107 protein-coding genes and 4 tRNA genes (2 of these 111 running past the window's edge) are annotated in these 115,343 nt (G+C 42.3%); 46 read left to right on the top strand and 65 right to left on the bottom strand.

Annotation, left to right across the window (positions count from 1 at the left end; all coding sequences use genetic code 11):
• From B9N78_RS09535 to B9N78_RS09520, 4 genes are all read left to right on the top strand, one after another.
• Positions 1-1,042, top strand: the 3' end of a protein-coding gene (locus B9N78_RS09535; RefSeq protein ID WP_085101645.1) for an acyl-CoA dehydratase activase. The gene continues 3,221 nt to the left of window position 1, outside the view; 1,042 of the gene's 4,263 nt are visible here — the last part of the coding sequence; its start codon lies beyond the left edge, outside the window; it ends in the stop codon at positions 1,040-1,042.
• 134 nt (positions 1,043-1,176) lie between these two features.
• The gene (locus B9N78_RS09530) at positions 1,177-3,414 is read left to right on the top strand and encodes a S1C family serine protease (protein WP_137982520.1); all 2,238 of its coding nucleotides are present in this window, start codon (positions 1,177-1,179) and stop codon (positions 3,412-3,414) included.
• 9 nt (positions 3,415-3,423) lie between these two features.
• The gene (gene traT, locus B9N78_RS09525; RefSeq protein ID WP_085101641.1) at positions 3,424-4,167 is read left to right on the top strand and encodes a complement resistance protein TraT; all 744 of its coding nucleotides are present in this window, start codon (positions 3,424-3,426) and stop codon (positions 4,165-4,167) included.
• A 299-nt stretch (positions 4,168-4,466) separates the two neighbouring features.
• Positions 4,467-5,843, top strand: a complete 1,377-nt coding sequence (locus B9N78_RS09520; RefSeq protein ID WP_085101638.1) for a sodium-dependent transporter — start codon at positions 4,467-4,469, stop codon at positions 5,841-5,843.
• 85 nt (positions 5,844-5,928) lie between these two features.
• Here the strand turns inward: B9N78_RS09520 and B9N78_RS09515 are convergent, their stop codons facing one another.
• The 3 genes from B9N78_RS09515 to lgt form a co-directional block, all read right to left on the bottom strand.
• The gene (locus B9N78_RS09515; protein ID WP_085101637.1) at positions 5,929-6,513 is read right to left on the bottom strand and encodes a hypothetical protein; all 585 of its coding nucleotides are present in this window, start codon (positions 6,511-6,513) and stop codon (positions 5,929-5,931) included.
• 193 nt (positions 6,514-6,706) lie between these two features.
• The gene (locus tag B9N78_RS09510) at positions 6,707-8,818 is read right to left on the bottom strand and encodes a FecR domain-containing protein (RefSeq protein WP_085101635.1); all 2,112 of its coding nucleotides are present in this window, start codon (positions 8,816-8,818) and stop codon (positions 6,707-6,709) included.
• Positions 8,819-9,131: 313 nt separating this feature from the next.
• On the bottom strand, positions 9,132-9,941 hold the full coding sequence (gene lgt / locus B9N78_RS09505; protein ID WP_085101633.1) for a prolipoprotein diacylglyceryl transferase: 810 nt from the start codon (positions 9,939-9,941) through the stop codon (positions 9,132-9,134).
• A gap of 112 nt (positions 9,942-10,053) precedes the next feature.
• On the opposite strand from lgt, the gene B9N78_RS09500 reads away from it, so the two are divergent.
• Positions 10,054-10,800, top strand: coding sequence for a MotA/TolQ/ExbB proton channel family protein (locus B9N78_RS09500; RefSeq protein WP_085101632.1), 747 nt, complete (start codon positions 10,054-10,056; stop codon positions 10,798-10,800).
• On the opposite strand, the gene B9N78_RS09495 is transcribed toward B9N78_RS09500, so the two are convergent.
• The 4 genes from B9N78_RS09495 to dsrA form a co-directional block, all read right to left on the bottom strand.
• Positions 10,788-12,188 (bottom strand): cobyrinic acid a,c-diamide synthase CobB, encoded by a 1,401-nt coding sequence (locus B9N78_RS09495; RefSeq protein WP_085101631.1) that lies wholly within the window; start codon positions 12,186-12,188, stop codon positions 10,788-10,790. The genes B9N78_RS09500 and B9N78_RS09495 overlap by 13 nt on opposite strands.
• Positions 12,189-12,331: 143 nt before the next feature.
• Entirely contained in the window at positions 12,332-12,577 is a 246-nt protein-coding gene (locus tag B9N78_RS09490; RefSeq protein WP_085101630.1) for a dissimilatory sulfite reductase D family protein, read from the bottom strand.
• A 60-nt stretch (positions 12,578-12,637) separates the two neighbouring features.
• On the bottom strand, positions 12,638-13,783 hold the full coding sequence (gene dsrB, locus B9N78_RS09485; RefSeq protein WP_085101629.1) for a dissimilatory-type sulfite reductase subunit beta: 1,146 nt from the start codon (positions 13,781-13,783) through the stop codon (positions 12,638-12,640).
• A gap of 15 nt (positions 13,784-13,798) precedes the next feature.
• Positions 13,799-15,112, bottom strand: a complete 1,314-nt coding sequence (gene dsrA, locus B9N78_RS09480; protein ID WP_085101628.1) for a dissimilatory-type sulfite reductase subunit alpha — start codon at positions 15,110-15,112, stop codon at positions 13,799-13,801.
• 367 nt (positions 15,113-15,479) lie between these two features.
• Between dsrA and B9N78_RS09475 the strand changes: the two genes are divergently transcribed.
• Both B9N78_RS09475 and B9N78_RS09470 read left to right on the top strand, forming a co-directional pair.
• Positions 15,480-16,148 (top strand): YkgJ family cysteine cluster protein, encoded by a 669-nt coding sequence (locus B9N78_RS09475; RefSeq protein WP_085102346.1) that lies wholly within the window; start codon positions 15,480-15,482, stop codon positions 16,146-16,148.
• Between the two features lie 2 nt (positions 16,149-16,150).
• Complete coding sequence (locus B9N78_RS09470; RefSeq protein ID WP_085101627.1) at positions 16,151-16,426, top strand: hypothetical protein; 276 nt, start codon at positions 16,151-16,153, stop codon at positions 16,424-16,426.
• Between the two features lie 64 nt (positions 16,427-16,490).
• Here B9N78_RS09470 and B9N78_RS09465 read toward each other — a convergent pair whose 3' ends face one another.
• The 7 genes from B9N78_RS09465 to B9N78_RS09435 form a co-directional block, all read right to left on the bottom strand.
• Complete coding sequence (locus tag B9N78_RS09465) at positions 16,491-16,895, bottom strand: 2-thiouracil desulfurase family protein (protein ID WP_085101626.1); 405 nt, start codon at positions 16,893-16,895, stop codon at positions 16,491-16,493.
• Between the two features lie 98 nt (positions 16,896-16,993).
• Entirely contained in the window at positions 16,994-17,917 is a 924-nt protein-coding gene (locus tag B9N78_RS09460) for a bile acid:sodium symporter family protein (protein WP_085101625.1), read from the bottom strand.
• Positions 17,918-18,116: 199 nt separating this feature from the next.
• Positions 18,117-18,416, bottom strand: a complete 300-nt coding sequence (locus B9N78_RS09455) for an Hpt domain-containing protein (RefSeq protein ID WP_085101623.1) — start codon at positions 18,414-18,416, stop codon at positions 18,117-18,119.
• Positions 18,417-18,434: 18 nt separating this feature from the next.
• Positions 18,435-20,813, bottom strand: a complete 2,379-nt coding sequence (locus B9N78_RS09450; RefSeq protein WP_085101621.1) for a response regulator — start codon at positions 20,811-20,813, stop codon at positions 18,435-18,437.
• 19 nt (positions 20,814-20,832) lie between these two features.
• On the bottom strand, positions 20,833-21,849 hold the full coding sequence (locus B9N78_RS09445) for a BMP family lipoprotein (protein WP_085101619.1): 1,017 nt from the start codon (positions 21,847-21,849) through the stop codon (positions 20,833-20,835).
• A 63-nt stretch (positions 21,850-21,912) separates the two neighbouring features.
• Positions 21,913-23,409 carry a [FeFe] hydrogenase H-cluster maturation GTPase HydF gene (hydF, locus tag B9N78_RS09440; RefSeq protein WP_085101618.1) on the bottom strand — a complete coding sequence of 499 codons (1,497 nt, stop codon included), beginning with the start codon at positions 23,407-23,409 and terminating at the stop codon, positions 21,913-21,915.
• Between the two features lie 231 nt (positions 23,410-23,640).
• Complete coding sequence (locus tag B9N78_RS09435) at positions 23,641-25,341, bottom strand: glutamine--tRNA ligase/YqeY domain fusion protein (protein WP_085101617.1); 1,701 nt, start codon at positions 25,339-25,341, stop codon at positions 23,641-23,643.
• A 432-nt stretch (positions 25,342-25,773) separates the two neighbouring features.
• Here B9N78_RS09435 and B9N78_RS09430 point away from each other — a divergent pair, with 432 nt between their 5' ends.
• Positions 25,774-26,232, top strand: a complete 459-nt coding sequence (locus tag B9N78_RS09430) for a chemotaxis protein CheX (protein ID WP_085101616.1) — start codon at positions 25,774-25,776, stop codon at positions 26,230-26,232.
• Positions 26,233-26,293: 61 nt separating this feature from the next.
• Here the strand turns inward: B9N78_RS09430 and B9N78_RS09425 are convergent, their stop codons facing one another.
• Both B9N78_RS09425 and B9N78_RS09420 read right to left on the bottom strand, forming a co-directional pair.
• Positions 26,294-28,588 carry a sensor domain-containing diguanylate cyclase gene (locus B9N78_RS09425; RefSeq protein ID WP_085101615.1) on the bottom strand — a complete coding sequence of 765 codons (2,295 nt, stop codon included), beginning with the start codon at positions 28,586-28,588 and terminating at the stop codon, positions 26,294-26,296.
• Positions 28,589-28,718: 130 nt separating this feature from the next.
• The gene (locus B9N78_RS09420) at positions 28,719-29,036 is read right to left on the bottom strand and encodes a helix-turn-helix domain-containing protein (protein ID WP_085101614.1); all 318 of its coding nucleotides are present in this window, start codon (positions 29,034-29,036) and stop codon (positions 28,719-28,721) included.
• Positions 29,037-29,264: 228 nt separating this feature from the next.
• Here B9N78_RS09420 and B9N78_RS09415 point away from each other — a divergent pair, with 228 nt between their 5' ends.
• The 4 genes from B9N78_RS09415 to B9N78_RS09400 all read left to right on the top strand — a co-directional run bounded on the left by B9N78_RS09415 (position 29,265) and on the right by B9N78_RS09400 (position 32,506).
• Complete coding sequence (locus B9N78_RS09415) at positions 29,265-29,912, top strand: S24 family peptidase (RefSeq protein ID WP_085101613.1); 648 nt, start codon at positions 29,265-29,267, stop codon at positions 29,910-29,912.
• Positions 29,913-30,099: 187 nt separating this feature from the next.
• Entirely contained in the window at positions 30,100-30,390 is a 291-nt protein-coding gene (gene groES, locus B9N78_RS09410; RefSeq protein ID WP_085101612.1) for a co-chaperone GroES, read from the top strand.
• Between the two features lie 43 nt (positions 30,391-30,433).
• The gene (gene groL / locus B9N78_RS09405) at positions 30,434-32,110 is read left to right on the top strand and encodes a chaperonin GroEL (protein ID WP_085101610.1); all 1,677 of its coding nucleotides are present in this window, start codon (positions 30,434-30,436) and stop codon (positions 32,108-32,110) included.
• 159 nt (positions 32,111-32,269) lie between these two features.
• Positions 32,270-32,506 carry a YegP family protein gene (locus B9N78_RS09400; RefSeq protein WP_085101608.1) on the top strand — a complete coding sequence of 79 codons (237 nt, stop codon included), beginning with the start codon at positions 32,270-32,272 and terminating at the stop codon, positions 32,504-32,506.
• Between the two features lie 71 nt (positions 32,507-32,577).
• On the opposite strand, the gene B9N78_RS09395 is transcribed toward B9N78_RS09400, so the two are convergent.
• A complete protein-coding gene (locus B9N78_RS09395; protein ID WP_085101606.1) occupies positions 32,578-33,570 on the bottom strand; it encodes a tetratricopeptide repeat protein in 993 nt (330 codons plus the stop codon).
• Positions 33,571-33,904: 334 nt separating this feature from the next.
• On the opposite strand from B9N78_RS09395, the gene B9N78_RS09390 reads away from it, so the two are divergent.
• From B9N78_RS09390 to B9N78_RS09380, 3 genes are read left to right on the top strand one after another with little or no spacing between them, the layout of a single operon-like run.
• Positions 33,905-35,143, top strand: a complete 1,239-nt coding sequence (locus tag B9N78_RS09390; RefSeq protein WP_085101604.1) for a M48 family metallopeptidase — start codon at positions 33,905-33,907, stop codon at positions 35,141-35,143.
• Positions 35,144-35,179: 36 nt separating this feature from the next.
• A complete protein-coding gene (locus B9N78_RS09385) occupies positions 35,180-35,833 on the top strand; it encodes an L-fuculose-phosphate aldolase (protein WP_085101602.1) in 654 nt (217 codons plus the stop codon).
• Between the two features lie 14 nt (positions 35,834-35,847).
• On the top strand, positions 35,848-36,459 hold the full coding sequence (locus tag B9N78_RS09380; protein ID WP_085101600.1) for a MarC family protein: 612 nt from the start codon (positions 35,848-35,850) through the stop codon (positions 36,457-36,459).
• Positions 36,460-36,462: 3 nt separating this feature from the next.
• On the opposite strand, the gene B9N78_RS09375 is transcribed toward B9N78_RS09380, so the two are convergent.
• The 11 genes from B9N78_RS09375 to B9N78_RS09325 all read right to left on the bottom strand — a co-directional run bounded on the left by B9N78_RS09375 (position 36,463) and on the right by B9N78_RS09325 (position 51,134).
• On the bottom strand, positions 36,463-38,289 hold the full coding sequence (locus B9N78_RS09375) for a response regulator (protein WP_245805536.1): 1,827 nt from the start codon (positions 38,287-38,289) through the stop codon (positions 36,463-36,465).
• Between the two features lie 462 nt (positions 38,290-38,751).
• The gene (locus B9N78_RS09370; RefSeq protein WP_085101595.1) at positions 38,752-39,297 is read right to left on the bottom strand and encodes a chemotaxis protein CheW; all 546 of its coding nucleotides are present in this window, start codon (positions 39,295-39,297) and stop codon (positions 38,752-38,754) included.
• Between the two features lie 89 nt (positions 39,298-39,386).
• Positions 39,387-41,435 (bottom strand): HAMP domain-containing methyl-accepting chemotaxis protein, encoded by a 2,049-nt coding sequence (locus B9N78_RS09365; protein WP_085101593.1) that lies wholly within the window; start codon positions 41,433-41,435, stop codon positions 39,387-39,389.
• A gap of 232 nt (positions 41,436-41,667) precedes the next feature.
• Entirely contained in the window at positions 41,668-42,012 is a 345-nt protein-coding gene (locus B9N78_RS09360) for an Hpt domain-containing protein (protein WP_085101591.1), read from the bottom strand.
• A gap of 66 nt (positions 42,013-42,078) precedes the next feature.
• Complete coding sequence (locus B9N78_RS09355; RefSeq protein WP_085101589.1) at positions 42,079-43,743, bottom strand: glycosyltransferase family protein; 1,665 nt, start codon at positions 43,741-43,743, stop codon at positions 42,079-42,081.
• Between the two features lie 95 nt (positions 43,744-43,838).
• Positions 43,839-44,243, bottom strand: a complete 405-nt coding sequence (gene tmcA, locus B9N78_RS09350) for an acidic tetraheme cytochrome c3 TmcA (protein ID WP_085101587.1) — start codon at positions 44,241-44,243, stop codon at positions 43,839-43,841.
• A 13-nt stretch (positions 44,244-44,256) separates the two neighbouring features.
• Positions 44,257-45,573, bottom strand: a complete 1,317-nt coding sequence (gene tmcB / locus B9N78_RS09345; protein ID WP_085101585.1) for an electron transfer complex ferredoxin TmcB — start codon at positions 45,571-45,573, stop codon at positions 44,257-44,259.
• Positions 45,574-45,598: 25 nt separating this feature from the next.
• A complete protein-coding gene (gene tmcC, locus B9N78_RS09340; protein ID WP_085101584.1) occupies positions 45,599-46,258 on the bottom strand; it encodes a TmcC family electron transfer complex membrane anchor subunit in 660 nt (219 codons plus the stop codon).
• An 18-nt stretch (positions 46,259-46,276) separates the two neighbouring features.
• Entirely contained in the window at positions 46,277-47,530 is a 1,254-nt protein-coding gene (gene tmcD / locus B9N78_RS09335; RefSeq protein ID WP_085101583.1) for an electron transfer complex subunit TmcD, read from the bottom strand.
• Positions 47,531-47,921: 391 nt separating this feature from the next.
• Positions 47,922-48,986, bottom strand: a complete 1,065-nt coding sequence (locus B9N78_RS09330; protein WP_085101582.1) for a phosphotransacetylase family protein — start codon at positions 48,984-48,986, stop codon at positions 47,922-47,924.
• Positions 48,987-51,134, bottom strand: coding sequence for an acetate--CoA ligase family protein (locus tag B9N78_RS09325; protein ID WP_085101581.1), 2,148 nt, complete (start codon positions 51,132-51,134; stop codon positions 48,987-48,989).
• A 578-nt stretch (positions 51,135-51,712) separates the two neighbouring features.
• On the opposite strand from B9N78_RS09325, the gene B9N78_RS09320 reads away from it, so the two are divergent.
• From B9N78_RS09320 to B9N78_RS09305, 4 genes are all read left to right on the top strand, one after another.
• A complete protein-coding gene (locus tag B9N78_RS09320) occupies positions 51,713-52,699 on the top strand; it encodes an HD-GYP domain-containing protein (protein ID WP_245805512.1) in 987 nt (328 codons plus the stop codon).
• Positions 52,650-53,303 carry a molybdenum cofactor guanylyltransferase gene (gene mobA / locus B9N78_RS09315; protein WP_085101579.1) on the top strand — a complete coding sequence of 218 codons (654 nt, stop codon included), beginning with the start codon at positions 52,650-52,652 and terminating at the stop codon, positions 53,301-53,303. Before B9N78_RS09320 ends, mobA begins: the two co-directional genes overlap by 50 nt.
• Positions 53,288-54,529 (top strand): molybdopterin molybdotransferase MoeA, encoded by a 1,242-nt coding sequence (locus B9N78_RS09310; protein ID WP_085101578.1) that lies wholly within the window; start codon positions 53,288-53,290, stop codon positions 54,527-54,529. Before mobA ends, B9N78_RS09310 begins: the two co-directional genes overlap by 16 nt.
• A 272-nt stretch (positions 54,530-54,801) precedes the next feature.
• Positions 54,802-55,992, top strand: a complete 1,191-nt coding sequence (locus B9N78_RS09305) for a PhoH family protein (RefSeq protein WP_085101577.1) — start codon at positions 54,802-54,804, stop codon at positions 55,990-55,992.
• Positions 55,993-56,070: 78 nt separating this feature from the next.
• On the opposite strand, the gene B9N78_RS09300 is transcribed toward B9N78_RS09305, so the two are convergent.
• From B9N78_RS09300 to thyX, 3 genes are all read right to left on the bottom strand, one after another.
• Positions 56,071-56,775, bottom strand: a complete 705-nt coding sequence (locus tag B9N78_RS09300; protein WP_085101576.1) for a DnaA N-terminal domain-containing protein — start codon at positions 56,773-56,775, stop codon at positions 56,071-56,073.
• 109 nt (positions 56,776-56,884) lie between these two features.
• The gene (locus B9N78_RS09295; protein WP_085101575.1) at positions 56,885-58,234 is read right to left on the bottom strand and encodes a chromosomal replication initiator protein DnaA; all 1,350 of its coding nucleotides are present in this window, start codon (positions 58,232-58,234) and stop codon (positions 56,885-56,887) included.
• A 970-nt stretch (positions 58,235-59,204) separates the two neighbouring features.
• Entirely contained in the window at positions 59,205-59,948 is a 744-nt protein-coding gene (gene thyX / locus B9N78_RS09290; RefSeq protein WP_085101564.1) for an FAD-dependent thymidylate synthase, read from the bottom strand.
• 313 nt (positions 59,949-60,261) lie between these two features.
• Here thyX and typA point away from each other — a divergent pair, with 313 nt between their 5' ends.
• Together typA and B9N78_RS09280 are read left to right on the top strand one after the other, a co-directional pair.
• Positions 60,262-62,097 (top strand): translational GTPase TypA, encoded by a 1,836-nt coding sequence (gene typA, locus B9N78_RS09285; protein ID WP_085101563.1) that lies wholly within the window; start codon positions 60,262-60,264, stop codon positions 62,095-62,097.
• A gap of 147 nt (positions 62,098-62,244) precedes the next feature.
• Positions 62,245-63,255 (top strand): asparaginase, encoded by a 1,011-nt coding sequence (locus tag B9N78_RS09280; protein WP_085101562.1) that lies wholly within the window; start codon positions 62,245-62,247, stop codon positions 63,253-63,255.
• Positions 63,256-63,315: 60 nt separating this feature from the next.
• Here B9N78_RS09280 and B9N78_RS09275 read toward each other — a convergent pair whose 3' ends face one another.
• The 3 genes from B9N78_RS09275 to B9N78_RS09265 all read right to left on the bottom strand — a co-directional run bounded on the left by B9N78_RS09275 (position 63,316) and on the right by B9N78_RS09265 (position 67,596).
• Complete coding sequence (locus B9N78_RS09275) at positions 63,316-64,821, bottom strand: leucyl aminopeptidase (protein WP_085101561.1); 1,506 nt, start codon at positions 64,819-64,821, stop codon at positions 63,316-63,318.
• Between the two features lie 35 nt (positions 64,822-64,856).
• Positions 64,857-65,984, bottom strand: coding sequence for an ABC transporter substrate-binding protein (locus B9N78_RS09270; RefSeq protein ID WP_085101560.1), 1,128 nt, complete (start codon positions 65,982-65,984; stop codon positions 64,857-64,859).
• 133 nt (positions 65,985-66,117) lie between these two features.
• A complete protein-coding gene (locus tag B9N78_RS09265) occupies positions 66,118-67,596 on the bottom strand; it encodes an STAS domain-containing protein (protein ID WP_085101559.1) in 1,479 nt (492 codons plus the stop codon).
• Positions 67,597-67,744: 148 nt separating this feature from the next.
• On the opposite strand from B9N78_RS09265, the gene B9N78_RS09260 reads away from it, so the two are divergent.
• Positions 67,745-68,671, top strand: coding sequence for a 4Fe-4S binding protein (locus tag B9N78_RS09260; RefSeq protein WP_085101558.1), 927 nt, complete (start codon positions 67,745-67,747; stop codon positions 68,669-68,671).
• 69 nt (positions 68,672-68,740) lie between these two features.
• Here B9N78_RS09260 and B9N78_RS09255 read toward each other — a convergent pair whose 3' ends face one another.
• The 3 genes from B9N78_RS09255 to B9N78_RS09245 all read right to left on the bottom strand — a co-directional run bounded on the left by B9N78_RS09255 (position 68,741) and on the right by B9N78_RS09245 (position 71,871).
• Positions 68,741-69,847 (bottom strand): HD domain-containing phosphohydrolase, encoded by a 1,107-nt coding sequence (locus tag B9N78_RS09255; protein WP_085101557.1) that lies wholly within the window; start codon positions 69,845-69,847, stop codon positions 68,741-68,743.
• 179 nt (positions 69,848-70,026) lie between these two features.
• The gene (locus B9N78_RS09250) at positions 70,027-70,536 is read right to left on the bottom strand and encodes a peptidylprolyl isomerase (RefSeq protein ID WP_085101556.1); all 510 of its coding nucleotides are present in this window, start codon (positions 70,534-70,536) and stop codon (positions 70,027-70,029) included.
• A gap of 51 nt (positions 70,537-70,587) precedes the next feature.
• Positions 70,588-71,871: a DUF401 family protein gene (locus B9N78_RS09245; protein ID WP_085101555.1), complete on the bottom strand. Its 1,284-nt coding sequence runs from the start codon at positions 71,869-71,871 to the stop codon at positions 70,588-70,590.
• A gap of 275 nt (positions 71,872-72,146) precedes the next feature.
• Here B9N78_RS09245 and B9N78_RS09240 point away from each other — a divergent pair, with 275 nt between their 5' ends.
• Complete coding sequence (locus B9N78_RS09240; protein WP_085101554.1) at positions 72,147-72,611, top strand: hypothetical protein; 465 nt, start codon at positions 72,147-72,149, stop codon at positions 72,609-72,611.
• A 110-nt stretch (positions 72,612-72,721) separates the two neighbouring features.
• On the opposite strand, the gene B9N78_RS09235 is transcribed toward B9N78_RS09240, so the two are convergent.
• Together B9N78_RS09235 and B9N78_RS09230 are read right to left on the bottom strand one after the other, a co-directional pair.
• Positions 72,722-73,045, bottom strand: a complete 324-nt coding sequence (locus B9N78_RS09235) for an AzlD domain-containing protein (protein ID WP_085101553.1) — start codon at positions 73,043-73,045, stop codon at positions 72,722-72,724.
• Positions 73,030-73,740 carry an AzlC family ABC transporter permease gene (locus tag B9N78_RS09230; RefSeq protein WP_085101552.1) on the bottom strand — a complete coding sequence of 237 codons (711 nt, stop codon included), beginning with the start codon at positions 73,738-73,740 and terminating at the stop codon, positions 73,030-73,032. The genes B9N78_RS09235 and B9N78_RS09230 overlap by 16 nt, the downstream gene beginning before the upstream one ends.
• Before the next feature lie 149 nt (positions 73,741-73,889).
• On the opposite strand from B9N78_RS09230, the gene B9N78_RS09225 reads away from it, so the two are divergent.
• Positions 73,890-75,320, top strand: a complete 1,431-nt coding sequence (locus B9N78_RS09225; RefSeq protein ID WP_085101551.1) for an aminotransferase-like domain-containing protein — start codon at positions 73,890-73,892, stop codon at positions 75,318-75,320.
• Positions 75,321-75,324: 4 nt separating this feature from the next.
• Here the strand turns inward: B9N78_RS09225 and B9N78_RS09220 are convergent, their stop codons facing one another.
• Entirely contained in the window at positions 75,325-75,864 is a 540-nt protein-coding gene (locus tag B9N78_RS09220; protein ID WP_085101550.1) for a tetratricopeptide repeat protein, read from the bottom strand.
• Between the two features lie 141 nt (positions 75,865-76,005).
• Between B9N78_RS09220 and B9N78_RS09215 the strand changes: the two genes are divergently transcribed.
• Together B9N78_RS09215 and B9N78_RS09210 are read left to right on the top strand one after the other, a co-directional pair.
• Positions 76,006-76,590 (top strand): putative periplasmic lipoprotein, encoded by a 585-nt coding sequence (locus B9N78_RS09215; RefSeq protein ID WP_085101549.1) that lies wholly within the window; start codon positions 76,006-76,008, stop codon positions 76,588-76,590.
• A 20-nt stretch (positions 76,591-76,610) separates the two neighbouring features.
• Positions 76,611-77,099 (top strand): MamS/MamX family magnetosome protein, encoded by a 489-nt coding sequence (locus tag B9N78_RS09210; protein ID WP_085101548.1) that lies wholly within the window; start codon positions 76,611-76,613, stop codon positions 77,097-77,099.
• A gap of 94 nt (positions 77,100-77,193) precedes the next feature.
• Here the strand turns inward: B9N78_RS09210 and B9N78_RS09205 are convergent, their stop codons facing one another.
• Entirely contained in the window at positions 77,194-77,850 is a 657-nt protein-coding gene (locus B9N78_RS09205; RefSeq protein ID WP_085101547.1) for a flavodoxin family protein, read from the bottom strand.
• Between the two features lie 145 nt (positions 77,851-77,995).
• On the opposite strand from B9N78_RS09205, the gene B9N78_RS09200 reads away from it, so the two are divergent.
• From B9N78_RS09200 to B9N78_RS09190, 3 genes are all read left to right on the top strand, one after another.
• A complete protein-coding gene (locus B9N78_RS09200) occupies positions 77,996-78,328 on the top strand; it encodes an ArsR/SmtB family transcription factor (RefSeq protein WP_085101546.1) in 333 nt (110 codons plus the stop codon).
• A 111-nt stretch (positions 78,329-78,439) separates the two neighbouring features.
• Positions 78,440-80,590 carry a Tex family protein gene (locus tag B9N78_RS09195; RefSeq protein WP_085101542.1) on the top strand — a complete coding sequence of 717 codons (2,151 nt, stop codon included), beginning with the start codon at positions 78,440-78,442 and terminating at the stop codon, positions 80,588-80,590.
• 110 nt (positions 80,591-80,700) lie between these two features.
• On the top strand, positions 80,701-81,096 hold the full coding sequence (locus B9N78_RS09190; RefSeq protein ID WP_085101540.1) for a response regulator: 396 nt from the start codon (positions 80,701-80,703) through the stop codon (positions 81,094-81,096).
• Between the two features lie 17 nt (positions 81,097-81,113).
• Here the strand turns inward: B9N78_RS09190 and B9N78_RS09185 are convergent, their stop codons facing one another.
• The 4 genes from B9N78_RS09185 to cbiQ form a co-directional block, all read right to left on the bottom strand.
• Positions 81,114-81,449 (bottom strand): restriction endonuclease, encoded by a 336-nt coding sequence (locus tag B9N78_RS09185; RefSeq protein WP_245805511.1) that lies wholly within the window; start codon positions 81,447-81,449, stop codon positions 81,114-81,116.
• 219 nt (positions 81,450-81,668) lie between these two features.
• A complete protein-coding gene (locus tag B9N78_RS09180) occupies positions 81,669-82,061 on the bottom strand; it encodes a 3D domain-containing protein (RefSeq protein WP_085101536.1) in 393 nt (130 codons plus the stop codon).
• Positions 82,062-82,092: 31 nt separating this feature from the next.
• Positions 82,093-82,794, bottom strand: coding sequence for an energy-coupling factor ABC transporter ATP-binding protein (locus B9N78_RS09175; protein WP_085101534.1), 702 nt, complete (start codon positions 82,792-82,794; stop codon positions 82,093-82,095).
• Entirely contained in the window at positions 82,791-83,564 is a 774-nt protein-coding gene (gene cbiQ, locus B9N78_RS09170) for a cobalt ECF transporter T component CbiQ (protein WP_085101532.1), read from the bottom strand. Before cbiQ ends, B9N78_RS09175 begins: the two co-directional genes overlap by 4 nt.
• A gap of 183 nt (positions 83,565-83,747) precedes the next feature.
• Between cbiQ and B9N78_RS09165 the strand changes: the two genes are divergently transcribed.
• Both B9N78_RS09165 and B9N78_RS09160 read left to right on the top strand, forming a co-directional pair.
• Positions 83,748-84,428: a methyltransferase domain-containing protein gene (locus B9N78_RS09165; protein ID WP_085101530.1), complete on the top strand. Its 681-nt coding sequence runs from the start codon at positions 83,748-83,750 to the stop codon at positions 84,426-84,428.
• A 59-nt stretch (positions 84,429-84,487) separates the two neighbouring features.
• The gene (locus B9N78_RS09160) at positions 84,488-85,009 is read left to right on the top strand and encodes a shikimate kinase (RefSeq protein WP_085101529.1); all 522 of its coding nucleotides are present in this window, start codon (positions 84,488-84,490) and stop codon (positions 85,007-85,009) included.
• Positions 85,010-85,019: 10 nt separating this feature from the next.
• Here the strand turns inward: B9N78_RS09160 and B9N78_RS09155 are convergent, their stop codons facing one another.
• The 7 genes from B9N78_RS09155 to B9N78_RS09125 all read right to left on the bottom strand — a co-directional run bounded on the left by B9N78_RS09155 (position 85,020) and on the right by B9N78_RS09125 (position 92,598).
• Complete coding sequence (locus B9N78_RS09155) at positions 85,020-85,805, bottom strand: dimethylarginine dimethylaminohydrolase family protein (RefSeq protein WP_245805510.1); 786 nt, start codon at positions 85,803-85,805, stop codon at positions 85,020-85,022.
• 232 nt (positions 85,806-86,037) lie between these two features.
• Positions 86,038-86,847 carry a sugar phosphate isomerase/epimerase family protein gene (locus B9N78_RS09150; protein WP_085101528.1) on the bottom strand — a complete coding sequence of 270 codons (810 nt, stop codon included), beginning with the start codon at positions 86,845-86,847 and terminating at the stop codon, positions 86,038-86,040.
• Between the two features lie 21 nt (positions 86,848-86,868).
• A complete protein-coding gene (locus B9N78_RS09145; RefSeq protein WP_245805509.1) occupies positions 86,869-88,545 on the bottom strand; it encodes a M99 family carboxypeptidase catalytic domain-containing protein in 1,677 nt (558 codons plus the stop codon).
• A gap of 31 nt (positions 88,546-88,576) precedes the next feature.
• Complete coding sequence (locus B9N78_RS09140) at positions 88,577-89,281, bottom strand: hypothetical protein (protein WP_085101526.1); 705 nt, start codon at positions 89,279-89,281, stop codon at positions 88,577-88,579.
• The gene (locus B9N78_RS09135; RefSeq protein ID WP_085101525.1) at positions 89,281-90,549 is read right to left on the bottom strand and encodes a L,D-transpeptidase family protein; all 1,269 of its coding nucleotides are present in this window, start codon (positions 90,547-90,549) and stop codon (positions 89,281-89,283) included. Before B9N78_RS09135 ends, B9N78_RS09140 begins: the two co-directional genes overlap by 1 nt.
• A gap of 291 nt (positions 90,550-90,840) precedes the next feature.
• Entirely contained in the window at positions 90,841-92,136 is a 1,296-nt protein-coding gene (gene purB / locus B9N78_RS09130; protein WP_085101524.1) for an adenylosuccinate lyase, read from the bottom strand.
• Between the two features lie 171 nt (positions 92,137-92,307).
• Entirely contained in the window at positions 92,308-92,598 is a 291-nt protein-coding gene (locus B9N78_RS09125; protein ID WP_085101523.1) for an FmdB family zinc ribbon protein, read from the bottom strand.
• A 546-nt stretch (positions 92,599-93,144) separates the two neighbouring features.
• On the opposite strand from B9N78_RS09125, the gene B9N78_RS09120 reads away from it, so the two are divergent.
• Positions 93,145-93,651, top strand: coding sequence for a hypothetical protein (locus B9N78_RS09120; RefSeq protein ID WP_085101522.1), 507 nt, complete (start codon positions 93,145-93,147; stop codon positions 93,649-93,651).
• A 68-nt stretch (positions 93,652-93,719) separates the two neighbouring features.
• Here the strand turns inward: B9N78_RS09120 and B9N78_RS09115 are convergent, their stop codons facing one another.
• Positions 93,720-94,217 (bottom strand): C40 family peptidase, encoded by a 498-nt coding sequence (locus B9N78_RS09115; RefSeq protein ID WP_085101521.1) that lies wholly within the window; start codon positions 94,215-94,217, stop codon positions 93,720-93,722.
• A 315-nt stretch (positions 94,218-94,532) separates the two neighbouring features.
• Between B9N78_RS09115 and B9N78_RS09110 the strand changes: the two genes are divergently transcribed.
• From B9N78_RS09110 to B9N78_RS09085, 6 genes are read left to right on the top strand one after another with little or no spacing between them, the layout of a single operon-like run.
• Positions 94,533-96,437: an NADH-quinone oxidoreductase subunit 5 family protein gene (locus tag B9N78_RS09110; RefSeq protein WP_085101520.1), complete on the top strand. Its 1,905-nt coding sequence runs from the start codon at positions 94,533-94,535 to the stop codon at positions 96,435-96,437.
• Positions 96,437-97,285, top strand: a complete 849-nt coding sequence (locus B9N78_RS09105) for a respiratory chain complex I subunit 1 family protein (protein WP_085101518.1) — start codon at positions 96,437-96,439, stop codon at positions 97,283-97,285. Before B9N78_RS09110 ends, B9N78_RS09105 begins: the two co-directional genes overlap by 1 nt.
• Before the next feature lie 4 nt (positions 97,286-97,289).
• The gene (locus B9N78_RS09100) at positions 97,290-97,724 is read left to right on the top strand and encodes an NADH-quinone oxidoreductase subunit B family protein (RefSeq protein ID WP_085101516.1); all 435 of its coding nucleotides are present in this window, start codon (positions 97,290-97,292) and stop codon (positions 97,722-97,724) included.
• 31 nt (positions 97,725-97,755) lie between these two features.
• On the top strand, positions 97,756-98,115 hold the full coding sequence (locus tag B9N78_RS09095; RefSeq protein ID WP_085102342.1) for an NADH-quinone oxidoreductase subunit C: 360 nt from the start codon (positions 97,756-97,758) through the stop codon (positions 98,113-98,115).
• Positions 98,116-98,163: 48 nt separating this feature from the next.
• Positions 98,164-99,240, top strand: coding sequence for a hydrogenase large subunit (locus B9N78_RS09090; protein ID WP_085101514.1), 1,077 nt, complete (start codon positions 98,164-98,166; stop codon positions 99,238-99,240).
• Between the two features lie 11 nt (positions 99,241-99,251).
• On the top strand, positions 99,252-99,638 hold the full coding sequence (locus B9N78_RS09085; RefSeq protein WP_085101512.1) for a 4Fe-4S dicluster domain-containing protein: 387 nt from the start codon (positions 99,252-99,254) through the stop codon (positions 99,636-99,638).
• Positions 99,639-99,766: 128 nt separating this feature from the next.
• Here the strand turns inward: B9N78_RS09085 and B9N78_RS09080 are convergent, their stop codons facing one another.
• From B9N78_RS09080 to B9N78_RS09050, 7 genes are all read right to left on the bottom strand, one after another.
• Positions 99,767-99,991 (bottom strand): helix-turn-helix domain-containing protein, encoded by a 225-nt coding sequence (locus B9N78_RS09080; protein WP_085101510.1) that lies wholly within the window; start codon positions 99,989-99,991, stop codon positions 99,767-99,769.
• 8 nt (positions 99,992-99,999) lie between these two features.
• Complete coding sequence (locus tag B9N78_RS09075; protein ID WP_085101508.1) at positions 100,000-100,542, bottom strand: DUF2975 domain-containing protein; 543 nt, start codon at positions 100,540-100,542, stop codon at positions 100,000-100,002.
• Positions 100,543-100,708: 166 nt separating this feature from the next.
• Positions 100,709-101,605 carry an RluA family pseudouridine synthase gene (locus tag B9N78_RS09070; RefSeq protein ID WP_085101506.1) on the bottom strand — a complete coding sequence of 299 codons (897 nt, stop codon included), beginning with the start codon at positions 101,603-101,605 and terminating at the stop codon, positions 100,709-100,711.
• A 12-nt stretch (positions 101,606-101,617) separates the two neighbouring features.
• Entirely contained in the window at positions 101,618-102,922 is a 1,305-nt protein-coding gene (locus tag B9N78_RS09065) for a TRAP transporter large permease (protein WP_085101504.1), read from the bottom strand.
• Positions 102,923-102,940: 18 nt separating this feature from the next.
• The gene (locus B9N78_RS09060; RefSeq protein ID WP_085101502.1) at positions 102,941-103,438 is read right to left on the bottom strand and encodes a TRAP transporter small permease; all 498 of its coding nucleotides are present in this window, start codon (positions 103,436-103,438) and stop codon (positions 102,941-102,943) included.
• A gap of 58 nt (positions 103,439-103,496) precedes the next feature.
• The gene (locus B9N78_RS09055) at positions 103,497-104,525 is read right to left on the bottom strand and encodes a TRAP transporter substrate-binding protein (protein WP_085101500.1); all 1,029 of its coding nucleotides are present in this window, start codon (positions 104,523-104,525) and stop codon (positions 103,497-103,499) included.
• A 77-nt stretch (positions 104,526-104,602) separates the two neighbouring features.
• The gene (locus B9N78_RS09050) at positions 104,603-106,243 is read right to left on the bottom strand and encodes a hypothetical protein (protein ID WP_085101498.1); all 1,641 of its coding nucleotides are present in this window, start codon (positions 106,241-106,243) and stop codon (positions 104,603-104,605) included.
• 397 nt (positions 106,244-106,640) lie between these two features.
• Between B9N78_RS09050 and B9N78_RS09045 the strand changes: the two genes are divergently transcribed.
• The 4 genes from B9N78_RS09045 (at position 106,641) to B9N78_RS09030 (ending at position 109,041) form a co-directional block, all read left to right on the top strand.
• The gene (locus B9N78_RS09045) at positions 106,641-107,897 is read left to right on the top strand and encodes an RsmB/NOP family class I SAM-dependent RNA methyltransferase (protein WP_085101495.1); all 1,257 of its coding nucleotides are present in this window, start codon (positions 106,641-106,643) and stop codon (positions 107,895-107,897) included.
• Between the two features lie 23 nt (positions 107,898-107,920).
• Positions 107,921-108,697, top strand: coding sequence for a class I fructose-bisphosphate aldolase (locus B9N78_RS09040; protein WP_085101493.1), 777 nt, complete (start codon positions 107,921-107,923; stop codon positions 108,695-108,697).
• A gap of 145 nt (positions 108,698-108,842) precedes the next feature.
• Positions 108,843-108,918, top strand: a tRNA-Val gene (locus B9N78_RS09035).
• A 46-nt stretch (positions 108,919-108,964) separates the two neighbouring features.
• Positions 108,965-109,041: transfer RNA gene (locus tag B9N78_RS09030), tRNA-Asp, on the top strand.
• A gap of 93 nt (positions 109,042-109,134) precedes the next feature.
• On the opposite strand, the gene B9N78_RS09025 is transcribed toward B9N78_RS09030, so the two are convergent.
• Entirely contained in the window at positions 109,135-110,793 is a 1,659-nt protein-coding gene (locus B9N78_RS09025) for a CgeB family protein (protein WP_085101491.1), read from the bottom strand.
• 384 nt (positions 110,794-111,177) lie between these two features.
• Between B9N78_RS09025 and B9N78_RS09020 the strand changes: the two genes are divergently transcribed.
• Positions 111,178-111,513 carry a zinc ribbon domain-containing protein YjdM gene (locus B9N78_RS09020; RefSeq protein WP_085102340.1) on the top strand — a complete coding sequence of 112 codons (336 nt, stop codon included), beginning with the start codon at positions 111,178-111,180 and terminating at the stop codon, positions 111,511-111,513.
• Between the two features lie 32 nt (positions 111,514-111,545).
• Here B9N78_RS09020 and B9N78_RS09015 read toward each other — a convergent pair whose 3' ends face one another.
• The 3 genes from B9N78_RS09015 to B9N78_RS09005 form a co-directional block, all read right to left on the bottom strand.
• Positions 111,546-111,842 carry a hypothetical protein gene (locus B9N78_RS09015; RefSeq protein ID WP_085101489.1) on the bottom strand — a complete coding sequence of 99 codons (297 nt, stop codon included), beginning with the start codon at positions 111,840-111,842 and terminating at the stop codon, positions 111,546-111,548.
• 33 nt (positions 111,843-111,875) lie between these two features.
• The gene (locus B9N78_RS09010) at positions 111,876-112,079 is read right to left on the bottom strand and encodes a 2-hydroxymuconate tautomerase family protein (RefSeq protein WP_085101487.1); all 204 of its coding nucleotides are present in this window, start codon (positions 112,077-112,079) and stop codon (positions 111,876-111,878) included.
• 75 nt (positions 112,080-112,154) lie between these two features.
• Positions 112,155-112,511 carry a winged helix-turn-helix domain-containing protein gene (locus tag B9N78_RS09005; protein ID WP_085101485.1) on the bottom strand — a complete coding sequence of 119 codons (357 nt, stop codon included), beginning with the start codon at positions 112,509-112,511 and terminating at the stop codon, positions 112,155-112,157.
• A gap of 223 nt (positions 112,512-112,734) precedes the next feature.
• Between B9N78_RS09005 and B9N78_RS09000 the strand changes: the two genes are divergently transcribed.
• The 3 genes from B9N78_RS09000 to B9N78_RS08990 all read left to right on the top strand — a co-directional run bounded on the left by B9N78_RS09000 (position 112,735) and on the right by B9N78_RS08990 (position 113,355).
• Complete coding sequence (locus tag B9N78_RS09000) at positions 112,735-113,097, top strand: SpoIIAA family protein (protein ID WP_085101483.1); 363 nt, start codon at positions 112,735-112,737, stop codon at positions 113,095-113,097.
• 66 nt (positions 113,098-113,163) lie between these two features.
• Positions 113,164-113,239: transfer RNA gene (locus B9N78_RS08995), tRNA-Val, on the top strand.
• A gap of 39 nt (positions 113,240-113,278) precedes the next feature.
• A tRNA-Asp gene (locus B9N78_RS08990) sits at positions 113,279-113,355 on the top strand.
• A 56-nt stretch (positions 113,356-113,411) separates the two neighbouring features.
• On the opposite strand, the gene B9N78_RS08985 is transcribed toward B9N78_RS08990, so the two are convergent.
• A protein-coding gene (locus tag B9N78_RS08985; RefSeq protein ID WP_085101481.1) for a mechanosensitive ion channel family protein crosses the window boundary here: on the bottom strand, positions 113,412-115,343 show its 3' portion. 597 nt of this gene lie beyond the right edge of the window; only the last 1,932 of its 2,529 coding nucleotides appear in the window; its start codon lies off the right edge, out of view — the gene reads right to left on this strand; its stop codon occupies positions 113,412-113,414.

The following is a 115,343-nucleotide window of genomic DNA, read 5'->3' as shown; positions in this document are numbered from 1 at the left end:
AGAGTCCGAAGTATCGCTGTTCCTCATGCCGAAAGCTAAAGGCCCATGCCGATTCGGGCAGTATTCTGTCTTTATGAATGACCTTGTCGACAGGCTTGAAATCCCTGATCTTGCTATTTTTTCACCAAGCTCGACTAATGGATACGGAGGACTCAGCACAAAAGTTACCTTAGGTATTTGGCAAGGACTGGTTACGGGATCTATTCTTGAAGATATCCATGCAACTATTGTTACAGCCGCCCGCGACAAAGAAAAGTCACTCAGGTTATTCTGGAAAGTGAGACAAGACCTGCTTAACGGTATAAAAACGGACTGGAAAAGATTCTCGGCGGCCCTTCGCAAAGGAGCTGAAGACCTTTCAGCCATAAAACTTGATAAGCCTATTGAAGAATACCCTGTAATTTCACTCCTTGGAGAAATATATGTCAGGCATGATCCTCTGGCGCGGAGGGATTTACCGAACCGTCTTGCCGAGCAGGGTTTTATAGTGCGGGTTGCGCCAGTTCTGGAATGGATGAAATATACTGACTGGCTGAACCGCAAAGGAATAGAAGGCAAAGCAGGACTCGGAACAATCATCAAGCAGGGCGTGAAAAGATATTTTGAAAAAAAGATTCGCTCTATTCTTTCCGCAAGCGGATTAATAAGCTTTGACGGTCCAAACATTAAGCAAATAGTTGATACAGCCGCGCCGCATATTTCTAAACAGCTCACAGGTGAAGCAGTACTTACAGTCGGTGCGTCACTGCATGAAATTATGAGCCCGTCCTGCGGAGTTATCTCAATCGGGCCGTTCGGGTGCATGCCGGCACGTGTTGCGGACTCAATACTCAGCGAAAATTTTAATGCAATAGCAGCAGGTAAAAAAGCTACCACTATTCTTAAAAACGATACCAGACTTCCCTTTCTTGCCATTGAAACAGATGGGAATCCGTTTCCACAATTAATTGAAGCCCGTCTCGAAGCATTTTGCTTACAGGCTTCAAGACTTCACCACCGCCAGCTTTTACAAAAAAATAATAAAACTAACCTAAGCGGTTAGTCTCCAATATTATCATTTCATTATCAAAATCTTAATTTAAGCTTAATACTTCCTTGATATACCCATAATAATCATGGTACCTAAGCTCCGCTTAACGGTGGAGTAGTTATTTTGCATTTATACTGGAGGGAATTGTGAGACTTAAGTTTTCGGGATTACTGATATTTATTATAATAATAACGATATCTGGCTGTAAAACAGCCGGAACAGGCACGGGCGGAGACGCTAAATATTCAATGTTTTTCACGCCTGCTGACCATATCACTCAGCTGGTTCAGCAAAATGAACTGATTAAGGCTGAAAACGTCTGGAAACAGAATAAAGAATTTTTTGAGAACAACCCAGCAACACAGCCGCAGTTAGAAGCTCTTGCCTCATCCATAAAGAGCATGTTTCAACCGAAACTGGCCGCTTCAAAAGCTCGCATAGATTCGATTAGATGGCCGGCTCCTGCTGAACAATGGCCGGCAATCAAAAGCAGTCTCGCAGATGCCGGAAAAATGATTGCAACTGTTTCTTCTGACTCCATACTGCCTGCGTTTAATCAGAGCCCGGCAGAGCTGTCCCAGCTTAAATCTGCTACGGCTGAAAAAACAAAACTAATCACTGACGGCGCAGCAGCAACATTTCATAATTATCCACTTCTGACCGGGAAAAACTTTTTTGAATCATACCCGGTAAGCCTAAAGAATGCAGAGTTTCTGGATTCACAGGCAGAGTTCTTTACTGAGACCATTCTGACAGCAAAAGGAACAGGCGTTCCTCATTTGATGAAAACATACGCTTCTGATCTTTCAGAAACATTCAAAAATCATCTAGCTGAACAATATTATAGAAATGCACTCCGCAAAATCTCCGGAAAAGGCGTCCCGTCATTACCTGCTATAATCAAAGCTCTTCAGGCCACAAAAAATACAGGGTTCGAGATTTCTGAAATACCGGACTGTAAAATCGCCTTCGTCCGAGTTACCAGCAAGAGCATGCTTAATCAGCACGGCATTGAATTCGGACTTGGTATTGATGTAGACATGCCTATTAAAGCTGAACAGGCTGAAGCTCATGGGATGTTTGACTCACAGACAGCAAAAGATGCTGATATCGTAATCCTGATTAATGAAACCGTTTCCAAAATTAATCGCGAAACAACAGGTTATAGAGCTGAAAAAAGTCAACTCATAACCGGATACCGCGAAGTTTACAATAATGACTACGATAAAGCACAAATGCTTTATCAGACAGCTCAAACCATTAACAATAATCTACAATTCAGAATCAACCAGTGCAGAAACGGCGGCCTTGTAGGCGGCTTAGTACTATTATCAATGCAATCTGAAATTGATATTAACAACAAGCGTTTCACTACAGCACAGGCTAATGCAACCAATACTCCGCGCATGCTCAACAAGCCTGTCTACGAAAAATACAAATATAAAGTTGTATCAGTAAACGACGCGAAACTGGCATCAGTGCAGTATTACATAATCGACCGTCGCAATAAGTCCTACTATGAAAATCATTTTGATATTACACAAAAGCGCACTTTTAAAGTCGCCTACGGTGTTCAGGACGAAGATCCGGAAGCTACATCTATATTATCCAAGTTCAAAACCGAAAAAGACCTTGAAAATTATGAAAAACAGCCTGTAAGTGTACTTTTATCCGACATTTTAAACCATTATGCTTCTCAAAGCAGCAAGGTAAAAAAATACAAGGATATTTCTCAAATTCAAAAATCTATCCTCAATGACCGTAACACGGCTCTAGCTGAATTCTATTCCAACAAATACAGTTCCGACACTTCAAATGATCCGCGCTTTGATTCTGTTGTAGTAGTTTTGAATCCGCAAGGCTCTCTTGGAAGCGGCTTCTATGTCACCGATGACATTGTGCTTACAAACTTTCATGTGGTTGAAGGAAGCAACTTTGCAGAGATGAAACTCCATAATAATATGGAAACATTCGGTAAAGTTATGGTTTATGATATGAACCGCGACCTTGCTTTGATAAAAATGCAGACACGTGGAAAACCTGTCACCTTCTACACCGGACAATCTCTTCCTGCCGGAGTTACGCTTGATGCAATAGGTCATCCGGAAGGATACCCTTATACCATTACTCGCGGAGTTTTCAGTGCCTACAGAGATCTTAAAGGCATGGGACCGGCTCCGTCAGGACACAAAGTCCGCTACATCCAAACGGATGCCCCTATCAATCATGGTAACTCAGGCGGCCCGCTTTTCTACAAAGACAAGCTGGTCGGCGTAAACACATGGGGACTTTCCAAACAGGCAACTGAAGGACTCAACTTCTCAATCCACTATGCCGAAGTCATAGACTTTCTCAAACAGAACGGCATTATGTATCGCAAATAGGAATTTGAAATGACAAATAGAACAAGAATATTCACAGCTCTTCTGGCAATAGTCGGTTTAACCATTATTCTATCCGGCTGTCAGTCCAGACAGCGCATGGGAATGATCAGAGAAAAAGGTACCGGGCTGATGTATGGCTCCTACATGAGCGGCAACCTGTTCATGGACCCGTCACAATTTTCAAATCCCACAATCAAGCTGTCTATCCGCAACACCTCCGGTGATCCTGCGGTCGACCTCAAAGCTCTGCGCAACGACATAGAGCAGGCATACAAAGATAAAGGATATAAAATTACTAAAGGGAAGAATTACGGTATCCATATCGATATCAATATGCGCTACTCCGGTCAGATTTCATCTAATATGGCTATCGAATACGGCTTGATGGGTGCTGCCGCCGGAGGGTATGCCGGAAGCAAAAGCCCGAGCTCTGTTGATGGAGCCATTCTCGGAACAGCCGGAGGCGCGACAATTGGAGCAATTCTAGGAAGTTATTCTACAGAAGACACCTATATTATGGTCGCTGATGTTGCTATCGGGTTGGTTGACACTCTCTCTAAGAGAAAAAAATACATGATCAACTTTGGCGATACCCAGATTAAAAAAGAAGATGAAGATACCGGATTCACAGCATATCGCGCCAGCGAGCGATCACAGGTCGCAGTATATGCAGGCGGTGACAACACTCCGCAGTCTGAAATAGTGAACGGTGTTACCGTAAGATTCAAAAGAATACTCGAAGACGCAATATAATCCAGTTCTAATTTAATATAAGCTTCAGTAGATAATCCCGAAAATACCCCGCACAATATGTGCGGGGTATTTTTTTGCGAAAATTCCAATAATTTTAAATAATCTATTGCATTTCATCTTACCCAATAAATTTAAGTAATGATAAAAAATAGCAGAGATATACAGCATATATTTTATTTTGCCCCATCAAAAAAGACGTTACACAAAATCACATGGATATTTATCTGTTGAACACAGAGCCACTTGATGGTAGGGCGTCATTAGTTTTTTCTAACATTATCTTTAAGGAAGTTTAATATATGACAGACAAACAACAAAATGCAGGACGTTCAGGAAGAGACGCTTTCACATCAAGTCTTGGAATGCTCGCCGCTACTTTAGGCTCAGCTGTCGGACTTGGAAACATCTGGAAATTCCCATCCATGACCGGATCAAACGGCGGAGCAAGTTTTCTTTTTGTATATCTGGCCTGTACAGTTGTTGTCGGGCTGCCGATAATGATCTCTGAAATTATGCTTGGACGTAAAGTCAAAGCTAACGCCATTACAACGTTGCGCAAGCTCTCCCCTAAGGGACAGCCGTGGGGCATCGTCGGTGTTTCCGGCGTAGTTGCAGCTTTTTTGATCCTCTGCTTTTACACAGAAGTAGCTGGGTGGGTTTTCGCTTACATATTCAAAGGGCTATCCGGATCTGTCCTGACAACTGACCCTAAAGTCGCCTCCGCGGCATTTGCATCGCTTATATCTGATCCTATGCAGGCTATCGGCTGGCAATGGTTTGTAATAGTTTTTGTATCAATAATAATTACTTTCGGCATTTCAAAAGGTATCGAAAAAGTTACCATGAGATTGATGCCGATTCTATTTTTACTTCTGCTAGTTATTTGCGCAAGAAGCTTGACTTTACCAGGCGCGGAAAAAGGACTTGAGTTTCTTTTTACGCCTGATTTCTCCAAAATAACAGGATCTGTAATTCTTATGGCAATGGGCCTTGCGTTCTTCAAGCTTTCCATAGGAATGGGAACCATGATGACTTACGGTTCATACTTTCGAGACTCACAGAACATACCGCTAACAGCCGGACGGGTTGTACTGGCTGACCTTGTGATATCACTGCTTGCCGGTATTGCTATATTCCCGGCTGTATTTGCATACGGTTTTGATGTATCTGCAGGTCCGTCTCTGCTTTTCATCACAATCCCGGCGGTATTCGCGTCCATGCCAATGGGTCAGTTTTTTGCGGTTCTTTTCTTTGTATTGGCCGCTGTAGCCTCAACAGGCGCAATGCTCTCTCTATTTGAAGTGCCGGTTGCCTACCTTTGTGAAGCCCGTCAAATGTCCCGTAAGGCGGCCACCATGACGACAGCTTTGCTGGTCATGCTTCTCGGCGCACCTGCGGCACTTTCAAGCAGCATGACAAAAGATGTAAAAATATTCGGATTGACCTTCTTTGACCTCTTTGACTTCCTTTCCTCCAACCTCTGCATGCCTGCAGGCGGTTTGCTCATCTGTATTTTCACAGGCTGGGTATTTGGAAAAGACAAGTTTAAGGCAGAACTCACCAATCACGGACTTATTAAGAATGAGGCTATAATTGATTCATTGTTCTTCCTCATTAAATATGTAAGCCCGCTGCTTGTCGCGGTCGTCATGCTGAATATGCTTAAAGTTTTTTAACCAAGCAACGCTGACACCCCGTTTAGAATTTAAAAAGCCCGGTTCAGATAATCTGAAGCGGGCTTTTCCTTTGAATGATTTTTATCTATTTAGTGTCATCAAATGTCTCACGAACTTCAGCAAGTCCATTGCGATACCCTTCAGCATCACCATATTGGAAGAAGTGACGATAACGGCTGTGTACTGATTTAACAGGGCGGGCATGACGGATAGGACACCAGTACTGCTCTGTCCGCGCTGCCACCTCACGCACAAACCCTATGAGCCCGTTAAAATAGCTGCAATAAAAGCAATTCACTCTTTCAATTAAATTCAAATATTTTAAGGAATGACGATCAAGCACAATATAATCTCTGCGCTTTACCCTCGGGATACCGTAAACAGGAAAACACATCAGTTGATACAGCCAGACTGTAAAATCAAGAATTAAAGCCGGCACAACAGGCATCCATATAAACGGCATGGTCAGAATTACCCAAAAACCTGAATCATAAACATAATCAAACCATTTTGCAGCAAACTTTTTATGAGCCGCTTTTACCTCTGAGCTGAACCGAACCTTTCTTTCTTGAACAGTATAGTAAAATTTATTTTGAACATCGCGTAATTCAGTGCGGAGATCTTTTTCAAGGACATCAATTTTACCGAGGATTTCATCTATTCTATTCATTTACTACCCTGTGTTAAACGCTTTTGTTTAAGATTCCACAACAAACTGTTTCAATTAAAAATTTAAGTATAGTCTGACATAGTAACCATTAAAAAAGAAGTGATTATTCCTGCAGTCCGGATATGTCACGTAAAATATAAAAAGCCGTTTCGGTTTTGACGAAACGGCTTAATAAAACAGTTTGGCAGATCAGTTATACAAGAAGAATATCTGTACCAATGCCATTCAAATTCACATCAGTACCAATATCAGCAATCATTTCTCCACCCCCAGCTCCACTGCCATCAGCATCATACCAAAGTTTACCTGTATCTTCAGCGAAAATAAAATGTGCTCCAGAACTGCCACCGGCGTTGCCATCATAGCTGGCAACACGTTCATATAGGGCTTCGCTGCTGAACCCTCCGGAAATTTCAAATTTAAAAACATCCTGTGAGTCCATATCAAAGTCAGTTATTGTGTCACCACCCTGACCTGTTGCAGAATAGTGAAAGATATCGTTACCGAGTCCTCCACTCATAGTGTCCGCGCCTACGCCACCTGTCAGTATGTTAGAAGTGTTATCGCCAGTTAAAATATCAACATGATCAGAACCGATTAAATTCTGAATATTCGTAAGTGTATCGTTCCCGGCTCCACCACTGTTAGTTGCTCCTGACACGAGCGATACGACAACGCCACTTGTTGCGCTAGCATACGAAGCGGTATTATTGCTGTTTACCCCGCCATCAATTGTATCGTTACCTAATCCACCGATAAACGTATTATCCTGACCATTCCCATAAAGTGAATCATCCTGATCAGAACCGATGATCCCTTCAAAATTATAAAAATGATCAATATCATCTCCATGCGTAGCAGTACCTTCGTCTAAACATGCCGTAACAGAATGAGTAGAACTCGCGAATGAAACAAAGTCAGTGCCGAATCCACCATACATGGTATTAGCGCCTTCACCGCCGTCAATGGTATCATTCCCTGAAGCTTGAACTTCTTGACCGTGAACAAAAGTACTATCATCACCATAAATGGTGTCGTCGCCAGCTCCGCCGCTTATAATATCGTTGCCATCGCCGCCGGCAATCGTGTCATCACCGTCTTCACCCTTTATCGTATCGTTACCTGTTCCTCCGAGAATATAATCATCTCCGCCCTTACCATCAATTGTATCATTTCCGGCAAGGCCATCTATATAATCGGTATTAGGGGTACCATGAAGATCATCATTTCCTGAAGTTCCTAAAATCCAGGTAATCCCACCATCGGATGTGTGAGTATGTCCTTCAGCTTCTTCCGGAATATCTGCAGTCTTGCCGTTTTCCAGTAAGGCCAAAATATCTTGGTCATCAGGAATGTTTTCTAATTTATCAAGTAGTTCGAGCGCCTTTTCTGAATCTCCCTGTGCAATAGCGTTAAGCGCTTCCTGAGCAATTCCGAGCATAAATCCGTCAACAAGTTGCCCAAAACCTTCTTCGCCAGCAAATAGCCCACTCATGACGCCTTCCATACTTGTGCCGAAAACGCCTTCTCCTGTGACTATAGGTCCACCGGCTTCTCCGCCTACTACACCCTGCCCGGGTTCACCATCAGTATTCACGTCACCTTCACCTTGAGGTTCTCCGTCATTTTGCTGATCTTGCTGGTCCTGCTGATCCTGTTGGTCCTGTTGTTCCTGATCATGCTGTTGCTGAATTTCCTGCTCTGCCTGAATCGCTGACGGGGCAATAGACTGAAAATGCTCAAATTCCTGCACTGTCATTACACGGACAGTACTCATTAGACCGGACGCGGCAATATCAACTAACGCCCGAGGTGACGAAATTTGACGCATCTGCCCGTCAATGCTCTGAATCAGCAAAGCCTTGCCGCTGTGAATTTCCTCAACTCCGTGTTTTTCACCATCAGGTCCGATTTCGTGAACAGTAATAGTGCCTCGTATACCGATGGTCGCAAGAGGAGAACCGACCTTGAATCTTTCGGGATTCTGCTCAGCAATTTTTCCGGTCACCATACGGAAGGTGCCCTGACTCATTTTAAAAAGAAGGTCGGACGAAGAGTCATCCGTATTATCGTAAACATAGTCGTCAAGGGAGATTGATGAATCCGCCCCTTGAGAAAGAAGAGTATCGTCAACAAACCTGATTTCCGCAGCACTTCCTGATCCGGTTATTAGTTTATCACCGACATAAACCGGAGCACCGGATTCAACCGGCCTCATACCGGAATCAGACTGTAAGAAAACCTCGCCATCAGCAGAAAGGACAACACCTATCGAATTTAGATCAGTATTTTGTGTAGGCGACATAAACCACCTCTCAGTAAAAAATTACTCCTGTAATATTTATACATTATATACGGTCTCACAACAAGTAAACACTTACAACAAACTGTCAGCAAATATAAAGTGAACTTCTATTTTAAAATCAGCTAGTTCATTTAAAAAATTATTTGCATGATTTAATATGATATGTAGCTAACATTTTTTTCAATACTAGATTAAATTTCATGATAGATATTTATGCAGACAAAAAATCCGCATTCAGCCTGTTTAAAGCAGACAAAATGCGGATTTATTATCTAAAATAAGAATATTTTATATCACAAATATTTCGCTGAATTTAAGCCTTCGCAGCTGGAGGTATAGGGCCTTTCTTAATTCCCCAGACAAACAGCAACACTCCGAGCAAAATCATAGGAACGCATAACAATTGCCCCATAGTCAGCCATCCAAAAGCAATAAAGCCAAGCTGTGGGTCCGGTTGTCTGAAAAATTCAACAAACGCCCTGAATGTTCCATACCCTATTAAGAATAAGCCTGTTGTAGTTCCTCTAGGGCGCGGTTTTGATGACCAGATCCACAAAATTAAAAATAGAAGCAACCCTTCAAGGCCACCTTCGTAAAGCTGCGATGGATGACGTGGTAAATTCCCGGCTCGCTGACTTGGAAAAACCATTCCCCAAGGCATATCCGTAACTCTTCCCCAAAGTTCACCGTTAATAAAATTTCCCATCCTTCCGCACAAGAGCCCTAACGGCGCAAGCGGAGTCATGAAGTCACCTACATCAAGAGTTGTTCTGCCGGTTGATTTTGCAAATCTCCACGCTACAACAGCTACCCCTATGGCTCCGCCGTGAAAAGACATCCCGCCTTTCCACACAGCTATAATATCGGAAGGATGGGCTAAAAAGTAAGCCGGTTCATATATGAGGCAATAACCGATTCGCGCGCCCAGCACCAACCCTACAACCAACCAAGTGATAAGGTCATCAACCTGTATAGGAGTCCAATTATTGGTGGGTTTCGAAGCACGATAGCGTCCGAGCAGCCACGCAAGTGAGAAACCTATCATATACATAAGGCCGTACCAGTTAGCCTTAAGCGGTCCTATATGAAAAGCTGTAGTGTCAAATTCCGGTAAAACAATCATATTCAATTCCCTGCTATTTGAAAAATTTCAATATCAAAATCTATACTATGGGTACTTTGTTTCCTGAACAAATTCAGTTACAATTAGATACTAGGAAATACAAGGAAATCCCATGAACGAACAAAAAGATTTTGATATACTGGAAATGCCTGCCGAAGGGCTGGCAGCCTATTGGCTTTCAATTAAAAAGCTTATCGATGTAAAACGAAGTAAAAAAGTTCTTGATGACGAAATAAAATATACCAGAGAGCCTTTTATCAAATATCTGCTTGAAACGGCTTTCTCCGAGCTGGATGAAGCCACTGTGCGCCGTCTGGCTCAGGCAAAATCGGATACAATTTCTGACGAGTATTCGCGCAAGCTGTCTTCCATGTGCATAGCCTTGCTGGCAATGTCTTCACAGGAAAATCCCCGCATATCATTCGTGCGTATGGCTGCGCAATACCCCACAGCTCTGATATCTGAGAAGAAAGCATTTACGCTTGCACACGGATTAATTGACGGAATGAATGAAAAAGATTCCGACCAGAGCGTTCTTTTGGAATTCGATCATAAACTTCAAGGCGACAGACTACTCGTAAAAATGCTTTTCCATGTCATACTGAGCCGTAAAGAAGGAAAGCAACAACTTGAACAATTAATCCCGCACATTAAGACCCCGTTTTATGCGAACGGAATGACACAGGTCATTGACGGATTCGAGCACAGAATTCTTAAATTAAATTTAACAGTGCAGAGTAAAGAAATTTTAAAATACTCCAACCGCAAAATGCAAATGGCTACAGAAATGTGTATCGCAATCAGAAATAAACTTAATTATGACGATATATTCAGGATAGCCAAAGCCTATATGTCCTGAATATTTCCTTCTTTAAATTTCAGAGCAGCCTTTACAAAATTTCCTGCCCAGCAGGGAGCTCCAAGGGCATGGATATGGTTGTAACCGGCGTAAACATTACTCTTAATCATGCCGTCATAGCCGTCAGCCATACCTTTACCGCGATCAAGTTTAAGCCCGTAAACAGGATTCCCGCCTGTCCGGCTGATGCACAATGAATAATGAAATTCGTGACCGACAATTTCTGTTCCGACAGGGAAAAAAGAATTTTCCTGAATAATTTTACCTGAAGTATACCCGAGCCCTTGAGGTTTAGCGCACAGACATGTCGATATCGGCAAAACGCCTGACATAGGGAACTTCTTCCCTTCATACTCTACGTCTTCGCCTAGGTACATAAACCCGCCGCATTCCGCATAGATAGGAAGTCCTGAATCTGCGAGTGCCCGGACGTGATCACGTATAAAAATATTCGAAGAAAGTTCAGCAGCTAAAGTTTCCGGAAAGCCTCCTCCAAGATAAAGACCATCAAGTTCAGGCCACTTATCAGTTGAAACAAGAGAGACTTCTACGATCTTAGCTCCGGCCTTTGCTAAAGCTTCAAAATTTTCTTCGTAGTAAAACCATAAAGCTTCGTCCCGAACAACCCCAATTACAGGCTGCTTATCAGTTACAAGCTCTATTCCGGACCAGAGCGGATCATGGTTTCCAGGGATAACACCTGAATTTGAAGCGATCTCAAAAACTTTATCAAGGTCGATGCAATCCTGAGCCATCTTTCCGAGAATATCTAATGATTCGTCCTGCGGACCGTATTCAGTATTAGAAACCAGTCCCATATGACGCTCTGGAATCGGATTTTCACTTAATTTCGGCAGCATCCCGAGCACAGGAACATCTGTATAAGTCTCAATAGATTTTTGGAGGATATTGCGATGCCGTTCTCCGGCTGTACGGTTTAAAATAACTCCGGCGAGATTAAAACCTTCTTCAAAAGCTTTGCACCCGGCAACTATCGCGGCAACGGTGCGGGTCATTTTAGTACAATCTATTGCCAAAATGACAGGTGCATTGATTAATCTGGCAAGTTCAGCGGTTGAACACGAACCCTGCACGTCCTTGCCATCAAAAAGCCCTCTGTTCCCTTCAACTATCGATATATCAAACCCGACCCCTTTCTCAAGAAACAAGGCTTTTAATTTATCAACAGGCATTAAAAAAGGATCAAGATTTGTCGCAAAATTTCCGGAAGCTAAGCCCAGCCATCTTGCATCAATATAATCCGGTCCCTTTTTAAAGGGTTTAATTTTTTTGCCGAGATTTTTAAAAGCTCTGCAAAGCCCGAGAGTGACAATGGTCTTACCAGTGCCGCCGCTAAGTCCGGCGAGAACGAGTCGAGGAAAATTCATAAAACAACTAATTCCCATAAGATGTTTTGATTACTCAGAAAGAAAGAAAACATTTGCCGGAAAATTACAACAGGAATCAAAAACTAAAAATGCCCTGTCCAAAAATATGGACAAGGCATTCAAGACTCTAGGCCTAAAAAGGTCTATTCGCCCTCAGCTCCGCCCTGTTTGCCAGCGCCGCTGAGACCGTACATGGTAGTACTACCACTTGACCAGTACACAATCTTTTCGTCTTTAACGAGAGCAGTCAGGACTTTTTTAACGTCGCGACCTTTTTCATCAGGGAAAAGTTTAGTAAAGTCATTAAAGTAAAATTTGCTCTTGTCACCTGTCTTCGAAGCAAGGAAGTCCAGAATAACTTGTTTTGCAGATTCTAGCTCGATCGCCATAATTAGCCCCTTTTTTTAAACGGGGCGCGGCAAAGTGCCGCGCCCCTGGATTCTCAATTCTTAGAACTTGAACTGAGTGGACTGACGCCAAGTGTAATAAGCTGGATCACGGAAATCATCGATAAGATGCGGAGTAAACTCAATACCTGTCTTTTCGAAGAAACGTTCCCAACCAATACGCTCTGCCCAATCACCCAGACGTTCGTACTTGTTAGCTTCTGCTTTGTAAACATCCACAATTTTGCGGATAGTTTTAGTCAGTGTAGGCCAACGAGGTGGTTCGTTAGGAATAAATGCAACAACAACTTTGGAGAACTTAGGCATGCTGATACGGTTAGAAACCTTACCACCAACCATCAGAGCGATACCGTCGCCTTCCTTATCGGAAAGAGGCAGTGAAGGACACATAGTGTAGCAGTTACCACAGTACATGCAGCGCTCTTCTTTAATAGCAACAGTCTTGAAAGACTTACCGTCGATTTCGACCTTGGAAGGACGAACAGCACCGGTAGGACAAGCTGAAACTGCTAAAGGAATTTCGCAAAGGTTGTCGAGGTATTCATGGTCAATGAGTGGTGGCTTACGATGGATACCGACAACAGCGATATCGGAGCAATGACAAGCACCACACATGTTAAGACAACAAGCAACAGCGATACGAACAGGAGCTGGCATGTTATGACCGGTGAACTCTTCGAAGAGCTCATCCATGATAACTTTAACAGTACCGGAAGCATCAGTTGCAGGTGTGTGACAATGTACCCAACCCTGAGTGTGAACGATGTTTGAAACACCAGCGCCTGTTCCACCGATTGGGAACTTGAAGCTGCCGCCGTCAAACTTGCGGGATCTGAGATCTTTTACCAGGCCGTCACATTTGTCCTTGGAATCAACCATGAACTCAACGTTGTTACGTGTTGTGAAGCGCAGGTAACCGTCACAATGAGCGTCAGCGATGTCGCACATTTCGCGGATAAGAGTAATACTCATAAGACGAGCAGTACCGCAGCGAACTGTGTAAACTTCATCGCCGGATTCTGCTACGTGAAGCAGAATACCTGGCTCAAGGATATCGTGGTATTTCCACTGTCCATAGTTATTTTTAAGAACCGGAGGAAGGAACTCATTAAAGTCACGAGGTCCAATATCCGAGATTCTGCCTTCCATCGGTTTATCTGGATTATAGCCAGAAGATACGAACGCCATATCTGTCCTCCCGAGTTATCTCTGGTGTCTTTTTCTGTATTCGTTAACGTCACGATCCCAAGGACCATCAACCTCATCTGCTTTCCAGAAGATGTAAGGGTTGTGTCTAGGTTCCTGTACGTGTCTTGCATCAGCTTTGGTGTTGGTAACTTCGAGAAGTTTCTGGAAGCCCATGCGACGCATGGTTTCACCAAGACGTTCACGGTTTTTACCTTCTTCCATCCACCAGTCCCAAATGTTTTCAACAACTTCTTTAACTTCGGTGAAAGGTTCTTCAACCTTAATGAAAGGAATAAGAAGTGAGCTGAGCTGAGGACCGTCAAGAATAGGAGCTTTAGCACCACAGAGGATAGATGCGCCGCGGTCGTTACCGATCATCAGTGCACGAGGCATGGTGTTGATACAATGCATACAATGTACGCATTCTTTGTCGTTGATTGAGAGTTTGCCGTCAGCGTAAGTAATACACTTGCTTGGGCAGTTGTCACAAACTTCAGACTGAATATCAAATTTACCCCAGTCACGGCCGGAATGAGCACCAGCGTTAGGAGCGAATTCGCCGCCAACGTATGCTGCTACAGCTTCCTGGTCGATGCGGATTTCATCACGCCAGATACCTACAACTGAGAAGTCAGAACGAGCAAGTGCGCAAACACAGCTGTTAGGACAACCGTCAAATTTAAATTTGAACTTGTAGGGGAATGCTGGGCGATGAAGTTCATCCTGGAATTCCATGGTCATGTCATAGCAAATGGCCTGAGTATCGTAACAAGCATACTCACAACGTGATTTACCAAGACATGCTGCAGGTGTACGTAAGTTGGATCCGGAACCACCAAGGTCTACATTTAGATTATGTGTCAGTTCGTAGAAAATTTCTTCGAGCTGAGGAGTGGTTGTTCCAAGGAAGACGATGTCACCTGTAGAACCGTGCATGTTGGTCAGACCGGATCCGCGCATATCCCAGATATCGGTGAGCTGACGTAAGAACTCAGTGTTGTAGTATTTACCTGTAGGCTGTGCCACACGAACAGTGTGGAAGTGAGCTACACCAGGAAATGCTTCAGGTTGGTCACAATAACGACCGATAACGCCACCACCGTAACCAAATACGCCTACGATTCCGCCGTGCTTCCAATGTGTTTCACCGTCGTTGTAAGACAGTTCCAGAACACCAAGAAGGTCTTCACAGACTTCAACGGGAATCTGATAATTCACGTTCTTCTCGTTTTTAGCTCTGGATGCTGCTTCCAGCTTCAAGTCAGACACAAAGCTAGGCCAGGGCCCGCTTTCTAGCTGGTCCAACAAGGGAGTTTTGTGTTTCGCCATTCCCTTAAACCTCCATAAAGTTTAATAGATATACCTACCAATACAATAGACATCCGGTTCAATTCACCAAAAAGGCATAAACCGATCTGCTTTCCTCATCTTCATACGAGACCCCTTAAATCATAATGATGCAAGGGAGGGAACAATACCCTTAAGTGAAAAAAAATACAACCTGCGAAGCAAGATAAGGAACTATGCCGTTCCTTGTCAAATTATGCAAGACGTTCAAGAAGATAAACGTATACTTGCCAAGCCTGCCTTAATCAGCTTATTTACTCAGCCCAGCACAAGATACGTCAATAACAGATATTACCTACAAAAATTTTCACTAACCAGCAACATAAACTTGAAAAGTGATAATAAAGTTATGAAAGAATGCAAACAATGCGGCACCTGCTGTCGTAAAGGCGGCCCGGCTCTTCACTCGCAAGACCTCCAGCTCCTGAACAGTGAAAGCGGAATAGATCTGACAGATATAGTCACACTCAGAAAAGGCGAAATGGTTTACGACCAGCCGGAGGGAGCAGTTGTCCCGCTGAAAAGTGAAATTCTGAAAATTAAAGGAACCGGACAGGAGTGGGTATGCAAATTTTTAGCTCCTTCAACTCAAGCTTGCCGTATATATAAAAATAGACCTCTAGAATGCCAGGTCCTTTTTTGCGGAGATCCTGAACCTCTTTTAAAAATTTATGACAAAGAAAGAATCACCAGAAAAGATGTACTTCCTGAAGGTCATCCTGTCTTTGAAATTATTGAAGAACACGACCAGAAATGCTCTCCGCAAAAATTAGCTGAACTGGCTAAAAATATTCTTGAAAACTGGGAAAACAGCGCAGAATTGCAAGTAGATCTTCTTGAAATGCTGGTTTATGATAAATCAATAAGAGATTTACTTGTCGAAAAATCTGGATTACCAGCCGATTCAATGGATTTCTTTTTCGGCAGATCATTAAACAGAGTCGTTTCAGGATTTGGAATTATCGCAACCCCTAACGGTAATTCTTTTTCACTTCGCAAAACTAAAGGGAGTGCATAACTATGAAAGATGAACGCGGATTATATTACTACCCGTCCCTCCAGACCCGTGAAACACGCATGTATGTGCGTGAGGACCAGCATGGAGGAGGCATTGAATTCAGATTATGGAGCAGTGAAAATCCTGTTATATGGGACAAACATGAATGGCTTCCATACGATGTTATCCTTGAAGCAGCGGAAGAATATAAAGAACGCGGTTCTGACCGCAATCCGCTTGCTTTATACGATTTGAACGTTGCTAAGCAGTTGATTAAAGAGAATAAAATCATTCATTAATCAAGCTTAACAGTTCAACTAAAATCCCCGTAATCATAATTATAATGATTACGGGGATTTTGCATTAGATTGATTCTACTTCGATGCCATTCTTTTTAAGCAGCGCGGTAAACAACCCGTCACCGGGGATAAGCTTACCGCTGAAAGTGCCATCATATATCTTTCCGCATCCGCATGACGGTGAACGGGACTTAAGAATGGCTTTTGTCGCGCCGACCAGCTTTGCCAGCCGCAAACCTTCTTCTGCACCTTTTAAAAACTGAGTGGTCACATCTATACCAAGAGTTGTAACCACCCTTCCTTCAAAAAGTTCACAGCACGGCCTTGGTGTAGGCAAGCCGCCCAACTGTTCAGGGCATACAGGGATAGCCTGCCCCTGCATAACCAGTTCAAGGACGGTTTCATCAGTACTTTCTGTGCCGTTATATTTACAACGGATTCCTGCAAGACAGCCGGAAACAACTATCATATTCGCTACTCCATAAACTGAAGCTTATTTAATCCGAATGATCTCCGATCCTTTTGCGATGCGTGATTTTACGCACACAGAACAGTCACGACGATGATTTACTGATCGGCTCTTGCCCTGTTCCTGTTTGCCATAAAAACTCCGGAGATATTGTGCCACAGGCTGAAAAGTGCTCCGGGCAAGGCGCTGGATGCGCCAAAGTATTTCGTAGCCAAAGCAACCCCGAGGCCGGAATTCTGCATTCCGACTTCGATAGCAAGAGTAACACAATCTTTATGTGACAAGCCGGCTATTCGCCCTCCCCAATACCCGGCAGTGAGTCCTCCGATATTGTGAAGTGCAACTGCAACAAAAACGAGCAATGGATACGTTGCCAACATGTCATGGTTAAGACCGATAATACACGCAATCAGAAAAGATATTACCATAATCGAAAGACTCGGGAAAATGTGTATTATGGGGTCGATTTTATTACGTAAAATTTTTCTAAGCACAAGCCCGTCAACAAGCGGGAAGATTACAATCCAGAAAACAGATTTTACCATCGGTATAAAAGGTATTTCAATCTGCTGATGCAAAACCAGATAGATAATCACAGGAGTAAGAATTGGGGCCAGACATGTTGAAATCAGAGTCAGCGTTACAGAAAGGGCAACATTTGCTTTAGCAAGATGCGCAATAACATTGGAAGCAGTACCACCGGGACAGGCACCTACTACCACCATCCCGATTAAAGCCTCTTGCGGTAAGCCCAGTAACGAGGACAATGCCACAGCTAAAACAGGCATGACAGTGTACTGCAAAACAACCCCCAGCCCTACAGCCTTATAGTTTTTAATGGCAGAAGCGAAATCTTCAACCTCAAGAGTCAGTCCCATTCCGAACATGATAATCCCAAGACATAAGGCTATATGAGGCTTAAGCCACGTAAACAATGCTGGATTTATATAGGCGGCGGCACTTAGCAGAACGGCCAGTGACAAAAAATGGCGCTCAACGAATTTGCAAATTGAATAAATCATTTTTCTCCCATGCATGAACAATTAATTTTTATTCGTGCCCTAAATAAAAAAAAAATATCATGCAAGAAAGTTTTTTGCCATCTTGTCTTAAAAAAAGATTTAACCGTGAGGTATAATAAGTCGTCAAAATTTAACCAGATCATTACCATGAATGCAAACAGACTTCCAAAATTCAAGCAAGATTAAAAACTTTAAACTATCAATCCTGCATCGATTTCAATTCTTCAAGGTACACACGATACTTGGCAAGCAGCGGAGCAAGTGAATCGGTCATTTTCAACTTAGCTACATCCTGAATAGCCGCCCCAAGCTTTCTGAGGTGGTCCAGACTGAAATTTGCGGCAGCTCCTTTCAAACTATGACCTAACCTGCTGACTTCGTCTAAATCGCCATCTTTTAGGCTCTTTTCCATAAGCTCCAATTCAGCAAATTGATGAACAACAAAATGAGGAATCAAAGACCTCACACTTTCATCAATACTTAATATTCTTTTAGTCATATCAACCTCAAGCCTGAGTTACTTTGAAACTTTAAATTCTTCTGAAAAATCTTGCCCCGCTGCGACATCCATAACGATAGAGCGAATCGTATCCCTCTTAACCGGCTTAGAAATAAACCCGTCACATCCGGCCGTAAGGCTCTCAGCTTGTGAATTGCCCAGAACATGAGCTGCCAACGCAATAATTCTGGTTCGCCCCCTTCCTCCTGCTCCCTCTATTTCACGCATCTTTACTACAGCTTCAAGCCCGCTTAGCACCGGAAGATTCAAATCCATAAAAACAAGATCATATTTCCTTTCCGCAAATAATTGAACGGCTCTAAGCCCATCAGCTACAGACGTCACATCCATCCCTGTGTCTTTTATAAACAGTTCCAGAATATTACGGTGATCCTCGTTATCTTCGACTAATAAAACTTTTAATACGGGACAAAATTCTTCATCTTCTTTGCTATCCGGCACAACGACTCTGGACAGACATCGGACAAGGTCTACATCGAATACAGGTTTAATCAGGGTGAAATCAGCACCTACGGCTCTGACGGAGCTGCGGTCATCTTCCGTACAGCTAGCCGAAAACATTATTGCGACAAGTCCATGAAGCCACCCGTTCTGCTTGACTTCAGTAAGAAAATCTACACCGGGCATATCCGGCATTTCGCTATCAATAAGAATCAAATCATACTGTTCACTGCGATCATGAGCCCCTTTCAAATAATCCCGACCTTCTGCCCCATTTATTGCTACAGAAACCGAAACACCGAGATCATGAAGCCTGCGTGCAAGAACTTCCCGTACAGTATTATTATCATCAACAAGCAAAACTTTAGTTCCTGAAAAATCAACCACCCCGAGTTCAGTTTCAGAAACAAATTTTCTAAATGGAATTGAAAGATAAAAAATACTTCCCTGTCCGCGCGTGCTTTCAAACCAGATTTTACCATCCATCAACCCGGCAAGACGAGATGCAATAGCAAGACCGAGTCCTGTCCCTCCATGTACACGGCTGGTTGAACTGTTAGCCTGAACGAAACTGTCAAAGATAGTGCTGCTTTTCCCTTCAGAAATTCCTATTCCCGTATCTCTTACTGTGTAGAGAAGCTGGTCATGATTTTCACTAGAACTTTGAAGACTGAGACTGACTTCAACTTCCCCGCTGAAGGTGAATTTAACCGCATTGGATACAATATTCATCAGTATCTGCCGTACTCTGACAGGGTCTCCGACAACTTGAAGAGGAACATCCGCGTCAACATCGCAAATAATTTCAATGTCTCTGGCATGAGCGGAATGGGCGACACTTTTACATACGCTCTGAACATCACGTGAGGGGTTAAAAGGGACGGGATCTAGGTCTAACTGTCCTGATTCTATTTGGACAAAATCCAGAATATCATTGATAATTTTTAGTAGCAGTTCACCTGACCCTCTGAATATTTCGACGTACCCCATCTGCTCAGAGTCAAGCCCTGTCTCAATGAGCAACTCTCCCATTCCTAAAATGGCATTCATAGGAGTCCGTATCTCGTGACTTATCATGGCAAGAAATTCACTTTTAAAATGACTTGCTTTTTCGGCTTTTTCTTTTGCCTTCTCAAGTTCACGAACAGCAAACGAAAGTTCATCCAGAACTGCTGTCAAATTATTCTGAACCCGTATACGCTCTTTATTTTCTTCGTTCAGCTTAATATTAGTTTCACTAAGCTCCAGAGTTCTCTCAGCCACCAATTCTTCAAGTTCAGAATTGAGCCGTGAAAATCTATCACTTGCATCATTCAAAGCTAAAGCAAGAGCTCCGATTTCGTCAGAACGCTCCATCTGTTTGAGCTTACCAAATTTATTCTGCCCTATATCAACTGCCTGCTTAGATAATTTAACTATCGGATTAATAAAAAATTTACCTAAAAAGAAATTGATACTGCAGCCGACGATAAAAAGAGATGACAGGAAAATGAGGAGAAAATTTTGCTTGGCAGTACGGTCATTTATATCTGCGAAATCAGTCAGCATTTCAATACGGACCGACCCGAGCAGATCACCGTCTTTTAAAATACGCTTTTCAATTCTTAAAAACTTATCGGCAGGTTCTGAAGGAATTTTTCCTGATTCGCTGTAAATCGATCCGTCAGGCTGATAAATAGCACAGTAAATAACTTCTTTAGTAGCGCAAGCTCCACGCGTAAGTTCATCCAGCCTGTAAAATTGATATTTTATGATTGCTTCGCTACTTGCAAAAGCCACAAAAGAAGTTATCCCTTCGCCTCTTGAGTAAAGAGCTTTAACAGAATGATCATATTGCCGATTTGCTACGAAAAAGCCTAAAGGGACTAAGACCACTGTCATAATCAGCAACACGCCAAAAGTAATTCCGTAACTTATTTTAGAGATTTTCAACATTCAGATTAATGCCGCCAGCTTATTTTTCAGAGCAGTTAAAAGTAATCTTTCCGGATTTTAACAGTCGCTCCAGATTTTTCAGCCTATCTCTGATTATTTCAGGAATAAGACATCTTGTATAGTCCATATTTGAAAGAGCAACTCCGCCGTTTTGCAAGCCATACTGCTTCACTCCTGGCTTAAATTTACCAATCAGGACCGACTCGACTTCATGATAAACGACCAAATCAAGACGTTTCCTCATACTTGTAAGAACCGTTCCTTTAGCAATGTAATCCTGATCAGAATCAACGCCGACCACATACTTTCCTGATTGCTGCGCAGCATAAATTATTCCGTTGCCAGAAAGTCCTGCGACTGAATAAATAATATCCACACCCGAATCATACATTTCCTTGGCAAGCTCATTTCCGCGCTGAGGATCTTCAAATCCCTCTATAGACATTCCGCTCCGGATAAATTTGATATCAATATCACATTTTTTACCCGCAAACCGAACACCCTCCTTAAACCCGCACAAAAAATCCAAAATAGACGGAGATTCATTGCCGCCGATAAACCCGATTTTCCCGGTTTTACTTTGCCACGCACAAAGTGCACCAACCAGACATGACCCTTCTTTCTGATCAAATTTGATAGAGGACGCATTGGGGTAACCGTCTACAATAATTTCATTCAAAATAAAAATAACATCTGGATGATCTTTGATTGCGCCGGCAATAAGGTCACGATGAATTGTCGTGTTGACAACAATTATCTTTATTTTCTTAGCAAGTAAGGAATTAAGTTCATTCAAAAAAGATTCAGCGGTAAATCCGCCGCAACGAATTTCTTTTTCAATTCCATAATCCTTTTGCAACATCCTCAACCCGACTAAAGTGATACTGTTGAACGAATCATCATCCAGATTAGATCCATCTGTGATAAAACCGACTACAGTCGAATTTGCAAAACAAACAGCTGATAAGGAACTGCATAATAATGCAGTCACAAATACAATGATCATGAGAAAGCAATTCTTTTTAGCTCTGTCCATAATCGTTCAGCCTTTAGTCTTAAAAGTTAGCCCAAAATTCTAACACGCGATTATTGTTCAAAGTTATTCATCAGGTTCAAGCAGCCCGCCGAGATCCGGTCCTAAAACACGCCCAGGCCATTTATAAAAACAATACCCATATTTCTCAACAAATTTTCGAATCTTCTGCTGTCCGCCTCTGGCAAAAGGAAGCGATGAAAACCCGATACTTTTCTTGGTAATATCAATGTCACCGAAAAGGTACATCAAATTAAAAGGCACTGCTTTTTCAGGATATATTTCATCAGGAACAACCAGATGCATAGCTTTTGAATTGCTCCCCCTGAAAACATTAATTTTTCCGGTTGTAACACTCTTATCGGCAACATCCTCTTTAAAAAAAGGTTCAATTAGACGGTTCAAAGTTCCGTCAACCTTCGCAATGGCCAGTCCATAATTTGTAATCGGAACCTGCTGCCTGTCGCAATCACGTATGCGTCTGAGCATATCCGCACGGTCAGTCATACAGGCTCCGCAATGGACAACCAAACGATAGCCGGAAAGATCAAGCGGAAGTCCGCACCCTGTTTTGGATTCGAAAGTTATCTTCTTACCGGAATAATCCGCAATTCTAGCCGGAATCATTTCTTTACCTAAATCTTCCGCCTTGGGATGATGAGGGCAAGCTTCAACAATTAAAACTCTATCGCCATCTTTCAGTAGATCAATGGCATTTGCACCGTGAACCAACTGCTCAAGGTTTCCCTTATGACGGGCAAAAATAATAGGAAAAGTGGTTAACGGAACATCTTCAGGAATAATATCCATTACCTTTTTAACGGCTTGCCAATCGGCAATTACAAGCGCAGGACGTCTTTTCTGGCCGGAAATAGTTTGAAAAAGTTCCCCTTCCTTCGCAAGGACAGCAATTCCCCCGACATCTAAAACTTCACGCAGAACCTGAGATTTTGGAAGACCGAGCCGCCCTTTAGGAGATGACGAGTCATCTGAAATAGCACAAATAACGTAATCTCCCTTGCCTATAAGATCACGGGCAAGGACAGGGTCCAGTAAATTTTCTTCAGGAGCCAACGCCAGTATAGATTTTTTGAGACGCTCTATTCCGCGCCCGTCGACTGTTGAAGTTGCAACAAACCGAATCCCTCTTGATCCGCAAAATTCCATATCAGCAAGACTTGGACGCCTTATGTCAGCCTTGTTAAAAACCATGACACAAGGAATTCCCCTTTCAAAAAGGAGAGTCGTAATTGCCCGTTCTTCATCTGTTATGCCGGATTCGTCCGTAACAACAACAGCTACATCCACACTGTACAAGGCCGCTTTAATCAATCGTGCCTTATCATCTCCCGGAATATGAGCATCAGTATCATAAATAGTTACCGGCCCAAGCGGATGGATCTCAGTTCTAGTCAAAGGATACATTTCATCTTCTTCAACAACAGGGATTATTTCATCCCCTTCAACTCCAGACAGAGCTCTAATTATTGAAGATTTACCGGCATTACTCCGTCCGGCAATTGCAATGGCTAGTCTGGAACCTTTATCAATATCAGAACTCATCCTCTACCTCCATTCCATAAAAAAGTATTTACCGCTTTTTCTAATAATATATTTAGCTGCTCTCTTACTACGGACTGTATAACATTTTTTAAAAAATGTTTCATCAATCAAACAATGTATCAAGAACAGCATATAAGCAAAATAACTTGCACGCAAAAAAACAAAAAACCCGGAAATCAAAACAGATTTCCGGGTTGAATTGTGTCCATTCTCTACTGGCAATAAATAAATTTATTTACCATTCTGCTTTTTTTCAATTTTCTTCCATGTATCTTTAAGAGTCGAAGTTCTGTTAAACACAGGATTTTCAGGAGTAGAATCTTTATCAACGCAAAAATAACCGATTCTTTCAAACTGACATTTAAATCCCGGCTGGACATCACCCAGAATAGGTTCAACATAACACTTAGGTAAAACTCTAAGTGAATCAGGATTTATATGATCTTTAAAATCTGATCCATCTTTATTGTCCATTGGATTTTCTTTGGTGAACAGGTGTTCATACAACCGAACTTCAACTTCCTTTGCATGAGCAACAGAAACCCAATGCAGTGTTCCCTTTACTTTTCTACCGTCTGTGGACCCGCCGCCTTTAGAATCAGGATCATAAGTACAGCGCAGTTCAATAATTTCGCCGCTTTCATCCTTAATAACATCTGTACATTTTATATAGTAAGCATAACGAAGACGGACTTCACGTCCCGGAGCAAGTCTGAAGAATTTTTTAGGCGCATCTTCCATGAAATCATCCCGTTCAATATAGAGAACTTTTGAAAACGGAACCATGCGTGTTCCGGCTTCAGGATCTTCTGGATTATTCTGGAATTCGAACTCTTCTGTTTTATCTTCAGGATAGTTTTCAATGACCACCTTAAGGGGATTGATAACTCCCATATAGCGTGGAGAATGAGCATTTAACTCTTCGCGGACGGAAAACTCAAGAAGAGCAAAGTCAACCATATTAGTTGCCTTGGCAACTCCGATGCGTTCACAAAAATTACGGATTGCAGCCGCAGGATATCCCCGCCTTCTCATACCGGAAATTGTAGACATTCTAGGATCATCCCAGCCGGATACATGTCCTTCTTCGACAAGCTGAATCAGACGGCGTTTACTCATTACAGTATAACTGAGGTTGAGCCTTGCGAATTCGATCTGCTGCGGTCTGTATATACCCAGATTTTCCAGAACCCAATCATATAAGGGACGGTTATTTTCAAATTCCAAAGTACAGACTGAATGAGTTACTTTTTCAAGAGAATCCGAAATACAATGGGTAAAATCGTACATGGGGTAGATACACCACTTATCGCCGGTGCGATGATGAGCCACCTTGCGTATTCTGTATAAGGCAGGATCTCTCATTATGACATTTGGTGAAGACATATCAATTTTAGCACGAAGCAAATGTTCACCATCTGCAAACTCACCGTTTTTCATCCGTTCGAATAGATCAAAATTTTCTTCAACAGAACGTGTGCGATATGGACTGTCTTTGCCGGGTTCAGTCAAAGTGCCTCGATATTCGCGTATTTCTTCAGCACTGAGACTGTCAACGTAAGCCTTGCCGTCTTTAATGAGCTGAACCGCAAATTCATAAAGCTTGTCAAAATAATCTGATGAATAAAAAAGACGGTCGTCCCAGTCAAAGCCGAGCCAGCGAACATCTTCCTGAATGGAATTGACATACTCGACTTCTTCTTTCGAAGGATTAGTGTCGTCAAACCTGAGGTTGCACGTTCCGCCGAACCCTTTGGCAAGCCCGAAATTCAAACAGATGGATTTAGCATGTCCGATATGAAGATAGCCGTTCGGTTCAGGAGGAAAACGTGTTGCAACTCTTCCATCATACTTTCCAGTTTCATTATCTTTCTCAATGATAGCTGCAATAAAATTCTTTGGGACAGTGGATTCTGTAATATTATCTGACATCGATTTATATCCTCGAATGAATTATTAAAAAATTTGACTATGAACTTTTGGACCATGCACAAATCGATTAGGTCTTATCAAATTCAACTACGTTCAACTACGTAAATTTAACAAGGCGGTCAAATTTTCACCAGAAGAAAAAAGCTAGAAAATTTGCCTGTATTTGACAAAACAGTAATATCCTGCATACAAATACGTGCCAATTATACTTGACTTTGTGTTGGCCTATATAGAATTTAACAGTCAAACAGTTAAATTAATTCTAAATAAACCTTGAAATACTTAATAACAACGCGGCAAACGAGAAGCGCCCATAAAGTAACACACTGTTTTTCATTGCCAAAAGGGTTAAAAAGAATGTACTTCTCAAATAATATTATCCGTCAAAAATGATGATTATAAAAAATAAGATTTTTTTTAAGGAGTCTAGTCATGAACGTTGAACTGGCAAAACCATTTATAAAAGCAACCATCGACATTCTCTCTATGATGGCTATGGTCACCCCTAAGGCTGGTAAACCATTCGTAAAAAAAGGAAATGTTGCCTCGGGAGATGTAACTGGCGTTGTCGGATTTACCGGTAGTGTTAATGGAAGCATTTCGATATCCTTTGAAAAAAAATGTGCAGTTAATATCGTAAAAAACATGCTTGGAGATGACATTCAAGATCTTATGCAGGATGTTAAGGATGCCGTAGGAGAAATAACCAATATGGTCTCCGGACAGGCAAGAGCAGGTTTAACTGAACAAGGGTACAAGCTTCAAGGTTCTACTCCGACAGTTATCATCGGGGATAATCATACCATCACGCATGTAACTACTTCCCCCATTATGGCTATTCCGTTTACAACTGAATACGGGGAATTTACGATTGAATTCTGTTTAGACTAAAAAACATCCAACAAACTCGAATTTTATTTTCGGGATTGTCAGGTAAATTTTTATAATTATATTAGTCGGTCATATCAGGTGAAAGTTGAACCTTCACCTGATTCCTGCCTGCATCCTTTGCGGCATAAAGACCAAGGTCCGCCGCTTTGAGCAGGAGTTCCAAAGTATTTATTCTTTCATTCACTGTGGCCGCGCCGATACTCACCGTTATTGTTAGAATCCCTGACCTTGTCTGCATATTAGCTTTTTCAATTTCACTTCTGATTCTTTCAGCCGCCAAAACTGCACCATCAAGATCTGTATCCGGCATGAGAATGGAAAATTCTTCACCACCGATTCGACCGAAAACATCCACATTCCTTAACACTTTAAGGCCAACAACAGATAAGGCTTTTAAGACATCATCACCGGCATCATGACCATAGGTATCATTAACTTTTTTAAAGAAATCAATATCCAGCATCAAAAGCGATAAACTTCTGTTATACCTTTTTGCTTTCTCAACCTCTTCTTCAGCCTTTTCCATGAAAAAACGTCTATTGCTCAGCCCGGTCAACGGATCAGTTGTCGCTAACTTACGGAGTGAATCCTCAGCTTCTTTGCGCTCAGTAACATCTCTGATTGTTCCGACAACCCACCAACTTGCATCCCTTCGGAGCGGTGATAACAGGACTTCAGCCGGAAAAACGCTTCCATCTTTTTTACGCACATTTACAGTAAAAGAACCATGCGATGCGAAAAATCCCTTTCCGTTTCCACCCTGTACAGGGGATACCTCAGGATTATCAGGATTATCTTCAGCCCATACGCAGGAACGCAAATCCCTGCCTATCATTTCATCAGATGAAAAACCGAAAATTTTTTCGGCAGCCGGATTCCAAAAATGAACAAGACCTTTGTCATCCAGCAATATAAGAGCATCCTGAACTGAATCACTTATGCTTTGAAGCATATCCTCTCTGTCCTGCAACTCTTGTAAAGTTTTTCGCTGTGCAGTTATATCAGAGGTAGCTCCGCGAAAACCGGTTACGTTACCTTCGCTATCCAAAACAGGAACACCGTTAAATTCCAACCATAATTTATGACCGTCACGGTTAACAAATGTGGAAACAAGCGAATTGAATGGTCTTCGTTCCTGAGCAGCATCAAGAAATTCTTTTCTAACTTCCCACGAAGACTCTTCATCAACAAAATCAAATGGAGATCTGCCGACCAATTCTTCCGCGCTATACCCCAATATATCCTCTGCCCGTCCGGTTACAAAAATAAAATTTCCCTCAGGCCCGGTCTCCCATATGAATTCACCCGCAGCATCTGTAATATCCAAAAATCTTTTTTCACTTTCCTGCAAGGCATTGCTAATACATTCTTTCTCACTACTGGCAATAGATTTGCGCCAAAGCAGAAATCCACTCCACAAAAAAAGAATTGTAAACAAAAATATAGTAATCCAGATACGCGGCGCGACCAGTTTCCCCGGCGCGACATAAGAAATAATTTTCCAATCTTCATATACTGATCCATACGTATATAAGCCGTTGGAATTTAAAAACTGACCAGTCGGAGAGGAAGAACTGTTATCCAGCTCGGCAGAAAATTGTCTTGCAAACAGCAAGAATTGTTCTAACTTAATAAATTTCAGGTTATAATTGTTGTCTAAACCAATCACCCAATGACCTGAACCATTAAGAAGAAAAATATCCCCGAAGGAATCTTTTGCATAGGATTTCAACAGATTGACCAAAGATCGCCCCGAATAACTGATTTCAACCATTCCAAGTTCTGTCTTACCCTGACCAGACACTTTTTTCAAAAACTTGACCACCGGAGCATGCGGAAATGCAGCTTTGCTATGGTCTATATTCAAATCTAAACTTGAAACATGTACTTCATTCTTCAAACTTAAAACATTCTGAAGATGTTCACGGTTACCTTCACTCTGCGAAAAGTCGCCATAAACACGATCGGATACTCCATTTTTAAAATTGACGCGAACGAGCTCAACCCCTTCTGTTGAGAAAAACCTCATCTGAATACAAATATTTCTTTGGCTTCCAAAAACAGTGAACATAGCTGCAACTTCATTAAGTTTAGAACTCAATGGTACATCTTTATTCAAACTGGTTTCCAGCAAATCGCTAAGGATGCTTACATCCTGAACACCAAGTTCAAACCACGAGTTAAACTGTTTGCAACTATTCATTGTCAACTCAGATTCATGCTTTGAAACACGCAAAAGATATTGCTCTGCATAAGTAGAAATAGCCCAGACTGCCACAGCCAGAATAACTACTGTAACTAATAAATATTTTTTTATACTTTTTTTAAATGGCTTACAGTCTTTTTTGTTACTCATAAAAATTAATCTCTCTACAAAATCAGAGTATTACAGACTACTGATTCAAATTAATCAAAAGGTGACTAGCTAGCAGTTTGACACAATTGGGTGCTATTAAATAAACAAATCTATTACACCTTAAATTCTATTATATCATTTTCGAATCATTCTCAACACATGCGGAAGGATTTCGCATTCTCTGTGCAGTTCTGACCGAAACACCAAATCGTTCAGCAATCTGTGAAGGAGTCGCCCCCTGATCAAAAGCCTGTTTGACCCGCTCGCGAAGTCTGATCTTCTGCAGCTCATCCATATTTGGTACCGAGACTCTCATTCCTCCCCAAAAGTATATTACTCTCTCAGCTCCTTCATGCCCTAAAACTCTTATAAGACCTTCCACGGACATTACCCTCTTATCATTTAAATCAGGAAAATCTAAACTGTTTGAAACGACCCCCAAAATCATAAAGCCTCTCCTAAAAATTAAGTATCCAAATAGATCTTTAAAAGCAGAAAAACACATCCACCGAGAGAGTATATATTAACAATAATTCTTTTTTGCAAGCCATTTTGTAATTAATATTTACCAATTGGTAAATATTAATTACAAAACAGCCAAAATAAGCACAAATATAGAATATAAAAGAGGACAATTTAAAAAAAATAACATACACTATCCCGATAAGGAGGGGATATGAGTTTTTATTTTGATCTTGTTGAAGGTATGAAGAATATGATCGGTCAGGACAAAACATTTGCAAATCCGACTCAGATGGCTAAAGCCTGCGGAGTCGCTCCTAATCAGATTATCCGCTACCTCAAACATGAAAGAGGAAAACATATCCAAGTGATTGCAAAAGTACTGGATAAAATAGGCGCAAAAATAATATTTCCGGCTATCGGTACTGACAATGAAATGGGTAGTTTTCATCATGTTCCCAAGGTTATTGCACGCCCTAGCGATGGCGGAGGAAGCCTGCAGGCTGATGACACTGTAGAAAACACATACGCTTTCAGACTTGATTGGCTAACTAAAAAAGGAAACCCTGACTGTATGAAATTAATGGCAGTAACAGGTGAGTCCATGGCCCCGCGAATTGAAGACGGCGACCATATTTTAGTCGATGAATCACAAAAAGACCTATACGAAGGACGTATTTATGTTGTCCGTATTGATCAGGAAATAGTTGTAAAACGAATTGCTAAAGAGCCTGGGAAAATACTCCTAATGTCTGACAACCCGGAAGCACAACCCAAAAAGATTGAGATCGATTTAAAAGACCCCTCACTCAGCTGGGAGCCTATCGGCAGAGTTCTGTATGTCTCCAAGGATTTGCGTTAGTGGGGAGAAATGATTTTTCAAAAAAAAATCACTCTGATGTTGACAGTTTTCAATAATGTCTTACTTAAGTTCAATCCGTTTAGACCGTAAAACATTCAAATAACATTTTGTCTTTGTCAAAACGGATTATAGGCTTTCGCCTAAACTATAAAATAATATAAAATTATATCTTACTGGAGGATGAAAAATGAAACTGAAACCGCTAGGTGACCGCCTTTTAGTCAAACGCCTTGAAGTGGAAGAAAAAACTGTAGGTGGAATCATTATACCTGACTCTGCTAAAGAAAAACCTCTTAAAGGTGAAATAATTGCTGTGGGACCAGGAAAACTTGACGATTCCGGTTCAAGAATCGCAATCGGCGTTAAAGAAGGTGATATCGTTCTTTTCGCTAAATATGCCGGAACAGAAATTTCAATAGATGGTGTTGATCATCTCGTAATGCGTGAAGACGACATTCTCGCAGTCGTCGCATCCTAGTATTTATAAAATCATACAATTCATTTTTCTAAGGAGATAAAAAATGGCTAAACAGATTCTTTTCGACGCAAAAGCACGTGAAAAACTAAAAATCGGTGTTGATAAACTTGCCAATGCAGTAAAAGTTACACTCGGACCTAAAGGCCGTAACGTTGTAATCGATAAATCATTCGGTTCCCCTGTTATCACCAAAGACGGTGTTTCCGTAGCTAAGGAAATCGAACTTAAAGATAAATTCGAAAACATGGGTGCTCAGATGGTTAAGGAAGTTGCTTCCAAAACTTCTGATATCGCCGGTGACGGTACTACCACTGCAACTATCCTTGCTCAGGCTGTTTTCACCGAAGGTGTAAAACTCGTTGCAGCAGGACGTAACCCAATGTCAATCAAACGCGGTATCGACAAAGCGGTTGAAGCTATCATCGATCACCTCGAAACTCTTGCAAAACCTACCCGCGACCAGAAAGAAATCGCACAGGTCGGTACTATATCTGCTAACAATGACGTAACCATCGGTAACATCATTGCAGAAGCCATGAACAAAGTCGGTAAAGAAGGCGTTATCACCGTTGAAGAAGCTAAAGGCCTCGACACAACTCTTGATGTTGTAGAAGGCATGCAGTTCGACCGCGGTTACCTTTCTCCTTACTTTGTAAGCAACGCTGAAAAAATGACCTGCGAAATGGATGAACCTCTTATCCTTATCAGCGAAAAGAAAGTTTCCAGCATGAAAGAACTTCTCCCGGTTCTAGAACAGGTTGCTAAAATGGGCAAACCTCTTGTCATCATTGCTGAAGACATCGAAGGCGAAGCTCTCGCAACTCTCGTTGTCAACAAACTGCGCGGAACACTCAATGTTGTAGCTGTTAAAGCTCCAGGCTTTGGCGATCGCCGCAAAGCAATGCTGAACGACCTTGCTGCACTGACAGGCGGAGCAGTTGTTTCCGATGATCTCGGACTACAGCTTGAAGGTGTTACCCTTGAAGACCTCGGTTCCGCAAAACGTGTTGTTATCGATAAAGATAACACCATTATCGTTGACGGAGCAGGTAACGTAGATACTATCAAAGCTCGCGTAAGCCAGATTCGTTCAGAAATCGAAGGAACCACCTCTGATTATGATCGCGAAAAACTTCAGGAACGTCTTGCCAAGATCGTTGGCGGTGTTGCTGTAATCAATGTCGGCGCAGCTACTGAAACTGAAATGAAAGAAAAGAAAGCTCGCGTAGAAGATGCACTTAACGCAACTCGCGCAGCGGTTGAAGAAGGCATCGTCCCTGGCGGCGGAACTGCTCTTATCCGTTGCATTCCTGCACTTGAAAATGCAACTGCTTCTGATGATGACGAACTTGCAGGTATCAACATCATCCGCCGTGCTATCGAAGAACCTCTTCGCCAGATCGCTGCGAATGCAGGACTTGAAGGTTCTGTTGTAGTTGAAAAAGTTAAAGCAGCCAAGGATGGAATCGGCTTTAACGCTGCAATCGGCGAATACGAAGACCTTATCAAAGCCGGTGTAATCGACCCTAAAAAGGTTACCCGTATTGCACTCCAGAACGCAGCTTCCGTAGCCGGACTTCTTCTCACCACTGAATGTGCTATCGCAGAAAAGCCTGTGAAAGCTGCAGACGGCGGAATGCCTGCCGGCATGGGTGGAATGGGCGGCATGGGTGGTATGGGCGGCATGGGCGGTATGGGCGGAATGGGCGGAATGTACTAAGCACTCCTTCCAATTCATTCATCGGCTCGAAAACCGATACAATACCCCCGACAGACATATGTTTGTCGGGGGTTCTTTTTTGCCATGGCACTTGACTATACAAGCTAGCATATATAATATTACAAATATAAAATTTATTAATATATATGGTGGGGAAATATGGACAGTCTAACCTTAGTAGACACGGATATTAAAAATGATCCTGAGCATTATCATTTTGAAATATGTCTGGATAAAAATGGAGAGTACCGCTGGATATTGAAATCAGATAATGGAAATATTATCGCAGATAGCGGAAAGGGATATACCACAAAGCAGTCTTGCAAAAATGGAATTGCAATTCTTCAGACAATCAACAGAGCAACGTTGATAACAGATACAGGGAAAGCAAACTAGCCCCTGACAAACAGGGGTTCATCAAGGGATTTCATTCTAAATCAGATAAGACACGATAAAATTCACAAAAATTAAAAATCGAGCTTAATAACTTTAGAAGCATCAGGCTTTTTAACAGCTTCTTTAGTTGCCGGCTTCTTTACATCAGACGAACCGCCGCCAAGATCAAGATTGATCGCCCCCTTAGTTGTGGAACTTGAAGACGCGGAACGTTTAGCCTTCGCGGCTTTCATCTCACCTGAAGTTGTTCCGGGCTTGTACCCTCTTCCAAATATCTTAGGCCCAAGCTGGTCGGAAATTTTCTTAGCATCACGACTAAGAGGGTTAAGCTTAAGAGCTGATGCTGCGGCATCATAGGCTTCAGCATACATTCTCTTTGCAAGAAAAAGTTTAGCCTGACGCACAAACAGACTTTCATTTGCGCCAAAACGGCGGACAATCTCTTTTATGACAGCAAGAGCCTGATCCTGCTCCACAAGCATTTCCCAAGCAAGAAGTATTAAAATATAGGGGCGACTGTCTGTAGGATTCTGCTCTATTGCACGCTCCAGATATTCAATCCCGTCACGGGCAAATCCGGCCTTGACAAATCTTCCGCCAACATCCTGCAAAAGTCCGCGTTCTTCAGGAAAAGCCTCGGTTATCCGGCGGAAATATTTCTTAGCTTCTTTAGCATCTTTGTCTTCAAGGCATTTCTGTCCGGTCAAAATATACTTATCAATCTGATTTTTCTGCTTTCTAATTTTATCGATAGCAGCTTTTTCAATAGCATTTTTAATTGTATCATGAATATGGCGAAGGGCTTTCGATAATTTTTTTTCATGCCCTCGTGTGTATTTTAAACCACGTGGGAGCACGCTTTTGAGTTCTTCCATGGCAAGAAGCTGGCGGAAAACCTCGTCAACAAGAATCCCGATTTCAAATTTTTCACGACCGAAAACCTGACTGTCTGCCAGTTCATCAAGAGAAATGCTCAGCGAAAAAAGACACCTCAAATAATCCTTACGTTGACCATATGATTTAGCACGAGCGACATTTTCCTTGATACTTTTAGGTGAACTCATACAGACTCTCTCCCTCGTAATTCTTTCTAAATAATATTTTAATTCAATAAAACTGAGACATGCAAACTGCTTTTAAACAATTTATAAACTAGCTTATTCAACCAGCTTTAAACATTATAATTCTTCAATCTCTGTTACAACTTGTCAAGCTTCTCGACTAACCTGAAACATAAAAGACATTTCTATCGAAAAATAAGGTATCCTTTTTATCTATTACCAGATTGACGCCTCACTGCCTACAAGGTAGTTTTACGCCCTTGCCAGAAATCTACTATTATCAATTGTAACTGTAATATAGCAAGTTAACCTTAAACTTATAAACATAACTATAAAAATGAACATATACTTTTTTATCATTATTTTTTCTTTGACTGCAGTCTGCCTGATAGGGCTTATTTCCAGACAACTCAACTGCAAAGCTCTTTCTCCGGAATTACCGGATGAATTCAAGGGTACATTCGATGCTGATAAATACCGCAAATCACAAGATTATACTAGAGCGGGTATAGGTTTCGAAAACATATCAAGCATCTTTATGACCTTGGTGACGCTACTGTTCATCATCTGCGGAGGATTCAACCTGCTTGATATATGGGCCGCTAATTTCGGATTTGGTGAAATAGGGACCGGGCTTATTTTTTTTGCAGGACTTGCAATCCTCAGCGACATTATTTCCATACCCTTTGCACTCTACCAGACATTCGTAATTGAAGAAAAATTCGGATTTAACAAAACAGATTTAAAGACTTTTATAATGGATAAATTGAAAGGATATCTGCTCGGCGGAATTCTAGGCGGAGTTCTACTTAGCGGAGTTCTACTTTTTTTCAGTATGGCCGGGCAATTTGCATGGGCTTGGTGCTGGCTGTTTATTGTCGTTGTAACTCTTGCAATTCAATACATAGCTCCGACATGGATTTTACCCCTTTTCAATAAGTTTACTCCGCTTGAAGAAGGAGAACTTAAAGATAAAATTGAACATTTTGCCCAGCAAAACGGATTTAAAATTTCAGGCATTTTCATGATTGACGGTTCCAAAAGATCCACAAAAGCCAATGCGTACTTCACAGGATTCGGCAAAAAAAAACGTATTGCCTTATTTGACACTTTGATAAAAGAACTTTCGACAGATGAGATTGTCGCCGTGCTTGCTCACGAAATAGGCCACAGCAAGCTGGGACATATCCGCAAAATGATCATCATGAGCATAATCAATACAGGCATAATATTTCTGCTGATGTCATTATTCCTTGGCAACAAAGAACTGTTCGCAGCCTTCGGAATGCAGAACATTTCTATTCATGCAGGTCTGATCTTTTTTGCACTTCTTTACACGCCAGTATCAGCAGTTCTCGCTGTTTTCAGCAATGCGAAATCACGTAAACACGAGTTTGAAGCTGATAATTTTGCAGCGGCAACAACCAAGACACCAGCAGCACTTGTCAGTGCTTTGAAAAAGTTATCGGCAAGCAACCTGTCCAACCTGACTCCGCACCCCTTCTATGTGTGGCTTGAATACAGCCATCCACCTGTTTTAAAAAGGATTGAAAATTTACATTCACAACAAATTTAACAGATTATTTCAAATTCACTAATAAGGACACCTGCTATGCTGCTTGAAGAAGAAAGAAAGTTGGTTGTTAAATTTGGTTGCAAAATGCTTGAAGCCGGGCTGACAACAGGAACCGGCGGTAATCTGAGTATTTTAAATCGTGAAAAAGGCTTGCTTGCCATAAGTGCCAGCGGGCTCAACTATCTCGAATCAAGTCCGGCTGATGTAGTTGTTATGGATCTTGAGGGAAAACTTTATGATTCAGAAAGAAAACCTTCGAGCGAGGCAGGATTTCACACTGCTTTATACAAAAAACGTTTTGATGTTAATGCTGTGGTACACACGCATTCCGTTTATGCTACAACTGTAGCCTGCCTTAATATGGAACTGCCTGCTGTGCATTATCTTGTAGGTTTTGCGGGTAAAAAGGTTCCACTGGCTCCATATGCAACGTTCGGGACACCGGAACTTGCCGACCATGTTATCAATACAATTGAAAATTACAACGCGGTTCTTCTTGCAAATCATGGATTAATTACTGTAGGAGCACGCATACAAAACGCATTTGACGCTGCAGAAGAGCTTGAACTTATTGCCAGAATTTATATTCAAGCCTTATCTGTAGGCACTCCGGTAATTGTTCCTGATGAAGAAATGGATAAAGTAATTGAAAAGTTTTCCACCTACGGTCAAGCCGGCGGAAAGAAATAGGATAAAATATTCCCATGCAAAATGAAACAATTCACGCAATAATTGAAATAGCTTTTCCGCTAATCCTTATCATGGACCCGCTTGGCAACCTTCCGGCATGTCTAGCAATGCTCAAAGAGTTCTCTCCGGCACGCCAAAGAAAAATTCTATTTAGAGAGCTTCTGTTTGCACTGGGTATCATCATACTTTTCATGTATCTGGGAGCCGGACTGATGAAGATGCTTAACATTCACCAGTCAACATTGCGCTTGGCAGGCGGGGTCATTCTCTTCATAATTTCAATGAAAATGGTCTTCCCACAGCCTGATAATCAAAAAATAACTCTGGAAAAAGATCCTTTCATTGTTCCGATTGCTGTTCCGCTTTTTGCAGGGCCGTCCCTTTTAGCCGCGGTAATGGTTTACGGGTCAAAAGGAAATGCAGACATGACGGTGCTCACAGGAGTTATGCTCGCTTGGATCGTTTGCTTTGGAATTATGATGGTAGGACCGACTTTAGCCCGTTTCTTGGGTAAAAGAGGGCTGAGAGCCTGTGAAAGGCTTATGGGGCTGATTCTGATTCTTCTTTCAGTACAGATGCTTGAGGACGGGATCGAATTCTATGTCAGAAGTGTATTTACCAATTAATATTTAATTCAGGTACTTGCTGATTATCTTTTCTAATATTTCAGTTCGTATCGGCTTAGAAACAAATTCATTGATACCAAGCAAAGACATTTGTTTGGTATCAATATCTGCATCGTAGGCACTCATTACAACAATTGGAATTTTTACATCGCCTTTTTCCTCGGCACGAATAGTTTTTATAGCTTCAAATCCATTCATCTCCGGCATCTGGACATCCATTAAAACCAAATCATATGAACTGTCTTTTAGGCAGCTTAAGACCTCTAATCCGGTTGTAGCCGTCCGCACGGCATAGCCGCTTTTCTCAAGTTTTTTGCGCATCATAAACTGACTGCTGATATCGTCTTCTGCCAACAAAACGTATTTCTTTACGCCGGAAAAACTATCAACTGAACCGGCTTTTTCTGAGCTGAATCCGGTGATGACCTTGAACCCGATTGTAAAACCATCCTCAGAATTACAATAAATTTCTCCACCAAGTTTGCGAACCGTTTCTATGAATACATCCGAAAGTTGACTGCTATGTGGTTTAATCCCTTCATAGGAAATGTCCCTGATAAAAAAATGAAATTCAGCGTCGTTTTCGGTTAAATTCTGAACTTCAATTCCTGCAACCAGTTTTGTTCCTTGCAAAACAGAAATTCCATTACCTACTAAGCAAAAAATAGCTTGTAAGAATTCACGCCTGTTTCCCGAAATATTTTTCGGGATTTTATTTTCTGTAAAGAACTCAATCTTTTTATTTTCAAGTTCGACTGCAGGGATATACATGTCCAAGATCTTTGAAAAAACTATATTAGAATTAAAAAAAGGGAGCTCTTTATCGCTTGATTCTTCGTGAGAAAAATCATGTAAAAAATAATTCAGTGCATCCTTAAATCTTTCAGCGGACTTTAACGCCTTGGCAGCATAAGATTTGGCTCTTTCAGGCAACTCTTCTTTAGCAAGAGCCTTTATGCTCCCGATTATCCCGACAAAAGGAGTTCTGAGTTCATGACACAAATTATTTAATGAATATGAAACATCACAAGAATTATTCACAGATCTGCGCGTATCATCAATTCTGTTCGCTTCCGCGTCCGCAGATTCTCTGGCTGAACCGATAATAGCGGCAGGCTCGCCTTTATGATTCCGGAACAACGAATGCTTAACAGATAAATCCAATTTCCTGCCATGGCTGTCTTCCATGGGAAGCACAAAATGACTATCTTCACCGGTCTGAGCAACAGTTGAAATATTATCTAAAATTACTGAGGAAATACGATGTGTAAAATAATTATGTACATTACTGCCGACACACAATTCTGGATTATTCACACCTGCATAGTCAGCAAAACTACGGTTAACTTTTAAAAAAGTCCCTTCAAGATCTTCAATAAAAACACCTTCAGAGAAAAGATCCATAACCGCAGTCAAATAATTCTTTTCAAGAGCCAGTTCTTTTTCAATTGTCTTAACATCTGAAATATTTTTAACAGCACCAACTATGCCGACAGCCTTTCCGCCTGAATCGCATACAAGCTTAGCCGTCTCTGCCAGGTATAAATTCTTCCCATCATTAGCTGAAAAGCAAGATTCGCTTTCTTGAATTTTACCACCGCCCAACAAACTTTTCAAAAAAACTTTCCGCTTTAAGGAATCTTCACAGAGAGGAACTATAATACTTTGGTCATCATTTTTATATAAGTTCGGTAATGTCTTAACTAGGTTCTTAAAGTAATCATTGGCATAAATACATTTGCCGCTCAGGTCCGCCCGGTACAATCCTACATCAGAATTATTTATAATGGCAGAATAAAACTCTCGATTTTCGGAGACATGGCGCTCCATCACTCGTCTGACGCCGTACATTATCAAAATTAAAACAATTATCACTCCAATCAGACAAACCAAGGAAGCAGCAGGATTATAATTATACAATATTCCTGCTGAAAACGTTGCGACTAAAGATAATGCAAATAAAATGTAATAAATAATACGGCGCATGACAAAACTATCGCTATTTTTAACTGTAATTATTTTTGAGACACACATTATAAACCATAAAAAAATTTATTTACCATATACTTACGAAAAACTCTATTTCACTACATGTTATATAGCAAGTCTTTATAATCTATTATAACAAGTCATTTAATATACAACACATATTCATATTAGTCTTGCAAACCTTAACAATAAATTAATGCTCTATTTTTAATGTATAAAAAATCCCGCCCCCTTTTTAAGGGACGGGATTTCTACAAACCTTTACTGATAATCTTTGTCTATTTTTGAATATGCGCGGTAAGTTTAAAGGTGAAGAGTCATTCCTTGATCAGGATTCACCTCAGGAGCCGCCTCAACTGAGGGATCATGGTGCACACTCTTAAGCATAGCAAGCTCTTCTAATGATAATATTTTATTAATATCGAGGATTATAACAAATTCATCATCCTGTTTTCCCATACCTCTAATAAAATCAGTCTTGATTGTAGTTCCCATCCTAGGAGGTTGTTCAATCATCCCTTCGGTAAGTTCAATTACTTCTCTGACTGAATCAGCAAGAGCTCCCATAACGGTACTATCACCGTCAAAAAGGACCTCTACAATAATAATACAAGTGTTTATTGTATCTTCAGTCTTACTCATACCGAATTTGAGCCGCATATCAACAACAGGTACGGCGTGACCGCGTAAATTGATAACCCCCCTCATAAACTTAGGAGTTCTGGGAATCCTTGTTATGGGGGTCAATTCCAAAACTTCTCTGACACTTGATATATCAAGAGCATAAATATCTTTATTTAATGTAAATGTCAGATATTGATTCATTGTACTATTTTTTTCTTCACTCATCGGTTTCCTGCTCTATTTAAATAATATTTATCAATTTTATTTCAACATAGCTTAGAGTAATAAAAAAACGAAACTTCATCCAGCAATTATCAGAACTTTTCAAAATCAGTGTCTGAGAAATCTCCACCCATATCAAGAGCTACCCCGGATGATTCTGTTTTAACTTTTTTACCTGAGTCAATAGCTTTAAATTCCTGAACCTTACGAGAAGGTGGACGGTGCGATGGCAAGGCTTTCCTTTGCACATTTGTTTGCGACCCAACCCTGAAGAAGCTCATTACCTGCTGAAGCTGTTCTGCCTGACTCGATAATTCCTCTGAAGTGGAAGCCATTTCTTCAGATGCGGATGCATTCTGCTGAGTAACTTGATCAAGTTGCTGAACAGCCTTATTTATCTGTTCTGCACCGGTAAGCTGCTCATTACTTCCAGCCGCAATTTCCTGAACCAATTCTGAAGTTCGCTTAATATCCGGTACCAACTGATTAAGCATTTCACCGGCTTTTTCAGCAACACTTACACTTGTAGAAGAGAGATCTCCTATTTCCCCTGCAGCTTCTCCGCTTCGCTCAGCCAGCTTTCTCACTTCTGCCGCTACAACGGCAAACCCCTTACCATGCTCGCCTGCTCTGGCAGCCTCAATTGCAGCATTTAAAGCAAGTAAATTTGTTTGACGGGCAATTTCTTCAATTATAGATATTTTTTCCGCTATATTCTTCATTGCAATTACGGCCTGAGTTACAGCTGCTCCGCCTTCTTCAGCCTGTTTTGCTGACTGCAAAGCAATTCGTTCAGTTTCATGCGCATTTTCGGCATTCTGCCTGATATTTGCTGTCATCTCTTCTATGGACGAAGAAACTTCTTCAACATTGGCAGCCTGTTCAGTTGATGATTCTGAAAGACTTTCGGCGGTTGCAGACAATTGTTCACTTCCTGATGCAACATTTTCGGAAGATTTACCTACATCTGCAACAACTGCCGACAATTTCCTTACCATGTCGTTCAAAGCGGCTGCAAGAATTCCTATCTCATCCTTTTGGTCTATATCCAAAGTTCTTGTAAAATCGCCCTTAGCCATCTGCTGCGCGAAAGATACACCCTTGTTGATAGGTCCGGTGATTCCTTTCGTTAAGAGGAAAGCAGTAACAATGCCGATAAGCAAAGCGATACAGGCACCAGTCAGCAGCAGCATATTTGAAAATTCCATTTGACTGAGCATTTTTGCTTCTTGATCCGTACGGGCATTCTGACATTCACTTACAGCTTTACGCGCAGCAACAACCATTTGTTTCTCAGCCTGCACTTGTGACTGCATCAACTTAGTATAATTTATAAAATTTTCTTCATAACTCATCACTACTTTTAAAACAGACTGAGCCAGTGCGATATTTTCCGGTTTTGTAAAGCGTCCACTCATATCATTAATAAGCTTAACAATATTTGCCGTGTCACTTTTAACCATGTCTAAAAACTTACTGTCAGATGAAATTATATATTCTTTTTCATTTTTTCTGACTGTAATAAACCATTTAATAGCTGTATTGGCATCATCCGCTTTTTTAAATTTGTCATCGATACCAGCTTGACTTCTCTGATAAATATTACCGACTTGATCAATTTTTCCGCTATCCAATGCACTTATTATCTGTGACTTTGTTTCAGTCATTATACTGCTTAACTGGGTTTTCTGGGCAGCCTCGATTTGTTCAAGCTCTTTAAGAGTTAAGCGAGCTTTATCCCGCATAACCGCCATAGTTTTAGTACGTTCAGTTACAAGGGATACATAGTCGGCAAATGCTTTCTCGTATTCTACCACAGCCTCTTTAACTGCTGACATCTGATCCAAGTTTATTTTCTGGCTAAATAGCTTGTCTACCTTTTCTATCTGAGTCTTTATGCTCGCAATATTTTTTTGATGATCTTTTAAATAATTCTCATCCTTACGCAGTATAAAATTCTTTTCAATAATCCTCGTTTCAAGAAAGGTTTTAACCATACGGTTAACGTCATCCGCTTTATCTACACGATCCTGAATACCTGTCATACCATCAAAACCGATAAAGGAAATTATGCCTGTCAAGAAAATCATCAGCCCAAAACTAAGCCCTAATTTTAATCCTAATCGCATATTCTTAAACATATCTATCCCCTTGTACGCTTAAATACTAAAAACAAGACTCCAACAACCGAGCAGCCAAACAGCAACTTATCATAATAGTATTTAAGACTAAACATGTTATAACAACATTTTTGCTTTTTATTATTATAAGTATACTTAAAAACTCCTATAACATAAAAAAACTCCTCACGATACGCCCGTAAGGAGTTTTTTTTACAAACCAGTAAAATTGTGCATAACCACCCAAATAATATTAAATCCCTAAATAATCTTTCAGTACCTTCAAAGTGCTTTCCAATTCTCTGGCAATATCCGGCAAAAATTCTTTCACTTTTTCAAGATGATCATGCCTTGCGGCTAATTCTACTGCCTCTGCAACGTCGGCAACTTTCTCAGCACGAATTGTTGCTGAAATTCCTTTAAGAGCATGAGAATATTTAATTACTAAACTCAGGTTATTTGTCTTAGCAGCTTCTAAAAGAGAACCCATCCTTGCGGGGGCATCTGTTAAATAAACACCAAGGATTTCAGCTCCCAGCTCTCTATCACCGCCGAGGTGGTCAAAAAATGCTTGCTCGTTAAAAAGTTCATTAGACATAATGTATCTCAATTTTTTGCGATAAATTTAATTTATAATCTCACCAGTTAAACATTAACTTAATATTTAACACATATTTTTTGGTTTAACTATTTTTAAATATACTTCCACTTCTGATTCTATTTTGCGAACCCAGAACCTTTGACGACATGCAGATATAGCTTTTTTTTCAGAATTACTAAGCTCAGCAAGCCCTTCGTCCAGACGAAAAACTTTCAAGCTGACTATTCCAAGATCCGCGCTGACTCTCCAATCATCAGGATAATGCATGGAGAGGTGGGACAAAAAACCAAGGCGCAAGGATTCAGTCCCGGCTACTCCGGTAAAAAGAGCATCAAGACGCTTATAAATTTCTAAATTCTGCGGATCTAATCGAAGGGCTGCAAATAAACAATGACTGGCACATGTCGGCATATCTGCATCTTCATTAAAAGCCACTCCCGGACTCATTGTAATGCCTATTCTTGAAAGTTCCCGTCCCCAAAGCATCAGCAAGTGGGCATAATCACGCGGACTTTCGACTTTATTAGATTGAGCCCTTGTAATGTACCTAAACCAGAAATACTTAGCTAAATCCCAATTACCGATTTTGCTGCTGCCAATTGACGCAGCCATATTGAAACCGGCATCTTCAACTCCGACAGCATTACCTACATATGTTTGAGCTATTTTCAAAAATTCACTTGTCATACTTTCTTTCGCTAAAATCCGAAACAGAATAGTATCTCTGGGTACGCCGGGGCTTGAAACCATTAAAAGTTCAACCACATTTCTCCAGGTAACAGTAGTATCCCCGGCTTCTGCAAGCACAGCCTTAATCTGTGTAAGTAAAAAAGTATTATCTGATTCATCAATACTGCGAGGGGTTAATCCATACGCAAAATCCAAAATTCTATTCCCCCTGTCAGCAGGCATATGGTCACGCAAAACCCGTTCATAAGCAGCAAGCCCCATTTCTGCGGCCAGCTTAGGGTTATTGCGAAATCTATCAAGTATATCTTTCAGCTCCAGTACATCATTATAAACGGCTATTTCTTTACCTATTTCAAAAAGTTCGCCAAGTTCATCACCTACAAAGGGAGTTACCACGGCGCATCCGCAGGAGCACGCTTCAAACAGTCTGAAATTTACTTCACCGAAAAGAGCTTCGTTAGGAACAATTTTGGTTTGCTTATAAAGAGACATCATCTCAGAATAATTAAGTCCATCCACAAGATTCAAATTGTAGTTGCCTTTCAAAAAATCGACAAACAACTTCCTGGAGGGTCTCTGCGGGGAAACTCTACCTACAAAAGTCATATCATGTTTACGTTTAGTATATGGAATGAGTCCCGGTTCAGTTCCGGTTTCCGGCCCAAGCCTGCCACCCATCCAAGGAACCCAGCAAATTTCAGCAGTACAAACTTTTTCAAGAGCTGAAACATATCTTTTCTGAGTCGTCAGCACCCCGTCGAACATTGATCCATACAAACCATGCCAATGCATATTCATATGAGTATCAACGGACCAGAACAAACGGACACAGTCAATTGACGCCAGCCCGTTTAAAAAAACTCGGCAGCCAAGAGATTCCTGTTGCAAAAGTATATCCGGTGCAAACTCAAGTTTCTCCAGTTCATATAAAACATCCACTTCGCGGACCGTAGTATAAATACAGCGAACGTCATGTCCCGCAGCTTTGAACGCATCAACCATAGGCTTGCGGCAATTTATTAAAAACAACTTCTTCATATATTATTTCTATACTCCAAAGCACATTAACTTAAAAGCCGCCTTTCCATATGGAAAGGCGGCTTTCTTTAATCAATTAATGAGTCAATCCCAGACTAATGCCCGGCAGGAGCAGCTCCGCCGTCTGGATGACATCCGGCGCAAGTTACAGGTCCTTTGTCTTTTTTGATATGACAGTTAATGCAAAGCTTGTGATAAGCGTTACGAAGACTTGTTTTGCCTGCTTCAGCTTTAACCTGATGACAGGATGAACATTTCTGGTCTTCGGAGCTTTCACCTTCAACAACCTTTCCGTCTTTCCATACATGGTGACAGGTTGCACAGTCATCAATTACGGCTTTTTCATTATGCATATCATGCATAAATGGAGCCGCAGGTCTTTCCGGATGAACAAAAGCCGGATCCTTCAGGAAAGTGATTTCATCCTGAGAGAATGCTGGAATCATATAGAGAAAGACACATGCGACAACCGCCGCGACAGTTAATACTCTTTTTAACATTGTAATCTTCCCCCTATTCCACTTCAGGCTTTTCCATCAGATCAAAGATCAGATCGCCGAAGAATTTTATATCCATGCCAAGTTCATAGTAATGGACTAAATCCTCAAGCCCACCGTGGCAGTTATGACAAGGCGCAAGGATAGTCTTTACGCCGGTGGCTTTTAACTGCTCAGCCTTAATCCTGTTACCTTTCATGCGGACATTCTTAAACGGAGGTCCACAGTTGATAACGCCTCCGCCTGCAGCACAGCAATAGTTGTGCTCAAGGTTAGGATGCATTTCAACAACATTATCGCAAAGTGCGTGAGCAAGTTTGCGGGACTCTTCCATCAAACCGCGTCCGCGAATGATGTTACAAGGATCGTGTATGGTGATAGGCTCATGGAACTTTTCACGAATTTTAATTTTACCAGAACTGATGAGTTCCCAGAAAAACTCTACTGAATGAACTACTTCAATGGGATACATTTCCCATCCATCCCAGCGGTTACCCTGATCGTAAACGGAGCGGAATGCGTGACCGCACTCACCCATGACGATACGTTTAACCTTAAGATCTAGAGCAGATTCAAAGTGGCTTTTCTTTAAACGACCCATCATTTCATAATCACCGGTGAACATACACATATCTGAGTTGTCCCAGCCCGGCGAAGTCGGCATAGTGAAATCAACACCGGCAGCGTTCATAATGAATGCGGCCTGATAAATCAGCTGAGTACGGAATTTAGGTTCCGGAGCGATAACGGAATAGTATATCTCTGCGCCTTCCTTGTCTAAAGGAATGCGAAGTTCCGGCATTTCATCTCTTGCTTCATCTTCCTGCCATTGCAGGGTATCAATCCACTCGTCATCTTTAAGCCACATCTGGTTCATTGTAGCAGAATGACTGTGCGCAGTATCCTGAATATACTGAGGGGTTACACCTAATTTGTGACACATACGTCTCACAACACTCATGATGTAGCCTGTATCAATTCCCAGAGGACAATAATGAACACAGCGGCGACAGAGGTTACACTCTGTATATGAAATCTGAGCCATCTGATAAACGAACTCAGGAGTTACTTTACAATTATTGCGCAATATCTCGCCCATTGTCTGATGAACCTTACCTGCGGGAGAGTAGGAAGGGTCACCGTCATGGGACATATAGTAATGGCAGGCTTCGGAGCACATACCGCAGCGCATGCAGGTTTCTGCATACAGCTTCAGCTTTGTTCCGGTTTCTCCTTCGAGAACCTGCTTAAGAACTGTTTCGATGCGCTCAGGCGTCAGACGGGACACGCCCCGCTCGAGCCCGGCATCCTCAATTTTCCTATCGAATGTCATTTCAATACTCCTTGTGGGGATGTGGTTACCAATCCTTTGTGTGGCGTACTCCGCCGAACTCGGACCCCATGTAAGCTCTGGTAAATACTCCGAACAACATGTGACTGAGTCTGGAGAAAGGAATGCTTATCAGCATAATTTCTCCGCAAAGGATATGCAGTATAAGCATTGCCTTGGGGCTTCCGATCTGGTGGTATGCCAGAATACCGAAAAGGAAAGTTAAAGCTGGAATAGTCAAAGCTACCCAGTCCTTACCGGTAGTCAGGAAACGTACATCACGCTGCAAAAAGCGGCGCAGTCCAAAATAAACGCAGCAAGCTACGAGCAAAATGGCCATGATGTCGGCAACAGTATCCGGGAGAGTCGGCCAGCTAATGCCGAAGAACTGATCCCAGAGAACCACGTGTCCCAGAAGGAACAATGGAACAACGACAAGACAGATATGAAAAACAAAAGTTACCAGAGTGGTATAAGGATTGCTCTGCCAACCGAGGGTTCCTACAGGATTGAGCCAGTGCAGAATAGAACGCATTCCGAACTTGAAACTCATATAGTGCAAGGACGAACCGTCCTTCTTTTTAGCAAGCTGGTACATTGAAACCATCTTGTATATGGAACCTAGAATAAACACGCCCCAAGCGATCCACGCCAGAGGGCCTACTACGAATGCATAAAAAGAGTTCATGCGTATTGCCTCCGGCTGTTAGAAATCACTTACATCAGCTACGATGCGGACAAACTTTCCGCCATCTATCGCACGGATAAGCACCTTTGTTGAACATGGGCTGAAAATCGGTTCCCAGCATTGTTCAAAATCCTGTCCGTAAGGTTTTCCATCAAGAACGACAGTAAAACGACCGTTCTTTTCAACCTTAGCAGCAACTTTGGTACTATCAGGACTGAAAACAGGCTTCCAGGCCATAGCATAAGAATCGTTCCAGACTTTTCCGTCACACATCACAGTGTAGGCATAGTCCGTTTTTCCGAGAGCTGCTCCGCGGTTTCCGTCAGGACTGACAGCCAGATCAATAACAACAGGAACAGTAACGTTCCAAGGAGTTCCATTTACAGCTACAGTGAACTTACCAAGTGAAGTTGCAACAATAGCCCAAAGCTTACTGCCGTCCGCGCTGAACTGCTGGTGCCAACACTGAGCGAACTCAGCCGGCCAGATAATTTCTCCGTCCTGAGCCATACCCCATTTTCCGCCGAGACGGACAGGAGCAGCGACTGCTCCGCTAACAGGGTTGAAACAAGGATCCCAAACGCATTGAAATTCTCGCTGCCAGATTTTTCCATCTACAGCGATAGTGTAATCATAAAGTGACTTTCTAACCTGACAAGCCACTTTCTCACACTTTGCGTCGAACACGGGAGTGTAACAGTTCATGAAAACCTTGTCCCAAGCTTCGCCATTCACAGCAATGGAGTAGATACCTTTTTGAAAGGTTTCGATATCAGCCTGAGCTAAAGGTGTAACTTGAACAACAGCGGCAGTACTCTTGCCGTCGCTTCCAAGTGTAAAATTGTTAGCATTAGCAAACAGATTTTCCCAGAGAACACCGTCAATTCCCATGCCGTATTCTCCGTCCTGCTGAACAGCACAGACAATAGAACCGTTGGAACCGAACATAGTGCTCCAGATATAGCCATATGTTTCCGGCCAATGTTCGCCGTCAACTGCTAAAGTCCATTCACCATCCTGCTGAGTAATACCGGTCAGTCTGCCGTCAGGAGAAAATTTAAGGTAAAAAACCCTTTCATATCTCTCTTCCCACTCTTGACCGTTAACGCAAGCAGTAAAATCCCCATCGCTTGTCTTTACGACTGCCCCGACCTTCTCACCATCGGCACTAGCGTGGAATTCTTCCACCCACTCAAATTTGGTGGACCAAGAGCTAATGTCCTGGACCTCTCGCCTACCGGGATTCCAATCCCACGTGGACGCATTAGGCATCTTCTGCCTCCTCATTCCGAAAATCTGGTGTGTCCGCCAACACTTCCAAATCACGCTCGGTTTTTCGGGTGCCCCGCACCCTGTTTTCTAACCAAATCTAGTCACATCTCTTGGTTTTAACTAACTCACCACATAAGCTCAAAGACCTTTCTGAACTTATAACTGGTGGTTAAATCGCATATTTTATAGATCAGGACAATAGTAACTATGAGGATTGTTTGTCTAATTATTCACAATAAAAAAGGATAACCATAGTTAAGCACTACAATTATCCTTCATATAAATCTTTATAAAACAACAATTTACATACCATTATCCGACCGATAAACACCTAATTACAACCATTAACTAAGAGGGTATATATTTTTATTCCTACTATAATGGTAGGCTTTTATAATTCCAATTTTTCGAAAATATAGTCGTAATCCAGTTCTGAATTAACAAGGCTGGCTCCGTGATTAATCTTAATCATGTCCCTTAACTTATAACTTTCCTGAATTGCTTCCATTTTCTTTGCCACCGAATAAGTGTCATCACGCACTACAATAACAGGAATTTCAAGAACTTCAGAACGGGTTAAAATTATATCATTAGGATAAAGATTACCAGTTAGAATAAGGCACGGACAGTTCCCTTCAAGAGCGACAAGCTGCACATCAGCCCTGTCTCCACCGACAATTACGGCTGAATTTTTATGCCGTCTGAAATGAGTAATGAAATTTTCGACCTGCATGGTTCCGATCAGAAAATTCTCAACAACTCTGTCAGCTTTTGCATGCGCAGAAATAATTTTTCCGAACAGACGCTCTGCAAGATCGCTGACTTTGATCGCTCCCATAAGAGGATCGCGCGGAATTATACCCAGAACCTTAACTCCTTTTTTCTCAAGAAAAGGAATAAGCAGAGATTTAAGTTCATCCATATAATGGTCAGGCACATCATTAAAGACAACACCGAGAAAATCATCGCCGAGATCCCTTTGAACACGAAGTACATAGTCGTACTTAAGTTCCTTTGAATAGCGATCAACCAGAATTGTTTTTACACCGAGAGATCCGGCCACATCAGGACCGCTTACTCCGCAATAATTTCCGGAACTTAAAAAGCTTCCTGATCCGCCGATAATCATTACATCTTTGCCCTGACTGAGCTCCTTGTATGACTCTACAATTGCAGGCTTCAAATCTCCAAGATCTTCAGTAAAAGCTTTTATTGTAAAATCTCTTGTAACCAGTACAGGTGTAACTTTTTCAGGGTCCTGCTCAAGTCCAAGCACTTCCTGAATAAAGGCGGCATCGGCATCTCCCGGCCTGTTTCCGTCCATATGCGGAACAGCCCCTACAGGCTTCATATAGCCAACATTGAAGCCACTGCTGCGGAACTTCAATCCTAAAGACATGGCCAAAAGATTCTTACCCGAGTATCCGGTTGTAGAACCTATATAAATACCTACCATTTATGCCTCCTTTGAAAGGTCGTCATCTATATTCAAACCTGATTCTTTACTGCCGGATGAAAGTTTGACTATTGTCATGTGAGCATCCGCAACCAACGCTTCGTCAGAACTTACAAGTACAGGATTAAATTCAGCTTCATATATTTCAGGAAAATCATCAGCCAGACAAGACATTCTTATCAAAACATCTGTTATAGCATCAAAGTCGGCCGGCTCGCCGCCTCTGACGCCTTTAAGCAACATATAAGAACGGATTTCCCGTACCATTTCAGCTGCATCTTCAACAGAAAGAGGTGCGAGGCGGTACGAAATATCTTTTAAAACCTCAACGTAAACACCACCAAGTCCAAACATCAACAGCGGTCCGAACTGGTCATCTCTGCGAAAACCTATTATTATTTCACGGGCATCTTTTGAGGCCATCTGCTGAACCAGACACCCCGCAATGTACGCATCCGGCTTAAGACGCTGAGCTTCAGCCGTTATCTTCCAGAAAGCATTACGGACTTCTTCCTCGGTATTGAGATTAAGCCAGACTCCGTTTACATCAGACTTATATGGAATGTCCGGAGAGGCAATCTTGAGAACTACCGGAAATCCCAATCTTTTAGCGAGGGTTGCAGCTTCATCTCCTGAACGGGCCAGGTCAGAGTCAGGACTCGGCAATCCATAAGCCGTAACAATGTCACGAGCCTGAAATTCCACAAGTTCCGAACGGCCTGAACGTAATGCTGAATCAATAATCTCTTTTGCTGCGTCATAATCGCGGTCAGGTGTTTCAAAAGTACGTGAAGCCCGCCCTTTCCAGATCGCATATTTATACATGCTGTCCATAGCCCTGACAGCCTGCTTCGGAAAGTCGTAAACAGGGACCCCTGCTTCGGAAAAAATACTTCTTGCCGCTTCACTGTTCTTGCGGCCCATTAGGCAGCAAAAAACAGGCTTACTTATTTCAGAAGCACAAGCCGCAATAGTTTCAGCGACTTCGGTTAAATTCATCTTATCTGAAGGCGAAACAATGACCAGCACACTGTTAATAAGAGGATCAAGACCGATAAGTTTTATAGCTTTGCAATAGCGCGCCGCATCAGCTTCCCGTAACAAATCAACCGGATTATAAATTGAAGCGTACCCGGGCAGCATGGGTTGCAATTCCGCAATGGTAGATAAAGAAAAAGAAGGCATGCGCAGACTGGATTCTCCGCACGCATCAGCTGCGAGAATTCCGGGGCCGCCTGCATTTGTGATTATACCTAAATTCGGCCCCAGTGGTAACTCCTGACACGAAAACGCGTTAGCCAGCTTAAACAGCTCTTCCAGTCTATCAACTCTGATAATCCCTGCCTGATGAAATGCCGCGTCGCATGCCTGATCCGAACCGGAAATAGCTCCGGTGTGTGACGATGCGGCTCTGGCTCCGGCAGCGGTTGTTCCTGATTTCATCATAATGATAGGCTTTTTCATGGAAACCTTAACGGCTTGCGCCATGAAATTACGCCCGTCAGTAATGTTTTCCACGTAGCCCAGAATTACTTTGGTTTCAGGATCATTGCCCAGATATTCAATCATTGAGGATTCATTTATAACAGACTTGTTACCAAGACTCACAAATTTTGAAAAACCGACTCCGTTCGCCAAAGCCCAATCAATAACAGCTACACATAATGCGCCGGATTGCGAAAAAAACGCGGTTGTTCCTGTCAACGGAGTACCGGAGGCAAAGGAAGCATTTATGCCTGCTGAAGTATTAATAAATCCCAGACAATTCGGTCCAAGCAAATAAATACTGTTTTTTTCTGCAAGTTCTGAAATTTGTTTTTCAAGCAGCCACCCGTCGCGACCTACTTCACGAAACCCGGCTGAAAGAACCGCAACCGAGCGGACTCCTATTTTAATCAGATCATTTAATGCGCACAGTACAGCGTCGCGTGGAACAGCTATTACGGCTAAATCTACAGGGTGATCAATTTCGGATATACTTTTATAGACTTTCAGGCCGCCTATTGTCCCCCCGCGGGAGTTCACCGGAAACAGCTCACCCTTGTACCCTGCACTTTGAAGATTAGTAAGAATCGTATTTCCGATTTTACCGGAAACAGCCGAAGCGCCCACAACGGCAATTGATGATGGAGTGAAAAGACTATCCAAACTTTCTCCCGAACCCCCTTTAAATTTAATAAGGAGGGATGTGCGTTTCCTGAGGAAAATGATACGGTGGCAAAACTTGTTTCTGCTGAAGTTTTAACTCATCCTGTTTAAAATTGATCATTTAATCCTTGCAGAAAATGAATATAGTCAGAGTACGGTGGTCATTGCAAGAATTGAACGCACGCTTTGCTGCTAGAATAGTGGAAAAATTAAAAAAAAACTTTAAAATACATTTATGATCGACATATTTTAAAAATTAACCCCATAACCGATAAATTCGCAAGCTGCATATGATAATATATTTCCCAAATAAGGTTCTCAGCTATTCAACTGTAACTTTTTTTCACTCAAATGACATAATTAAACCCGTTTTCAAGTTCTTAATTGGGATAGATAGCGAACTTCGGAAAATATAATAACACGATAAACAAATAATTACTTGATTTTTATTGCCGAATATGAGCCATTGCTCTTGACTCATTTTTGATGATAATAGATTTAATAATTATAAAGCTGGGAAACAGACAAAATATTCCTTAGCAATCTGTATTCAATCAAAGTGAGCCCGCATTATGGATATGGCGAAAAAAGACCAGATGGTAGAAGAATGCTACTGTTCAATATCAAGTGACATTTTCAAATTCCTACCTAAATCAGGACTTCCCTTTTGCTTGTACAGGATGAATCCGCAAACAGGAACATTTTCTGCGGCAACAACTCCGGGAAAAACAATTGTAAGTACAGATAAAAAAATAATATTTAAAGAGTGCGACAAAGATCTTATTTTCATAAAAAGCTCCGATATTGCTGATTGCCGCCCTTATTTTTGTGCCAATTTAGAAACAGTAATTTCCGACATGGCTCATTCTATTCCGGATGAAGACATGGCAATGATTATTGTTGAAGCACTCAAAGAGGCTTCCAATAAATTATTCAAAGACTCCCTCAAAAAGAACTTTCAACATTTTTATTCAACTCTGCACGCTGCAGGTGAACTGGTACACAACAATCCCGATATTATCTGGTACATGATCCCGCTTTTAGATAAACAGCACTCACTTACCAACAAATCAATTTCAAATGGAATCATAGGTGCTGGAATATGTCTGCATGGCAGAGAAGGTAAACCGGACTTTAATTCTTTCATGGAATCACTCATAGCTTTGTTTCTATGTGATGTAGGAATGTGCTGTCTACCTGACTTCGTACTTGGTAAAGAATTTTCACTTAGCGTAGACGAACAAAAACGCATACGTAATCACCCTGTCAGCTCTGTTGAAGTTCTCAGTATTACTCAATCTCTCACGAATACATCACTCAGAGCGATCCTTGAACATCATGAACGAATGGACGGATCAGGCTACCCGCGCGGAGTTACCAGCGAAAATATTTCATGGCTTGGAAAACTGTGTGGTGCTGTAGACTCTTTTGTGGCAATGACAATGATCCGGCCCGGAAAAAAGTGCATGACAACAGTCGATGCATTGAAAGCCCTATACAAAGAGTCATACTTATATGACCCCAATATTATTTATGCCCTCGAAAAAGTTACCTACAGAGAATAAAATAAGCGCAGCTATTTTAGCCGGCGGCGAAGGAAGCCGCATGGGGCACACTGACAAATCATGCCTTGAAATTTCCGGTGAAAAAATAGTCAGCAGAATCATCCGCCAGTTATCGGGAGTTTTCAGCGAAATTTTTGTCATTACCAGAACTCCTGAAAATCATCCGAATTTAAATGCCAGACTAGTCGGCGATATTTATCAGCAGCGCAGTTCTCTCACCGGAGTGCATGCAGCATTAAGCCACGCTGAAACGGAGCACGTTTTCATTACGGCCTGTGACTCACCTTTCGTGAATAAAGGCCTCGTAACAAAACTGATTTCACTGCTGTCTCCATCTGATGACGTACTGATCCCCATACGCAAAAACAAGCGCTACGAACCGCTTTGTGCAGTATATTCTAAGCGTTGTCTGCCATTTATTGAAAGAAATCTTGATAACGGAATTTTGCAAATCATAAGATTCTTCCCGGAAGTAAAAGTTCATGCTGTAAACGTCGAAATTCTCCAGCAGCACGATCAAGATCTCGAATCATTTATCAATATAAACACGCCGGAAGAACTCAGCAAAGCATGTGAGAGAGCAGTTAAATGCGACATGATTTAGAAAAAGAAACAACATTTCCTCAGAATATCACCCGGATGGAATGTTTAAAAATTTTACAGAGAGAGATCGCGCAAGTTGCCGAAGAAACTATCCCTGTGGCAAATTGTTGCGGACGCGTTGCGACTCAAACCATTTACTCCGAAACATCTATCCCTGAACAGGACAGATCTGCCATGGACGGCTTCGCACTCACAGCGGCCGAGACATCTTCAGCAACAGTGAAAAATCCTACCGTTTTCACAGTTTCAGGTGAAATAAGACCGTCATCAGCCAGATCTGAAAAAAATCAAAAAAACAGCGCGATTAAAATACTGACCGGAGGAATAATTCCTAAAGGATGTGACTGCGTTATTCCATTTGAACAGGTTAAAATTTTAGATAATACAATTTCACTGCCTTCGCCAATCCAGATAGGATCTTTCATTCGCCCCGCAGGTTCCGACATTTTGCGTGGAGAAAATATCGTAACTGAAAATACAAAGATTTCAGCCTGCACTGCGGCCCTTCTTGCCTACGCAGGAAAACATCATATCCGCGTTCGCAAAGTCCCTGAAGCCTCCGTATTAGCAGTAGGCAATGAGCTTTGCAGCCCGTCAGAAACAGGCCCCGAAGGTTTGATACCTGCCGACAACCTGCTTTTAATGAAAGGACTATGCGAAGGCTGCGGCACAGCAGAGGTTGCCATCTCTACCTGTGAAAATTCACCTGAAGCCATTGCTAAAGCTGTCGAAAAAAACTGCGACTCCGACCTGATCATCACCACAGGCGGAACAGGACCGGGGAATAGAGATTTTGTATTTAGTTCAATAAAAAATGCTGGAGGAACCCCGCTCTTCAAAGGACTTTCGATGCATCCGGCTAAATCAATATTTGCATTTAAGCTGGGAAATACTACTGTTCTAGGGCTTCCGGGCCCGCCAACTGCTGTTCAATTAGCTTTCCATACTATTGTAAAGCCTACCCTCAATATCCTTTTAGGATTACCGGGTATCATCGACACAACTTTTGCCATACTGGAAATTCCTGTAAAAGGAGCCAAAGGGCGCGAAAAGTTTATTCCCTGCCGGATTACCGAAAAAAAAGGACTCATTAAAGCCAGCCCGCTGGACAGCCGCACAATATCAACAAGGAAACTAATGTGCTGTGCAAACGGCATCATAACAATTCCACCGGATTCAGAAATACTCGAAGCCGGCGAGCTTGTTGAAATTATCAGAACGTCCTGACCGATTAATCGTTATATTTTATCCGGCACGGTACTTATCAATCCTTCCATCCTGCAGCCGGATTTGTTATCATAACAGTAACCAGTTTGTTACATTATCGGAGCTACTTTAAGTAATATTACCTGTACTCTTGCATCATGAAAGCAAAACAGCAGTGGAATTATGCAGCACTTCCAGTTGTACTTCACGGATCACATTGAAGTTATTTTTTTGGGCGATTCTTTAGAATCGCCTTTTTTTATTTGAAAAAACTACAACCGAGTTGAGGTCTTATGGGACAGAAGAACTTTGTATTAGACACAAATGTGCTTATTGAAAATCCTAAATGTATTGCAACTCTCAGGAACGGCGTGGAAAACAAAATCCACATCCCGTACACCGTACTGACTGAACTGGACAAACTTAAACGGGACCAGCGTGTCGGACACATTGTAACGCAGGCAATTCAATTAATTCTAAACGACGAGCTTCTCACAATCTTCAGGCCCGAATTTGCGGAAACGCTCACAGATGCCACAGCTGATGACCGCATACTCAAAGAAACATTCCACAGTGAAATTGAAGAGCCTATTCTTGTAACGAATGATCGCATCCTTCAAATCAAAGCCGGTTTATACAACCTGAAATGTGAAGGATACAAAGATTCCAATCCCTTCCGTTCTGACTCTCAACTTTACACCGGATTTATTGAAGAAGGTGAAGACCCCATTGCCAACTGCTTTCGCTGGGAGCACGGTACACCTGTTTTCTATGGAGCAGGCGGAAGTAAGCAGATCTCATACACTCACAATGTCTGGGGGGTTAAACCTAGAAATATTTATCAAAACCTTGCTCTTGAACTGATGCTTAACAATGACATAAATCTTGTCTCTATTCAGTCAGAAGCCGGATACGGAAAAACGTTTCTGGCTCTGGCCTCCGCTTTATACTTAGCTCTTGAAAAAAAAGATAACCCATATGAAAAAGTTTATCTGGTGAAACCCATCTGGGAAATCGGTTCGAAAATGGGATTCCTGCCCGGTAATGTTGAAGAAAAAATGCAACCTTACACACGATACATAAAAGATTTAGCGGTAAAATTGCACGAACAGCGACCGGCAAACAGAATTTTCATAGATAACGATTCTGATCAGTACCGCTTTAATCAGAAGAAATTTGAAATTCTGCCCATAGCCTATATTAGGGGCATGAATCTGGACAACTGTGTTGTAATAATCGATGAAATGCAGAATATGTCCCGTGCAGAAGTACGCGCCATGCTTACGCGTATGGGGGAAGGTGTTAAATGTTTGTGCCTCGGCGATACCCGGCAGGTTGATAATCCCTACCTAAATGAGAGCAATAACGGACTTAACTGGGTGGTTAAAAAACTTAAAAACAATAAAGAATACGCGCATATGGTTCTTAAAGGTGAAAAATCACGAGGTCCGATTACGGATATGGTTATCAAAAGCGGCCTTTAAGCTCCTTACCTAAAACGAAAAAAGGTCTGACTAAAAATAGTCAGACCTTTTAAATGTCATTTCAACATGCATAAAATATTAATCTTTTTTGAAAAGCCTCAACAGAAGCTCATCCAAATTATCACCGTTATCAATTGCAAACTCTATTTCTTCTTCAAGTTCAGCTGCGCCGAATTTAACATCTGAAACAGTACAATCCATATTCAAAGCTACTTCTTCAGGCGGAATGCCATATCTGAAACAAAGATAGTACAAAGCCCGTCTGGCAAGAGTTGCATGGTCAGTTTCCTGCTCCATTATCTCTCTGAAATTTACTGCAAAAGCTTCCAAAACAGCGTCAAGAATAGAATCAAATGATTGATCTTCAAGTTTAATCTCAGGTAAAGATTTTTTCTCAGTCAGACCGGAAAATTCAATAGGACTTATTCCGTACCGAGTATGAACAATATCTTTCATTCGATTGATACTTTTCAAGATATCTTCCACAGCGTAATATGCTGTAACATCCGTAATGAATTCAGAATCTTTCAGCTCACCTAGCGCATTATCCTGAAGAGCTATAGTCACCCCCACTTCGGTGGAAAGCACTTCCTGAGCCGCATCTTTTATAGTTCCTAAAAGATGTTCTTGTACCCAATTCATTACAAATTCATTAGGCGCAGTGATTTGGACTACACCATCTTCATATCTGGCGGAAAGGGGATCAACCCAAACCTTAACCAGAACGGGATTAATGCGGACCTTTAATTTTTTCTTAATCGAATGCCACAAATCGGAATTCATTTCCTACCCCTGAAAGTTTCGTTTCAGTTTAAAACAAGGGGGCTGGTCTTACGACAAATCAACTCCGGATGCAATGAATATCCTTAAAATAAAAAACGGGCAAGTATGACTATGGAGTTAAGCGGGCAACGGTATCCTGCAACTGCCTGCCAAGAGGTGTTTGCAAAGAAATTTCCCGTTCAACATTAGTAATCCCTTTAATCACGGTTGAATGTCTGCGGCCGAGCCTTTCGCCAATATCTTTCAAAGATAGTTCGGTATATTTGCGAGCAAGAAAGAAAGCTGTATTCCTGGCCAGAACAACCTGACGTTTCCGGCTTTTGGAACGAAGCTGATCAGTGGAAATATCGTAAGAACGACAGATATGCTCAACAATTGAGTCATAGCTTGGATTCTTATTTTCCACGGAATAATTCTCAAGGACCTGCCAAGCTAATTCCTGTGTCAGATTTCTATTGAGCAATCTTGCTTTGAGAACAAGGTTCTGCAGACAACTTTCAAGCTGTCTCACATCCGTTGTAATACGGTCTGCCAGCAGTTCTGATATAGAATCAGGCACCTGAGTACCAAGCCGGATAGCTTTGCTCTGCACAATGCGTTTTCTAGTCTCAAAATCAGGAGTAGCGATAACAGCTAAAAGGCCTGAGCAAAATCTGGATACCAACTGCGGATCAACTTTTTCAAGTTCGCGAGGTAGAAAAGAACTTGTCATAACAACTTTTGAGCCGCGGAGCTGCAAGCATTTCAAAGTTTCAAGAATCTCATCCTGCATCTTGTGCTTGCCTTGAAAAAAATGAACATCCTCAAGAAGAAGACAATCAACATTATCTCTGAATTCGGATTTGAACCTTGATATTTCGCCGGCCTTTAGAGCCATGACCATTCTATTGGCAAATTCTTCAGCTGTAAGGCAGGCAATGGAAACATGCTGCTTATTACTGGTAGCACATAGCCCCTGACCGATCGAGTGCAGTAAATGAGTTTTTCCAAGCCCGGGAGTTGAGCTCAGGAACAGCTGATCTCCAGGCAGAGAATTATCGCAAAGGCTTTTCGATGCGGCACATGCCAGCTGGTTTGAATCTCCAACGACAAAGTCATCGAACGAAAAACGCCAGCGCGGAACTCTCGCAGTTATCGACGGGCGCATCATGGGAAGCCCCATGCTTGTTTGCACCTGTTGCGGGCTTTTAGGGCGCACTAAACCGGCAGGCTTATCAGCAACCTTGTTAACACCAACTTCAACCTTTGGACGAGCGCCAAGAACCTGGGTCCCTGCCTCGGTAATATTGTCTAAAAGTCGGTCTCTAACCCACGCAGCAACAAACTCATTAGGAGCATATAGCTTAATGGAGTTATTGCTAACTTCAGCCTTCAAAGGTTTGATCCAAACTTTGAATAGACCGGGGTTAAGCCCTTTCTCAAGAAATTTTAAAATTTTGTTCCAGCTGTCTGTCATCATGGAGCGATAACTAAGTCAAAGGACAACATTACATCAACTCGTAATATACCACTGAGCTCCCGATGTTGATCCTATCTTTTTCTACAACTTAACGTATTAATTTATAAAAGATTTTTTACTTTACAAGCATTTATAGCCAGATCTTTGCAACCGTATAAACCTGCATGTTTCTTGGCCTGACGAGTGTCAATATCATTTTTTTAAACATCTGTGGAAAACTTTTTCCACAGATTAATTTAAAATTATCTCTATTTTTCATAAAATTTCGCACTTTCTCTCGCTGTCAGTAAAATTTCTACTCATTATAATAAATTTGTACTTTAGCACAAAAAACAAAAACAACCTATTTAACATACTAATATAACTTAATTATTAAAAAATAATATCCAAAAACGTAACATCTTATAAAAAATACAGTTTAAATAACACTTAGCTGAGCCCAGTAAAACAAAGGGCTTGCAGTCTTTTAAATTTAGAACATTTAATAATATACCAATTTAATTGGATTAATATATACTTGACATCGCTTAGGGCGTATAAACCAACGGATAATACTGCTATTTATTTTCAAAAACGAACTCTAAAGAAAATTCTATCCACATCATAATTATTTTTAATAAAAATTATGCTAAAAATACAGACTAATAAGGTGGGATTAGAAACTACAAAATTGCAACTTTATATAACAAAATTGCTAAAAAAACTCCTAAAACACGTTTTATTACTTATAACGTATCATAATAAAGAATTTTAAATTTAAAATTAAAAATTAATAAAAATAATTCGCATTTAAGAAAATAACCCTGTTGAGGCTAGAATATTTTGCCCGAGATTAAAGTTAAAATATTTTGAAACCAATTTCGGTCACGTTTGCCGCATAAAAAAACAAAAAACCTGCCAGGAAATCCGGACAGGTTTAATTATGAGCGATAAGACCCATTTTTTGGGCATGCTATATATAATGTAGTAACTACTTCCTTTCAGTCAGCTCTTTCAAGGTGGGATATTTACCGCATGCAAATCTTTCAGCTTCAGGGCAATACCCCAGCTGCTCACATCTGGCCCCGCCGTTGCGGAAAATTGCCGGCAGACTTTCCTTACAAAGCTTCAGCATTTTATCTGCCAGGATGCGGACTTCCCATTGTGCGCGTTGACAGCAACGCAAGTTGAAAAAGTGCATGAGCGAGCGACAGTTCATAGTTATCACTATCTTTGTTTCCGCGGCCTGCGGCAGCACAAATCTGGCATCCTCGTTCGCTTTACTCTCGCGCCCGGCAGCAACAAGAATTTCGCGCAAATCTTTGTATGCTGATCCCACTTCTTCCATAAATTTTTCAAAACGTTCACGTGCTTCAGGAATCTTTTTAATTGCCGGAGGGATGATGTAATCCATATCATTCTCAGCAACATAACGCTGGCTCTGCTGCGAATAGGACGCAATGCGATGCCGTACGATCTGATGAGAACAGGCTCTGGAAATCCCCTCTACAGCAAACGTAAAGCTGACATGCTCAATGGGGCTGTCGTGTCCTGATTCAAGAATTTTGGAAACAAAGGCATCCTGCTTTTCCTTTTCTATATCTCCGCTTATAAGCCGCGGCCACATGTCCGCTGTAAAACCGGCATAATAGCACTGCCTGAACGAAGCATAGATAAGTTCAAGGGCATTAGGGGTCATAGTTAACAATTCAACTCGTAAATCTTTCTCAGGCATAAGAGCTCCTTCAATTTAAGGGTCTTCATAAAGTAAAAGCTCTACGGGTGCAAGAAAGCAATACAGAATCTAAATTTCTTCAATTTTATACTCAATACTTTGCGTTTAATTAAACATAAAATCAAGATGTTACACATATGTCACAAATTTAGCCTTTTTTTTGCTTGCCACGCGTGGCAATATACTCTAACTAACCATCCCTTATCTAACCAACTCTATAAAAAAACCGACAACAGACCTTCCGCATCCTTTTTTAGCATTGTAACCCGCTCCGGGTAACTAAGCTTGCGGCAGTAATGTGCCGGAGGAATCCGTGAAAAAAACTACTAACGATCATATTAGAAATATCGCTATTATAGCCCACGTTGACCATGGTAAAACAACCTTGGTTGACGGAATGTTCAAGCAGAGCGGACTTTTCCGCGAAGGCCAGCTTGTTGATGACAGAGTCATGGACAGCATGGACCTTGAACGTGAACGCGGGATTACCATCGCAGCTAAAAACTGTGCTGTTAACTGGAAAGGAACAAAAATCAACATCATCGATACCCCCGGCCATGCCGACTTCGGCGGTGAAGTTGAACGTTCTTTGAGCATGGCTGACGGAGCAATCCTTTTAGTTGATGCTTCCGAAGGACCGCTTCCGCAGACAAGATTCGTATTGAAAAAAGCTCTAGAAGCCGGCCTTAAAGTCATCGTTGTTGTCAACAAAATTGACCGCGGTGATGCTCGCCCTACTGAAGTTCTTGACGAAGTATACGACCTGTTCATCGACCTTGACGCTAACGAAGAACAACTTGAATTTCCTGTTATGTACGCAATCGGCAGAGACGGTATCGCTCAGCATACTCTTGAAGAAAAAGGTGAAAACCTTCATCCTCTCATGGACATGGTTGTATCGCATATCCCCGGACCTTCCTACGATGAAGACGAACCTTTCCAGATGCTTGTCTCCGACCTCGGTTACTCAGACTACCTCGGACGTCTTGCAATCGGTAAAGTAATCCATGGTTCCACTGAGCAAAACGTACCACTTGCCTGCATGAACGAGCATGGCCAGACCGTTCCGCTGAAACTTACCAAAGTACAGACATACGTCGGACTTACTTTCGCTGAAACAGATATTGCCCATCCCGGTGATATTGTTGTTGTTTCAGGTATTGAAGCGATTACTATCGGTGACACTATCTGTACCAGAGAAGCTCCTAAAGCTCTTCCAAGAATCACAGTTGATGAACCGACTGTATCCATGCGCTTCGGAATCAACACTTCTCCAATGGCCGGACTCGAAGGCAAACTCGTTCAGTCTTCTAAAATTCGTGAAAGACTCGAAAAAGAAACACTGCTGAACGTTGCTGTCAAAATTGAAGAAAGCGAATACAGAGACAGTTTCATAGTTAAAGGACGCGGAGAATTCCAGTTAGCTATCCTTATTGAAACTATGCGCCGTGAAGGTTTTGAGCTTACCGTTGGAAGACCTGAAGTTATCTTCAAAACAGAAAACGGCAAGAAACTTGAACCTATGGAACAGGTTTTCATCGACTGTGAAGATGCATTCATGGGCGTAGTTACTGAAAAACTTTCTTCCAGAAAAGCACAAATGGCCAATCTCGTTAACAACGGTAAAGGTCGTGTCCGCATGGAATTTTCAGCACCATCACGCTCACTCATCGGTTACCGTGATGAGTTCCTGACCGACACCAAGGGAACTGGAATCATGAACACTCTGTTCGCCGGATACTCCGACTACAGAGGTGATTTCCCTTCACGTTACACAGGTTCTCTTGTTTCTGACCGCGCCGGTAAAGCTGTTGCTTACGCAATCTTCAACCTTGAACCTCGCGGTGAAATGTTCGTTAGACCTGGTGATCCAGTATACGAAGGAATGATTGTAGGTGAGCACAACAAGGATACTGATATTAATATCAATCCTACCAAAGAAAAGAAGCTCTCCAACATGCGCGCATCCGGTAAAGATGAAGCTGTAACTCTTACACCATGCAGACCTATGACTCTTGAAAGAGCTATGCATTTCATCACCGATGATGAATTGGTAGAAGTCACACCTGAGTCAATCAGACTGCGCAAATCTGAGCTTTCCATCGCTAAACGCCACATGGCACGCGGTAAAGAGCTTAAAAAGAAATAGTCAGCTTAAAATTGAATCTTTAAAAAACCTCTCAGGCAATCGGTCTGAGAGGTTTTTTTATATGAAATAAGCATCTATTGCCAAGCGAGACATCCTGCGCTACCTGACTTGCTTAAATAGATAACAATCCTTTCTTTGGAGCTAAAAATGTCCAAAAATAATATTTCAGGCGAAGTTGTCCTCATATTCACCGGCGGCACAATCGGAATGAGTGAAGAACCTGAGGCCGGAGGGGTTGTTCCGGGTGGAAACTTCACCAAACTGATTTCAGAAATTACTCCTGACGATAAAGACATCACGATCCGTCCGGTGCTTTGGTCGGATGTTCCAAGCCCGCACATGTCCCCTGAAATGATGCTTAAACTGGCTCACGACGTTGATTCATATCTTGCTGAAGATCAGGTTCTCGGCGCAGTTATTCTGCATGGTACAGACCTTATGGCTGAAACAGCATACGCGCTCGACATATCCGTGAACTCCCCGAAACCGGTAATTCTGACCGGAGCCATGCGCTACTTCAACGAATCAGGGTATGACGGGATACGCAATCTGATGGACGCAGTCAGAGTATGCCTGCTGCCACCGCCGAAAGGAGCAGACGTTATCCTTCAAATGGCCGACAAACTTTTTGCAGCCAAGAACGCCATCAAATCCAGTTCCCTGAATGTTGACCCGTTTATAGGTCAAAATACAGGCAGAATAGGGTTTATATCCGGAGAATCAGTTATTCTGACAAGAGCAGACTCCCACAGAAGGCCGCGTTTCTCTTTCCCGATCACAGGTGTGAATTCAAATGTTCATCTGGTCGGCTGTCATCCGGGGATGAATTCAATAATTTTGGAAAAATTATTGGAAACAGGTGTAAAAGGAATCGTGCTTGAAGGATTCGGGGCAGGCAACACTCCTCCGGGACTGGTCTCAGGCGTTGAAAAATGCATTGCGGCCGGAGTTATCGTAGTTCTCTGTACAAGATGTGTTGAAGGCGGAGTATGGCCCATCTATGCATACCCCGGCGGAGCTGCGTATTTAAAACAGAAAGGAGTGATTACAGCCGGAGGACTTTCTGCGCTTAAGGCCACTCTGCTGTTGCAATTTTTGATCGGAAGCAATCGCCCGTTAGAACAGATTAAAACAATTTTTGCTGAAGAAAGCGTTTAGCTGTAACCTATGCATAAAATATTAAAAAGCTCCTCAAGTAAACTTGAGGAGCTTTTTTTGTTAAATATCTTCCAAATCTATTTGAGAAAGAAGTTCGATTAAAGTTCTAACTCCGAATCCTGTTCCGCCGGCAGTCAGTGTTGCTGTTTTTTTCTGCCGCCAAGCAGGTCCGGCAATATCAAGATGGGCCCAAGGTACATTTTCAGGCACAAACTCTTTCAAAAACATTCCGGCATGAATAGTCATTCCTTCGCGTGATCCGACATTTTTAAGATCTGCCACATCACTCTTAAGCTCTTCTTTATAAATATCCCAAAGCGGCATAGGCCAGAATCTTTCACCGACTCTCATGCCTGATTCAATAATAAGATTTTCAAGTTTAGGAGAATTATCCATCACAGCAGCAACGCTCCAGCCGAAAGCAACTATGCACCCGCCTGTGAGAGTGGCGAGATCAATTATAGCCGCCGGCTCGAACTGTTTTGAATACGCCAAGGCATCACAAAGCAAAAGACGGCCCTCGGCATCAGTATTTAAAATTTCGATAGTCTTACCGGAAAGCGAAGTCACAACCTCACCGGGACGGGTTGCCAAGCCATCAGGCATATTATCAGCGCAAGGAAGTATGCCGACTACAGGCAAATCAGGATTGAGTTCTCCAAGTGCTTTGAAAAATCCGAGTATTGCCGCAGCGCCTGCCATATCACACTTCATATCCTCAATATGCCCTGTAGGCTTAAGAGAAATCCCTCCGGTATCAAAAGTAACGCCTTTACCTATCAAGACCAAAGGCTTGTCCCCTTCTCGGCCTTTAGGACAATACTCAAGAGTAATAAGCCGCGGTTCGTCTACGCTTCCCTTAAATACAGAAGCATATGCCCCCATTCCTTTATCAATAATCTCTTTGCGTTTCAGTGCCTTGAATTTAAAATCGTATTTTTTTGCAAGTTTCTTTGCTTCTTCGGCCAGAAACACCGGATTTGCAATATTAGGAGGAGAATTTACTAAATCGCGGGCATAGGAAACAGCCGCTCCGACAGCCTGACCTTTATGAATAGTTTCAACAAACGTATCAAGAGGCTCAACGTCTGTCAGCAGCCTGACTGTTTTAGGAAGTGTTCCATTTTCTTCTTTTTTACTTTTAAACTCGTCATACGCATAAAGACCGCTCATTGCCGCAACTACGAAATGTTCATGCATATCCTCAAGGACAATGCCTTCAAATGCTACCAGCGGAGCTCCGACAATTCGAAATTTCAGCTCACGGCATTTGCAGAATACTGAGGAAACAGCCTGACAGAACTGCTCAACTCCAAATTCATTCTTATCTCCAAGTCCTACAAGCACAACCCGCGGGATTGAAGTGGAAGAACCGTAAATAACCGTTGTACTGCCAAGTGCTCCCGTGAAATCCTGAAGGCCCGGAGAACCGGCAACCCAGTCTGCTTCTGTTGCCATCCAGCGGGAAAATCCCGGCAGAAAATCCTCTGCATCCTTAAACGCGAAAAAAATAACCGCATCGGAAGACCATGTGGATGCAGGCTCTACAACAATATTAAATTCCATTTCCCTCTCCATTTTGATTAGTGAGTGAAAACATTTTAATTAGGAGCAATCTGTTCAACAAATGAAACAGTTCCATTACTAAAGCGGACAATATCTACACTTTTATCCGGAACCCTTACACCTTCAGGATAGCTGATCTCTCCGGTAACACCTCTAAATTCTTTAGTTTCCGCCAAAGAGGCTCTGATTGCTTCAGGATCTGTTGAACCGGCCTTTGTAATGGCCTTGGCAAGCAGCATTACTGAATCATACCCAAGTGCTGCAAAACCGCTCTCCGGAGTAACCCCGAACATTTTTTCATACCGTTCCACAAAGTCCTGCACTTCCGGAGCAGGGTTATCAAATGCTACATGAGTCGCAAAATAAATAGAATGGGCATACTCTTGAGGAATATTTAATAATCCCGGAGTATCAAATCCGTCACCTGAAGCAATCGGCTGTTCAAATCCTGCTGCGCGGACTTCTGTCACATATTTAGCCACATCCGGTGGAATGGTTGAAAGGAAAAACAAATCAGGATTATCACCTTCTTTCGGCAGCGGATACGTGGCATCTCCGGTATTAAACCAATCCTCTTTGACCACTTTTCCGCCATATTTTTGATACCTGCGCTTAAAATATTTAGAAAGAGTTTTAGCAAACTCACTGGAAATATTTGTCCCGACAAAACAACGAGTTGTGTTTAGTCTGCGCTTTGCAAACTTCGCCACAGCGCGTGCCTGCATATTATCCCCAAAAGCAGTCATAAAAAAATATTTACCATACATATAAGGCAGATTCTGCATCGTTGCCCCAGATGTTAAGAACACCATATTCTTAGTCGTTACAGCAGGGGCCGCAGCTATAGCGTAGTCTGTATCGTTAAGCCCCGACACAGCGACAATGCCTTTTTCACCGGCCAGAGTTGAAGCGGCATCCGCCGTAGCGTCAAGATTTGAGCGGCAATCGGAAACTATCAAACTTATTTTTTTACCAAGCACTCCGCCTTCGCTGTTTATCACGTCCTGGGCAAGCTCCATACCATGAAAACCGGGCTGATCAATTACTGCCATCGGACCTGTTAAATTATAAAGTACACCTATTTTAATCGTATTTTCAGCCGCAACCGCACTGCCGGCGCAAACTCCGATCGCAATAAGACACAAAATTACTATTCTTTTCATATTACCTCCAAATATTACAATGCGAGAATCTATTTTCTTACCACGCACATCAAAAGCAGACAGGTACCTGATATTTTGCACTGCTACTCTATTACAAATTCAATAAATTATGCACCAAATTTAACCGCAAAAGTTAGTCCTTGGTTCCTAATTTGGCTTGCTGAGTTTCTAAAAACCGTTGAAATTTACTGATTTCCTCGTCACGCTTTTCAGGAACGGCCGGCCCATCTGCTTCCATCCGGTACCTTTTATCAGCAAGCCCCCGGCTGATCAGAGCTTCAGTCCCTCCGCCCTGCCAGCCCGAACTGTCCTGAGAAATTTTCTGTATATAACTTATTCCCATAAAAGCACGTGTGATTTTACTGTTATCGCGCAATTTGCGCATATCTTTAAACTCAGCTTTTGCAGTTACCTGTCTAATGGATTTATCCAGTGAAACCATTCTCTCAGGCATTTGAAGACGCTCGAAAACAGCTCCATGATTATTTAAAATATGCCCTTTATCTCCGGCTGTAGCAGGATCAATATAAAATCCGGCATAAAGACCGGCCTGCTCATAAGCCGAAAGGTCACATGAAAGATCAACTCCGAATCCGCATGTAAGACAGGTGACATTTCTATGTCTCGGAAGGCTGTCCCGCGTCCACCATTCTCCGCTGTTAACCGGATCAATGATAGTTTTGCCGTTTGCAGGAGCAAATTCACTTATGGGAGAACACATCAAAGTACCCGCCATCAATTCGCTTACTTGCGTCCACGCCGCTACCCCTATAACCCCTTTAAAATCTCTGCGCCGCCGTCTTGCAAGCAGAAAAAGCCCCCTGTAAAGTTTATCCAGAGTTGTGCCGCCTTCCTCTGTGGAATTAAACATCACATATTCATTAAAACCTCCGTCAATCGTCAAATTAAACGGAGTTCTTATAAGCACCGCACCTGTATCATTTTGCGGGACCAGAAAATCCGCAAGGTCATGTCCGTCGGTAGGAACCCATGCCATAGTCCCGCCGATGGTGATCATCGCACCGAGAACTTTCATATAATCTGCAGGAACATTGCCAAGCCCGCCGACTCCGATAGAATATTCTGTCTGCGAAAATCTGCGTGAAAACATTCGGCTTTCAGTTACTCTTGAATGCAGAACGTCCGCGACAGAACCGATGACTTTAATTTCAGCCTGACTGTTCTCACCCGGAATAAATCTGAAACCGCCGATGGGCGAATCCATATTTTCAAGGTCATCCCAGTTTTCAAGAGCTTGCCGTTCCCATTGCACGGACTGCAAAAAAGTCATGGCTTCATTTCTTGAAACAAAAATATTTAAAGTCCGTGTCATACCGGCCGTATCAAGTACATTCTTACAATATGAACGCAGACCGCAAAGAGCCAATGCCCCTTGCCGAGAGCGTAAAATCTTAAGAGTTTTCACAATACTGCGTATTCCGGCACTGCTCAAATAGCATACATCACTCATATCGAATGCCACGCATGCCAGCGATTGCTCAGCCAGAAGATCTTCAAGCACTTTATCAAGCTCTACGGCGCCGTAAGCATCAATTCTTTCACCAATGCAAACAACAACACTTTCACCGTGTCTGCGAACTGTAATTTCCATTTAACTACTCCCGCATAATCACCTTATTTCTTATGATATCAGGCACAAATGCAACATAGGCATAACCCGTTCATCTTGTGAAGTTACTTTCAGAAAACCTGTACTATTTTTTCCAGCTCTGCTAATTAATATAGCAAGAGGGCCATACATGAAGAAAGTTATTGATAAGTCAATTCCGGACACCGAGACCGGGAAATTACTCAAGAAAGCTCTTGAAAATAAGAACATGACCATCAAAGACGTTCTTCACAATTTTATGTATATACGCTGGCCTAATGCTCATATCGGAGCATCCTTGAGTGAAAGCAACCTTGCTCCGATTGCCGGCTTTATTACAAGTCTTATCGCCGATCCTGATGATAAAGAAAAATTGGAACAACTTAAAAAAGATTTTGCAGACACATATCACGGCAAAATTATTATAACTGAAGAGGCTCTTAAGCTTATACATATAAGCCGTGAAGTTTCAGCAACTATCCCCGAGCGGGTTTTGCCCTACAACAAAGCCAGAGATATTGTACTCAGCGAGCCCGATCATATCGCAGCACTTGAATGCCCTTGCCGCGCTACACAAAAAAAGCCGTGCCTTCCTCTGAATGTATGCTTAATTATCGGAGAACCATTTGCTTCATTCGTTGTTGAAAATCATCCTGACAAAGCACGGCGCATAACCATAGATGAAGCGGCAAGGATACTTGAGGCTGAAAATGCCAGAGGACATGTACATAACGCATTTTTCAAAGATGTGATGCTCGGCAGATTTTATTCAATTTGCAACTGCTGTCCATGCTGCTGCGGCGCTATGGAAGCAATGAAAAACAGCATTCCGATGCTGGCTCCTTCGGGGTATATATCCATAGTCGATCCTAACAAATGCATCGGGTGCGGACAGTGTATGGAATACTGTCCATTCGGAGCTATGAAGATTCGTGACAAGCGTATGCGCATAGATCCCGCTAAATGCATGGGGTGCGGCGTATGCATTAACAAGTGCCGAAAAGGATCACTGCGTCTCGCGCGCAATAAAAAACACCCTGAACCTTTTAAAGTAGAAAAACTGCTCAAATATTCGTAGTTATTTTTAATTCAAAAAAAAAGGTATTGAAATTTTCAATACCCTTTTAAATATATTTTAAAATAATAATCACCCGTCTGGATACAGTTTTCGCAGTTCAAGGATTTCATCAATATTATCAAAAAAAAGATCAGTTAAAGCAGGATCAAACTGCTTACCCTTTTCCTGTTCAAAATAACCTTTAATCTTTTCAAGTGACCATGCTTTTTTGTAAACACGTTCACTACCCAAAGCATCAAAAACATCCGCAATACAGGTGATCCGTCCGTAAATATTAATTTCTTCACCGACAAGTCCGCGAGGATACCCTTTGCCATCCCACCGTTCATGATGTTCATAGGCCACTATTGCAGCAGCCTTGATAATCGGTCTTTCGGAATGTTTCAAAATTTCATGTCCGATGGTGGTGTGTGTTTTAACCAGATCAAATTCTTCAGGGGTAAGTTTTCCCGGCTTATTCAACACGGTATCAGGAATACCTATTTTACCGACATCATGCATAGGAGAAGCAAGTCTTAATAAATTAGCCTCTTCCGGATCAAGCCCGGCCCGCAGCCCCAGAATAGCTGTATACTCTGCAACTCTGCGAACATGTTTAGCAGTTTCGTTGGAACGGGTTTCAACCACTTCGCCGAGAGTCATGATAATTTCTTTCTGAGTCTCAATAACTTCTGCCTGTAAAACCATTAAAGCGTCTTGAGTTTTCTTTCTCATCCTGATTTCGTTGCGCAGAGCCTCCGTTCTTTTGTGGACCTCCGCTTCAAGATGCTCTTTGTATTTTTTATTTTCCTTAATCAAGGCGGCTCGTTCCAGCCCCTGACTTAAGGCATGCTCAAGAATACCCATATCCATGATAGGCTTGGTGACAAAATCCCACGCCCCGAGACGTACAGCTTTAATAGCATCCTCAATCAATCCCGCACCTGAAACAACAAGGATCGGCAGATCAGGCTGTTCCTCACGTACGACCTTAAGGACTTCAAACCCGTCAACATGCGGCATATTTAAATCAACAAGAACAGCATCAGGCTTATTTGCTCTGAGAACATCAAGCCCTTCCGCGCCGTCACCGGCATTTAATATATTAAAACCGGAATCGCTAAGATAATCACTGATTGTTTCGCGCACAAAAGTTTCATCATCAATAACCAGGATTGTTAATTCAGAATTATTCAACTTCTACCTCTGCGCCTTATAATACTTAACGACACCTATTGTGACACTTCAGAGCCATTACCAAAATAAAATCATCCAAATAAGAACCGATTACAACACTTTGCCTCAGCGTAAAAAAAAAACGCCGAAAAGGATATTCCTTTTTCGGCGTTAAAATTGATTTTTTCAGTACTTACACATTAATCTTCAAAGCGAATCATAGAAATGATGCTGATAGGATCAACCGGAACATCGTCCATAGGACCATGACTGCGGGTACGCACTTTTTTTATTTTGTCGATAGCTTCCATTCCGTCGATGACTTTACCGAATACACAATAGCCCCAACCCTGAGGATTTTTTGCGGTGTGATCAAGGAATCCGTTATCTTTTACGTTAATGAAAAACTGTGATGAAGCGGAATGAGGGTCCATAGTACGAGCCATGGCAAGAGTTCCTACTTCATTTTTAAGACCGTTATCAGCTTCATTTTCAACAGGAGCATGAGTTGCTTTTTCTTTCATGGAAAAATCAAAACCGCCACCCTGAATCATGAAGTTGTTGATAACTCTATGAAAAATTGTTCCAGCGTAAAATTCTTCGTCAACGTACTGCAAAAAGTTTGCAACAGTCTTGGGAGCCTTGTCTTCGTAAAGTTCAATTAAAACTTCACCTTCAGGAGTTTCCATCATTACCATAGGATTCGCCATATCGTATTCCTCCAATTTTTTTATTTCTTGACCTCGTAAGGTCTGAGGGTACTACACCAAAACAAAAAAGTACGCTACTCCCAGACATAGCAGGACAAGACTGGGGATCAAAATCCTTTTCCACGCTGAATATAAATCTACATTAAAATACTCGCAGGTCAAAAGAAAACATATATGAAGCGGTGACGCCATTATACCTGCAAAACCGGAAAACATACACAGCATGGCCCATGCAGGAAGCTGCGGCGTCAGCCCCATTGAATGAACAAGTCCCACAACCAGCGGCATTGCGGCCCCTACAAAAGCCATAGTAATGCCTGCAATAAAACCGACTACAAACGGAACTAAAACAGCCGCGGCAATTAAAGCTGTTTCACCGCCGGCAAGGCGCGAAAGCTCTGTAATAAGGCCGCAAGAGCCGAGAACGTCTTTAAATATAAACACACAAAATATCATAAAGACCATACTGATAAATCTTTTCTGCACCAACAAAGAGCGAATAATTGCGATTGATCCAGTATTAGCAAATGCCGCACAAAGTACAGCAAGAAACAATGCTGTAATGATCGCAGCTTCAAATGGAATATTCGGCGATATAAAAGAAAAAAGACCTTCAAAGACCAAGGAACCGGCGATAGCGACAAGCAGTGGCAAACTCTCTTTCACTGCTCTTAAAGCGTTACCTGATTTAACTTCAATATTATCGTGCACACCTTTTTTAAGAGGCAGAACTGAAGAGCGTAAGAAAAAGAAGTACCCTAGTAAAAATACAACAATAGGTCCGGGGAACGTATAGCTGATAAATTTAAACACGGACATGCCACTGAGTGCTGCACCGAGAATCATCCCCGGATACAGCGGCCATGCAAGTTCCCACAAATGCCTGAACCAGTAATTGATTACTACTTTATTACTATCACTGACATCGAGACCTTCAGCGGCTTCGCGGATCATCGGGGCAGAAAAAATAGCCCCGCCCGGCATAGGAAGCAGCCCTATCAAGGCCGGGAAAAAAACAAGACGCAGTCTCGGACTTCTTAGATATCCGGTAAGAGATTCCATAATTCGTGAGGCTTGCCCTGTACATTCAAGCAGTCCGCTCAAAAACATGATCAAAGCGACAATTAATACCAGATAAATAGTTTCACTATCTATAATTGCAGACGTAGTAGTCTCAAGCAACAAGTCCATTTTCATACCGGTTATCAGAGCCAGAACAAGTCCGCCCACCAAAACCGATAATCCTACCCCAAGTTTAAATCTTATGCCTATCAGCATACAGATAAAAACAAACATAATTTTAAATAAAGGTAGCATGTTAAAAATAAAATCCATGAAAATTCTCCAATAAAAAGCATATAAACAATAACAGCAATCATCTAAGTGAATATAACAGACTGTGACAGATTTGCTGGCAAGCAGCCTGCGCAGCTGTTCGGTTGAAAAGCAGATACGTAATGCGCATAAAAGTCAATAAACGACTTAAATAGGCCTCATTTTTTTTAACTCATTTATAAGCGCGGTTGCCTGCAAAGAATCTTTCTAGTAATCAGTTTGCAGGACAAATGCAGGTAAGCAATTTAAATTTTGCAGAGTGAGGTATCAGGGAAATGGAAGAAGCAAAAATCAGAGAATATATTCACGCGGTCATAATGAAAAAATGTACTCACGATGAATCAGCGCGCCAAAACGCCATTGGAGAGTTCATAACTATGACCATGCCCAACATTGATGAAAGATCAGTCAATAATATAAAATCAATGATCCCGACCATTGCCGAACTATATGAGAAATGGGCCGTCATGTTCATTGACAGACTGCTTGAAACTGTCCCTAAAAATCAAATTGAAGAACTTTGCAGCGGAACACCTGAAAACGATTCCGCGCTCGTCTTAGTATATATTATGTTCATGGAGTCCGAGCGGATGGAAAAACAGATTGCAGAAGACATCTCAGCCTACGCGCCAACTCAAAAGGACGAACAGGGAAACATTGCCGGCGAATATATCCGCGCAAAACTTTCGCAGATTGCGGCCGAGCAGGAACAGGGTAAAGCAGAAGGACCGATTCAATAGCCGGAAACTAAAATTTTCCAGCCATATTATATCGTAATTAAAAAATAGCAGTCTGTGAGTATTTCACGGACTGCTATTTTTTATATTCTAATAATCTATCGGAATTACATCTAAATAAAATACCGGACCGCAGCGACCATCCCCATTCCGAAAGCAACTGTTCCGAAAAAATTACGCGTAAACATGGCCACGCCGAAAGTCGGGACCGCGACCCAGAAATAAATATTATCAAAACCCAAATTTATTACGCCTTCGGGGGCTAAAAGCGAAGGTACCAGCAATGCAGACAGTACCGCAGTCGGTACATATCCCAGCCAGCGCACCACTACGGGCGGAAGATCTCTTGAACTTAAAGTCAGCGCAGGAAGAAGACGCGGACCGTAAGTGACCGCCATCATCCCTACGATTATAAGAAAAATTAATTTTTGATCCATGACAATACAACTCCAAGACTTGCGCCGATAAGTGTTGCGATTATTACATTCCACTGTCCGGCTCCGCCAAGAGCAAGTGCGGTGGAAAGCAGTCCGGTTATTACCCCGACTATGATATGACTTCTATCTTTTATCTGAAATATGAGCAGAGCGATAAACATTGCCGGAAGAGCGTAATCGAGACCCATCGGTCTAATGTCTGTAATAAGAGAACTTGAAATAACTCCCAGAACAGTCCCGCAGACCCATGCCAGCTGGGCAATACAGTTGATTAAATAAGTTTCACTTTTACAGTTATCACCATTGCTGAATCTGGTTGAATGCACTGCAAAAGTTTCATCGGTAAGTTGAAAACTGAAAGCTGCAAGCTCCAGTTTGCCCCACTTGCGCAAATGCGGGGACAAAGCCGCAGACATGAGCAAGTGGCGCAGGTTAACGATAAAGGTAGTTATAATTATGGATACAGCCGAGGCTCCGGACGCAAGCAGCCCCACGGCTATAAACTGCGCCGACCCTGCAAAAACAAGCAGAGACATTAATATAGTGTTATCAATAGAAATTCCGGTCTTGCGGGCTAAAACTCCATACGCAAACCCGACAGGCAAAAAACCAAGCACAATAGGCAACGCTTGTTTTACAGCTGACATCAATACGCTATTAAATCTAATTTTCTTGGAACTCATTATGGATTCCACACTTACCTCCTGCGACATTAATACTCAACAAATCCATTCTAAAAAATTTCCTTGAAGCTGAGGATAAAAGATCATACAATCTGCAACCAGTACAGATACAGTTTATACAAATCTGAATCATAACAGATTTAATAATACAGGGTTAAATTATGAATATTCAGCGTGATGATGACGAATACAGATATAAAAAAGTTGAACAGGAAATATCAAAGCATATCCACGCAGGAGATTTGACACCCGGCGACAAGCTCCCCTCGTTGCGCCAGATGAGTTCAAATTTAAAAGTATCTATTTCTACCGTCAGTCATGCTTATGAGGAGCTGGAGAAAAGAGGTTTAATTGAATCCCGCCCCAGATCGGGATATTTTGTACGCAGTGAATTCCGCAAGATTCCAACGCCCATAGTAAAACCGGCCACGATGCTTGAACCGCATACTGTGACCAAAAACAAATTGATACAGACAGCTCTTGAAACTGTAGGAAATAAAAAATTACTGCCGCTCGGAGTTGTCTGCCCCGGCAGTGAACTGTTGCCGACAAAACATCTGGCTAAGATAATGACCGCAGTGGTCAAAGAAAATCCTGCCCTTTCCATGGAATACGAATCTATTGCCGGAAACTTGCAATTACGCAGACAGATTGCCTTCCGCTCGGTAGATTGCGGTTCCAATATCACTGCTGATGAGCTGATGATCACTATCGGTGCAATGGAAGCTCTGTATATCTCCCTGCGCTCACTTACCCGCGCCGGAGATCTGGTTCTGATTCAATCGCCGACCTATTATTGTTTCCTGCAATTAGTGGAAAGCCTTGGACTTCGGGCACTGGAAATACCGTCCTGCCCTAAAAACGGAATCAATACTGAAGAACTGGCCGCTGCGGTAAAAAAATTCGATATTAAAGCATGCATTCTCTCGCCCAACTTTAATAATCCTGATGGCGGCCTTACTCCTGATGATGCAAAAAAAGAAATAGTTAAACTGCTGGCAGAAAAAGACATTCCACTTGTTGAAGACGATGTTTACGGAGATATATACTTCGGAGACACGCGGCCGCGGACATTCAAATCTTTCGATCGTAAAGGCGGAGTTCTGCTCTGCTCGTCTTTTTCAAAAACAATCTCACCGGGCTACCGTATAGGGTGGCTGGCTCCGGGACGTTTTCTTGATAAAGCCATGGAAATAAAGGCCACCACAAATGTATCCTGCGCATCCCCGACTCAGATGGCCACAGCCAGATACCTGAAAGACGCTCACTTTGATCGCCATCTCAAAAAATTGCGCTTAGCCATGAAAGAACAAATGACTAAAATGCGAACCGAGATAGCCTTGTCATTCCCGAAAGGAACAAAAGTGACCGACCCGAAAGGCGGTTCTGTTCTGTGGGTGGAACTCCCTGCCGGAACAGACGGGGTAAAACTTTTCTTCAGAGCTAAAGAGGAAGGGATAGGAATAGTACCGGGATCGGTATTTTCAACCCGTGATGCTTTTTCAAATTACATAAGGCTCAGCAGCGGATCTCCATGGAGTGATGCGATTCAAAACGGTATTAAACGGCTCGGTGAACTTGCTCTAATGTAAGCGGCTATCCGGCACTTTCGTTTAAAACTTTTTCAACCATGTCTGCGGCTTCAGCAAGTGAAAATTCAGGATCACTTTCAATAAGTGCCATCTGTAAGTTTATTTCACGCTGCACCTCAATTTTTTTAGGATCGAAATATCCTTTCCATGCGGATAGAGCTTTTTCAACGTTCCCGATACGGCAGAAAATCAATCCTAAATATAATGACGCAAAATTATCTTCACCAAGAATTTTAATAGTCCGCTCAAATTCAACTTTTGCCTGAACGAACTTTCCGCACATATATAAACTGTGTCCATGCCGTTTTCTGGCATTTGTATTATGCGGCTCTGATTTTATAAAATCTTTATATTTTTCTGAAGCCTCAGCGTACCTTTTATTCTCATAGGCAACATTCGCCGCAGCAAGAACATCAAGATCAACTTCGGCTGCGGCAATAGGTTTTGCCGCACTATTAGCCTGCTCCTTGTCATCTTTTCGTCTGAATCCGCCGAAAAGAAATCCTCTTCTGGATAATTTCTGTGGCTTTTTAGCATCTGACATCTAAGTACCTCCAAATTTAAAACAAATCGGAGTGTAGCGGCAAATCGACTCGGGGCCAAGCCTAATATTGTTGTCAGCAGTGGACATCCTTTAAGCTGCGATGTAAATTGTAACTATCACAATCTACATAAAGGATTATCCATGAAAAAATTAATAATTATGCTTTTAACGTCAATGTTACTTGTCTCCTGCGCGGCCGCCCCGGGGTATGACACACCGTTTGCTACAGGAGGTAAAGCATATAAGGTTGCAATGCTTCCATGGCGCGCATCCACCATGGATTTTAATTTGAAATATCGCTGGACAATGACACAGGCTTTGAAGGACGCTTGTAAACAATCCGGTTCTTTTGTTTATGCGTGGTCAGCCTATCCTGTTAACGGGGGCAACATACCTGTTCTTGAAAACATTGACGGACAAGGACTGTGGGTAAAAGGAAAGTACAATAAGTATACACCGAATGTAGATGCAGTTTTAAAAGCCCTATCCGGTACAGATGCAGACCTTGCACTGCTCTATGATATCAGCGCAGACAACGGGACAACTGACAATGAAGGTTCTATGTATGCCAGAGCGGATTATATCAGGGCTTTTTTAATAGACATAAAAACAAAACAAGTGACAGTTCAATTCATCAAGACAGATTTTCAGCGTGGGATGGCTTTTACAGATGCGAAAAAAATAGACCTGCTTGCATTCAGCAGTTGGTTATCTGGCAATAAATAGACAGAAAAAGGAGTTTCCAAGTGTTTAAAAAAGTCAATTTGAAATTAGTCCCTCTTCTATGTCTCTGCGTCCTCACAGCCACTGCGGCATGTGCTGCGGATATGAACATCAAAGGATGGGAGAAAGGCGGAAAATATGACAAACTTTACGACAATACCGACCGTGATGTTTTCAAAGGAACACTGATTAAAATAGTGGATATTACTCCGTTAGAAGGAATGGCTGAAGGCGTCGGCATTGTGGTCCGAGACAAAGAAGACGGAGAAGAAGTTCTTGTCCACCTTGGACCGAAAGACTTTGTTGAGCCTAGAATAAAAGACCTGAGACCCGGAGTAATCGTTAAAGTTTACGGAGTCTTAGTTGATATCAACGGTAAATTTGAATATATGGCTGCAAAGGTCAAAGCCGGAGAAGAACGCAAATATAAGTTCCGTCTGACAAAGGACGGAGTTCCTTTCTGGTCTCTTTCACCAGCTGAACGGGAAAAAGAAGAAGCTGACATTGAATAATAATTAAAAATTAGTCCCCTGCACTCAGGCGCAGGGGACTAATTTTTCGTGAAAAAATGGACTGATCAATCCCGTTAACAACAAATATCTGCTGCTAACCGTTTGCCACATCAGAAGTCAGTTTCACGCCCATCTCGTAAGCTTTCTTACAATCCAGCGGGAAAATTTCTTTATGCCGCTTTAATTTTGCTTCTGCGTCCCATACAGAGGACTCATACTTAGAATAATCTTTGAACTGATAAGTATCTGAACAAATAAGTAGATCACAATTCCCGAAATTCCTGCTTATAGCTCCTCGCGTTCCGGCAATTGATTTATCGTAATGATAAGTGACCATGTTTTCTTCAGTAACGTTCATTGTATAGATCAGCCCAGCCTGTATTTTACCGGGAAAGATAGATACATAACCGGGTGTATAGGTAAGAGACTGAAACAGAAGACGTTCTAAAAAGGATCTTATCGCACCTGTCTCGGAAGAAAAATAAATTGGCGTACCCATTATGAGAACATCTGCTTCACTGATTTTTTCTAAGAGAGGAGTCAGCTCATCTTTAAAAGCGCACTTTCCATAACTTTTGCCGCCTAATTTTTTACATTCAAAACAGCTGATGCAACCTTTAAAGTTCAGCCCGTAAAGATTCACCATTTCTATATCTGCACCTTTTGATTCTGCACCATTTAGTGCATGCTCAAGCAAAGTTGCGGTATTTCCCTTCTTTCTAGGACTCCCGTTAACAGCAATAGCTTTCATAATTAATCCTCACTTGTTTAATTGTGGATCTATTTAAAATTTCAATTCGATAATTATCGAACTAAGTTAATTCGAAACTATTCGAACTAAGTTGTCAGGTCAACAAAATTTCTATAAGATCTACTGAAAAATAAGGAAAACTTTTGTGACAAATACTAATCAACAAAAACAGCCATCACGGGATGAGATAAATCTAGCGAAGGTATTGCAGGCTCTAAGTGATCAGGTACGACTGCAAATTGTACTGAAACTCGCAAACGAATCTGAAATTCAATGCGGTTGTTTCGGCTTAGACATACCCAAATCATCGCTATCTCATCACTTTAAAGTGCTCCGCGAATCGGGGGTAGTGACTACCCGGCGTGAAGGGAAAGAATTATTCAATTCTTTACGTATGGATGATCTGGAAGCACGATTTCCAGGCGTGGTACGTGCGGTGATTGAGGCGTCACGAAATGCTGGAATCAGCCAAAAGTAAAATAGGCCCCCATAATAAACAACATTGACTGAAAACAGTTAACAAGCGAAAGTGACTGTTCCGACTGATTAAGTATCATTACTCAATAAACACCTAAAAACGGCTGAATAAATGACCACTGATAATATATCCCGCATCGCTTCCGAACTGAATCTACCTGTTAAAAATGTACAAGCTGCTATTTCTCTTCTTGAGGAAGGTGCAACCATTCCTTTTATTTCCCGCTACCGTAAGGAAGCTACAGGAAGCATGGATGAAGTCGCAGTGGAAGCTGTCAGCGACCTTTTAGGTAAACTTAATGAGCTTGATAAAAGACGTGAAACCGTCCTTAATTCAATTGAAGAACAGGGGAAACTAACGGACTCACTGCGCAGTAAAATAAATGCTGCTCAGAATATGCGGCAGTTGGAAGATTTATATCTGCCGTACAAGCCCAAACGTAAAACAAAGGGACAAGCCGCAATTGAAAAAGGACTTGAACCGCTTGCAGTTAAAATTTTCGCCCAGAAATGTGATCCTGAGAAAGAAGCAGAAAGTTATATCTCCGCGGAGAAAGGGGTTGAAACCATAGAAGACGCATTAGCCGGAGCACGCGATATAATTGCGGAAAGGATAGCAGAAAATCAGGCTTTGCGTCAGGCCGTGCGCTCACTTTTTGAAAGCAAGGCAACCCTTGAATCACACGCAACTAAAACCGCCCTTTCACCTGAAGCTGAAGACAAAGCGTCCAAATTCAGAGACTGGTTCAACTGGCGCGAACCTGCGCGAAAAGCTGCGGGTCATAGAATTCTTGCCATGCTTCGCGGTGAAAGAGATAAATTCCTTAAAGTATCCTTCCGCCCACCGGAAGAGGAAGGTCTTGATACCTTAAGCCGCAATATTGTTAAGTCCACTTCTGCAGCATCTAAGCAGGTGGAAAAAGCTTCCGCAGACAGCTATAAAAGATTACTTGCCCCGCAGATGGAAACAGAGCTCCGCTCCAATCTTCTTGAAAAAGCTGAAACCGAAGCCATCAAAGTTTTTGCCTCTAATCTTAGAGAAATATTGATCGCTCCACCCCTTGGCAGCAAGAACATTCTTGCTCTTGACCCCGGATTCAGAACCGGCGCAAAACTCGTCTGTCTGGATGCACAGGGCGGGCTGAAACACAACGATACCATCTACCCGGTTACTTCCGACGGCAAAAAGAAAGAAGCTGGAGAAAAGGTTGTAGCTCTGGTTAAAAAATACTCCATTGAGGCAATTGCCATCGGTAACGGAACCGCAGGACGCGAGACAGAACAGTTCATCAAAGGTCTTGATCTGCCAGAGTCTCTACCGATCATAATGGTCAACGAATCCGGTGCATCCGTATATTCAGCCTCCCCTATCGCCAGAGAAGAATTTCCCGATTATGATATCACCGTTCGCGGAGCTGTTTCAATCGGGCGCAGACTTATGGACCCGCTGGCCGAACTTGTTAAAATCGACCCTAAATCTATCGGAGTCGGACAATATCAGCATGATGTTGATCAGAAAAAACTGGCTGAAAGCCTCACCAGAGTTGTGGAATCCTGCGTAAATATGGTGGGAGTTGAGCTTAACACTGCCAGCGCAAAGCTTTTAGAATCAGTTTCCGGTCTTAGTTCAGCAATTGCTGCCAACATTATCAATTGGAGAAATGAAAACGGACCGTTTGCATCACGCAAAGCTCTGATAAAAGTCCCGAGGCTCGGACCTAAAGCATATGAACAATGCGCCGGATTCCTGCGCATCCGAAACGCTAAAAATCCGCTTGATGAAACAGCCGTTCACCCGGAACGGTATGATACGGTCGCCCTAATGGCTAAAGATCTTAATGCCAGCGTTTCTGACCTTATTAACTCAGCGGAACTCAGAAAAAAAATCGAACTTGAAAAATATATTTCAGACGATCTTGGGTTGCCTACCCTTGAAGATATTATGAAAGAACTCGAAAAACCGGGCCGCGACCCGCGCAAGGAGTTCGAACTTGTCCAGTTTGATGATGATGTAAAAGAGGTTGAAGACCTTAAAGAAGGCATGATGCTGAACGGAATTATCACTAATGTAACCAATTTCGGAGCATTTGTAGATATTGGAGTCCATCAGGACGGACTGGTCCACATCAGCAGACTGACAGACGACTTTGTGCGCAACCCGTCCGATGTAGTATACCCTGGGCAGGCCGTTCTTGTTAAAGTGATGGAAGTGGACCTTGCACGCAAAAGAATTGCCCTGTCCATGAAAGAATCAGACAGATAAGCTAAAAGGAATCACAGTCAGACCTGCCACATTACAAGACTATAACACGAATACCATCAACCCTGTTTACCAGTAAGTGCTTATAATCTGCTCGCATCAGGAGGCTGTGCATGAAATTTCTCATCGCTGACGACAATGAACTCCACCGTGAACTCATAACCGATACAGTTAAAGATCACGGTGAGTATTATCTCGTCAGTGATGGCGATGAAGCTGTTAAAGCTTTTACTGATTCTTTAGATAAAAAAGATTCATTCAGCGCTATTTTCATAAAATCAAAAATATGCTCACAGGATGGATCGCATGCTCTGCGGAAAATAAGGGAGATAGAACAAGAAAACGGTCTTGAATTAAATAAAGAAATACCGATCATCATGACCGCTATGGACGATGAAGAGCAGATATCTGAAACATACCTGCGTGGAAACTCAACGACCTTTATTCTCAAGCCTCTTACTAAAGATAAAATTGTGGCAGAGCTGACTCTATTCGGGATTATTCCATAATGGAATAAGTCCGCACCCTACATTCCCGGCAGCATCAAATGGCTTTTTTCAATCTGCCTTTTTTTTCTTCTCTTAATGGTTCTAGGGTGAACTCCGAATCTGTAAGGTCGCAAAACACATTCTTTCTCAGGGCATGCCCTGATAGCCTGCCTGTCACCTACCGTGCATGCGAGACAATATCTTCGTATTGCACGTATGCAAACACGCTCAGCTTCATCGGAATTAGGCCCTCTAAGCTGAAAAAGTGAGCAATTCTCGTCCAGACATTCTCTGACAAGCTGAGAACTTCCACCCATGCACCACAAGCAGTGTGCCCGAATGCTCTGCTGAGGATTTCTTTTACGCTCGCTCAAATAACGCTCCATAAATCTTGCTTTTACTAATGTGAAACAAATCAAAAACTGCCGCGAAGCTCATCCTTACGTAAATCATCTGAAAAGATAAAGAGGTTGAGCGAGGATTCAAAAAGTATTTTTTGATTAATGCAGCTGTCATTCTTTTCCCATATAAAAAGCGTGCTCCGCCAATCGAAGCACGCCTTATCTTTTACACTGAGCCCAAATTTAATATCGTCAGTTTTCGGCTTCTTCCCATGCAATAACAACTTTACGTTCACCCCATTCGTCTGCGGCGTCGGTATTAAGCCCCATGTAGATATCAATCCTGTCAGTCCAACGTTTATTCATTTTATCTTTAACCAGATACTTGCCTTCAAGACCTTCAATTCTGACAACAGTATCACGGGTAAGACCCTTTTTAAGAAGATCGCGCGAAACGGCAATAACCTTCATCCCCGGTTTTAATTTGTCACCCCACGCGCCGACAAAAGGAGTCGCGGAGGTTTGATCTTTATATGAATTATAAGCCGTAGCCGTTACTTTCATGGTTACTTTCTTTTCATCTGAACAACTGGAAACAAACAAGAGAATAACTGCTAACAGCAATAAAAATTTAAACTTGGGCATACGGTCCTCCTTTAAATTAAAATTCACAAACCTACAGTTTGCAATTCATATAGCTATTGTCGGCAGTAAAAACTGATGCACCCTTTTGTACAGTACCGTTACAGCAGGAGTATTCAACATCCGTGACTTTCTTTAAAAAATTCAAGTCATGCGAAACGACAAGCATTGCGACATCCAGTGAACATAAGATATCAGCAAGTCTGTCCCTCATTGAAGGATCTAAGTCATTAGTAGGCTCATCAAGAACCAGAGCTTCCGGCTGCATCGCGAGCACTGTAGCAAGCGATACCAGTTTTTTTTCACCGCCGGACAAACGGTAAGTTACTCTTTCTTCATAACCTGAAAGGCCGAGCAGGCAAAGTATATATTTTGAAATTTCGCGGGCCTCATCCGGATTTTTTCCCAGATTCAAAGGTCCGAAGGCAACATCTTCGATAACGGTGGGACAAAAAAGCTGATCATCCGCCTGCTGGAAAAGAAGCCCTACACCTTTACGAAGTTCCCTGAAATCTTTCTCGGTTTTCATCTCGCTGTTTTTAAAAAGGACCTGCCCGGATGTCGGCGTCAAAAGTCCCATAATAATATGGAGCATGGTAGTTTTGCCACTGCCGTTATGTCCGGTAAACGCGATTTTTTCGCCGCATCGCAAATCAAAATTAACGGATTTTAAAACCTCGTTACCACCGGGATAAACAAAATTTATATCACGCAAGGAAAAAATCGGATAACTCACCAAAACACCTCTATTTTATGCAACTGGAAAACAATAGCAGCGGTTGCAAGCAGAACCGTCATTCCAAAAAGAAGCCAATCAGACCGCCTGACTTTAAATACATTCAAAGTATAAAATTTACCGGTAAAGCCACGGCAAAGCATTGCCTGCCACACAACTTGCGCCCTGTCCCAACTTCGCACCAAAAGCATCCCGAGCAGCCATGCATAAGTGCGGTACGTCCTCATACTATTACGCGGAACAAAGCCGCGCATAACGGCCGCGCGCTTCATCTTCTCATACTCTTCACCCATGACGTGCACATAGCGCCATGTGAACAGAAACAGTCTGCAAAGTTTATCAGGCAGTTTAAGCGACTGCATTCCAGCGCCCATCAACTGCACTGGCATAGTTGAAATAAGCGCGGTAGCAGCCAGAACAATTCCGTTCGATTTTAAGGTGATAATCGCGGCGTATAAAACGCCCTCAGCTGATGCGGTAAAAGGTCCGACTGTAAAAAGCGGTTCACCGGGCCTGGAAAACGGTAAAAAAAGCCATAGAAAAAAAATAAATCCATTAACGTAAAGCAGCCGTTTCATTAGGCTCAGCATGGGAAGACGCGCGCAAAAGGCGAAAAGAATACCGGAGATAAAAATCATTATCGCAGCGGGAAGCGACATAACCAATGCCCCGACAAGGGAAAAAAGGAATGCACAAATAACCCGGAAACCGGGATGAGAGCCATGAATGAAGGATTCACCGGAAGCAAACGGTTCGCTGATATGCTGCAAGAAATATCTCCTGATTAGGGAATTTTGAGTAGCATGCATTAAAAAACCATGCAATCCGAATCAGGTTCTTGAGTTACGATTGTAATACAGCTATACCCGAAATCGGAAATTGAATTAAGCATGAAAAAAATGGCTTTAAATTAATTATTAAAAAAATCACCAGTTATTATACAAAGAGTAAATATGACTCCAAATGCCGAAATCAGTAAAATTGTTGAAGAAGTTGGACAGGATATAATTTGGCGTCCGCTATATGACTTTGAAAGAAACAAACTGAGCAGCGGAGTCGGGCACGATATTGACGGAATTGATCCCGAATTTACCGATCTTGATTTCAAAGGTAAAACTGTCTGTGATCTGGGCTGCAACCTTGGACACTTCACTTTTTATGCTCACGAACGCGGAGCAAAGAAAGTTGTCGGTTACGATATGGAACCCAAGGTCATCAAAGGAGCAAGAAAACTAGCCGCCCTCTATGACATTAAAGGTGTAGAGTTTGAAACATGCAACTTTGCATCTGAACCAGCTACCCAAACCTTTGATATGGGCATGCTGATAGACATTCTCGGCAAAATTAATATTTCAAGCGGCTTTTTAATTCCCATACTTAAAGGTCTTGAGAGCAGAAGCAAATCTGAAATGCTCTTAACATTCCGTCCGATCTATCTGGTAGAAAGACATTTCGGAATGTCTGAAAGAGATTTTCTTAAACTATACCCGCAGGCTGATATCAAAAACGGTTTTTTCAATCTGCTTGATTTTACACAAAACCTTTTTTCCGAAAAGTGGACGGTCACCTATCTTTCAAAAGAACTTCCTGATGACTCGCAATACAAACGCACTGTTCATTTCGCCAGAAAGTAGTAATTGAAATTATCAAACAACAACACGCAAATTATATAATCTGCATCAGGAGAATTACTGTGAAAACGACAATTGAAATGACTGATATTAAATACCAAGTAGCTGAGCCTGAGAAGAGAACTATCCGCACTTCCAACAAGGATAAAGATATCGTCATAGGCGGAAGGGATTCTGGAAATGTCTTCATTTTTTCGCTTAACGATGACCTGCGAAAATCAATCGCCGCAGATATTGCAAAAAAACTGGGTAGAGAAGTTGTTATTGTTAGAAGAGCTGACGGAAACCCCGCCATCATAGAAACCACAGCTAAAGATAATCAGATTGTAAGCCTTCCCAGAGGAGCCGCTCTTTCAGAAAAAAACCGCACTCTTCTGAAAGATAACGGCAAAGTACTCTACATCATGTCAGATTTCGTGACTCTGCTGAATGCTTCAGACAGATCAGAAGACGCGCGCGAACAAATATCACTCCTGCTCAACAGATTTGAACCGAGCTTCATGAACGCCGCGCATCTTATTGTCCGTTCCGACCAAAGTTATGAAGAAATTTTACAGGACGCGCTTGAAAAAATAGCCCTCTGATCTCGAACTATTACCAGCGCAGTGACAGGCAGGTCAGTCCTCCGTCCATTTTTCTGAACTCAGACATATCGATAAAATCAGGACTGAATCCGTTTTTATCCAGCAGCTCAGCGGTGGCCGGAAACCCTGCCGGAACTAGCAACGCATTGCCTGTATACAAGCAGTTGGTAGCATATTCTTCACCGGTGGGAGCAATCAGCTTTTTAAAGCTGGAAAATTCATCACGGGTGGAAAAACGGCTACTCATAATCAGGGTTTCATCATCCAAAGCGGATAATTCAGTCTTGAGGTGCGGCATTCCATTTTTAAAAGGAACAGCTATGCATTCATACCCTAATTTGCAGACGACCTTTGCGAACTGATCAAACCCTGCCGAATTCGTACGCGAATCTATACCAACAAAAAAAGTCTTACCCATGAGCAGAACATCACCGCCCTCCATGAGTCCGTCCCCTTCCATCTGAAATACTTCATCCGCAACCGTGGAGATTGCTTCCTTGATACGTACCACTTCTCCGCGCCGAGACTGCGCCCCGGGGCAGGTAAGAAATGCGGCAACACCGCCGGCAACGGGTATCATCACAGCGGTATCTTCAACAAATACAGAATCAGGGTACTGCGGATCGGCATCAAGAACCGTCACATCAATTCCTTTATTCTCAAAATATTTTATATAATTACGGTGCTGCACATTAGCCAGCTCCATATCAGGGCAACCCAGTCCTGCCTCAGTCAGCCCGTCTCCCAAACTATCTGCCGGAGTTCTGACTATTGCCTTTGTGAATATATTGCTCATTTTTTAACGCCTCTGGGTCAACGAGATCATTTTAATGGAAATTCTCGCAACCATCATATTTTTATTATTTAATAAAATTAACTTTAAGCTTTATCAGCAATAAAAAATGCTGCTGAATTTATTGCGCAAATTTTAGCGGGTTAACTTATATTACAAAGTTAACCCGCTAAAATTTAGAAAAACACTCTGAAATATATGACCATTTTATTATTTAAAATATTAACTGTAAATACTAAAATAATTTCGGTGCGATCTTTTCCCTGAAATATCTCAAACTAGATTCAAAATCATCTCGAGTATGCGGTTCAAGGGTAATTGAAGGCAAAGGATTAAGCTCCTTAACACGCTGGATAATATGCTCCCATTTTATACATCCTTCTCCTAAAGCAAGATGATCGTCTTTACGTCCCATATTATCATGCAGATGCATATGGCGAATATACGGAGCAAGTGAATCAAACCAGAAATCGAAATCATTTTTTTCCGATCCCTTAGAAAAAGAATGCCAGTGTCCCACATCAAAACAAATGCCGATATTTTCGCGATCCAGATCCTCTACAAGCTGCAAAAGCGGCCCGGGATCATATTCATACGTATTTTCTAGGCAAAGCATTGGATGGTCTGGCCATGAATCACTTAAACTGCGGATTCCATCCAGACAATTTTCATAAGCTTCCTCAAAAAGAGGAGGCTCAAGCCAGGATGTAAAGGAAGGATGCATTACCATCCTTTCAGGCGAAAATATTTTTGCAAGCTCAAATGCCCCGCAGAGGGTGTCAATAGAGGCTTGACGAATCGCAGGATTAAGGCTGGAGGGTTTTAAATCCAGAAAAGGAAGATGTGTTGTACATTTAAGTCCCGCAGCAGCGAGACGATCTCTGATCGTAAGCAGCCAGTCTTTGCTGAGACATTCACTTCCTAAACAATCCAGTCCCAGTTCAGGCTGAATTGAATTTTCAATAAACAAATCCAGATACTCAGGAGTATTATAAATATATCTAAGAGGGAGATTAACATAGCAATTTTCAGTTACGGCTTTCATAATACTCCTCATGCTTACCGATTAATCAAGCGAAGTTTGCATCTGCGTTGAGCCTTTGAATGTCATACCGCCTACAAGTTCGAATGTTGTGGAATGACGAAGTGTTACTGTAACATCTTTACCGGGTTCAACATCAAAAGATTCGCCCCATGCAACAGGAAGACGATTAATAAATGGCTGAATTTTATCAAGTTTTCCGTTACTCCACGCTTCAGAAAGAACATATCTGTCAGCCGGCAGTTCAAGAGCAGTATCACGCTTCCATTTAATAAGTATGTCAGATCCATGCGCGCGGCTCACTCTAAGAGCTTTTACAATACGCGGAAAAACTGAAAGATAAAACTCTGCTCCACGCTTACCGGGAGTCTCTCTGGCTATTCTATAACGGGCCCCGCCGTCGTCGCTTTCAAGCTTATACTTGTCCATAAAATTGGACGGATCCATGATAATTTCATACCCGACATCCTGCCCGCTGTTAACCGTAACCGAGGCGACAAAACCTTTCAGATTAAGTATTTCATCTCTGTTACTACCGAGAACCCCTTCAATAATGAACTGATCACCTTCCAGAACCTTTAATACTCCGGAAGCCGGTACGAAATGAGGGTTGCCGTTCAGCCAGCACAAAAATACCGGACCGTGCGGTTCTGGAGAATTTTCCTGCTGTCCGCTCCAACTGATCTTTGCGGTCGTAGTCGTATCACCATCAAGACTTATTTCAAGGACAGGAAACGATGATAAAGCCATGCGCGGAGCTGTCAAAAGATTGAGATTAGGACGGTCACTTGCGTATACAGCAACAGCCGGTTCAAGAATAGAGTCAGCCACAACATCGCTTTGACCGGAAGTCGAAACAGGACCTCCACGCACAAGGTTCACGCGCTGGCCTGAAAGCGGACTGCCGTTAATTAATATTTTAAGCCCCGAAGTTTTTCCTTCGGTAGGAAATGAAAATTCCGGTATTTCAACCTTTAATCCGAATTCTTCAAGTAAAAGAACTGTTGCTTGCAACTGGTGACGCACCTTCCATTCAAGATCCATTATATCTTTACTGACTTCCACCGCCATAGCAGGAATTCCGCGTTCAACAAGAGCGTAGCAAGTCAAAGATTTCAGCATCTCAGGGTAGTGAGTGGCTTTATCAAAAGTGTCTGTATTAAAAAGAGTGAACCAGTAAGATTTATTAGATATTTTTGAATTCAGGTTATCTATTGCGCGTTGGCACAATTCAGCAAGAGGAATGTTTTTGTATACGGTAGCGTCTATGATCATTGACTGACCATAGCGATTTGGGTTTCTTAAATTATTTACGAAGTGAGGGCTGTAAAACCCGCTACCCTCGTGCAAATGGATAAAACCGTCAGCATCATCTAGCAAAAAACGGATAGCTTTAGCGAGACGGTCTTCATAAAAACTATTATATTCTTTATCAAATCTTCTGTTGAGGTCTACATTTATCTGACGGGCACGGCGCAGAATCGAAGGTTCATTTGCCCGCGGGATGATAATCAGATTACCTTTGTGAAGTTTGCAGCGGGTCAGCAGCTGCCCTGTAAAAAAGCCGGACAGTTCATCGCCCTGAACTCCGCCCTGCACCATGATAGTCGGCCCAGGTTCATCGCCGAAGACCCAGGTGACGCGCAAAGGATACTGTGTTCCTTCAAAAAAAGTAAAATTCCGCACAGTCTGAGCATGCACTGGAGACACTGCAAAAAGCAGCGCAATAAAACTAATTAAAAATGCGCGACAGAGGGTATACTTCACTGAATATTAACTCATTATTGGTAGTGGTTATCATCAAACGAAGCCCGTAGATATCTTTTAGAGCCATTTTAGCGGGCACAGCGAATCTGGTTCTTACAACTTTAAATCTTTGTATATGAAAAGACATATCATCAGGATTTGCTTTGATAAAGACTTCACTGCCGTTATTTCCGATAAGCTCAACCCTTGCATCTCCGCTAAGCGAGGAGGCTGTCTGCAAATTATTCAGGTCAAAACTTAAAGCAAGACTTCCTCCGGATAAACTGAGTTTCACATTCTCAATTCCGGATCTCATAAGATCTTTATAAAAAAGCAATTTTCTCAGATCAATATGAGGAGACGATTCTACTTTTTTTTCTTCAACAGGAACGGAAGTTAAAAGAGATTGAACTTCGGTGGGATCGTACGAATCTAAAATTTTATTTACATTTTCCAGCCGTTCAAGCTGAACAGATGCTTCATTGAGATTCTTCTGCAGTTCATGTTTATCCTGACGCAGTTCCGCATTTTGATTCCAAAATTTATAACCTGACCATGCCCCTACACCTGCGCATGTTACCAAGATAACTATAAACCAGAAAAACACTCCCAACCAAAAAGGACTTAACCTATACCGTTTAACGGTATCATCATCTCGCATAAAAAGAACATTGTACTTGGTGTTGCCCATCAGCTCCCGCTCCATTGTTCATCAACGATACGCCATTCCCCGTTGACTGGGCGGATGACTAATTTTTTTCTACCAAAGTCGCTGTAACCGGATACATCGGAATATGATTGATCAAAATCAACTTCCAACCCATCAGGATGCTCGATGAGTTTGATTTTCGAAAATTCTATGACTGAAGGAGTCCGTTCTTTCCAGACAGATTTCTTATATTCTTTAATATTGCCGATCCCGCTCATTTTCCCTTGTCTGGCATTAGAATCATACATTTTTGAGTATTGTTCTAAATCAGCTGAAAGCCATAGCAATCGCCATTTATCAAGAAAAGCTAAAACACTTTCCTTTTTTGACTCAAGATATTCATCTGTAAACGACCTGCCGGCAGGGCCGTACTCGCGCCCGACAATTTTCCATGTTCCATTAATCTTCTGCCAGTACAAACGTTTTGCTGTAGACGAAGAAAGCCGTCCGGATCTATAGTACTGATCAAACCAAGTAACCCAATAATCAGGACCTGGTAAAGCGTTAAGATTAAAAACGGAAACATCAATCCATGATGTTTTAGAAAAAATTTTCTTTTTGCGATCCTTAAAAAACTTGAAAGATCTACCTTCACTTTTGCTGAACAATTTATCTGAATAAGCATTAAAAAATCCGGCATCTTTATTTGACCAATCTGCAGCCCATTTATTGACAAGACTCTTCAGCTCTACAGATTCGGCGACCTGCGTCCCTGTTGCATTTTCCCATGAAACGGACTCGCCGATAAGGACAGGTGTGCCAGGATGTATTTTGGAATCAATAAAATTTATATCCGAATTATTAAGAGCTATACAGCCTTGCGTATCCATTGCAACTAATTGCTTACCGCGTCCGTGTATCCAGATTCCATACCCTGTTTTACCGTTAATCCGGTCAACAGGATTAGGAAAATCAAGAGGAAAGGCCATATCCCCATATAGCTCAAAATCATCAAGATCAGTGCGTTTGTTCTTAGTAAAATATACACCCTCCGGAGTTCTCTTATCCCCTTCAAACTCTTTATCTCCGGCAGTTTTACCCGTAGCACAGGTAAGAGTCGCTTCGACATGAAGTGGACTTTTATGCACAAGAAGATGAAGTTTTTGATTCCCTTTATCAACAGCTACGATCAATCCGGGAATAAGCGATGTACTTTCCACAACCGGAGCCCATCCTCCGGCGAAACAATTAGAGAGCAGACTTGCGTATACTATAATAGAGACAAATAATATTCTTAAAAAATACGTCATACAAAAGATAAGGCTCCATGATTCGAGATAACTGGAGTGGGAAAACGCACCATTGACATTTATCGAAACTTACAAACTGATAATCTTAAAAAAAATAAACCCACTAATCAATAATCTTTTCGATCCAAAGTTTTTACACAGTGATAAATCCCATTGGTTCATAACTTGAAGAAACTGTAAATCTTTTTTTTAAAGATAACACAAAAATTACAATTCTGCAAAATAAGATCACCCGACTTTGCACTATGATCAAAGCCGGGTGAATTATAATTCTAATTAAGCATATTCAAATTATTCACCGAAAACGCGTTTAAGGATGAATTCTTCATATCTAGTATAATAGTTTAAATCGAAAGCATCATCGAGTACACTTTCAGCAAGAATGGATTTAATTGCAGCATCCTTACGGATTTCATCAGGGAAGAAAACTTTATTCTCCCAGCAATACATGGCAACCTTCTGCACCATTTCATAAGCCTTCTGCCTTTCAAGACCTGCATCTACCAGAGCAAGCAAAACTCGCTGTGAATAGAAAAGACCGTACGAAGCCATCAGGTTACGATCCATATTGTCACCGTTGACTTTAAGGTTTTTGAGAACTCCGGTCATGCGGCCTAAAATATAATCTGCAAGGATAGTTGAATCAGGCATAATTACACGTTCAACTGAAGAATGACTGATATCGCGTTCATGCCATAAAGGCATATTTTCCATTGAAACCAGCCCGTTAGTACGCAAAAGACGGGAAAGGCCACTGAGATTTTCAGCAGAAATAGGATTCTTCTTGTGCGGCATAGCGGAAGAACCTTTCTGACCTGCGCTGAATCCTTCTTCTACTTCAAGAACTTCAGTACGCTGCAAATGTCTAAGTTCTACGCCGAGACGTTCAATACCACCGCCGAGCAAACCTAAAGAGGTAAAAAATGCTGCATGGCGGTCGCGCTGAATAATCTGAGTGGAAATAGGGTCTACACTCAAATCAAGTAATTCACAGGTAATGCGCTCAACTTCAGGATCAAGCATTGCGTAGGTTCCGACTGCTCCGGAAATCTTACCGACACTCACGCCTTCCAGTGCTTTTTCAATACGTTCACGATGACGTGTGAATTCTGCATAAAAACCGGTCATCTTAAGACCGAAGCTGGTAGGCTCAGCATGAATACCGTGTGTACGGCCCATGCAGATTCTACCTTTATATTTAAATGCCATATCTTTGAGAGTAGCTAAAAATTCATCAAGAGCTTTCAAAATCATCTTACCTGCACGATGCAGAAGAACACCGTTAGCAGTATCAACAATATCAGACGATGTGCAGCCCAAGTGGATAAAGCGCGAAGAAGGTCCGACTTTTTCTTCTACAGCTGTAAGAAAAGCAATTACATCATGTTTTGTTTTTTCTTCAATCTCAAGAACGCGATCAAGTTCAAAATCAGCTTTTTCACGGATATTTTTCATATCCTCAGCAGGGATGCGTCCAAGCCTATGCCAAGCTTCACAAACAGCAACCTCAACTTCAAGCCATACTCTGAAACGGTTTTCCAGAGTCCATATAGCACTCATAGCGGGACGAGAATATCTTTCGATCATTTTTTTTAATTCCGTTTTTTTGTTTTAAAACTATATTTAAAAAAAGGCCGACAGGCCCTGACTATATTATAACCAGCAGATTTAGACAATGGCTGAAGAATTAATCAGACTTAATGTGCAGCATAACAAAAAAACAAACGGCCCGGTGTATACCGGGCCGTCAGGCCGTAATCAGCTTTTTGCTGAACTGTCAGAACTAGCGGAAGTAGAGACTGAAGAGGTAGATGCACCTGTATCACTGCTGGCAGATTTAGGTTTACCGGAACTTCCGGCAGTCGAATCTGTTTTGCAATATCCAGAAGAATACCACCCTCCGCCTTTAAGGATAAAAGAGGAATTTGAAAGAACCTTAGTAGCTAAACCACCACATACGGGACATTCTAACTCTTTATCTTCAAAGCTTGTCTGCCACTCTTCAAAAATTTGCTGACACTCATGGCATTGATATTCATAAATCGGCATAGGCTCCCTCCATCTAAAAAAAAGGCACCCGCCATACCTCGAAAGGCAGGCGGACCCATCCCCTGAAAAAATGAGGGCATTACTAACCATTCCGGCTTCATGCTTACAGCGGAAGCCGAAAAAAGAAAGTTCTACTTAAATGTTTATTTTTTTGCTGCTTTTGCTTCAGCTACGCGAGCTTTAACTCTTTTAGCTCTGCGGTGACGCTTACGCTCAAGTTCTTTCTTCCGTTCGATCTTTTTATGTCTACCCATTTGGCATTCCTCCTAAATATAAGATTTCGCACTTGCCGCACGATTAGTATGCTGCAAAGAATGTGGTATTACATCAAAAACATCGAGATTGTAAAGCGTTTGAATAAAACACATATGCATAACACAACATATTAAAATAAATACATTTTTAAATAAAATAGTCATAAAAGATACTGCAAATTTATTTTTCACAGGACTTTCCCCCTTGACTACTCCCCCTATCATGAACATATACAGTTCACTTCGCTGCCAATAAATATGGTCCAGCAAATAAAGACTGCAAGGAGCCGCCATGAAAAATAGAGCGTTTGATAAAGCTGTAGAAGATGTTTCCGAAGTATTCATGTTTGATCACTGGATGCGATTTTACTTCATCTTTGAAGAAGACAAAAAGCTGGTCGTCAGAGTTCCTAAGGAAGTTGCCAGTCAGATTGAAAAAGAGTTTCCAACCCTGCACGGACTGGTAGAACTCACTAATAACGAAGAAATTGATCAGCAAAAATCAACTCAGAACGTCTGCTCTTTCATCGGAGCCCGCTTTGACGGCACTAAATATTCCGACAAAATTATCCCCAAAGTTTTCGACTCTAAAGAATTTAAGATTGAAACCTATCTGTTTAATCTCTGGATTAAAGGACATGAATCACATCTGGAATCTGAAGTTATGACTTTTGCTGAATGGAAAGAACTTTATGCGCAGTGGAAAAACATGGATGAAGTTAAACATTATATTTCAAGGCTCAGTAACGCCGGAAGCGGCGCTGTAATTCAGCCTCCGACCTGCACAACTGTACAGTAATTTATTATATTTAAGAATCAACCTAAAAGGAGTCTCTCAATCGGGGGCTCCTTTTTTATTGCTCAATATCAGAAAACCCTGCGCGCACCGATAAAATATTTTTGCCAGTACCCCTTGTTTATTGACTCTTCACGAACGTAATGGCCAGATTTAGGGCTATGCACAAAAAGCTCACCGTCACCAATATAAATACCGGCATGAAGACTTTTACCTCCGCCGGGAATTCTGAAAAAAACAATATCTCCAGCCCTCATTTTATTACGATGAACCGGTTTTCCTACATGGATCTGCTGCCATGAAACTCTTGGGAGCAGAATGCCGTGTTTTTTATAAACCCACCAGACCAGCCCGGAACAGTCAAAACCTTTTAACGGAGAATCACCGCCCCATTTGTAAGGTTTACCTATCTGAGCACGCGCGACATTAACAACTGAACGTTCAGTTACAGAATAAGCTGCTGAATTTAGAATTCTTCCGCTACTGGGAATAGAAACAGTTTTTTTGCCGCATCCTGCCAAAAAAACAATTAATATTAAAAAAATGGTAATTTTCGCAACTTTTATCATGCTATTCCACAGATTAATCATAGTGATAGATTTTATCCTGAATTACTATCTTTTACAATAGATTTTCCCACTACCACCCCCTCAAACCATTTGTTTAAGCCAAGTTCTGTTTAATTATAGACATATCTGATGAGTTTCTTAAACCAAATTACACCAATTATCTATTGACTTTTACGCTGTATTTGACGACAAACGTCTACACTTTAGGTGATAAATGTGAAACATTTCGATGAGTTACACTAAATCTAAAACGATAACACGACTGAGGTACGTTTTTCTAAATCTGGCACAACATTGCGTTACAGTGAGGTCCGTATGTTGCCCATGATGCTAGCATTAGTCATCTTGTTGCCCTTGATGGCTGCTCTAGGCTGCTACTTTTTGCGAGTAAGCGCGATCAGAAGTCTGATCGTTCTTATCACAGGAATTTGCATTGCAGCTACATCCCTTGTCCTGCTCGGCGGGGGATCATTTACCTATTCTCCAGGCACATTGCTTGGAGTAAGTTGGGATTTTCTCGTCACTCTGGCGGACTTTTCCCTGCTCTTCGTAATACTTTATTACGCATTCAAACTTAAAAATCAGCTTATCAAGATATTTGCAGTATTGCAGATTATTCCTTTAGCTGTGTTTGAATTATTCTTCGTTGACCACGCAGTAGAGGTTCCGGCATTTTATGCTGACAGCCTTGCGCTGATCATGGTCGCGGTTATTTCAATTATCGGTTCGCTTATCTGCTTCTTTGCGATCCCTTATATGAAAGAACACGAAGAGCACCTGCACCTTGTAAACTCTCGCCAGCCGAGATTTTTCTTTTATCTTGTTCTGTTCCTCGGAGCCATGAACGGATTGGTGCTTTCTAATAACATTCTTTGGCTCTATTTCTTCTTCGAAGTAACTACCTTCTGTTCTTTCATGCTTATTGCACATGACGAAACAGAAATCGCAGTTAAAAATGCAATCCGCGCTTTGTGGATGAACTCTCTAGGCGGTGTTGCTTTTGTTTTCGGAATGATCTGGGCGTACACAGAAGTAGGCTCTCTCAGCCTTCAAACCATCATTAACGCCGGCCCTATGGGCGGACTGATGATTGTACCTGTCGGATTGCTTTGCATAGCAGGTTTTACCAAAGCAGCACAGGTTCCTTTCCAGAGCTGGTTGCTCGGAGCTATGGTTGCTCCTACTCCGGTTTCAGCTCTGCTCCATTCAAGTACTATGGTTAAAGCCGGTGTGTACATTGTGCTCAGACTTGCTCCTGCATATGCAGGAACATTCTTCAGTCAGGGAATAGCTCTTTGCGGGGCCTTCACGTTCCTTTCCTGTGCAGCAATTGCAGTCAGCCAGAGTAACGGTAAAAAAATTCTCGCTTACTCCACCATCAGTAACCTTGGTCTGATCATCTGTTGTGCCGGCCTCAATACTCCTTGGGCCACTTCAGCAGCAATAATCCTGATTATCTTCCACGCAATTTCCAAAGCTTTACTCTTCCTGTGCGTAGGCACAATTGAGCAGGGCATAGGCAGTCGCAACATCGAAGATATGCATGGTCTCTATCTTAAGATGCCCCGTACTGCGATCATCACGATCATAGGTATCTTAACAATGATCCTGCCTCCGTTCGGTGTTCTGCTCGGAAAGTGGATGGCAATTGAAGCAGCATCAAGCAACATGTTCGTTATTGTCATGCTCGCTCTTGGAAGTGCTCTTTCTGTCGTATTCTGGGCTCGCTGGGCAGGAATCCTGCTTACTGCTCCGATCCGCAAGAAAGTCCCTGCTGAATCTCAGGATATACTGACCAGATTCACACTTAAAACCCTTGCCGGAGCCACTGTGGTTCTGTCCTTATTCTCTCCAGCAATTTACACAAGATTAATTGAACCGATGATCGGCAAAACATATGATATTTCCGCCGGGGTATTTACTTCCCCTGTCGGTACTTACGCTGTCTATCCGATCTTCTTTGTGCTTGCTGTTGCGTTTGTATACGCATGGCTAGAAACTAAAAAATCTGGAAATATTCAGAATTCGCAGTCATATCTTTGCGGAGCCAACGTTAAAGAACCAGGAGTTCAGGCATTTATAGGGCCTATGAATAAGCCGGTAGGACTCACGTCCAGCAACTATTACCTTGAAGCTTTATTCGGAGAAGAGAAGCTGACTCTCTGGATCAACTTTGTTGCTCTGGCTCTCATCGTTCTCATGTTGGGAGGAGCTGTTTAATGGAAACATTTATTCTTATCATCTTCGGAATAATCGCAGCCCCCTTACTCGGCGGTCTGATTTCGGGTGTTGACAGAAAAATAACTGCGCGTTTTCAGTCTCGCTTCGGCCCTCCGATTTTGCAGCCTTTCTACGATGTTGCTAAATTATTCGGTAAGGTTAAAGTCATCAACAACTTCTGGCAGGTTTTCTGTGCATGGGTTTATCTCATCGCCGCAGCACTCTCTGTCGGTTTATTCTTCGCTCAGTCCGATCTGCTCCTGATCTTTTTTGTTCAGGCAATCGGCGCAGTCTTCCTTGTAATGGGAGGTCTTGCCAGTCCTTCTCCTTACAGTCAGGTTGGAGCGCATCGTGAACTGATTCAGGTTCTTACTTATGAACCACTCATCATTTTGGTTTTCGCTGCCATCTTTATGGTAACCGGAACTTTCAGAATTGATGAAATTCTTACTTATAAAGAACCTCTTCTGATTAAACTGCCACTCATATTCGTTGTGCTTGGCTACGTGCTGACTATCAAGCTCAGAAAATCACCTTTTGACTTCTCCACATCGCATCACGCGCATCAGGAACTGGTCAAAGGGGTGCTCACCGAGTTTTCCGGTCCGTACCTCGGCATTATTGAAATTGCTCACTGGTATGAAACCGTACTCATTCTCGGAATTTGCGCACTCTTCTGGCACACCAGCTTTGTCGGCGTAGTATTCCTTCTTGTTTCTACCTATCTGGCAGAAATACTGATTGATAATACCATGGCCCGTATGACTTGGCGCTGGATGCTCAAATATGTTTGGAGCGTTGGTCTGGTCATGTCTTTTGTCAACCTCATCTGGCTGCACGTAGGTTAAGATTATGTTCAAGAAATTCATTGATAATTCACGCGCCAAGTCTCCGTGGATCATGCATTTTGACTGCGGAAGCTGTAACGGCTGCGATATTGAAGTTCTGGCATGCCTTACACCGATGTATGATGTTGAACGCTTCGGCGTAATCAACGTCGGTAATCCTAAGCATGCTGATGTCCTCCTTGTCACCGGCACGGTTAACCCACGCAACGCCAAAGTATTACGGAACATTTACGATCAAATGCCTGATCCTAAGGGCGTAATCGCCATCGGTGCATGCGGTCTTTCAGGTGGTATTTTCCGTGAGTGCTACAACGTAATCGGCGGAATCGACAAGGTCATTCCCGTTGACGTTTACGTCCCCGGGTGCCCGGCTAAACCTGAAGCTATCATCGACGGCGTGGTCACTGCCCTTGCCAAGTTTGAAGGCCTCAAAGGCTAAACATTACGAGGGAAACAACGTGATAGAAAATATGAAAGAAATCACAATGGAAACTATTGTCGGAGAAGTTTCCAAGTTGAAGAGTGACGGACAGCGTCTTGTCACTTTGAGCTGCACCGAACTGGATGCAGACAACTTTGACATTATTTATACCTTCGACAAAGAATTAGTTCTCACTCACCTGAGAGTAACTATTCCCAAAGGGACAAATTGTCCTTCTATAAGCGGTGTGTACTTTACTGCGCTGCTGGTAGAAAACGAAATTCAAGACCAGTTCGGGCTCTTGTTCGACGGTCTTATTCTCGACTTTGGACGTACTCTCTACTTGGATGAGGAAATCACCATCATCCCGTTGTGCAACAACACAAAGGCGATGACTGTTAAAAAATAATTCGTCTTCCCGGATGACACCAAGACGATAACAACTATAGGGTAAATTATGGCACGTACCATCATACCTTTCGGTCCGCAGCATCCTGTCCTACCGGAACCGCTGCACTTAAAACTTGTCGTGGAAGACGAGATAGTTAGGGAAGCCATTCCTGCACTGGGATACGTTCACAGAGGTCTTGAAAAGCTTGCTGAGATTCGTGACTTCCATCAGATGATCCAGATCGTTGAACGAGTTTGCGGCATATGCTCCATGATTCATTCTCTTTGCTACTGTCAGGGTATTGAAGAAATGATGGGAATAGAAGTTCCTGAAAGAGCCAAATATCTCCGCACAATATGGTCCGAATTGCACCGTATGCACAGTCATCTGCTTTGGCTCGGCCTTTTTGCCGATGCCTTCGGGTTTGAAAGTCTGTTCATGCAGTTCTGGCGTATCCGTGAACGCATCATGGATATCAACGAAGCAACCACAGGCAGTCGCGTAATTGTTTCCGTCAACGTTGTCGGCGGTGTCCGTCAGGACCTTACACCGGAACAGTGTTCATGGATTCTTACAGAACTTGCTCAGGCTGAAAAAGAAATTAAATCTATTCAGTCCACGATTCTTAACGACTACACTGTCTGCAAACGCACACAGGGAATCGGTGTTCTTACCAAGGAACAGGCATACGAATTAGGCGCAGCCGGTCCTACACTTCGCGGTAGCGGAGTTGCTCAGGATATGCGTCAGCTTAAATATGCAGCCTTTGACAAAATAGACTTCGAACCTGTAGTAGAAACATCTGGTGACAGTTACGCCAGATCAAAAGTACGCTTCAGAGAAGCCGTGCAATCGATTGACCTCGTTCGTGCAGCGATTGCAGGATTGCCTCAGGGTGAACTTGCTGCTCCGTTCAAAGGTAATCCAGAAGGTGAGATCATTACCCGCGTGGAACAGCCTCGCGGTGAATGTATGTACTATATGAAAGGAAACGGAACTAAATTCCTCGAAAGAGTACGTATCAGAACGCCTACGTTCGCTAACATCCCTCCACTTCTTGCTATGCTGCCCGGTATTGAGCTGGCGGACGTTCCTGTTGTAGTTTTGTCAATAGACCCGTGCATAAGCTGCACGGAACGCTAGGAGGTCGGGACATGCTTAAAATGACTTCAACCGTACTGAAGAACCTTTTTTCAAAAAGTTCTACCAGAATGTACCCTTTCGAAGTTCGTGAGCCGTTTCCTCTTTATAGAGGTGAATTGTTTAACGACATCGACACGTGTATATTCTGTAAAAAGTGCGAAATTAAATGCCCATCACAATGTATTACTGTTTCAAAAAACAAAGATAACGGAACCGGAATCTGGACATGCGACCCATTTGCCTGCGTTTACTGCGGCGTCTGTGTTGAGGTTTGTCCTACCAAGAGTCTGCACATGAAACCTAATCACCGTAAACCATCCGCAACCCGTGAGATGATTAACATGACAGGTAAAGTGAAAGTTCCTAAAAAGAAAGAAGCACCTAAAAAAACTGATTAGCATAGCTGCCAGAATTTTATCTGCTTGATCAGAACTGAAAAATCCCCTTCTGTCGTAAGACTGCAGGGGATTTTTTTAGGAGAAAGAAATTCAAAAATTACAATTATCGACGACACGCTAACTAACTATTATTTCTCAAGATTATCATGACCACTCAAATACTCCAAAATATCTCCGGGCTGGCAGTCCAAGAAACCGCAAATTGCGTTTAAAGTTGAAAACCGTATAGCCTTTGCTCTTCCTGTTTTGAGTACAGATAAATTCTGAGGAGTTATACCTACGGCCTCAGCCAGATCCTTTGATGAAACCTTCCGCTTTGCTAACATTACGTCTAAATTTATTAATATAGCCATACCCTCTCCTAGACTGTTAACTCGGCGTCTTCATTAAGCTTACGTCCTTCGTCCATAACCCAAGAGATCGCAAGGACAACACCTGCCAGTAAAATTCCTCCTAAATTGGTATCGTCTATACTTACAGAGATCACGCGGTGCCCAATAATATTATGCATTGTAGCAGCATAGGTGGTGCCGATCTGAACAATAGGAGAAACAAGTTCACTTAATAAAAAAGCCCAAGCTGCGCGACTAAAACAATTAATATTATCAACAGTGAAGATCTTTCCCTCAGAATACAGAGTAAAAAGTTTAATCATCTGCCACATGCTGAATATTTCAAGCAGAACCAATGGCAATGATGCTGCAAAACCGAGCATTTTACCTGAAAGCTGAATTCCTACAATCTCTGGAGCCATATAGAAGCTTCCAAGACCTTCTGGGCGAATAAAAAAATCACCTACTCCATTCAGATACATCCAGCCGAAGAAATCAGTTATCGGGATCAAAATTAGAATCAGCCAAAACACATACTTTAAAAAAAGGCTCATACGTTTTATTTTTTCCATGTCTTCATTCTCCCAAAAATTAATTATTTGTTATTCTAATACTTGATTTATGGTAATTAGTTATTGTCTGTCAATAATTAATTACTGTTTATTACAAACAAAGAATCATAAAAAATCCCCAGTCACGCCGTGACTGGGGATTTTAATTTGAAACTATGACTAAAAATCAGCTTAAATATTTTTCAGCTGATCCTATGTAATTTTGAATTAACAGTTCATCATTCCATGCAGGCAAACACTGCGCAGTAAACCACGGTGTTTCAATTCGCCAGCAATGAAGCTTCATTGCTCCGTTTCCGCCGCCGTACTTTGCATCACCTGCAATAGGAAATCCACGCGACGAAAGCTGTACTCTAATCTGATGAGTAAAACCTGTATGCAGCTGAACTAAAAGCAAACTACAACCGTCAGTTATCGATAAAGGCAAAACCGATGCACGGGCATCTTTACCTGCCCCTGTAACGACTCGCTCGCTTCCGTGCACTTCTTTCTTTTCAAGCCGGTCATGCATCTCAGTCCATCCATCGTCACAGCTTCCATCTTTCCACTCCCCTCTGACCAGCGCAAGATAGTATTTACCACCCTCATGACTTGCAAACATGTCAGAAAGTTCCTTTTGTCCGTGGTGGCTTTTACCGGCGAGCAGAACCCCGGAAGTATCTCGATCAAGCCGATGTGCCGGAGCCGGTTTAAACGGAGAGTCTGCATACATGGACAAGAGATGATCAACTACGCTGTCATCATGCCCTGTGCCGCCTTGAGAAGGCAATCCGGCAGGTTTGTTAATTGCAAGATAATTATCATCTTCGTAGAGTATTTCCAGCGGCTCACGTATAAGCATACCAGCGGATTCAGCAACCTGATATGGCGGAATGCGTACAACTTGGCCTGCTTTAACAAGATCAAACGGCTTACAGCGTCCCTTATCAATACGCACATTACCTTTGCGGATCCAGCGCATAACAGCAGAACGCGGTATTTTACTCCCCACTCTCCGCTCAAGAAAACGCACCAGTTTTTGACCGTCTTCTGCACTTGTAACTGTAATAAATTCAGCAGACATAGCTATTAAAAACTAACCCATCAATCTGGGCAGAAAAGTTACTATTTCAGGCGCGACTAAAAGAAGAGCTATGAGTCCTACATAAGCAAACATAAAATAACTGACTCCTAAAAAAACTCTATCAATGGCGACATCTTCCGCCATTGAAGCAACAATAAAGGTAGTAACTCCGACAGGCGGAGTTATAGCCCCCATGGTCGTTACAATAGTGATAAGCACGCCGAACCAGATGGGATCATATCCCATGGCGACAACCATAGGAAAGAAAATCGGAATAGTAATCAGTAAAAGAGCAAGGGCGTCCATAATCATTCCGCCGATGACATAAATCACACATATCAATAAAATAATAACAGTAGGCGGAATAGCTAATCCGGCGACCATACCCGCAGCTTCGAAAGGCAGCCTTGTTATAGCGAGAAAACGCCCGAAAATGATCGCTCCGACGATAACCACCATAATCATGCATGAGACCTTCAAAGTATCGGTCACCGCCGCTACAAAGAGTTTAAAGGTCATTTTTCGCGAAACAATACTTATCAGCAAAGCAAAAGCAGATCCGGCTGCTCCGGCCTCAGTCGGTGTAAACCAACCTGCGAATAATCCGCCCATGACAAGTAGAAAAAGAACTATCATTTCAATAGACCCCGGAAGCGATCTGAGCTTTTCTTTAAAGCTGACTTCCGGTCCGGCCGGCCCCCATTCCGGGTGGAGCACGCACATGCCGAAGACTGTCACCAAAAACAAACCGCATAAAAGAATACCGGGAATGACGCCGCCTAAGAAAAGATGTCCTATAGACTCTCCGGTTTGCAGACCGATGATAATAAGAACCACACTCGGCGGAATAACAACCCCGAGAGTTGCTCCGGCAGCAACCGAACCGGTGCTTAAAATAGGATTATAGCGAAATTTTTTCATTTCCGGCAGAGCGACAGTACTCATAGTGGCAGCTGTAGCGGTATTGGAACCGCAGATTGCAGCAAATCCGGCACACGCTAGCACAGTTGCCATAGCAATACCGCCGCGAATATGCCCCATCCATGCATAAGCAGATTTATACAGCCGTTCATTAACGCCGGAGTAAAAACAAATCTGCCCCATAAGAATAAAAAGCGGGATTACTGTCAGACCGTAAGAAGAAAACACATTCCAGACTTCAGTACCGAGCATGCCGTAAGCGGCTTTAAGATTGAGTACTTTTGCAAACCCGATAAAGCCTATGATCCCCATGGCAAAACCTACGGGAATACGCATTATAAAAATCAACAGCAACAGGCATATAATGCCGACAAAGCCTATAGTAATTGGTTCCATATGAGTACAACCGCGCGCTTAAACTAGCTTAAGAGGTTCTTTTCCGGAAAGGATTCTGACAAGATCAAGCAATAAAACAAAGGACATCATTGCACATCCGAAAGCCAGCGCGAAGACAAAAGGATAAAATTCAATTCCGAGTGTTTCCGAAACTTCGCCCAGATCAAATAAAAACATTCCCCACTTAGCGGATTCTTTCGCGCAAAATGCGAAGAATAAGCAGGAGGCAAACGCGCTCAGAGCGTCCAGAAAAATCTGTACCGGTCTAGGAAATTTATTAAATAATAATCCTACCGAAATATGACTCCTGTACAGCTGAGAAAAGGCAAGTGAGAAACCTGCAACTATGGCTCCGAAAAACCCCATCAACTCAAAAGTCCCTTTCACAGGAACCCATGTTGCACGAAAAACCATATTAGTACAGGCCAGCACAACCATTAAGGTAAGGGATATGCCCGCAATCCATGATAAAATACGGCATAAAATGACAGTGAATTTTTCTAACTTATCGATCATAGGCTTATTTTAAGGACTCCCCGCCATTTAGCGGCGGGGAGATTTTTCAATACTTTAATTACTTTGCAGGATCGTATTTAACGCGAGACGTTTCTATTTCAGATAAAACTGCATCTCCGTCAATAGAAGTCTCAGCTGCTTTTGTTTTCCAATCGTTGATGAGCGGCATAGTATTTTCTTTAATTGTCTGCATATCCGCTTCGGGCATAGTAATCAGCTCGATACCGTACTTTTCTTTAGACCATGCAAGGGAATCCTCCACATGCTGGTCCATGTACTTTCCGGTCCACTCAGCCTGTTCACGGCCGAGGTCGGTCATAACTTTTTTCACATCATCAGGGAGTCCGTCCCAGGAACTCTTATTCATGATGACGGCAAAGGGATAAACAGCTGTATTGGTTACAGTTTCATAGCGGCATATTTCAGCGAAATTCATATCTTTTAAAACATCAAAAGAAGAAAACAGCCCTTTAACCACGCCCTTCTGTAATGCTTCAGGAGTTTCAGACATCGGCATGGAAACAGGAGTTGCCCCGATTGAATCCAGAATTTTAGAAAGGATACCTGACGCACGCAGTTCAATGCCTTTTAAATCACCGAGAGAACGGACGGGGGTTTTCGTCATCAGGTTTGAAGGAGCAGAAGTAAACATAGTCAGCACTTTAAATTTCTTAAATTCCTGAGGCTGATGCTTCTGGAAAAGATCCCATAACGCAAGACTTGCAGAAGTGGATGTTGTAAATCCCAAGGGAAGTTCAAAGACAGAGCACAACGGGAAGACTCCCGGGTGATAAGCAATGCTGATGCAACCGATATCCGCCTGCCCCTGCATAACTCCGCGCAAAGTATTCTTAGCTCCCAGCAATGTCGATCCGGGATAAGTCTGAATCTGAACTTTACCGGAAGTTCTTTTTTCAACTTCCTGCTTCCAACGTTCCATCTGTACACATGGAAATGTCTTGGCAGGCGGAAAATTTGCATAACTCAAGTTGACTTCCGCAGCATGCAGAGAAGGAACTGAACAAAACAGCACAGCAAAGCCCAGTAAAAACAGAAACAGGCTACCGAATCTTTTCCCTTTAATCATGAAAATTCCCTCCAATAAAGCTGATTTTTCAATAAAAAAAAGGCCCCCGGCAAAAACAGGGGGCCAAATTTTAGCTATTACTTCCCGAGAGTAAGCTCATAAGCAATAATTAAAGTTTTTCTGAATTTTACCCCAAGCGCCCCGGGGTACGTATTCAAAATGCAATACAATTCATTCTCGCCGTCATTATCAATATCGGCGACTCCATATGAAGTTACAGTTCCTTTGATGCGACGTGTTTTCCATGCAAGGCTTAGGCCCACTCCATCCCAGTATTCAGAATGGATTTCGCCCTGTGAGAAACTTTTATAATTAGAAAAAACCTGTGAAGCAACCGAGATATCTTTATTCAAAAGAACCTCAAGCTTAGTAGGGTCAGAAATAGAAGTGACCGTTATAGGCATAGGAACAAAGTAATAATGCTCCATTTTATTCTTCTTGTTCTCAGATCCGAATCCAACCAGCTTAGTAGGTGTCTCAAATTTTACGTCAGCTGAGTTATAAGAATCCTGACTTTCATACAAAGGTTCAAGAGCTTTATTGTAAACAGAAATTCTACCATATTTATTAAGAACGAGCACCTTGTAATCATCCTTTCCAGGAAGAAATGAAGTGTTGAAAACATTGGCAAATTCAGGAACAGCCAAATGTCTGATAGGAACAAGTTCACCATTTGAATACATATATTCCGTCACGCTTTTAGAATAAAAGGTACGGCTGGAGTCATACTTCTGCCCAAGCAAGCTTTCTGAAAAGTTTGGAGGAAGACGGACTGCATTTAAAAAATTACTGAAACGATCTATGAGAACCTTAGGAGTCTTGTTCTTAAAAGAAATAATATACGAATACGGTCTATCTTCCATTATAACGCAAAGAACTACTTCTGTTACTCCGTCTTTACCGATATCAATACCACTGATTCTGATACCGTTAGATCTTGATGGGTATTGATATGAAGCAACCTCTTTCAAACGTTGTTCGTCTACATCAAAAACTTTAACATCAGCATCGGACAGCATTACGAGATTTTGCTTACCATCACCTGTTACATCCGCAACAAATCCACCGCGATTCACAAAATCAATGCTTTGGCTGCGCCAGCGACCTGGAGTCTCTGTTCCGCCTTCGTATCTGAATTGAGGGTTAACAGTGCTTTGCATAGCAACAGATGCGGAAGATGCAGAAATAAATTCAGGATTTAAAGCTTCTTTAGGACGGGCATCTTCACGAGCTTTTTCTTCATCACTTGCAACCTTGCTGCCGGGCTTTTCAAACAACTGCCCTTTAACCTCTGTAGCAATGGTGTCCAGAGCGGGGATAAGTCCTTCCATTGTTGTTTTAGCACTCTTTGTCCAAAACTTTCCGTCTTTATCAACCATGCGCAGGTCGATAGCTACGTCTGTGCCGACAATTGTAAGCCCGCCGAGAGCAAGATAATCTACTCCGAGTTTTTGCGCGCTTTTAATTTCCGTAATTTTTGAAGTAGGACGGTCAGCCTCAGACAGCTCCTTTGAGGCTGCAAGCGGCTCAAAATGTCCTGTCCAGTTTAAACGGGAAATGAGCATAGTCTGAACGCCGCGGCTAAGATATTTATATTGAGCCGGCCCATTAACTTCAAAAGGATACACTGCGTATGTGCGGGCTTCAGCAAAAGCTGAACCTGCTGTGAAAATAGAAATGGCTACAATAAGAAAAACTGTAAAACGTCTTAATGACATGTACTGAATCCTCCCCAAAAAGCAGACTGCTTTCGGAAATATACGTTATATATTTTAAATTACTAATGTAATGCCGCACCACATTCAGAATATCCCTGAAAAAGGTTTGGCTATTTGACTTTCCATATAAGCAAAACGGGTAAAAAACTTGTAACAGCTTACGGACTGAGACGCAAAGCTAAACATGGAAACAGCCCAAAAGGCTACTTGTCAAATGTCCTGCCCTGTTTTATCTGTTTTGCTTCGCTTTAAAGAGCCGTACGCAGTAAATCTCGTTCAGCCCTGATTATTATGCGACATGTATTTGGAATGCTTTTAAGCAACCTGTAAAGTAAAATTTATCATACCAAGCTGATTCCGCCAAAAAAGCTTACCTTCATTTTTCTAATTATATATTATGACAAACAATCTTCGAACATTCAGACTTGTCTGCTCAGAAAAAGACATACCCGCAGTTGAAGAACTTTTGCGTTCGCAAGGCTTTGAATTCAGCCCTGAACCATTTTATTCTATGGCTCGGAGACTTGAAAAAGAACCTTTTCCGCTAGGCGATTCACTTGCCTCAAGATTCGGCCGAATCTATATACAGGATCGCTCCTCCATGCTTCCGCCACTTATGCTTAACCCTCCGGCAGGAGCTAAAGTGCTGGACATGTGCGCAAGTCCGGGCAGTAAAACAGGAATTTTATCCAGATTAGTCGGGCATGACGGCTTTGTGCTTGCCAGTGAACCTTCAAAAGACAGACTGGCCTTGCTGCGACAGAATTTAAGGCGCGTACAAGCTATAAATTCAGCAACAGTCAGCTATGAATCACAAAAGCTTCCGCTACCCGCTAACGGATGGAAATATATTCTGCTGGACCCGCCATGCAGCGGATGGGGAACTATTAACAAGAACCCTAAGGCAATGGAACTTTGGTCAGGCGAAAAGACTGTTCCTTTAGTAGCTTTACAACGCCAGCTTTTAGCAAAAGCTTTTGAGCTGCTGGCTCCCGGCGGCAACGTAGTATATTCAACGTGCACCACCAATGTTCAGGAAAATGAGGAGCAAACCCGTTTTGCAGTGGAAGAACTGGGCTTTGAGCTGGTTAAACTTCCGCATCCCTCCGGATTCACTATTGCTGATCCGCTTTTACCTGAGATGGATGGCGTGTTACGGGTAGACGGCTCAGGCGGCGGTCAGGGTTTTTATGTTTGCGGGCTGCGAAAACCCGGAAACGGGGAACCGGAACACCCTGAAACAGCCCCTCTGCCGGGACAGTTACTTGATTTAAAAAAGCTGGAATACCCTGAAGCGATAGACTTTTCTGCTCTGCCGGACGGCGAAATTTATGATTTTAAAGGTAAAGCAATGTTCCTTAACAGGCACGCGCTGAACATGCTTCCACCGGATATACGCTGGCAGGGATATCCACTCGGCAAAATTTCCGGTAAGAAGTTCAGACCGAATCCATTCGCACGCGCACTGCTGCCGGAGAATCCGGCAAAATCAGCACTCGTGATTGAAAATGCTGAAGATCTTGCAAAATTATTTTCAGGCCAAAGCCTGCCTGCTCCGGCAAAAGGCAAAGGTCCTGTGGGATTATACTTCAAGCAACTGCTTTTAGGATTTACAGGTAAAAAAGGCAGTCGCTTTATCTGGACAGAAAAATAGATTTTAAAATATACGAGGATTTAATGAACGGAACCGACCGTCGCTTGAAACGACTATTTGACAAAGAAAGCGGGAATTCACTGATTCTCGCCTTGGATCACGGTGCAAACGAAGGCATGATTGAAGGGTTAGGCGCAATCCCGACTATTTTGGAAGCTCTGCCCACCTCAAGAGTGCAGGGTGTTATCCTTAACAAAGGTCTTGCCAGACATTTCAGTCATCTGATCCCTGCTGACATATGCATGATTTTGCAGATGAATGCGGGCACGAGACACGGCTCGCCATCATACAACAAGAGCATTGTCTGCTCTATTCAGGAAGCACTGCGACTGGGAGCGGATGCTGTCTCCGTACTCGTCAATATCGGCAATGAACTGGAAGACCGCATGCTTTCCGATCTGGGAGAAATCACAGACGAAGCGCATCAGCTAGGAATCCCAGTACTGGCAACAGTCTTTGCAAGAGGAAGCCAGATTGTAAACGAGCACGATTCAAGCCTTATAGCCCACTGCATCCGCATAGGAGCAGAACTGGGGCCGGACGTTGTCTCTGTTCCCTACCCGAACAACGGCGATGCATTCCGCAAAGCAGTTGAAGCAAGCCCCGTTCCCGTTCTGGTGACAGGAGGCCCGCTGGGACAGACAATGGAAAGCACAATAACCAATAGTTTGCGCGGGTTAGAATCAGGCTGCAAAGGATGCTGCATAGGCCGGAACATTTTTCAGACCGCTAATCCTATTGAAAGCATGGAAAAGTACGCTGAAGCCATACATAAAAACCAAATAAAAACTAATAGTTAAAAATTATTTTAAATATATTTAAAAAACAGTTTGACAAAATGGGCACTCATCGGCAGTATCCCTCCTCGTGGCAGTGAGCAATACGGAAACGCATCAAGGTGCAGGAAGTTCAATCACAGCCTTCAGTTTGACAAACTGAATTCGTGGGCGAATAGCTCAGCTGGAAGAGCATCGGCCTTACAAGCCGAGGGTCACAGGTTCGAGCCCTGTTTCGCCTACCACAAACTGCTAATAAGCGTTGCTTAACGCGCTTTATTATATATATGCGGAGTCGTAGTTAAGTTGGTTATAACGCCGGCCTGTCACGCCGGAGGCCGAGGGTTCGAGTCCCTTCGACTCCGCCACTAAAGTACAAGGGTATTAATCTTACGATTAATACCCTTTTTCTTATTTGAAATATGTCGCTTTCCCTACCACCCTTCTCAATGTTTTCCAGATCAATTATTCCTCAACCGTTTGGAAATTTGCCCCGATTTGTCACGGCACTTCAAGGCCATAATAAACGCTTTCTCCTGACCTTGTTCTCGAGCTATATCTCTCGCCAGCACCATTTTATTCAAGCCATCATCAAGCCGATAGCTATGTAAATTAGTCATAGCCAACTCAAATGTAAGCCGCCAGTCGTTTAATGAATTCGAAGCAAGTGAAGAAAGGAAGCTACCTCGAGCCTGATCCAGTTCCTTACGAGAACGCAGCATAACATCAATAAGTCGCAAAACCTCAGAATCTCCCGGATCTGCCTCATAAAGGATAATTAGACAATCTATTGCAGTATGCGGCAAATGATTTCTAGCGTTAAACGGAAACCCTCCCCGAAAAATAAGCTTGCGTTGCTTGAGTTCCTTAGCCCAAAGAATAAGAAGATCTTTCGGAGTTTTGGGCGGTAGTTTATTAATGAGATCAGCAGACTTCAAATGTCGATACCAAAATGCCTTTGCCATATTCCAGTTACCAAGGCGCAGAGCCGCAGTCGAGCAAGTCAAATTCAAGCAAAAAGAATTTTCGTATAGCTTACCTCCAAGCAAGCTCATTAAATTATCTTCCATCACCGAGTTCACACCGACCACGGCTTGTATGCGAAGCGTGGCGACAACTACATGCTGATCCTGCTTTAAGGAAGCAAGACGTGACAGCACATCACTAACCGGAAAATCAAGCATGCCTGACTCCCACATGGATGCCACTGTAATCGCTTCCCATTTTTTAGCATCAGGCCCTGACACTCTGTTACGTGCTGTATCCTTTGCGTATTGCAAAATCCGCTCTACTCGGTGAATTGGCAAATGCTCGGATTGAACCCGTTCATGAGCAGCCTGCCCCATGGTTTGAATCAAGCTATCATTACCTAAATACAACTTCAGTTTTTCTTCCAACTCCACAACATCTGCGTATGTGTCTATTTCTCGCCCTGGTTCAAACAATGAAGCCTGTTCATCTCCGAGATCTTGAGTGAGCAACAGGCAACCACCGGAAGCGCCTTCAAAAAGGCGAAAATTAACCTCTCCCAGAATGGATTCATTGGGGATTATTTTGGTATCCTGATACAATGCCAACATATCACTATGGCTTAAGGATTGCTCGACCGGAAAAGGACGGTCGCCGGCCAATTTTTTGATAAAGTCAATCATCCACTTGCGACCAGGACGCTGATCACTCAACCTTCCCACAAAGGCAATATCGTTTTTCCGGTCGGCAATAGGAGGTGAAACCATGTCATATGCAAATCTGGGGAGCCATCGAACATCGGAAAGCCCCTCCTCCTTGAACGATGGCACAATGGACTTTTGGGTGGATAAGACCTGATCAAACAGCTTAGTGTAGGAATTGTGCCAGTGCAAATTCAGATGCGGATCCGTAGCCCAAAAAATAGTCGGACAATCAAAATCGTCCAGCCCTTGAATGAGTGTCCGCCTACCGAGGTTCTCGACCTGCAACACGATGTCTGGGGTAAATTTATTTTTTTTGAGCAGTTCCGGCAAATTGCAAAATATCTCTGAATGATGAGGAACTTTGAAAACAGAATGCCCCAACTGTTCCAGCGCAATAACGCCTAAGTTAAATGGTCCGACAATACATACATTGAGCTTCTCTTTCATAGTCCAACCTATTCTTTGATTTATTCGGGAGACTATTCATAAAGACATAGAAACATCAAGCTGCATTCAGTTTACCATAAAAAGTTTATTTAAACGGGAGAAAGCTCAATATGAAGCACAGACGACTCTAGACTTCACGCCTAAGTCTGAGTTTTAGCCCCCTTCAACTCCGCCACTTTTCTGCTTTTGTAGCCCCCAATTAAATGGATTTTACAAAACCTGCTAAATGATAAATAGTAGAATTGATGTGCCGTGAGGCCATCGAAACCCATAATTATTATCCAAGCTATTTTTAACTTGAAAGTTTTAAGTTTTTAGCTTGCACTTTTTAATGATTTGTCCCCGCTATGAATGGGGATAATTAAAACCAAATGGTTGGAAGTAATGGAAAATATACCAAACTGTCCGAAATGTAAGTGTGAATATGTGTATTCTGATGGAAGTGCTCTTATCTGCCCGGAATGTAATTTTGAATTTCAGCCCGAAGACGTTGCAGAAAAAGTATATAAAGATGCAAACGGCAATATCTTAGTTGACGGCGATGATGTTATCATTATCCAAGACTTAAAAGTTAAGGGCGCATCCGGTTCCATCAAAAAGGGAACAAAAGTTAAGAATATTAAATTGGTAGAGCCTGATGACGGCGTGCATGATATTTCCTGCAAAGTACCAAATTTCGGATCTATGATGCTTAAGACTTCTGTTGTTAAGAAAGCTTAATAGCTTTATTTTTGATACTTTTTGGGAAAGGGTTACATCTTGGGATGTGGCCCTACCCCATCCCCTCCAACCTCATAAACCCGAATCTTATTACTACGTGGAAATTCCACCTTCACAAGTTTTTTAAGAATCTTTTTCAATCCCTTAAAATCTACTGAAAAACTTTCTTTACAAAACCCGTCCTCAATCACAGTAAACGAATCCTCGCCAGTACGCATAATAACAACGGACCGATCGCGCTTGTAGGTGCGCAAATCCAGTCCGTCCCCAACCTGAATTTTCTTGAGCTTTCTCATGACGGTTTCAATAGCAGAGTCTTTGTCGATCATGCTTATAATGGTAGGCTTGCTGGTAAAGCCGTGTCAATTAAGGTCATCAGGATATTTATCTGAACACAATTCCCCACCGGCCCCCCAATTTTCCTTTTTTACATCTTCTATAATTACATAAATAGAATCTAATCCACATCCTGTAATCCTAGCAGTCTCTCTTGATATAACTTCAACCAATTCCCTTTTCTGAACTATTGTTCGCCCTTCCCATATTTCTACTCTTATAATCGGCATATCTATTCCCTGTTTCTTCAATTCATATGCGCTGACGTAACGTTAAACTCCGCAATAAAACTTTACCGCCAATCATCATACTCCGCACCCAAATTTACTCCGAACCATAAGTCTTTCCTTAGCCGCATCAAGAATATTCTCATGCGTAACCACCATCCCGGGCTCATACTTATCGGTAAGTGTCCAGACATTCGGTTCAACTTTTTCAATTACTCCATAGCTGCATAAATATTTAGCCGCATACGCAACATTATGTTCAATTTTCGTAGCACCTGCCCCGCAAGATTTGTATAGCGAGCAAGCTTCTTCTTTAGGTATTTCAAGAGATTCAACAATCTCTTCTGCTATAATTTCAAAAGGAGCTGTGCCGCCGAGATTTTCAAGCACCCTAAGCACAGGAGTCATTAGATCATAAAATTTTGGTATTTTCATAACGCCCAGCCTCGATTATTTAGAAGATAACTAACCCTAAAGTATTTTGAAAATATTTCAAATCAAAATTACTATTCCAGCCTCCCTGCGCGCCCAATACCCACTCATCCGTAAACAATTTTCCCAAAACAGTTGATATAATTTTCAGCAACACCTAAGAATCAAATAGACCCCGACACGACACACCATTTCAGACATAATAATATTACAAAAGGAGCTTCCAATGATTGAACTCATCGAAATAGCATCCTCAAAAGCTATCGGGTTACGTATTTCCGGCAAAATTGAGGAGAAAGATATTAAATTAGTCATTGATGCTGTGAATGAAAAATTTAAGTATGAAGAAAAACTTGCGATTTATGTCGAGCTGGTTGAATTCGGCGGAATCTCTATGAAAGCTTTGATTGAAGACATTAAATTTGCCTTCCCGAACCTAAAAAAATTCACAAAGAAGGCTGTAGTATCAGACAAAAGCTGGCACGAAACACTGACTGAAATCAGCGACAAGCTTTTTCCATTCATCGAATTGAAGCACTTTGGTATTGAAGAAAAAGAAAAAGCCCTGTTATGGGTTATGGAAAAATAATCTTTAACTTTTTTAAAAATTTTTATTGACATCTCACCAGTGTAGGCTTAGAAGATGCTCTCTTGAGGGCGAATAGCTCAGCTGGAAGAGCATCGGCCTTACAAGCCGAGGGTCACAGGTTCGAGCCCTGTTTCGCCTACCATTAAGATTAAACGTTGCTTAACTCGCGTTTAATTAATTCGGAGTCGTAGTTAAGTTGGTTATAACGCCGGCCTGTCACGCCGGAGGCCGAGGGTTCGAGTCCCTTCGACTCCGCCACAAAACTGCAAGGGCATTAATCGTAAGATTAATGCCCTTTTTCTGTTGTTGAACATTTAGCGCATGAAATTTTCCTTTGCTAAGCGCCCGTCATGTAGAGCATTACGCTGATAGACTCGCAACCCAAATACAGGCACAGCTGCAAGCAGGTGGTCAAAAAGATCAGCCTGAATAGCCTCGTAACGTACCCAGTCAGTATCATTGGCAAAAATATAGATTTCAAGGGGCAAACCGGTTTGAGCACCAGGATCAAGATGTCGAACTATAAAGGTTAAACCTTTGTGGACATCTTCATGGGCAGACAGCCACGCTTCAATATACCCGCGAAAAGCTGCCAAGTTGGTAATACTTTCAGAATCAAGAATACCGGTTCCAATCGAAGCGGCCTCTGCTTTAAAAGCATCCCGACGGGCTTCCTTTTTCGTAAACCAATCTTTCAATAGACGGATTTCACCGAGGCTCTCCCTCCACTGTTCATCAAGAAAAAAAATACTTGATAAATCAAGAGGAATACTGCGTTTTATCCTTCGTCCTCCTGACTCACTCATACCGCGCCAGTTCTTAAACGATCTTTTTGTCAGAGTGATGGTCGGGATGGTAACTATGGTCCGATCGAAATTCTGAATTTTTATACAATGCAGACTCACATCAATAACATTACCGTCTACGCCCATATCGTCTATTTCAATCCAATCGCCAAGCCTGACCAGATCATCCAGCACAATCCGTACCCCGGCCACCAGAGCTAAAATGGTGTCCTTGAATAATAAAAATAGAGCAGCCGCAACAGCACCGACACCACCAAGCAAAGCCCATGGGGATCGATCCATGGCAAAGCAGACAGTCAACCCCACTCCGAGGCAGAATACAACAAATCTGGAAACCTGAAGAAACCCTTTTAAAGGGCGTCCTCCGACTCCAGCATAAGTAGAGTGGGCTATCTCAAACGCTGTCAGAAAACGCAAAGTAAGAATCATCACCAACAGCACGACAGCTGCGGAAAGCGTATGGGGGTTACCAGCAATTTTATAAAGAAGACTGATTTCGCCAAATTGGCTAACTGTCCAGATAAGCAAAGCCAACAACAAAATAATCCAGACCACGGGAATAGACAGACTAAGCAGTAACCCTTTACTTCTTTCATTTTCTTTACAAAAAAAATCTTCTGACTTTTCTTTAAGCAGAATGGCTACCGCCATACCCAACTGAAGACAGACTGCAAACAAAAACCACCACATTGAAAAAAGAATCGCAAAATATACGTGCCCTTCAAGACAAATCAAACAAACCATCACGGATAAATACAACGAGACTTTACCGAGATTTCTTTCTAGTGGCGGATACGGACGCTTACTGAATTTCCATAGAGTAACTGCCACACCCAGCAAAACCACGGGCCAAATGACAGCCATCATAACCAAAGGAACATGTAGAAACTGCCCCAGTGTGCCCAGCACGAAAACCCAAAATAACGGATAAAGAGGCGTCGCAGGCATGGTTCCCATCCGAATGGTCCTGAGACACCAGGCCGCTTTCATTGCAACCCAAAAAGCAAAAATCAAACCTAACTGCAAAGGCAAAAGCCTTGAAGGAAAATCAATAAACTGCGCTCCGATAAGCAAGCCGACAGACAGAGGAGCAAGCATCCAGATTTGCATTAAAACCCGTTTAGCTGTTGGATGGGTAGAAAAATAAGATGTTACCATCTGCTCTCTTGCCCTTCTTCCTCCGACATAAACCAGCAGCCAAAGCGCTAATGGAATAAGCGTAGAATAATAAACGTCTTCAAAATCTTCAGGCATTTTTGCAAAAGACTGTGCAGGCTGCCCCATAATCCAATAAGAAGGAGCAAATGTGAGACGTTCCATAACCGGGCCGCTGAATAAGGATACCCGTAAATGCAGCAAATACGCCATAAGCAACTCAGGAACATCTTTTTCAAGCTCGCTAAGAGTTCCACTTACTTCCGTTTGAAGCATTAGGAGTGA

It is taken from the genome of Desulfovibrio gilichinskyi, assembly GCF_900177375.1.
Taxonomy (GTDB): domain Bacteria; phylum Desulfobacterota; class Desulfovibrionia; order Desulfovibrionales; family Desulfovibrionaceae; genus Maridesulfovibrio; species Maridesulfovibrio gilichinskyi.
Note: the sequence above shows the minus strand (reverse complement) of the source record. Positions and strands in the feature narration are given on the sequence as shown.

Coding starts and splice junctions, on each gene's coding strand:
- traT (WP_085101641.1), top strand. CDS start 3,424: ATGACAAATAGAACAAGAATATTCACAGCTCTTCTGGCAATAGTCGGT.
- B9N78_RS09520 (WP_085101638.1), top strand. CDS start 4,467: ATGACAGACAAACAACAAAATGCAGGACGTTCAGGAAGAGACGCTTTC.
- B9N78_RS09515 (WP_085101637.1), bottom strand. CDS start 6,513: ATGAATAGAATAGATGAAATCCTCGGTAAAATTGATGTCCTTGAAAAA.
- B9N78_RS09510 (WP_085101635.1), bottom strand. CDS start 8,818: ATGTCGCCTACACAAAATACTGATCTAAATTCGATAGGTGTTGTCCTT.
- lgt (WP_085101633.1), bottom strand. CDS start 9,941: ATGATTGTTTTACCGGAATTTGACACTACAGCTTTTCATATAGGACCG.
- B9N78_RS09500 (WP_085101632.1), top strand. CDS start 10,054: ATGAACGAACAAAAAGATTTTGATATACTGGAAATGCCTGCCGAAGGG.
- B9N78_RS09495 (WP_085101631.1), bottom strand. CDS start 12,188: ATGAATTTTCCTCGACTCGTTCTCGCCGGACTTAGCGGCGGCACTGGT.
- B9N78_RS09490 (WP_085101630.1), bottom strand. CDS start 12,577: ATGGCGATCGAGCTAGAATCTGCAAAACAAGTTATTCTGGACTTCCTT.
- dsrB (WP_085101629.1), bottom strand. CDS start 13,783: ATGGCGTTCGTATCTTCTGGCTATAATCCAGATAAACCGATGGAAGGC.
- dsrA (WP_085101628.1), bottom strand. CDS start 15,112: ATGGCGAAACACAAAACTCCCTTGTTGGACCAGCTAGAAAGCGGGCCC.
- B9N78_RS09475 (WP_085102346.1), top strand. CDS start 15,480: ATGAAAGAATGCAAACAATGCGGCACCTGCTGTCGTAAAGGCGGCCCG.
- B9N78_RS09470 (WP_085101627.1), top strand. CDS start 16,151: ATGAAAGATGAACGCGGATTATATTACTACCCGTCCCTCCAGACCCGT.
- B9N78_RS09465 (WP_085101626.1), bottom strand. CDS start 16,895: ATGATAGTTGTTTCCGGCTGTCTTGCAGGAATCCGTTGTAAATATAAC.
- B9N78_RS09460 (WP_085101625.1), bottom strand. CDS start 17,917: ATGATTTATTCAATTTGCAAATTCGTTGAGCGCCATTTTTTGTCACTG.
- B9N78_RS09455 (WP_085101623.1), bottom strand. CDS start 18,416: ATGACTAAAAGAATATTAAGTATTGATGAAAGTGTGAGGTCTTTGATT.
- B9N78_RS09450 (WP_085101621.1), bottom strand. CDS start 20,813: ATGTTGAAAATCTCTAAAATAAGTTACGGAATTACTTTTGGCGTGTTG.
- B9N78_RS09445 (WP_085101619.1), bottom strand. CDS start 21,849: ATGGACAGAGCTAAAAAGAATTGCTTTCTCATGATCATTGTATTTGTG.
- hydF (WP_085101618.1), bottom strand. CDS start 23,409: ATGAGTTCTGATATTGATAAAGGTTCCAGACTAGCCATTGCAATTGCC.
- B9N78_RS09435 (WP_085101617.1), bottom strand. CDS start 25,341: ATGTCAGATAATATTACAGAATCCACTGTCCCAAAGAATTTTATTGCA.
- B9N78_RS09430 (WP_085101616.1), top strand. CDS start 25,774: ATGAACGTTGAACTGGCAAAACCATTTATAAAAGCAACCATCGACATT.
- B9N78_RS09425 (WP_085101615.1), bottom strand. CDS start 28,588: ATGAGTAACAAAAAAGACTGTAAGCCATTTAAAAAAAGTATAAAAAAA.
- B9N78_RS09420 (WP_085101614.1), bottom strand. CDS start 29,036: ATGATTTTGGGGGTCGTTTCAAACAGTTTAGATTTTCCTGATTTAAAT.
- B9N78_RS09415 (WP_085101613.1), top strand. CDS start 29,265: ATGAGTTTTTATTTTGATCTTGTTGAAGGTATGAAGAATATGATCGGT.
- groES (WP_085101612.1), top strand. CDS start 30,100: ATGAAACTGAAACCGCTAGGTGACCGCCTTTTAGTCAAACGCCTTGAA.
- groL (WP_085101610.1), top strand. CDS start 30,434: ATGGCTAAACAGATTCTTTTCGACGCAAAAGCACGTGAAAAACTAAAA.
- B9N78_RS09400 (WP_085101608.1), top strand. CDS start 32,270: ATGGACAGTCTAACCTTAGTAGACACGGATATTAAAAATGATCCTGAG.
- B9N78_RS09395 (WP_085101606.1), bottom strand. CDS start 33,570: ATGAGTTCACCTAAAAGTATCAAGGAAAATGTCGCTCGTGCTAAATCA.
- B9N78_RS09390 (WP_085101604.1), top strand. CDS start 33,905: ATGAACATATACTTTTTTATCATTATTTTTTCTTTGACTGCAGTCTGC.
- B9N78_RS09385 (WP_085101602.1), top strand. CDS start 35,180: ATGCTGCTTGAAGAAGAAAGAAAGTTGGTTGTTAAATTTGGTTGCAAA.
- B9N78_RS09380 (WP_085101600.1), top strand. CDS start 35,848: ATGCAAAATGAAACAATTCACGCAATAATTGAAATAGCTTTTCCGCTA.
- B9N78_RS09375 (WP_245805536.1), bottom strand. CDS start 38,289: ATGGAGCGCCATGTCTCCGAAAATCGAGAGTTTTATTCTGCCATTATA.
- B9N78_RS09370 (WP_085101595.1), bottom strand. CDS start 39,297: ATGAGTGAAGAAAAAAATAGTACAATGAATCAATATCTGACATTTACA.
- B9N78_RS09365 (WP_085101593.1), bottom strand. CDS start 41,435: ATGTTTAAGAATATGCGATTAGGATTAAAATTAGGGCTTAGTTTTGGG.
- B9N78_RS09360 (WP_085101591.1), bottom strand. CDS start 42,012: ATGTCTAATGAACTTTTTAACGAGCAAGCATTTTTTGACCACCTCGGC.
- B9N78_RS09355 (WP_085101589.1), bottom strand. CDS start 43,743: ATGAAGAAGTTGTTTTTAATAAATTGCCGCAAGCCTATGGTTGATGCG.
- tmcA (WP_085101587.1), bottom strand. CDS start 44,243: ATGTTAAAAAGAGTATTAACTGTCGCGGCGGTTGTCGCATGTGTCTTT.
- tmcB (WP_085101585.1), bottom strand. CDS start 45,573: ATGACATTCGATAGGAAAATTGAGGATGCCGGGCTCGAGCGGGGCGTG.
- tmcC (WP_085101584.1), bottom strand. CDS start 46,258: ATGAACTCTTTTTATGCATTCGTAGTAGGCCCTCTGGCGTGGATCGCT.
- tmcD (WP_085101583.1), bottom strand. CDS start 47,530: ATGCCTAATGCGTCCACGTGGGATTGGAATCCCGGTAGGCGAGAGGTC.
- B9N78_RS09330 (WP_085101582.1), bottom strand. CDS start 48,986: ATGGTAGGTATTTATATAGGTTCTACAACCGGATACTCGGGTAAGAAT.
- B9N78_RS09320 (WP_245805512.1), top strand. CDS start 51,713: ATGGCGAAAAAAGACCAGATGGTAGAAGAATGCTACTGTTCAATATCA.
- mobA (WP_085101579.1), top strand. CDS start 52,650: ATGACCCCAATATTATTTATGCCCTCGAAAAAGTTACCTACAGAGAAT.
- B9N78_RS09310 (WP_085101578.1), top strand. CDS start 53,288: ATGCGACATGATTTAGAAAAAGAAACAACATTTCCTCAGAATATCACC.
- B9N78_RS09305 (WP_085101577.1), top strand. CDS start 54,802: ATGGGACAGAAGAACTTTGTATTAGACACAAATGTGCTTATTGAAAAT.
- B9N78_RS09300 (WP_085101576.1), bottom strand. CDS start 56,775: ATGAATTCCGATTTGTGGCATTCGATTAAGAAAAAATTAAAGGTCCGC.
- B9N78_RS09295 (WP_085101575.1), bottom strand. CDS start 58,234: ATGATGACAGACAGCTGGAACAAAATTTTAAAATTTCTTGAGAAAGGG.
- thyX (WP_085101564.1), bottom strand. CDS start 59,948: ATGCCTGAGAAAGATTTACGAGTTGAATTGTTAACTATGACCCCTAAT.
- B9N78_RS09280 (WP_085101562.1), top strand. CDS start 62,245: ATGTCCAAAAATAATATTTCAGGCGAAGTTGTCCTCATATTCACCGGC.
- B9N78_RS09275 (WP_085101561.1), bottom strand. CDS start 64,821: ATGGAATTTAATATTGTTGTAGAGCCTGCATCCACATGGTCTTCCGAT.
- B9N78_RS09270 (WP_085101560.1), bottom strand. CDS start 65,984: ATGAAAAGAATAGTAATTTTGTGTCTTATTGCGATCGGAGTTTGCGCC.
- B9N78_RS09265 (WP_085101559.1), bottom strand. CDS start 67,596: ATGGAAATTACAGTTCGCAGACACGGTGAAAGTGTTGTTGTTTGCATT.
- B9N78_RS09260 (WP_085101558.1), top strand. CDS start 67,745: ATGAAGAAAGTTATTGATAAGTCAATTCCGGACACCGAGACCGGGAAA.
- B9N78_RS09250 (WP_085101556.1), bottom strand. CDS start 70,536: ATGGCGAATCCTATGGTAATGATGGAAACTCCTGAAGGTGAAGTTTTA.
- B9N78_RS09245 (WP_085101555.1), bottom strand. CDS start 71,871: ATGGATTTTATTTTTAACATGCTACCTTTATTTAAAATTATGTTTGTT.
- B9N78_RS09240 (WP_085101554.1), top strand. CDS start 72,147: ATGGAAGAAGCAAAAATCAGAGAATATATTCACGCGGTCATAATGAAA.
- B9N78_RS09235 (WP_085101553.1), bottom strand. CDS start 73,045: ATGGATCAAAAATTAATTTTTCTTATAATCGTAGGGATGATGGCGGTC.
- B9N78_RS09225 (WP_085101551.1), top strand. CDS start 73,890: ATGAATATTCAGCGTGATGATGACGAATACAGATATAAAAAAGTTGAA.
- B9N78_RS09220 (WP_085101550.1), bottom strand. CDS start 75,864: ATGTCAGATGCTAAAAAGCCACAGAAATTATCCAGAAGAGGATTTCTT.
- B9N78_RS09215 (WP_085101549.1), top strand. CDS start 76,006: ATGAAAAAATTAATAATTATGCTTTTAACGTCAATGTTACTTGTCTCC.
- B9N78_RS09205 (WP_085101547.1), bottom strand. CDS start 77,850: ATGAAAGCTATTGCTGTTAACGGGAGTCCTAGAAAGAAGGGAAATACC.
- B9N78_RS09195 (WP_085101542.1), top strand. CDS start 78,440: ATGACCACTGATAATATATCCCGCATCGCTTCCGAACTGAATCTACCT.
- B9N78_RS09190 (WP_085101540.1), top strand. CDS start 80,701: ATGAAATTTCTCATCGCTGACGACAATGAACTCCACCGTGAACTCATA.
- B9N78_RS09180 (WP_085101536.1), bottom strand. CDS start 82,061: ATGCCCAAGTTTAAATTTTTATTGCTGTTAGCAGTTATTCTCTTGTTT.
- B9N78_RS09165 (WP_085101530.1), top strand. CDS start 83,748: ATGACTCCAAATGCCGAAATCAGTAAAATTGTTGAAGAAGTTGGACAG.
- B9N78_RS09155 (WP_245805510.1), bottom strand. CDS start 85,805: ATGAGCAATATATTCACAAAGGCAATAGTCAGAACTCCGGCAGATAGT.
- B9N78_RS09150 (WP_085101528.1), bottom strand. CDS start 86,847: ATGAAAGCCGTAACTGAAAATTGCTATGTTAATCTCCCTCTTAGATAT.
- B9N78_RS09140 (WP_085101526.1), bottom strand. CDS start 89,281: ATGGGCAACACCAAGTACAATGTTCTTTTTATGCGAGATGATGATACC.
- B9N78_RS09135 (WP_085101525.1), bottom strand. CDS start 90,549: ATGACGTATTTTTTAAGAATATTATTTGTCTCTATTATAGTATACGCA.
- purB (WP_085101524.1), bottom strand. CDS start 92,136: ATGATCGAAAGATATTCTCGTCCCGCTATGAGTGCTATATGGACTCTG.
- B9N78_RS09125 (WP_085101523.1), bottom strand. CDS start 92,598: ATGCCGATTTATGAATATCAATGCCATGAGTGTCAGCAAATTTTTGAA.
- B9N78_RS09120 (WP_085101522.1), top strand. CDS start 93,145: ATGAAAAATAGAGCGTTTGATAAAGCTGTAGAAGATGTTTCCGAAGTA.
- B9N78_RS09115 (WP_085101521.1), bottom strand. CDS start 94,217: ATGATAAAAGTTGCGAAAATTACCATTTTTTTAATATTAATTGTTTTT.
- B9N78_RS09110 (WP_085101520.1), top strand. CDS start 94,533: ATGTTGCCCATGATGCTAGCATTAGTCATCTTGTTGCCCTTGATGGCT.
- B9N78_RS09105 (WP_085101518.1), top strand. CDS start 96,437: ATGGAAACATTTATTCTTATCATCTTCGGAATAATCGCAGCCCCCTTA.
- B9N78_RS09100 (WP_085101516.1), top strand. CDS start 97,290: ATGTTCAAGAAATTCATTGATAATTCACGCGCCAAGTCTCCGTGGATC.
- B9N78_RS09095 (WP_085102342.1), top strand. CDS start 97,756: ATGAAAGAAATCACAATGGAAACTATTGTCGGAGAAGTTTCCAAGTTG.
- B9N78_RS09090 (WP_085101514.1), top strand. CDS start 98,164: ATGGCACGTACCATCATACCTTTCGGTCCGCAGCATCCTGTCCTACCG.
- B9N78_RS09085 (WP_085101512.1), top strand. CDS start 99,252: ATGCTTAAAATGACTTCAACCGTACTGAAGAACCTTTTTTCAAAAAGT.
- B9N78_RS09080 (WP_085101510.1), bottom strand. CDS start 99,991: ATGGCTATATTAATAAATTTAGACGTAATGTTAGCAAAGCGGAAGGTT.
- B9N78_RS09075 (WP_085101508.1), bottom strand. CDS start 100,542: ATGGAAAAAATAAAACGTATGAGCCTTTTTTTAAAGTATGTGTTTTGG.
- B9N78_RS09070 (WP_085101506.1), bottom strand. CDS start 101,605: ATGTCTGCTGAATTTATTACAGTTACAAGTGCAGAAGACGGTCAAAAA.
- B9N78_RS09065 (WP_085101504.1), bottom strand. CDS start 102,922: ATGGAACCAATTACTATAGGCTTTGTCGGCATTATATGCCTGTTGCTG.
- B9N78_RS09060 (WP_085101502.1), bottom strand. CDS start 103,438: ATGATCGATAAGTTAGAAAAATTCACTGTCATTTTATGCCGTATTTTA.
- B9N78_RS09055 (WP_085101500.1), bottom strand. CDS start 104,525: ATGATTAAAGGGAAAAGATTCGGTAGCCTGTTTCTGTTTTTACTGGGC.
- B9N78_RS09050 (WP_085101498.1), bottom strand. CDS start 106,243: ATGTCATTAAGACGTTTTACAGTTTTTCTTATTGTAGCCATTTCTATT.
- B9N78_RS09045 (WP_085101495.1), top strand. CDS start 106,641: ATGACAAACAATCTTCGAACATTCAGACTTGTCTGCTCAGAAAAAGAC.
- B9N78_RS09040 (WP_085101493.1), top strand. CDS start 107,921: ATGAACGGAACCGACCGTCGCTTGAAACGACTATTTGACAAAGAAAGC.
- B9N78_RS09025 (WP_085101491.1), bottom strand. CDS start 110,793: ATGAAAGAGAAGCTCAATGTATGTATTGTCGGACCATTTAACTTAGGC.
- B9N78_RS09020 (WP_085102340.1), top strand. CDS start 111,178: ATGGAAAATATACCAAACTGTCCGAAATGTAAGTGTGAATATGTGTAT.
- B9N78_RS09015 (WP_085101489.1), bottom strand. CDS start 111,842: ATGATCGACAAAGACTCTGCTATTGAAACCGTCATGAGAAAGCTCAAG.
- B9N78_RS09010 (WP_085101487.1), bottom strand. CDS start 112,079: ATGCCGATTATAAGAGTAGAAATATGGGAAGGGCGAACAATAGTTCAG.
- B9N78_RS09005 (WP_085101485.1), bottom strand. CDS start 112,511: ATGAAAATACCAAAATTTTATGATCTAATGACTCCTGTGCTTAGGGTG.
- B9N78_RS09000 (WP_085101483.1), top strand. CDS start 112,735: ATGATTGAACTCATCGAAATAGCATCCTCAAAAGCTATCGGGTTACGT.